85 protein-coding genes, 8 tRNA genes, 2 pseudogenes and 1 riboswitch (2 of these 96 cut by a window edge) are annotated in these 115,343 nt (G+C 45.3%); of the genes and pseudogenes, 62 read left to right on the top strand and 33 right to left on the bottom strand.

Annotated features, from left to right (window positions below; all coding sequences use genetic code 11):
- The 8 genes from ACPUEK_RS14455 to sthA form a co-directional block, all read left to right on the top strand.
- On the top strand, positions 1-1,103 hold the 3' portion of the coding sequence (locus ACPUEK_RS14455; protein WP_067220144.1) for an NADH:ubiquinone reductase (Na(+)-transporting) subunit B. Its footprint begins 94 nt before the window's first position; only the last 1,103 of its 1,197 coding nucleotides appear in the window; the start codon falls outside the window, past its left edge; the stop codon is at positions 1,101-1,103.
- Complete coding sequence (locus tag ACPUEK_RS14450; RefSeq protein ID WP_067220146.1) at positions 1,096-1,893, top strand: Na(+)-translocating NADH-quinone reductase subunit C; 798 nt, start codon at positions 1,096-1,098, stop codon at positions 1,891-1,893. Before ACPUEK_RS14455 ends, ACPUEK_RS14450 begins: the two co-directional genes overlap by 8 nt.
- A 2-nt stretch (positions 1,894-1,895) precedes the next feature.
- A complete protein-coding gene (locus tag ACPUEK_RS14445; protein WP_425641165.1) occupies positions 1,896-2,558 on the top strand; it encodes an NADH:ubiquinone reductase (Na(+)-transporting) subunit D in 663 nt (220 codons plus the stop codon).
- On the top strand, positions 2,559-3,167 hold the full coding sequence (gene nqrE, locus ACPUEK_RS14440; protein WP_067208897.1) for an NADH:ubiquinone reductase (Na(+)-transporting) subunit E: 609 nt from the start codon (positions 2,559-2,561) through the stop codon (positions 3,165-3,167).
- Positions 3,168-3,209: 42 nt separating this feature from the next.
- Positions 3,210-4,436: an NADH:ubiquinone reductase (Na(+)-transporting) subunit F gene (gene nqrF, locus ACPUEK_RS14435; protein ID WP_067220154.1), complete on the top strand. Its 1,227-nt coding sequence runs from the start codon at positions 3,210-3,212 to the stop codon at positions 4,434-4,436.
- Between the two features lie 72 nt (positions 4,437-4,508).
- A complete protein-coding gene (locus tag ACPUEK_RS14430; protein WP_067220157.1) occupies positions 4,509-5,525 on the top strand; it encodes an FAD:protein FMN transferase in 1,017 nt (338 codons plus the stop codon).
- 19 nt (positions 5,526-5,544) lie between these two features.
- Positions 5,545-5,778, top strand: a complete 234-nt coding sequence (gene nqrM / locus ACPUEK_RS14425; RefSeq protein WP_067098715.1) for a (Na+)-NQR maturation NqrM — start codon at positions 5,545-5,547, stop codon at positions 5,776-5,778.
- Positions 5,779-5,796: 18 nt separating this feature from the next.
- Positions 5,797-7,191 (top strand): Si-specific NAD(P)(+) transhydrogenase, encoded by a 1,395-nt coding sequence (gene sthA / locus ACPUEK_RS14420; RefSeq protein WP_067220161.1) that lies wholly within the window; start codon positions 5,797-5,799, stop codon positions 7,189-7,191.
- Positions 7,192-7,280: 89 nt separating this feature from the next.
- Here sthA and ACPUEK_RS14415 read toward each other — a convergent pair whose 3' ends face one another.
- Entirely contained in the window at positions 7,281-7,829 is a 549-nt protein-coding gene (locus tag ACPUEK_RS14415; protein ID WP_425641164.1) for a hypoxanthine-guanine phosphoribosyltransferase, read from the bottom strand.
- Between the two features lie 36 nt (positions 7,830-7,865).
- Positions 7,866-8,717 (bottom strand): YihY family inner membrane protein, encoded by an 852-nt coding sequence (locus ACPUEK_RS14410; protein ID WP_425641163.1) that lies wholly within the window; start codon positions 8,715-8,717, stop codon positions 7,866-7,868.
- Positions 8,718-9,063: 346 nt separating this feature from the next.
- Between ACPUEK_RS14410 and ACPUEK_RS14405 the strand changes: the two genes are divergently transcribed.
- The 8 genes from ACPUEK_RS14405 to ACPUEK_RS14370 all read left to right on the top strand — a co-directional run bounded on the left by ACPUEK_RS14405 (position 9,064) and on the right by ACPUEK_RS14370 (position 17,553).
- Positions 9,064-9,140 (top strand) — tRNA-Arg (locus ACPUEK_RS14405).
- A gap of 111 nt (positions 9,141-9,251) precedes the next feature.
- Positions 9,252-10,592 carry a trigger factor gene (gene tig, locus ACPUEK_RS14400; protein ID WP_425641162.1) on the top strand — a complete coding sequence of 447 codons (1,341 nt, stop codon included), beginning with the start codon at positions 9,252-9,254 and terminating at the stop codon, positions 10,590-10,592.
- Positions 10,593-10,663: 71 nt separating this feature from the next.
- Entirely contained in the window at positions 10,664-11,296 is a 633-nt protein-coding gene (gene clpP, locus ACPUEK_RS14395) for an ATP-dependent Clp endopeptidase proteolytic subunit ClpP (protein WP_067098728.1), read from the top strand.
- Between the two features lie 15 nt (positions 11,297-11,311).
- Positions 11,312-12,595 (top strand): ATP-dependent Clp protease ATP-binding subunit ClpX, encoded by a 1,284-nt coding sequence (gene clpX, locus ACPUEK_RS14390; protein WP_067220174.1) that lies wholly within the window; start codon positions 11,312-11,314, stop codon positions 12,593-12,595.
- 180 nt (positions 12,596-12,775) lie between these two features.
- Entirely contained in the window at positions 12,776-15,169 is a 2,394-nt protein-coding gene (gene lon, locus ACPUEK_RS14385) for an endopeptidase La (protein WP_067038719.1), read from the top strand.
- Between the two features lie 120 nt (positions 15,170-15,289).
- Positions 15,290-15,562, top strand: a complete 273-nt coding sequence (locus ACPUEK_RS14380) for an HU family DNA-binding protein (protein ID WP_067038717.1) — start codon at positions 15,290-15,292, stop codon at positions 15,560-15,562.
- A gap of 7 nt (positions 15,563-15,569) precedes the next feature.
- Positions 15,570-15,646, top strand: a tRNA-Asp gene (locus tag ACPUEK_RS14375).
- Between the two features lie 77 nt (positions 15,647-15,723).
- A complete protein-coding gene (locus ACPUEK_RS14370; protein WP_425641161.1) occupies positions 15,724-17,553 on the top strand; it encodes a SurA N-terminal domain-containing protein in 1,830 nt (609 codons plus the stop codon).
- Positions 17,554-17,633: 80 nt separating this feature from the next.
- Here ACPUEK_RS14370 and ACPUEK_RS14365 read toward each other — a convergent pair whose 3' ends face one another.
- Genes ACPUEK_RS14365 through ACPUEK_RS14335 form a run of 7 tightly spaced genes read right to left on the bottom strand, consistent with a single transcriptional unit; the run spans position 17,634 to position 25,434 of the window.
- Positions 17,634-18,554 (bottom strand): Dyp-type peroxidase, encoded by a 921-nt coding sequence (locus ACPUEK_RS14365; RefSeq protein WP_425641160.1) that lies wholly within the window; start codon positions 18,552-18,554, stop codon positions 17,634-17,636.
- Positions 18,555-18,572: 18 nt separating this feature from the next.
- Positions 18,573-20,372, bottom strand: coding sequence for a BatD family protein (locus ACPUEK_RS14360; RefSeq protein WP_425641159.1), 1,800 nt, complete (start codon positions 20,370-20,372; stop codon positions 18,573-18,575).
- Between the two features lie 29 nt (positions 20,373-20,401).
- A complete protein-coding gene (locus tag ACPUEK_RS14355; RefSeq protein WP_425641158.1) occupies positions 20,402-22,111 on the bottom strand; it encodes a VWA domain-containing protein in 1,710 nt (569 codons plus the stop codon).
- On the bottom strand, positions 22,108-23,106 hold the full coding sequence (locus tag ACPUEK_RS14350; RefSeq protein WP_425641157.1) for a VWA domain-containing protein: 999 nt from the start codon (positions 23,104-23,106) through the stop codon (positions 22,108-22,110). Before ACPUEK_RS14350 ends, ACPUEK_RS14355 begins: the two co-directional genes overlap by 4 nt.
- Positions 23,099-23,566, bottom strand: a complete 468-nt coding sequence (locus tag ACPUEK_RS14345; RefSeq protein WP_425641156.1) for a DUF4381 domain-containing protein — start codon at positions 23,564-23,566, stop codon at positions 23,099-23,101. The genes ACPUEK_RS14350 and ACPUEK_RS14345 overlap by 8 nt, the downstream gene beginning before the upstream one ends.
- The gene (locus tag ACPUEK_RS14340) at positions 23,566-24,465 is read right to left on the bottom strand and encodes a DUF58 domain-containing protein (RefSeq protein WP_425641155.1); all 900 of its coding nucleotides are present in this window, start codon (positions 24,463-24,465) and stop codon (positions 23,566-23,568) included. The genes ACPUEK_RS14345 and ACPUEK_RS14340 overlap by 1 nt, the downstream gene beginning before the upstream one ends.
- Positions 24,466-24,468: 3 nt before the next feature.
- Positions 24,469-25,434, bottom strand: coding sequence for an AAA family ATPase (locus ACPUEK_RS14335; RefSeq protein ID WP_425641154.1), 966 nt, complete (start codon positions 25,432-25,434; stop codon positions 24,469-24,471).
- A gap of 137 nt (positions 25,435-25,571) precedes the next feature.
- Between ACPUEK_RS14335 and ACPUEK_RS14330 the strand changes: the two genes are divergently transcribed.
- Entirely contained in the window at positions 25,572-25,793 is a 222-nt protein-coding gene (locus tag ACPUEK_RS14330; RefSeq protein ID WP_067038699.1) for a DUF2835 domain-containing protein, read from the top strand.
- Between the two features lie 34 nt (positions 25,794-25,827).
- Positions 25,828-26,868 carry a quinone-dependent dihydroorotate dehydrogenase gene (locus ACPUEK_RS14325; protein ID WP_067220199.1) on the top strand — a complete coding sequence of 347 codons (1,041 nt, stop codon included), beginning with the start codon at positions 25,828-25,830 and terminating at the stop codon, positions 26,866-26,868.
- Positions 26,869-26,907: 39 nt separating this feature from the next.
- On the opposite strand, the gene rmf is transcribed toward ACPUEK_RS14325, so the two are convergent.
- Complete coding sequence (gene rmf / locus ACPUEK_RS14320) at positions 26,908-27,126, bottom strand: ribosome modulation factor (protein WP_067038695.1); 219 nt, start codon at positions 27,124-27,126, stop codon at positions 26,908-26,910.
- 124 nt (positions 27,127-27,250) lie between these two features.
- Between rmf and rlmKL the strand changes: the two genes are divergently transcribed.
- The 3 genes from rlmKL to ACPUEK_RS14305 all read left to right on the top strand — a co-directional run bounded on the left by rlmKL (position 27,251) and on the right by ACPUEK_RS14305 (position 30,749).
- Positions 27,251-29,419, top strand: a complete 2,169-nt coding sequence (gene rlmKL, locus ACPUEK_RS14315) for a bifunctional 23S rRNA (guanine(2069)-N(7))-methyltransferase RlmK/23S rRNA (guanine(2445)-N(2))-methyltransferase RlmL (protein ID WP_425641153.1) — start codon at positions 27,251-27,253, stop codon at positions 29,417-29,419.
- A gap of 89 nt (positions 29,420-29,508) precedes the next feature.
- Positions 29,509-30,366: a formyltetrahydrofolate deformylase gene (purU, locus tag ACPUEK_RS14310; protein WP_417503603.1), complete on the top strand. Its 858-nt coding sequence runs from the start codon at positions 29,509-29,511 to the stop codon at positions 30,364-30,366.
- A 122-nt stretch (positions 30,367-30,488) separates the two neighbouring features.
- Positions 30,489-30,749, top strand: a complete 261-nt coding sequence (locus ACPUEK_RS14305) for a formyltetrahydrofolate deformylase (protein WP_067038689.1) — start codon at positions 30,489-30,491, stop codon at positions 30,747-30,749.
- A gap of 46 nt (positions 30,750-30,795) precedes the next feature.
- Here ACPUEK_RS14305 and ACPUEK_RS14300 read toward each other — a convergent pair whose 3' ends face one another.
- Positions 30,796-31,860 (bottom strand): DUF3549 family protein, encoded by a 1,065-nt coding sequence (locus tag ACPUEK_RS14300; protein WP_425641152.1) that lies wholly within the window; start codon positions 31,858-31,860, stop codon positions 30,796-30,798.
- Between the two features lie 70 nt (positions 31,861-31,930).
- On the opposite strand from ACPUEK_RS14300, the gene ACPUEK_RS14295 reads away from it, so the two are divergent.
- The 5 genes from ACPUEK_RS14295 to can all read left to right on the top strand — a co-directional run bounded on the left by ACPUEK_RS14295 (position 31,931) and on the right by can (position 36,806).
- The gene (locus ACPUEK_RS14295) at positions 31,931-32,278 is read left to right on the top strand and encodes a YqcC family protein (RefSeq protein WP_067038685.1); all 348 of its coding nucleotides are present in this window, start codon (positions 31,931-31,933) and stop codon (positions 32,276-32,278) included.
- Positions 32,275-33,135, top strand: coding sequence for a DUF1853 family protein (locus tag ACPUEK_RS14290; protein ID WP_425641151.1), 861 nt, complete (start codon positions 32,275-32,277; stop codon positions 33,133-33,135). The genes ACPUEK_RS14295 and ACPUEK_RS14290 overlap by 4 nt, the downstream gene beginning before the upstream one ends.
- Before the next feature lie 63 nt (positions 33,136-33,198).
- Complete coding sequence (locus ACPUEK_RS14285; protein ID WP_425641150.1) at positions 33,199-35,214, top strand: putative bifunctional diguanylate cyclase/phosphodiesterase; 2,016 nt, start codon at positions 33,199-33,201, stop codon at positions 35,212-35,214.
- A 112-nt stretch (positions 35,215-35,326) separates the two neighbouring features.
- Positions 35,327-36,181: a putative RNA methyltransferase gene (locus ACPUEK_RS14280; RefSeq protein WP_425641149.1), complete on the top strand. Its 855-nt coding sequence runs from the start codon at positions 35,327-35,329 to the stop codon at positions 36,179-36,181.
- A complete protein-coding gene (can, locus tag ACPUEK_RS14275; protein ID WP_067220217.1) occupies positions 36,171-36,806 on the top strand; it encodes a carbonate dehydratase in 636 nt (211 codons plus the stop codon). Before ACPUEK_RS14280 ends, can begins: the two co-directional genes overlap by 11 nt.
- 71 nt (positions 36,807-36,877) lie before the next feature.
- On the opposite strand, the gene ACPUEK_RS14270 is transcribed toward can, so the two are convergent.
- Complete coding sequence (locus ACPUEK_RS14270; protein ID WP_067038675.1) at positions 36,878-37,831, bottom strand: LysR family transcriptional regulator; 954 nt, start codon at positions 37,829-37,831, stop codon at positions 36,878-36,880.
- A gap of 147 nt (positions 37,832-37,978) precedes the next feature.
- Between ACPUEK_RS14270 and ACPUEK_RS14265 the strand changes: the two genes are divergently transcribed.
- On the top strand, positions 37,979-39,469 hold the full coding sequence (locus ACPUEK_RS14265; RefSeq protein ID WP_425641148.1) for a TyrR/PhhR family helix-turn-helix DNA-binding protein: 1,491 nt from the start codon (positions 37,979-37,981) through the stop codon (positions 39,467-39,469).
- Between the two features lie 47 nt (positions 39,470-39,516).
- On the opposite strand, the gene ACPUEK_RS14260 is transcribed toward ACPUEK_RS14265, so the two are convergent.
- From ACPUEK_RS14260 to ACPUEK_RS14245, 4 genes are all read right to left on the bottom strand, one after another.
- Positions 39,517-39,678, bottom strand: coding sequence for a hypothetical protein (locus ACPUEK_RS14260; RefSeq protein ID WP_156489070.1), 162 nt, complete (start codon positions 39,676-39,678; stop codon positions 39,517-39,519).
- Positions 39,679-39,789: 111 nt separating this feature from the next.
- Positions 39,790-40,611 carry an HAD-IIB family hydrolase gene (locus ACPUEK_RS14255; protein WP_425641147.1) on the bottom strand — a complete coding sequence of 274 codons (822 nt, stop codon included), beginning with the start codon at positions 40,609-40,611 and terminating at the stop codon, positions 39,790-39,792.
- A 104-nt stretch (positions 40,612-40,715) separates the two neighbouring features.
- Positions 40,716-41,063 (bottom strand): HopJ type III effector protein, encoded by a 348-nt coding sequence (locus ACPUEK_RS14250; protein ID WP_417503588.1) that lies wholly within the window; start codon positions 41,061-41,063, stop codon positions 40,716-40,718.
- A 17-nt stretch (positions 41,064-41,080) separates the two neighbouring features.
- Positions 41,081-42,283 carry a Bcr/CflA family multidrug efflux MFS transporter gene (locus tag ACPUEK_RS14245; RefSeq protein WP_425641146.1) on the bottom strand — a complete coding sequence of 401 codons (1,203 nt, stop codon included), beginning with the start codon at positions 42,281-42,283 and terminating at the stop codon, positions 41,081-41,083.
- A 189-nt stretch (positions 42,284-42,472) separates the two neighbouring features.
- On the opposite strand from ACPUEK_RS14245, the gene ACPUEK_RS14240 reads away from it, so the two are divergent.
- On the top strand, positions 42,473-44,317 hold the full coding sequence (locus ACPUEK_RS14240) for an ABC transporter ATP-binding protein (protein ID WP_425641145.1): 1,845 nt from the start codon (positions 42,473-42,475) through the stop codon (positions 44,315-44,317).
- Positions 44,318-44,388: 71 nt separating this feature from the next.
- Here the strand turns inward: ACPUEK_RS14240 and ACPUEK_RS14235 are convergent, their stop codons facing one another.
- From ACPUEK_RS14235 to ACPUEK_RS14225, 3 genes are all read right to left on the bottom strand, one after another.
- Positions 44,389-46,140 (bottom strand): alpha-amylase family glycosyl hydrolase, encoded by a 1,752-nt coding sequence (locus ACPUEK_RS14235; RefSeq protein ID WP_425641144.1) that lies wholly within the window; start codon positions 46,138-46,140, stop codon positions 44,389-44,391.
- A 60-nt stretch (positions 46,141-46,200) separates the two neighbouring features.
- On the bottom strand, positions 46,201-47,427 hold the full coding sequence (locus ACPUEK_RS14230; protein WP_067038661.1) for a glycosyl transferase: 1,227 nt from the start codon (positions 47,425-47,427) through the stop codon (positions 46,201-46,203).
- Positions 47,428-47,490: 63 nt separating this feature from the next.
- Positions 47,491-48,315, bottom strand: coding sequence for an HAD-IIB family hydrolase (locus ACPUEK_RS14225; protein WP_425641143.1), 825 nt, complete (start codon positions 48,313-48,315; stop codon positions 47,491-47,493).
- A gap of 713 nt (positions 48,316-49,028) precedes the next feature.
- Between ACPUEK_RS14225 and ACPUEK_RS14220 the strand changes: the two genes are divergently transcribed.
- From ACPUEK_RS14220 to ACPUEK_RS14190, 7 genes are all read left to right on the top strand, one after another.
- Complete coding sequence (locus ACPUEK_RS14220) at positions 49,029-50,258, top strand: pyridoxal-phosphate-dependent aminotransferase family protein (protein WP_067220244.1); 1,230 nt, start codon at positions 49,029-49,031, stop codon at positions 50,256-50,258.
- A 234-nt stretch (positions 50,259-50,492) separates the two neighbouring features.
- Positions 50,493-51,485, top strand: coding sequence for a Bug family tripartite tricarboxylate transporter substrate binding protein (locus ACPUEK_RS14215; RefSeq protein WP_067220247.1), 993 nt, complete (start codon positions 50,493-50,495; stop codon positions 51,483-51,485).
- A 66-nt stretch (positions 51,486-51,551) separates the two neighbouring features.
- A complete protein-coding gene (locus ACPUEK_RS14210) occupies positions 51,552-51,992 on the top strand; it encodes a tripartite tricarboxylate transporter TctB family protein (RefSeq protein ID WP_067038654.1) in 441 nt (146 codons plus the stop codon).
- A gap of 3 nt (positions 51,993-51,995) precedes the next feature.
- Entirely contained in the window at positions 51,996-53,513 is a 1,518-nt protein-coding gene (locus ACPUEK_RS14205) for a tripartite tricarboxylate transporter permease (RefSeq protein WP_067038652.1), read from the top strand.
- Between the two features lie 91 nt (positions 53,514-53,604).
- On the top strand, positions 53,605-54,288 hold the full coding sequence (locus ACPUEK_RS14200) for a response regulator transcription factor (protein ID WP_425641142.1): 684 nt from the start codon (positions 53,605-53,607) through the stop codon (positions 54,286-54,288).
- On the top strand, positions 54,251-55,708 hold the full coding sequence (locus ACPUEK_RS14195) for a sensor histidine kinase N-terminal domain-containing protein (protein WP_425641141.1): 1,458 nt from the start codon (positions 54,251-54,253) through the stop codon (positions 55,706-55,708). The genes ACPUEK_RS14200 and ACPUEK_RS14195 overlap by 38 nt, the downstream gene beginning before the upstream one ends.
- Positions 55,708-56,763, top strand: a complete 1,056-nt coding sequence (locus ACPUEK_RS14190; RefSeq protein ID WP_425641140.1) for an ABC transporter substrate-binding protein — start codon at positions 55,708-55,710, stop codon at positions 56,761-56,763. The genes ACPUEK_RS14195 and ACPUEK_RS14190 overlap by 1 nt, the downstream gene beginning before the upstream one ends.
- A 54-nt stretch (positions 56,764-56,817) precedes the next feature.
- On the opposite strand, the gene ACPUEK_RS14185 is transcribed toward ACPUEK_RS14190, so the two are convergent.
- Positions 56,818-58,296: a RimK family protein gene (locus ACPUEK_RS14185; protein ID WP_067038644.1), complete on the bottom strand. Its 1,479-nt coding sequence runs from the start codon at positions 58,294-58,296 to the stop codon at positions 56,818-56,820.
- A 178-nt stretch (positions 58,297-58,474) separates the two neighbouring features.
- Here ACPUEK_RS14185 and ACPUEK_RS14180 point away from each other — a divergent pair, with 178 nt between their 5' ends.
- Positions 58,475-59,578 (top strand): peptidase C39 family protein, encoded by a 1,104-nt coding sequence (locus ACPUEK_RS14180; protein ID WP_067038822.1) that lies wholly within the window; start codon positions 58,475-58,477, stop codon positions 59,576-59,578.
- Here ACPUEK_RS14180 and ACPUEK_RS14175 read toward each other — a convergent pair.
- Both ACPUEK_RS14175 and ACPUEK_RS14170 read right to left on the bottom strand, forming a co-directional pair.
- Entirely contained in the window at positions 59,575-60,420 is an 846-nt protein-coding gene (locus ACPUEK_RS14175) for a universal stress protein (protein WP_425641139.1), read from the bottom strand. The genes ACPUEK_RS14180 and ACPUEK_RS14175 overlap by 4 nt on opposite strands.
- Before the next feature lie 10 nt (positions 60,421-60,430).
- Positions 60,431-61,915, bottom strand: coding sequence for a SulP family inorganic anion transporter (locus tag ACPUEK_RS14170; protein ID WP_425641138.1), 1,485 nt, complete (start codon positions 61,913-61,915; stop codon positions 60,431-60,433).
- A gap of 207 nt (positions 61,916-62,122) precedes the next feature.
- Here ACPUEK_RS14170 and ACPUEK_RS14165 point away from each other — a divergent pair, with 207 nt between their 5' ends.
- From ACPUEK_RS14165 to recD, 4 genes are all read left to right on the top strand, one after another.
- A complete protein-coding gene (locus tag ACPUEK_RS14165; RefSeq protein WP_425641137.1) occupies positions 62,123-78,085 on the top strand; it encodes a Calx-beta domain-containing protein in 15,963 nt (5,320 codons plus the stop codon).
- Between the two features lie 152 nt (positions 78,086-78,237).
- Entirely contained in the window at positions 78,238-81,774 is a 3,537-nt protein-coding gene (gene recC / locus ACPUEK_RS14160) for an exodeoxyribonuclease V subunit gamma (protein WP_425641136.1), read from the top strand.
- The gene (recB, locus tag ACPUEK_RS14155; RefSeq protein ID WP_425641135.1) at positions 81,774-85,496 is read left to right on the top strand and encodes an exodeoxyribonuclease V subunit beta; all 3,723 of its coding nucleotides are present in this window, start codon (positions 81,774-81,776) and stop codon (positions 85,494-85,496) included. The genes recC and recB overlap by 1 nt, the downstream gene beginning before the upstream one ends.
- Positions 85,489-87,534 carry an exodeoxyribonuclease V subunit alpha gene (gene recD, locus ACPUEK_RS14150; protein ID WP_425641134.1) on the top strand — a complete coding sequence of 682 codons (2,046 nt, stop codon included), beginning with the start codon at positions 85,489-85,491 and terminating at the stop codon, positions 87,532-87,534. The genes recB and recD overlap by 8 nt, the downstream gene beginning before the upstream one ends.
- 36 nt (positions 87,535-87,570) lie before the next feature.
- Here the strand turns inward: recD and msrA are convergent, their stop codons facing one another.
- Complete coding sequence (gene msrA / locus ACPUEK_RS14145; protein ID WP_067220281.1) at positions 87,571-88,203, bottom strand: peptide-methionine (S)-S-oxide reductase MsrA; 633 nt, start codon at positions 88,201-88,203, stop codon at positions 87,571-87,573.
- Positions 88,204-88,379: 176 nt separating this feature from the next.
- Between msrA and ACPUEK_RS14140 the strand changes: the two genes are divergently transcribed.
- From ACPUEK_RS14140 to ACPUEK_RS14105, 8 genes are all read left to right on the top strand, one after another.
- Positions 88,380-89,270 (top strand): hypothetical protein, encoded by an 891-nt coding sequence (locus tag ACPUEK_RS14140; RefSeq protein ID WP_425641133.1) that lies wholly within the window; start codon positions 88,380-88,382, stop codon positions 89,268-89,270.
- 39 nt (positions 89,271-89,309) lie between these two features.
- Positions 89,310-89,386 (top strand) — tRNA-Met (locus tag ACPUEK_RS14135).
- A gap of 58 nt (positions 89,387-89,444) precedes the next feature.
- Positions 89,445-89,521 (top strand) — tRNA-Met (locus ACPUEK_RS14130).
- 78 nt (positions 89,522-89,599) lie between these two features.
- Positions 89,600-89,676: transfer RNA gene (locus tag ACPUEK_RS14125), tRNA-Met, on the top strand.
- 78 nt (positions 89,677-89,754) lie between these two features.
- Positions 89,755-89,831, top strand: a tRNA-Met gene (locus ACPUEK_RS14120).
- A 77-nt stretch (positions 89,832-89,908) separates the two neighbouring features.
- A tRNA-Met gene (locus ACPUEK_RS14115) sits at positions 89,909-89,985 on the top strand.
- A gap of 68 nt (positions 89,986-90,053) precedes the next feature.
- Positions 90,054-90,130: transfer RNA gene (locus tag ACPUEK_RS14110), tRNA-Met, on the top strand.
- A 179-nt stretch (positions 90,131-90,309) separates the two neighbouring features.
- Complete coding sequence (locus ACPUEK_RS14105) at positions 90,310-90,981, top strand: DUF6933 domain-containing protein (protein ID WP_425641132.1); 672 nt, start codon at positions 90,310-90,312, stop codon at positions 90,979-90,981.
- A 43-nt stretch (positions 90,982-91,024) separates the two neighbouring features.
- Here the strand turns inward: ACPUEK_RS14105 and ACPUEK_RS14100 are convergent, their stop codons facing one another.
- Entirely contained in the window at positions 91,025-91,429 is a 405-nt protein-coding gene (locus ACPUEK_RS14100; protein WP_067037411.1) for a hypothetical protein, read from the bottom strand.
- 490 nt (positions 91,430-91,919) lie between these two features.
- Here ACPUEK_RS14100 and ACPUEK_RS14095 point away from each other — a divergent pair, with 490 nt between their 5' ends.
- The 3 genes from ACPUEK_RS14095 (at position 91,920) to ACPUEK_RS14085 (ending at position 95,923) form a co-directional block, all read left to right on the top strand.
- Entirely contained in the window at positions 91,920-92,768 is an 849-nt protein-coding gene (locus ACPUEK_RS14095) for a mechanosensitive ion channel family protein (RefSeq protein ID WP_425641131.1), read from the top strand.
- A gap of 279 nt (positions 92,769-93,047) precedes the next feature.
- Entirely contained in the window at positions 93,048-95,237 is a 2,190-nt protein-coding gene (katG, locus tag ACPUEK_RS14090) for a catalase/peroxidase HPI (protein ID WP_425641130.1), read from the top strand.
- Positions 95,238-95,386: 149 nt separating this feature from the next.
- Positions 95,387-95,923, top strand: a complete 537-nt coding sequence (locus ACPUEK_RS14085; protein ID WP_425641129.1) for a DUF2889 domain-containing protein — start codon at positions 95,387-95,389, stop codon at positions 95,921-95,923.
- Between the two features lie 20 nt (positions 95,924-95,943).
- On the opposite strand, the pseudogene ACPUEK_RS14080 reads toward ACPUEK_RS14085, so the two are convergent.
- Both ACPUEK_RS14080 and ACPUEK_RS14075 read right to left on the bottom strand, forming a co-directional pair.
- A pseudogene (locus ACPUEK_RS14080) lies at positions 95,944-96,375 on the bottom strand (methyl-accepting chemotaxis protein); the annotation flags it as partial.
- A 105-nt stretch (positions 96,376-96,480) separates the two neighbouring features.
- Positions 96,481-97,152, bottom strand: a pseudogene (locus ACPUEK_RS14075) (PAS domain-containing protein); the annotation flags it as partial.
- A 550-nt stretch (positions 97,153-97,702) separates the two neighbouring features.
- Here ACPUEK_RS14075 and ACPUEK_RS14070 point away from each other — a divergent pair.
- Genes ACPUEK_RS14070 through ACPUEK_RS14045 form a run of 6 tightly spaced genes read left to right on the top strand, consistent with a single transcriptional unit; the run spans position 97,703 to position 103,649 of the window.
- Positions 97,703-99,346: an aminoglycoside phosphotransferase family protein gene (locus ACPUEK_RS14070; protein ID WP_425641128.1), complete on the top strand. Its 1,644-nt coding sequence runs from the start codon at positions 97,703-97,705 to the stop codon at positions 99,344-99,346.
- Complete coding sequence (locus ACPUEK_RS14065) at positions 99,339-100,241, top strand: GAK system ATP-grasp enzyme (RefSeq protein WP_425641127.1); 903 nt, start codon at positions 99,339-99,341, stop codon at positions 100,239-100,241. The genes ACPUEK_RS14070 and ACPUEK_RS14065 overlap by 8 nt, the downstream gene beginning before the upstream one ends.
- Positions 100,241-101,326, top strand: coding sequence for an HprK-related kinase B (locus ACPUEK_RS14060; RefSeq protein WP_425641126.1), 1,086 nt, complete (start codon positions 100,241-100,243; stop codon positions 101,324-101,326). Before ACPUEK_RS14065 ends, ACPUEK_RS14060 begins: the two co-directional genes overlap by 1 nt.
- Positions 101,323-102,018 (top strand): histidine phosphatase family protein, encoded by a 696-nt coding sequence (locus tag ACPUEK_RS14055; protein ID WP_425641125.1) that lies wholly within the window; start codon positions 101,323-101,325, stop codon positions 102,016-102,018. The genes ACPUEK_RS14060 and ACPUEK_RS14055 overlap by 4 nt, the downstream gene beginning before the upstream one ends.
- Positions 102,019-102,050: 32 nt before the next feature.
- On the top strand, positions 102,051-103,373 hold the full coding sequence (locus tag ACPUEK_RS14050) for a metallophosphoesterase (protein WP_425641124.1): 1,323 nt from the start codon (positions 102,051-102,053) through the stop codon (positions 103,371-103,373).
- A 9-nt stretch (positions 103,374-103,382) separates the two neighbouring features.
- The gene (locus ACPUEK_RS14045; protein ID WP_425641123.1) at positions 103,383-103,649 is read left to right on the top strand and encodes an amphi-Trp domain-containing protein; all 267 of its coding nucleotides are present in this window, start codon (positions 103,383-103,385) and stop codon (positions 103,647-103,649) included.
- A 6-nt stretch (positions 103,650-103,655) separates the two neighbouring features.
- On the opposite strand, the gene ACPUEK_RS14040 is transcribed toward ACPUEK_RS14045, so the two are convergent.
- Positions 103,656-104,078 (bottom strand): thermonuclease family protein, encoded by a 423-nt coding sequence (locus ACPUEK_RS14040; RefSeq protein WP_425641122.1) that lies wholly within the window; start codon positions 104,076-104,078, stop codon positions 103,656-103,658.
- A gap of 177 nt (positions 104,079-104,255) precedes the next feature.
- Positions 104,256-104,453, top strand: a riboswitch (cobalamin riboswitch).
- A 59-nt stretch (positions 104,454-104,512) separates the two neighbouring features.
- Between ACPUEK_RS14040 and ACPUEK_RS14035 the strand changes: the two genes are divergently transcribed.
- From ACPUEK_RS14035 to ACPUEK_RS14015, 5 genes are read left to right on the top strand one after another with little or no spacing between them, the layout of a single operon-like run.
- Entirely contained in the window at positions 104,513-106,345 is a 1,833-nt protein-coding gene (locus tag ACPUEK_RS14035; protein WP_425641121.1) for a TonB-dependent receptor domain-containing protein, read from the top strand.
- Positions 106,345-107,259, top strand: a complete 915-nt coding sequence (locus ACPUEK_RS14030; protein ID WP_067037435.1) for a cobalamin-binding protein — start codon at positions 106,345-106,347, stop codon at positions 107,257-107,259. Before ACPUEK_RS14035 ends, ACPUEK_RS14030 begins: the two co-directional genes overlap by 1 nt.
- A gap of 8 nt (positions 107,260-107,267) precedes the next feature.
- Positions 107,268-108,248: a FecCD family ABC transporter permease gene (locus ACPUEK_RS14025; RefSeq protein ID WP_067037437.1), complete on the top strand. Its 981-nt coding sequence runs from the start codon at positions 107,268-107,270 to the stop codon at positions 108,246-108,248.
- Entirely contained in the window at positions 108,245-109,006 is a 762-nt protein-coding gene (locus tag ACPUEK_RS14020) for an ABC transporter ATP-binding protein (protein ID WP_067223125.1), read from the top strand. Before ACPUEK_RS14025 ends, ACPUEK_RS14020 begins: the two co-directional genes overlap by 4 nt.
- A gap of 16 nt (positions 109,007-109,022) precedes the next feature.
- Positions 109,023-109,406, top strand: a complete 384-nt coding sequence (locus ACPUEK_RS14015) for a nucleoside-diphosphate sugar epimerase/dehydratase (protein WP_425641120.1) — start codon at positions 109,023-109,025, stop codon at positions 109,404-109,406.
- Between the two features lies 1 nt (position 109,407).
- Here the strand turns inward: ACPUEK_RS14015 and ACPUEK_RS14010 are convergent, their stop codons facing one another.
- From ACPUEK_RS14010 to ACPUEK_RS13985, 6 genes are all read right to left on the bottom strand, one after another.
- A complete protein-coding gene (locus ACPUEK_RS14010) occupies positions 109,408-111,432 on the bottom strand; it encodes an EAL domain-containing protein (protein WP_082866276.1) in 2,025 nt (674 codons plus the stop codon).
- 100 nt (positions 111,433-111,532) lie between these two features.
- A complete protein-coding gene (locus tag ACPUEK_RS14005) occupies positions 111,533-111,973 on the bottom strand; it encodes a hypothetical protein (protein ID WP_425641119.1) in 441 nt (146 codons plus the stop codon).
- On the bottom strand, positions 111,973-113,196 hold the full coding sequence (locus ACPUEK_RS14000) for a porin (RefSeq protein WP_425641118.1): 1,224 nt from the start codon (positions 113,194-113,196) through the stop codon (positions 111,973-111,975). Before ACPUEK_RS14000 ends, ACPUEK_RS14005 begins: the two co-directional genes overlap by 1 nt.
- Positions 113,197-113,378: 182 nt before the next feature.
- Entirely contained in the window at positions 113,379-114,647 is a 1,269-nt protein-coding gene (locus tag ACPUEK_RS13995) for a TRAP transporter large permease (RefSeq protein WP_425641117.1), read from the bottom strand.
- A 2-nt stretch (positions 114,648-114,649) separates the two neighbouring features.
- Entirely contained in the window at positions 114,650-115,120 is a 471-nt protein-coding gene (locus ACPUEK_RS13990; protein WP_425641116.1) for a TRAP transporter small permease, read from the bottom strand.
- Positions 115,121-115,209: 89 nt separating this feature from the next.
- A protein-coding gene (locus ACPUEK_RS13985; RefSeq protein ID WP_425641115.1) for a DctP family TRAP transporter solute-binding subunit crosses the window boundary here: on the bottom strand, positions 115,210-115,343 show its final stretch. Its footprint extends 877 nt past the window's final position; only the last 134 of its 1,011 coding nucleotides appear in the window; its start codon lies beyond the right edge, outside the window — the gene reads right to left on this strand; the stop codon is at positions 115,210-115,212.

The following is a 115,343-nucleotide window of genomic DNA, read 5'->3' as shown; positions in this document are numbered from 1 at the left end:
CTATTTTCTATCGTCCTAGCAGTGTTGCAAAAGGTGGTTCTCACGTTCGTGACGCGGTAGATATGAAACGTGTCATGATTCTTGTTTGGATGTGTACATTCCCTGCCATGTTTTTCGGTATGTACAATATCGGATTCCAAGCAAACTCTGCGTTAGATGTTATGGGTGCAGCGCCGGCTGACACTTGGCGTCAAGGGGTTATCGGGGCACTGACAGCGTATAACGTAAACAGTGTCTGGGATAACATGATTTATGGTGCGATGTATTTCTTGCCTGTTTATCTAACCACGTTTGTGGTGGGTGGTTTCTGGGAAGTATTGTTCGCTTCGGTTCGTAAACATGAAGTGAATGAAGGTTTCTTCGTTACGTCTATTCTGTTTGCTTTGACACTTCCTGCAACTATCCCGCTATGGCAAGTTGCTTTAGGTATTACTTTTGGTGTGGTACTGGGTAAAGAAGTATTTGGTGGAACGGGTAAAAACTTCCTAAACCCTGCCTTAGCAGGTCGTGCTTTCCTATTCTTTGCTTACCCTGCGTCTATGTCTGGTGATGCGGTATGGACAGCGGTGGATGGTTACTCTGGTGCGACGGCTCTTAGTCAAGTGGCAGCAAGTGGCGTTGAAGCATTGTCTGTGTCTTGGTCTGATGCGTTCTTCGGCTTCATTCAAGGTTCTATGGGTGAAACCTCTACCCTAGCAATTTTGATAGGGGGTGGTGCGCTGTTGATTATGAAGATTGCTGCATGGCGAATTGTTGCAGGTGTGATGCTTGGTATGGTGGCAACGTCATTGCTATTTAATGCCATTGGCTCTGATACCAATGCGATGTTTGCGACACCTTGGTACTGGCACCTTGTAATGGGGGGCTTTGCTTTCGGTATGATGTACATGGCTACTGACCCTGTGTCAGCGTCTATGACTAACCGTGGTAAATGGTTCTACGGTGCGCTAATCGGTGTAATGGTTATCATGATTCGTGTAGTAAACCCTGCGTACCCTGAAGGTATGATGTTGGCGATTCTATTTGCTAACCTGTTTGCTCCGTTTATTGACCACTTCGTAGTGCAAGCAAATATCAAACGGAGGATTGCTCGTAATGGCTAGCAGTAACGATAGCATTTCAAAAACCATCATTGTTGCTGTGGCACTGTGTTTGGTATGTTCGATCTTTGTTGCGGGTGCTGCGGTTGGTCTTAAGCCAATTCAGCAAGAGAACCGTGACCTTGACCGTAAACGTAACATCTTGGCGGCTGCGCAAATGCTTCAGCCAGGGGAAAGCGTTGAAGAAGTGTTCGCGACCGTTGAAAAACGACTTGTGAACATTGAAGCTGGCCGTTTTGCAACGGATGCCGAACTTCAAGAAGCAGGCATTAACGTTGACTCTTACAGTCAGCAGGCTGCGGCGAAAGATCCGGCGTTGTCTACTTCCTTGAAGGGTGAGAGTGATCCTGCAAGCATCAAGCGTCGCGCTAAATTTGCAGCGGTATATGTTGTAAAAGATGAAAATGCGAAAGCACGCATCATCTTGCCAGTTCATGGTTACGGTCTATGGTCAACAATGTATGGCTTTATGGCACTTGAGTCGGATCTTTCTACAGTCGTTGGTTTTGGTTTTTACCAGCAAGCTGAAACACCTGGACTGGGTGGTGAGGTCGATAATCCTAACTGGAAAGCGCTTTGGGAAGGTAAAGAAGTCTACAACGAGGAAGGCGAGGCTGTTATTCGCTTGGCTAAAGGTTCTGTAGATTCTAATGATCCTAATGCATCTCATAAAGTAGATGGTCTTTCTGGTGCGACTTTAACCAGTCGCGGTGTGACGAACCTAGTTCAATACTGGTTGGGTAGTGAAGGTTTTGGTCCTTTCCTTGCCGAACTTCGTAGTGAAGGAGTGTAAGCATGTCTGAAGTGAAAAAAGTCTTATTTGGCCCCATTCTATCTAATAACCCAATTGCTCTACAGATTCTTGGTATCTGTTCTGCTCTTGCGGTAACAAGTAGTATGAGCGTAAGTTTGGTAATGTGTGTCGCGTTAACCATGGTGACCGCTTTCTCGAACTTGTTCATTGCGGTCATCCGTAGCCACATTCCAAACAGTATTCGTATCATCGTGCAGATGATCATTATTGCCTCGTTGGTAATTGTGGTAGACCAAGTGCTTAAAGCATTCGCCTATGAAATCAGTAAGCAATTGTCTGTATTTGTTGGCTTAATCATTACTAACTGTATCGTTATGGGACGTGCCGAAGCCTACGCAATGAAGAATGGCCCTGTCATGAGCTTCCTTGACGGTATTGGTAATGGTCTTGGCTACAGTGCAATGTTGATTATTGTCGCTTTCTTCCGCGAGCTTCTTGGTGCGGGTAAGCTACTTGGTGTGCCAATATTTGAAACGGTTCAAAATGGCGGTTGGTACCAACCTAATGGCTTGATGCTTCTACCACCAAGTGCTTTCTTTGTTATCGGCCTTGTTATTTGGGCGTTACGAGCATACAAGACAGAGCAGGTTGAAGAGCCAGAGTTTACTATTGCTAAGAACTCTCGTTCTCAGGAGGCGTTATAAATGGAACACTTAATTAGTCTTTTTATAAAGGCAGTTTTTGTTGAAAACATGGCTCTGGCCTTTTTCCTTGGTATGTGTACGTTCTTGGCACTGTCTAAGAAAGTAGAAACAGCCATTGGTCTTGGTATTGCAGTTGTAATCGTTTTGGCGGTTACTGTTCCTGTGAACAACTTACTTTATCAAAACCTTTTGAAAGAAGGTGCCTTAGATTGGGCTGGCTTGCCAAATGTTGACCTTAGTTTCTTAGGTTTGTTGAGTTATATCGGTGTTATTGCAGCGATTGTACAGATTTTGGAAATGACCTTGGATAAGTACATGCCTGCGTTGTACAACGCATTGGGCGTGTTCTTGCCTTTGATTACGGTAAACTGTGCCATCATGGGTGCATCACTGTTCATGGTAGAACGTGACTATAACTTCAGTGAAAGTTTGGTTTACGGTGTGGGTGCTGGTATCGGTTGGGCGTTGGCGATTGCAGCACTTGCAGGTATCCGTGAAAAGCTAAAATACTCTGACGTGCCTGCGGGTCTGCGTGGTTTAGGTATCACGTTCATCACCGTTGGTTTGATGAGTTTGGGCTTTATGTCATTTTCTGGTGTGCAGCTTTAATTGTTGCGCAGTTAGACAACCAAGAAAAAAGGTTAAACTAGCATGGACTTAGATACAATTATTCTAGGTGTTGTGATGTTTACCGCTATTGTGTTGGCGTTGGTGGCGATCATTTTGTTCGCTCGCGCCCGCCTAGTAAGTAGTGGTGACGTAACAATCCGTATTAATGGGGAAAAGGAAGTGACGGCGCCAGCGGGTGGCAAGCTGCTTCAAACCCTAGCAAACAGTGGTGTTTTTCTTTCGTCTGCCTGTGGTGGTGGCGGTACCTGTGCTCAGTGTAAATGTAAAGTGACCTCTGGTGGTGGCTCTATGCTGTCTACAGAGCAGTCACATTTTACACGCCGTGAAGAGAAAGAAGGTTACCGTCTTTCTTGTCAGGTTTCCGTGAAACAGGATATGGATGTGGAAGTGCCTGAAGAGGTCTTCGGCGTAAAAGCTTGGGAATGTACAGTTGAATCCAATCCGAACGTTGCAACATTCATTAAAGAATTGACGCTTCGTCTTCCTGAAGGTGAAAACGTCGATTTCCGTGCCGGTGGCTATGTTCAGCTTGAGGCGCCTGCGCACACGGTTAACTACAAAGATTTCGAGATCCAAGAAGAATACCGTGGCGACTGGGATCACTTTAACCTATGGAAATTCGTTTCTAAGGTTGATGAAACGATCATCCGCGCCTACTCGATGGCGAACTACCCAGAAGAGAAGGGTGTTGTTAAATTCAACATTCGTATTGCTTCACCGCCTCCAGGTAAAGACGATGTGCCGCCAGGTCAAATGTCTTCTTATGTGTTCAGCTTGAAAGAAGGCGATAAGATCAAAGTTTACGGCCCATTTGGTGAATTCTTCGCGAAAGATACCGATGCGGAAATGGTCTTCATTGGTGGTGGTGCAGGTATGGCGCCAATGCGCTCCCATATCTTCGATCAGCTTAAGCGCTTGCATTCTACTCGTAAAATTTCTTTCTGGTATGGTGCGCGTAGTTTGCGTGAAGCATTCTACACAGAAGAATATGATCAGCTTGAAGCAGAGAATGATAACTTTGAGTGGCATTTAGCGTTATCCGATCCTCAACCAGAAGATAACTGGGATGGTAAGACTGGTTTTATTCACAATGTGTTGTATGAGAACTACCTAAAAGATCACCCAGCGCCGGAAGATTGTGAGTTCTACATGTGTGGACCTCCAATGATGAATGCGTCGGTCATTAAAATGCTAGAAGACTTAGGTGTTGAGAAAGATAACATCCTTCTTGACGACTTTGGTGGCTAGCACTGAATAAAACATAGACCCACCATATGGTGGGTCTTTGTTTTTCTTTTCATGTAAATGTGTTGGGTATCTATGAAGAACAAACTTTTGCTAGCTTTAGTGGCAATCATTTTAGCTACAATCCTATTTAAAGCCGTTTCATTTTCCCCTGAGCAAGTTAGTTTCTCTGGCCCGACAATGGGCACAACGTATACGGTTAAATATATAACAACAGCCAACAGTCCAAGTCGTGACGAATTAAAATCCAACGTTGACAGTGTGTTAGTTCATGTTAACAAATTGATGTCGACTTATGACCCAACGTCTGAGCTGTCAGAATTCAACAAGCAGCCTGCTGGTACCACCATTGAAGCATCTGATGGTTTAACCTATGTCTTAGGTGAGGCGCTTAAAATCAGTGAGCAATCGGGCGGAAAATATGATGTAACCGTCGGGCCACTGGTCAATATCTGGGGATTTGGCCCAGGTAAGCATAATGATGAGGTGCCCTCTGATAGTGCCATCGAGGCGGCACAACAAAAAGTAGGCTATCAGCATGTAAGTATTGATGGAAATGCCATTACGAAATCCAATGATGTGTATGTTGATCTATCGTCCATCGCAAAAGGGTATGGCGTAGATGAGGTTGCTCGTACCTTGAAAGAATCAGGGGTTAGCAACTATCTTGTAGAAGTAGGTGGTGAAATTCTTGCTTCAGGACGAAAGTTAGATGGTAGCTTGTGGCATGTTGGTGTGGAGAGTCCTGCAGGTGGTCACAATGTAGCGCAGCGAGTGATTGCGGCCAGTGATGTTGCTATCGCGACCTCAGGAGATTATCGAAACTATTTTGAAAAAAACGGTGTGCGCTATTCTCATACCATTGACCCGACAACCGGTAAGCCAATTACTCATCGTTTGGTCTCCGTGACGGTAATCGATTCAACGTCTACCCGAGCTGATGGTTTGGCGACAGCGATTACAGTGCTAGGTCCGATTGAAGGCCTGAAATTTGCACAAAAATTCAATATAGCGGCCTACATGTTGGTTAAAGAAGATGCTGGGTTTGTTGAGGAATACTCTGATGCATTTAAGCCTTATTTAACTAACTAGCCCTAATTAAGAGGTAGATATGACAACAATTGTATTAGCATTTGTATTAATGATTGCTTTGGTAGTTGCCATGGCAGTAGGTGTTCTGATGGGGCGTAAGCCAATTTCCGGGTCATGTGGCGGTATGAGTGCCTTGAACATGGAAGTGGCTTGTGATATTTGCGGTGGCGATAAAGGAAAGTGCGAGAAGGAAACAAAAAAAGCACGTGCTGCTGAAGTCTCTGACGAACAGTTTTATGACGCAACGAAATAGATGAGGTAATAAAATCTTATGACGACTAGACACTATGATGTCGTGGTACTTGGTACCGGTCCTGCTGGGGAGGGAGCTGCAATGAATGCAGCTAAAGCAGGCAAACGAGTTGCAGTCATCGAAGCTAGTCCGCGAGTGGGTGGTAGCTGTACGCACTTAGGCACAATACCTTCTAAAGCGCTCCGCCATGCGGTAAAAGAAATTATTGCATTCAATACAAACCCCATGTTCCGTGATATTGGTGAGCCACGTTGGTTCTCTTTTCCTAAGGTATTGGATCGCGCTAATCGTGTTATTGATAAGCAGGTATTAGGTCGTACGGAATACTATGCTCGTAACCGAATTGATGTGTATTTTGGTCGTGGCCGTTTTAAAGATGCCAATACGATTGAAGTGAATACTTATGAAAAAGGTCCAGAAGAATTAGTGGCTGAAAAAGTGGTGATTGCAACGGGCTCTCGCCCTTATCGCCCAGCCAATATCGACTTCACTAATCCTCGTATTTATTGCTCTGACAGCATTTTGACACTTAGTCATACTCCGCGATCATTAATCATTTATGGCGCAGGGGTAATTGGTTGTGAATACGCCTCTATTTTCTGTGGTTTAGGTGTCAGAGTTGAGCTGATTAACCCAGGCAAAAAGTTGCTTAGTTTCCTAGATGATGAAATTACCGATGCACTGAGCTATCACTTACGTGATGGCGGTATCTTAATTCGTCATAATGAGACTTATGAGTCGATTGAGGCTTCAGAGCGTGAAGTGGTCGTCAATATGTCTTCAGGCAAAAAGCTGCGTGCTGATGCGATGTTGTTCTGTAATGGTCGTTCGGGCAATACAGAAAGCTTAGGGTTGGATAATATTGGCCTTGAGACAAACTCACGTGGTCAACTAGCGGTCAATGATACCTATCAAACAGCAGTAGAAAACGTTTATGCTGCAGGTGATGTAATTGGTTGGCCAAGTCTTGCCAGTGCAGCCTATGATCAAGGTCGTTCTGTCGCGGCTAATATGCTGGGCTTAGAGGGTGGTCACTATATTTCTGAGGTGCCAACAGGGATTTATACGATTCCTGAGATTTCGTCTGTCGGCAAAACAGAGGCAGAATTGACGGCTGAAAAAGTACCTTACGAAGTAGGTCGTGCATTCTTTAAGAATACCGCTCGAGCGCAAATTACGGGTGAAGCGGTAGGGATGCTGAAGATCTTATTCCATCGTGAAACGCTGGAGATCCTAGGTATCCATTGTTTTGGCGACCAAGCGTCAGAGATTGTGCATATCGGCCAGGCGATTATGAAACAGCCGGGCGAATTGAATACGTTGAAATATTTCTTGAATACAACGTTTAACTATCCAACTATGGCTGAAGCATATCGAGTTGCGGCTTTGAATGGCATCAACCGAGTTTTCTAAGTGTATTGTGTTTGATCAAAAAAAGGCGCTGCGGCGCCTTTTTTATTGTCTGTCTCGCAGGGTGATTGGTGCGAGAAGGCGGTTAGGTCCTACTTGCCTTTTACGGCGTAAATACCTTGAAGGTTGCGGAAGTAGCCTTGGTAGTCCATACCATAGCCGAATAGGAAGCGGTCTTCGACATCTAGGCCGATGTAGTCTGGACGCATTTCTACTTTGCGATCATGCAGTTTGTTTACCACCGTTGCAGAGTAAACATTTTTGGCACCGTTAGCTTCAAACCATTGGATGATTGCTTCGACAGTGTGGCCTTGATCAAAAATATCATCCACGATTAAAACGTCTCGTCCTTTGAACTCTGTTTGAGGGTACCGTGTCCAATTTAAGTCGCTTCCTGTTGTCTCGAGGCCATAGCGACTAGCGTGAACATAATCAAGTTCGAGAGGGAATTGTAAGCGCTGTAGCAAAGCGGCTGTTGGAAGTAGGCCGCCATTCATGACACAAATAACGAGCGGCATCTTTTCGGCTAAATCGCCCGAGATTTGCTCAGCCATTTTATCAAGAGCTTCGTTAAGTTGTGCTTCGTTAATAAGGCAATCAGCCTCACTAAGGATCGAGTTTAGTTCATCAATAGTATGCATAGGTTTGTTTGGGTCGTTGTATACAAATTTGACCGATCATTCTAACTTATCGTGCTCTTTAAGGCGATCCAATTTGTGGAGTGTTGCATTTAAACTGACGGTGAGCAAAATAATTAACCAGCTGGCTTGTAACCATATTAAGAAGGTTGGCAATGCTGCAAAAGCGCCATAGACAATTTGGTAGCTGGCAAAAAATTGTGCGAAATTGGCGAAGATTGAATTAAGAGTGGCAATGGCGATGCCCCCTATGAGTGCAGCAATCGCAGTGGGTTTCAGCCTAACTTCAGCATTAGGTGTCAAAAAATTGATAGTAAATAGCAGCAAAAAATACACAAGATAACTGCTTAATTCAAAAATACTCTCTAAGAATGTCGGCATATAGTCACCGCTAATTTGGTATGACAGTAGGGTGCCATATAAACTCATCACCACCGCCAACATGATAGGGCCGAGAGTAAGAATAGCCCAATACGTGAGCAGTCTTTCGCGAATGTTACGCTTATTTTTGATTTGCCAGATAGCTTGTACCGAACCTTCAAAGCTATTTAATAGTAATAGTGCCGTGAGGATAAGTGTTGCAATGCCTGCAGCAGGGAGGTTTTTTGTTTGCTCTGAAAAAGTCAAAAGGTAAGGGATGACGGTACTACTACTGCCTGGCGCAAGATGTGATTCTACGTAAGCCACTAAAGAGTCTTGCATGGCAACCATAGCGGGCGTTAGTCGTAAAATCCCGAATACAATGGTAATGATTGGAACGGCCGCTAAAAGCGTTGCTAAAGTTAAATGTGCCGCCCGAAGCGATACTTGATGCCTTAACGCTCTCGTCCATACCAAGCGAATAAGCTGAAATAATTGTGTGGCAATATTTTTTACTGCTTTGACCTGCATGCCGAGATCCCTATGTCTTCAGTCTTATTATTCTAACGATAAAAGTGGTAAGTCGCTATTGTGTAAGTATTGTGGGAAGTGCACATATATAGTGCAAGGTGTCTTTTTGTGTTCCATTTTGGTTGCAAAGGGATAGGCACGAGACTAATATCGCTCTTGTTCCTTTTGTGATATTTGTACTGTTGAGTTACCAAGGTAAGAAACTTCATTGTATTCTATGTTCCTTGGTTGCAAGAAGTCATATATTATTTTTAGCCCAGCTTTGCTGGGCTTTTTTATGTCTTTCAGTTGACGATTTATATTCCTTCCCTATAATAGCGCGTCACTATTTAGTGTTGTAGAAAATGCGCCTGTAGCTCAGCTGGATAGAGCATCCCCCTTCTAAGGGGATGGTCGGGGGTTCGAATCCCTCCAGGCGTACCACTAGATCACTGTAATTCACAATTTTTGGTCTTGTTGACTGAGCTTTAAAGTAAGTCGTGATTTGATCGCGACGGCGTCAACAAATAAAGCACGTTCCCAAGAGGAAGTTTTATGCAAGTTTCTGTAGAGACAACGTCTCCAATTGAACGCGTTCTTACTATTAGCGTTCCTGCTGCACGTATTGATGAAAAAGTTAACGCTGAAGTAGCTAAAACAGCTAAAACAGTTCGAATTGATGGTTTCCGTAAGGGCAAAGTGCCAGTAAGCGTTGTTAAAAAACGCTACGGTCAAAGTATCCGTATGGAAACTCTTGAGCAAGTTATGCGTGATGCATACGTTGAGGCAATCCAAGCTGAGTCAATCAATCCAGCTGGCATGCCTGCAATCGAGCCTAAGAAAATCGAAGAAGGCTCTGATCTAGAATTCGTAGCAAAAGTTGAAGTTTACCCAACAGTTGAACTTGCAGATGTATCTAGCATCGAAGTGACTCGCGTTGTTTCTGATGTTACAGAAGCTGATGTTGACACTATGCTTGAAACATTGCGTAAGCAAAATGCTGAATGGACTGCAGTTGATCGCGAAGCGAAAGACGGCGACCAAGTGAAAATCGACTTTGTTGGTTTCCTAGGTGAAGAAGCATTCGAAGGTGGTGCAGCAGAAGGTCATCAGATTGTTCTTGGCTCTAACTCAATGATTCCTGGCTTCGAAGAAGGCATTGTTGGTATGAAAGCGGGAGAAGAGCGTACAATCTCTGTTACTTTCCCTGAAGAGTATCAAGCTGAGCATCTAGCAGGCAAAGAAGCAACATTTAAAATCACTGCACACGAAGTTGCTGAGCAAGTGCTTCCTGAACTAAACGATGAGTTTGCGACGAAATTCGGTCTTGAAAACTCTGATTTAGCGGGTCTACGTGCGGAAGTACAAAAAAACATGGAGCGTGAGCTAAGCCAAGCAGTTAAAGGTAAGCTTAAGAACTCTTTGTTTGATCAGCTTGTTGCATTGAACCCAATCGAAGTTCCTTCTTCTTTGGTTGATCAAGAAGTTGATGGTCTTCGCCAACAAGCAGCTCGTCAGTTTGGTAACATGGAGGGCTTTGATCCTTCACAACTTCCAGCTGAGTTGTTCTCTGAAGAAGCAACTAAGCGCGCGAAGTTGGGCCTTTTGATCTCTGAAGTGATCCAAAAGAACGAACTGACAGTAGAAGATGATCGTGTACGTGCTTTCTTGGAAGATATGGCGCAAGCCTACCAAGAGCCGCAGCAAGTGGTTGAATTCTACCTAAACAACAAAGAGCAACTAGCACAAGTGCAATCTGCTGTACTTGAGGAGCAAGTTGTTGATAAACTGCTAGAAAGCGCGAAAATTACTGAAGTAACTCTAAGTTACGAAGACGCTATTAAGCCAGAAGCTCAAGCTGCAGAAGCAGAAGCAGAAGAGTCTGAAGAAGCATAAGCTTAGCTTATAATTCTCATGGGCCGGTATAGCGTAAGCTATACCGGCTTTTTCGTTTTAAGGAATAGGATATGAATTTAATGACCCCTACAACTGGCCCTGTCGCGATTACAAGTAATGGCCTAGTCCCAATGGTTATTGAGCAAACAGCTCGAGGTGAACGATCTTTTGATATTTATTCTCGTCTACTGAAAGAGCGTGTCATCTTTTTGGTGGGTCAAGTCGAAGATCACATGGCAAATTTAGTGGTTGCCCAGTTATTGTTTTTAGAGTCAGAAAATCCTGATAAAGATATTCACCTTTACATTAACTCTCCGGGTGGATCTGTAACAGCTGGTATGTCAATTTATGATACTATGCAATTTATCAAGCCTGATGTAAGCACTATGTGTATTGGTCAAGCTGCGAGTATGGGGGCACTTTTGCTAACTGCCGGTGCAGAAGGTAAGCGTTACTGTCTACCAAACTCTCGTGTCATGATTCACCAGCCACTTGGCGGATACCAAGGTCAGGCTTCTGATATCGAAATTCACACTCGCGAAATTTTAGGCATTAAGCATCGTTTAAACGAAATCATTGCGCATCACACGGGTAAGCCGATTGAAACTGTGGCGCAAGATACAGACCGTGATAATTTTATGAGCCCACAAGCGGCTAAAGATTACGGTTTAATTGACGATATCCTAGAAAAACGCGAAGCATAATAAGGGTGGACTTTAATGTCTGATGATAAATATAGCCGCGGCGACCATTCTGATCGGTTGTTGTACTGCTCTTTCTGTGGAAAGAGTCAGGATGAGGTTAAAAAACTAATTGCCGGCCCTTCGGTGTATATCTGTAATGAATGTGTTGATTTATGCAATAACATCATTACTCAAGAACTGTTGCAAGGTGATGGTGAGTCTGAAGAAAAAGACGAATTGCCGACGCCTGCGAAACTGGCTGCATCGTTAGATGATTATGTGATCGGGCAAGAGCGCGCTAAAAAAGTGTTAGCGGTAGCCGTATATAATCATTACAAGCGTTTGCGCCATCAAGGTTTAGCAAACAAAGATATAGAGCTAGGTAAGAGTAATATCTTGCTGATTGGTCCGACCGGTAGTGGTAAAACCCTGTTAGCTCAGACGCTTGCTCGTGTTTTGGATGTACCTTTCACAATTGCTGATGCGACCACATTAACAGAAGCAGGTTATGTGGGTGAAGATGTTGAAAACATCATTCAGAAGCTTCTGCAAAACTGTGATTACGATGTCGATAAAGCGCAGCGTGGCATTGTCTACATCGACGAAATTGATAAAATTTCTCGTAAGTCTGACAATCCGTCTATTACACGTGATGTATCAGGTGAGGGTGTTCAACAGGCATTGTTGAAGTTGATTGAAGGTACAGTTGCTTCGGTCCCGCCGCAAGGTGGCCGTAAGCATCCACAGCAAGAGTTTGTTCAAGTTGATACCTCAAATATTCTGTTTATTTGTGGTGGTGCTTTTGCTGGCCTTGAGCGTGTCATCAGTGATCGTACTGAAAAGAGTAGTATTGGCTTTAAAGCGACGGTGAAGAGTAAAGAGAAAGATCGCTCTTTCTCCGAAGCCGTGCACCAAGTAGAAACAGAAGATCTAGTGAAGTTTGGTCTGATTCCTGAGTTTGTTGGTCGCTTGCCTGTCGTAGCAACGCTTTCTGAACTTGATGAAGAGGCGCTTATGACGATCTTGAGTCAACCTAAGAATGCTTTGACAAAACAATATCAACACCTATTTGAGTTGGAAGGTGTTGAGCTTGAGTTTACCGATGAGTCATTGCGTGAAGCCGCCCATTTGGCGTTGGAGCGTAAAACGGGTGCTCGAGGTCTACGAAGCATTCTTGAGTCATCATTGCTTGAGTGTATGTACGAGCTTCCTAATCGTACTGACGTTGCTAAAGTCGTTATGGATGGCTCGTCTATCCGTGGTGATTCAGCGCCATTAATGGTGCTTGAAAGTGAGTTGAAAGACGCCTCAAATGGTTAATTTCTAAACAAATTTCGCTTGCGACCAGTGGTCGTAAGCGAAATATTGCTTTATTCCCCTCTTTTTCTTCTATTTCCTCTCTGAACGCTTGCATTTTTACCTGGTTGACCTTATCTCTAAATCATCGAAGTTAAGTCACTCATCAGCGTTGCGTATGCTGATGTCCAGTTGGAAGTAATTATGTCTGAGTCTGATTCTAAAAATTTGCCTATGTTGCCGCTACGCGATGTTGTCGTGTATCCGCATATGGTTTTGCCGTTATTTGTCGGTCGAAAAAAGTCTATTGCTGCGCTTGAGTCTGCAATGGATGGTGACAAGATGGTGTTTCTTGTTGCACAGCAAGATGCCTCCAAAGATGACCCAAAACAGGAAGATCTGTACACCATTGGTACGGTAGCGAAAGTTATCCAGTTACTGCGCTTGCCAGATGGAACCGTTAAGGTTCTGGTGGAGGGGCAGTATCGTGCTGAGCTTCAAGCACTGGAAGATGGCGCTGAATGGGTTATGGCTACGATTGAGCAACTTGCTGAAGCGGAAGATGATGAGTCTGAGTATCCTGCCATTCGAAATGCATTGATTAAACAGCTTGATGAGTATGTTGCCGGTAGCAAACGTATTCCAAGTGAGGTGGTTACCTCTCTTAAGTCTATTGATGATCTATCCAAACTGATTGATTCCATTGCTGGCCATATGAGCCTAAAGCTTGAAGATAAGCAGCATGCTCTTCAGTTAAGCTCATTGGTGGAGCGTGGCGAGCATTTGATGGGCTTGATGGATGGTGAGCTAGATATCGCCCATCTAGAGAAGAACATCCGCAGTCGCGTTAAGAAGCAAATGGAAAAAAGTCAGCGCGAATACTATTTGAATGAGCAAATGAAGGCTATTCAGAAAGAATTAGGTGACATGGACGAGGGCAGCAACGAGCTTGACCTGCTTCAAGAAAAGATCACCGAAGCAAAAATGTCAGCTGAGGCAACAGAAAAGGCAGAGGCTGAGCTTAAGAAACTGAAAATGATGTCACCTATGTCGGCCGAAGCTACCGTGGTGCGAGGCTACATTGACTGGTTGGTTTCGTTGCCATGGTCTAAACGCTCAAAAGTCCGCAACGACCTAGCGTATGCTGAAAAAGTGCTGAACGAAGATCACTTTGGCTTGCAGGATGTGAAAGACCGTATCTTAGAATTCTTGGCGGTTCAGCAGCGCGTTAAGAAGGTAAAAGGCCCTGTGTTGTGTCTGGTAGGGCCTCCAGGTGTTGGTAAGACATCTCTTGGTCAATCGATTGCCCGTGCCGTTAATCGTAAGTATGTTCGTATGGCGTTAGGTGGTGTACGTGATGAATCTGAGATTCGTGGTCACCGTCGTACTTACATCGGCTCTATGCCAGGTAAATTAGTTCAGAAGTTGGCTAAAGTGAAAGTCAAAAACCCGCTGTTCTTGCTGGATGAAATTGACAAGATGGGTATGGACCAACGGGGTGATCCTGCTTCTGCGTTACTTGAGGTGCTTGATCCAGAGCAAAATCATACATTTAGCGATCATTATCTAGAAGTCGATTACGATCTGTCAGATGTTATGTTTATTTGTACATCGAATAGCATGAATATTCCTGGTCCATTAATGGATCGTATGGAAATCATCCGTATTCCTGGTTACACCGAAGATGAAAAACTTAATATAGCGAAACGTTACTTATTGCCTAAGCAAGTTAAGTTAAGCGGTTTGAAAGACACTGAAATCGAGGTTTCTGATGAGGCTCTGATGGATGTGATTCGTTATTACACCAAAGAAGCAGGTGTGCGTGGTCTTGAGCGTGAGCTAAGCAAGGTATGCCGACGGGTTGTTAAAGAACAAACGTTGAAGAAAAGTAATGATGCGGTCAGTGTTACTTCAGAGAGCCTTGAAGAGTACTGTGGCGTGCATAAATTTAGCTACGGCAAGGCGGAGGAAAATAACCAAATCGGTCAAGTGACCGGATTGGCTTGGACTTCTGTAGGTGGCGAGCTGTTGACCATCGAAGCGGCGGGTGTGCCGGGTAAAGGTCGCCATGTTAAGACCGGTTCTCTTGGTGATGTCATGCAGGAATCGATTCAAGCTGCTTTAACGGTAGTTCGCAGTCGAGCATCGGGATTGGGTATCGCAGAAGACTTCCATGAAAAAGTAGATTTGCATTTGCACGTACCGGAAGGAGCAACGCCTAAGGATGGTCCTAGTGCCGGTATTGCTATGTGTACTGCGATAGTATCAGTCTTGGCGAAAGTGCCTGTGAAGGCTTCTGTGGCCATGACAGGCGAGATTACGTTGCGTGGTGAAGTATTGCCAATTGGTGGGCTCAAAGAAAAGCTGCTTGCGGCACATCGTGGTGGTATTAAAACAGTGCTAATTCCGCAGGAAAACACGCGTGACCTAAAAGAAATTCCGGACAATATCAAAGCGGATCTGGAAATTGTGCCAGTGAAATGGATTGATGAGGTCTTAGATGTAGCATTAGAGTACGTTCCTTCACCAAAAAGTGAAGAAACTGTGTCAGCAAAGGAAAAAACTGTTGATGAACAAGAATCTGTGAGTCATCATTAGGCCAAACCCTGTGTTGACAGGGCCTAAGATAGGCTTGTATAAAGGCTCATCTGCATCGACCGTTACGTTTGGTCGAATTAAAAATACCAAGGAACCACGAGAATACTGAAGGGGTAGAACGTGAATAAATCAGAATTGATTGATGCTATTGCCACGTCCGCAGACTTATCTAAAGCTGCTGCAAGTAATGCACTAGATGCAACTTTGACTGCAATCGAAGAAGCACTAGCAAAAGGCGACCAAGTAACTTTAGTTGGTTTTGGTACTTTCTCAGTAAAAGAGCGTGCGGCGCGTACAGGTCGTAACCCTCAAACTGGTGAAGAAATCCAAATCAGCGCTGCTAAGGTTCCTAGCTTCAAAGCCGGTAAAGGCCTTAAAGACGCAGTGAACTAATGAACATGGAGCGGTAGTTCAGTTGGTTAGAATACCTGCCTGTCACGCAGGGGGTCGCGGGTTCGAGTCCCGTCCGTTCCGCCATTAGAGCAAAGAGGTGTGTTCCCAGCGGAATACACCTTTTTTGTTTTACAGATTACAGTTTTTGAGGTGGAGGCAACATGCTCCAAGATATAAGAGACAAGTCACAAGGTGTTATCGTTAAGGTCATTATTGGTGTTGTGATTGTGACGTTTGCTCTATTTGGTGTTGAAGCATTAGTACAAAGCTTTACATCAACCGACACAGTTGCTGAAGTAGATGGCAAAGAAATTACTCGTAGTGAGCTATTACGGGCTTCTGAGACTCAGCGCCGTCAGCTTATTTCTATGATGGGTGGTCAAATTGATCCTGCTATGCTGGAAGAAAATGCATTGCAACGTCGTGCATTGGATGAGTTGATTCAGCGTGCTGTTTTGATGAATCAGGCGGAAAGCTTAAATTTAGGTGTGTCGGACGCGCAAGTAGATGCTTACCTAGTTCAAGCTGAGCAGTTTCAAACAGATGGCGTATTTGATCAGAGCAAGTACTTGAACTTTATTCGGTCTTTGGGTTTTACGCCTTTAGCGTTTAAAGAGCGTATTAAGCAAGACGTACTGATTCAGCAAACCCGTAACGCATTGGCTGGTTCGGAATTTATTTTGCCTAGTCAAGTTGAGTCGATTGTTGAGTTGCAAAATCAAAAGCGTAGTTATGATTTCATTCGATATTCGTTGGCTCAAAAGACTGAACAAGTCAATGTCACAGATGAAGAATTGCAAGCTTACTACGATGAAAACAGCGCTAGTTTTGTGTCGCCTGAGCAAGTGAAATTGGATTATGTTGTGGTTTCCGCTGCTGACTTGCAGAGTCAAGTAGAAGTGACGGATGCTGAATTGAAAGATGCTTATGACGCACGTGTTGCAAACTTCCAAGGCGAAGAGCGTGAAGCGTCTCATATCTTAATAGACACATCTTCTCGTTCAGACGAGGAGGCGCAAGCACGTCTTGCGGAAGTTCAAGATAAGCTGGCAAATGGTGAATCATTTTCTCAATTAGCGTCAGAATATTCCGATGACCTTGGCTCAAAAGATAATGGCGGTGACTTGGGTTATGTAAGTCGCGGCATCATGGTGGGGCCGTTTGAAGATAAGTTGTTTGCAATGGAGGCGGGTCAAGTGGATTCTGTGGAAACAGAATTCGGTTATCACCTTATTCAATTAAATGAAATCAGTGAAACATCTGCGCCATCACTTGATGATATGCGTGATGAACTAATGTCTGATTTGGTGGCTCAAAAGGCCAAAGACAAACTGTTGGAAGAGCATGAAACGATCACTGATTTAGCGTATGCCAGTGATGACCTTTCTGCTATATCAAGTGAATACGGTGTGGCTATTTTGACAACGGATTATTTTGGTCGTGATGGTGGTAATGATGAAATTACGTCGTCTTCATCTGTTATTTCAGCGGCTTACAGCCCAACGGTGTTAGAAGATGGTCACAACAGTGATTTGATCGAGTTGAGTGATGAAGAGGTTGTCGTTGTTCATGTAAATGATCATAAAGCCGCTGCTCAACAAACGTTCGATGAGGCGAAAGATGTGATTGCTTCGATTGTGGTTCAGCAAAAAGCAGTTGAGGCGTTGCAAGCTACCGCGAACGCGGCGTTAGTGTCTGGCGAAGGTGATTGGACAACGGTGAATAACGCTGAACGTGGTCAAGATGAAGTGGCTGCATTAGCATTTGGGTTGCCACATCCTGCTGAGGGTGAAAGTTCAGTAGGTGTTGAGTCCGCAGGAAATGGTGATTTGGTCGCGATTCGTTTAACTGAAGTCATTCAAGGTGACGGCAGTGTGGAAGCATCTCAAAAAGAGATTTATGAGAACTATTTATCACAAACGCTGACCAATATGACGATGCGTGCGCAACAAGAATCTTTGCAGAATGCAGCGGAGATTGTACGTAACTAAGTATTAGTTCATATGAAAAACCACGCCTTGGCGTGGTTTTTTTGTTTTTGCGCTTGGTAAATAAGTGCTACGGATTGTCATTACGCGAGGCGTTTAAGAAACTCTGGCGTTGGAATATAAAAAGCACTCCCACTTGAAGCGTGAGTGTATTGCATTAGATGGTCTGCATGGCCATGCTCATCGCCTTGGATCATGCTTTGTAGCATCAGATCAAAAATGACGGGGGTTTTTGAGTAGCTAACAAAGACCAAGCCTTGCTCATGCAAGTCACCAAACGGCATGCTTTGACGTAGAAGTTCTAGGGATTGACCTTGATCATCTTTTAGAGAAGTTCGCTTTGTATGAGCATGGGGTGATTTCTCTGCAGAAGCATATTCCTCATTGTCATACTTAGTCCGTCCAAACGTATCCTCCTGTACTTTTAGCTCTTGGTGTTCCCATTTTTCCAAGTCGTGAACAAACTTCATGTAATTCAGATATGAGCCACCTTGATAATCTGAATCTTCATCACCGACTAATGCGACAGCGGCACGATCTTCACCCTCAGGATTTTCGGTGCCATCCACAAAGCCAGTAAAATCTCGATTATCCAAGTATTTAAAGCATTGAGTTTGTGTACGCAATTTTACACTGTCAGACATAGCTTTAAAAAGTGTTAGTGCAAGCGTGTGAGTAGCATCGTGTCGATTAGATCGAATATGCATTATAAGATCATAGGCTTCATCTTTAACGCTTAGAAATGGGCCTGAAAAACTCGGGAATGGAGCCAGTTCTTTTGGCGGCTCACATTGGGTAATTCGATAAAAACAGTGGGTCGAAAAACCAATGGCTGCATGCAATTGCGCATCAGGAAACTGATTTTGTACGGCACAGATTAACTCTGGACATGACGCCAGCGCTTGGCGAAGCGAAGCTTCTTTACCTTCGACAGCATCTAATAAAATAAAAGAAGCATCACTGGATGCTTCGGCAGTAATGCCAGTTTGGTGATTCAAATTCATGTTATGACTCCAGAAAACTTAAAAGTTCGGATACAGCGTCTTTAGTTGGCTAGCTTGAGATGGTTTGGGCTGACCTGTGACATATTCTTCGAGTGCGTCGGCTAACGCGTCGCCGTGCCATTGAGAAGACGCTGACGATGAATACATGACCAGTTCAGCTTCCATTAAAAGCTGGGTTAAGTGCGGTGAGTTGGACAATCGTTTGATGTCATCCACACCGCGAATCGCGTTGTCTCCCCAGCGGTGTCTTGCCCACTCTAATAAACGCAAACGAAGTGTGCTTAAGTCGTTGTCACGACAGCTATGCAGTAATTGTTGATAGGCTGCGTCCTCATTGCCAGAAGTAAGTGGAGCAAACTCTTCCAGTGTAGGGACTTCGCCTTTTGGATTTGTACGGGAATTGGCCTTTCGACGCATCCATAACCAAGCGCCAATCCCAGCAACACCAAAGCCAAGCATGAGCGTTGCTAGAATGACTTTCCAAGAACTTCCGCTTTCATTGTTTGGCGTGAGAACGACATTTAGATCAGTAGGTTCTTCAGTACCCTCTGGAATCGGTGCTGATTTGGCTTTGGGCTTTGCTAAAGATATCGGCGCGACAGACGTTGATTGTGGTGGAATCTCAGTTGAACCGTTGTTTGGCGTATTAGTCGTTTCTGTCGATTGTTGTTGTGTATTATTTGAATCGACAGCGCCGTTGGGCAGCGGAGCGATGTCAATGACTTGCGCATTGGCTCTGGCCGTTTTAATGGATCGCGAAATAGGATCCCAATAAGTCACTTCTACAATGGGTAACTGAAGTGGACCCGCTTGAGTGGGAACGACCTCAATACGCATGGCTTCATGACCAGAGACGCCGTTAATGGATTTATTCGTCTCATAAGTAGGGGAGGTTGGATAGAGTTTATAAGCGCGTGTACTGGCAAAGTTTAATGTTGGCAGTTGTTCGCCTAGGACGCCTTGAGCGGTAATGTCTATTTCCCAAATTAAGGTATCTCCAATACGTGGATTACTAACCGTATTCGATACCATCGAGCGAACGGCCACCGCATCGGTGGGTAGCCAATTAGAATTGCCATAAGATGCTGGGATCGGTAATGCGTTAAGTGTAATGGGTAGGCTTTTAATATTGATTTTTCGCGTACCATTTCGAGTATTCACGATGGCTTCAATGCTTTGGTTGTTTAACTCAATGGTGCCGCTTCGTTGAGGAAATGCCACGTATTCTCGAGTTATTACTTGATAAGATGTGCCATCAATGTCTTCGTAGCGCATTTGATCATCAATTAAACGCTCAGTAAGAAGGTTAGGGTGGTTGGGATTGGACATGCTCGGATTTTGCAGTGGAACCGCCGTATAAAGCTCTAATGTCAGTAATACCTGTTGTTGAACATAAGGCTCCAGTGTACTGGCATGAAACTTCAGCATGACTAATGGATTGCCATTACGATCTGTCATTTGCTGCGCGGGTTTTACTTCAAGATATAGAGGGTCGGAGGCTTTTTCGCCGACCTTTATGGGCGGGATTTGGAAGTTGCCCACGGCCTTTGGCATTAAGGTGACGACCCAAAAATTGAGGGCCTGATTCGTGCCAAGGTTAAAGCTAAACTGACTGTTTTGACTGCGGCTTAAAATTTCAAAATCACGTTTTAAAGCAGATAAATCGGGGCCGTTGCCGGTATTGGTAAAATCTGTTCGTATCGTAAGCTGGACAATTTCGTTCTCACTGACAACGTTTTTATCGAGGGCGGCAGTCACTTGATCAGCGTGCGCCAAGTGAGCAAAAAATAGAGCCGTCACAAATGCGATGATCTGCATTGCAGCTCTTGATGGTGATGGTAAGTGGGTTACCATGGTTGTTGGCCTTCCTCTTGTTTAAAGCGATTTTCGTTGCGTCTTTCCTGATGCAAGTACCAAAGTTTTCGTTGTAACAATGTGCCAGGGTCATCTTGAATTTGGCGTAGCCATTGTTCTAGGGCTTGTTGTTCTTCCATACTGCTGGTGTTGTCAGCTTTCGATTCGACTTGTGCAGCCCCTTGTTCAGGGTTTTGATTATCCTGCTTTTCGGAATTGTTGTCTTGTTTTTGCTCGCTATTCTCGGAGTCTTTATTACTGTCGTCAGATTTTTGATTGTCTGAGTTACTTTGCGGAGCCTGCGAATCTTTGTTGGTATTGTCTTTCGGGCTATTGTCAGAGTCCTCTTTAGACTGCTGTTTTTCGAGTTGTTTTTGCACGGAGCCAAGATTTTCCTTAGCTTCCTTAAAATCAGGATTGAGTTTTAAGGCTTGCTTGTAAGCCTCTAGAGCAGCAGGTAAATCCTCGCTCATGGCCAGAGCATTGCCTAAATTATAAAAGTCGGAAGCAGAATTGGCGAGCGGCGCAATAGTTTTGGCGGTATCGGCATAGGAGCCTTGAGCGTATTGGCTGGCAGCTTTCCAGCGCGGATCATCGAACAGTTTAGCTGCACTCTCCCAATCGCCCTGATTGACGGCTTGTTGCGCTTTTTGATCGTTAGTTTTGATCCAATCCAATGGTGATGCGTAACTTGGTGTGAATGGATTAAGCACGATAATAACCAGTGCAATCAAGGCACCACTACGGAATTGCCATAGTAGCCAAGCTAAAAATGGCAGCGCGAACCAATGTCCTTGTTCTTGCCAAGTACTCCCTGTGATATCGGAGCTACGTGCGTCAGAAGTTTGCTGCGCATGCTGACCAATCTCCCCCAATTTGCTGATATCGGAGTTGTGCGAGTAATAATGGCCGCCTACTTCGAGGGTGACTTGTTCGATTTGTTCTATTGGCGTTTTTGGCATCGCCGTGATGCCCTGAGGGCGAAGCGTTTGCCCATCAGGCAGTTGCATGGGAGCGCCTTCCGGTGTACCAACACTAATGACATCTAGGGCGATATGTTGCTCAGCGACTTGGCTAAGGAGTGGCACATCCTTGTCTTGTAAGTCATCAGTAAGTACCACAAATGTGGTGTACGGGGCGTCCTTTGGATCTACTAGCGTTAAAGCCTGCCTGAGCCCGTCCGCTAGATTGCTACCATAAATTGGCATGATTAAAGGGTCTAGCGCAACAAGGAAGTGAGTGAGTGTCTCTCGGTCTTGAGTGAAGGGGCTGACGATGTATGCGTCACCAGCGTAGGCCACCAAAGCAAAATCTCCTTCAAGTGAACCATTGATGATGTCTCGCATAATCTGTTTAACGCGTGTTAGGCGATTGGGGCGTATATCTGTGGCATACAGAGACAAGGATTGGTCAACGATGAAGACTGTCTTTTGGTTTACCGTATAAAGAGGAGTTTGAGTTTTACTAAAACTGATGCCCGAAAGCCCTATCACAAGTAGACTGATGCAGGTTAAGCCCAGCCATCTTTGCGCTCCTTGTGAATTTTGTACATTGGTAAGGTATGGCAACAGGTGTGGCGCAACCGTTGATTTTATAGCATTGTTTGTAGGTTTGAAGCGAATCAAACGGCTTAAGAACCAAATAATGGGAATCAACAGAAGCCAATCTGGACGAGTGAAATGTATCCAGTCGAATAATGTCATGTTCGTCCCCCTAAAGAAAAGTCTAGGCGTCGTGTTGCGAGCAAAGAGACAGCCACAAACAGTAAGGAAAGCGCGCCCAGCCAATGGAAAAGGGTGGTTTTAGGGCGTTGTAAAATATCACTGGAAGGTATGGGCTCTAATTGATCTAGAAGCGCATAGACTTGACGTAATTCTTGAGTGCTGCGTGCTCTGAAAAACTGTCCGCCTGTTAAGTGAGCAATGTTAGTGAGTAAGGGTTCATCCAAATCACTGGAAGGGTTGACGACCTTTGGGCCGAAAAAACCTGGCCTGATCATGTGTTCAGCACCAATCCCGATGGTATGAACGGTAACACCTTGTTTGGCCGCATAGTCAGCTGCTTGCAAAGGGCTAACTCGTCCCGCTGTATTAGCGCCGTCGGTCATGAGGATAAGCACTTTTTGGTCAGCAGGTTTGTCCTGTAGACGCTTAATGCCTAGCCCAATCGCATCACCAATCGCAGTTTGTTCTCCAGCAAAGCCAATTTGGCTTTCCTGAATTAATTGATTGATGGTTTCTAAATCATAGCTTAACGGTGCTTGAAGGTAGGCTTTGCTGCCAAATACAATAATACCAATACGGTCACCACGGCGTTCTCTAATAAATTGAGAAAGCACTTCTTTGGCGGCGCTCAAGCGATCGGCTGTACGGTCATTTAGAGTCATATCAGAGATTTGCATGCTACCGGACAAATCTAATGCAATTAATAGGTCTCTACCAGTTGGCGGGATTTGTGTTGCTTCTCCAAGCCAGGCGGGACGTGAAAGGGCCAGCACCATGGTTAGCCAAGCACACATAAGAAGAATCAAAGGCAGACCACTGCGATTGCGGCCATGATGTTGTGGTGCCTTAGCTAAAAATTGACTATGACGCCAATAAATGTGTGTGGCACTGGCGTTTTTGCCACGGGCTCGCCACAAAAAAAAGAACGGCAAAGGGAGTAGAAGTAGCGCCCAAGGCCATTGTAAATCAAGCATGGTGCTTCCTTATCCAATAGCTTGTTAGCCGGACTAGATTTGATCGCTGTTGCGCTGTAAGTTGACTGTCTGGACGATACAGGTCTTCGGTAAAGATCTGTTCAAACTCTGCGAATGACCATTTTGCTCGTTTGAGCTGTTTATCTAAAATAGGGAGTAACGCTTTAGTTGTGCAGCTTGCCAGTGGCTCATGACCTTCGGTGATGAGGCAGCGCTTAATTACGCTGATACAGCCTTCGACTAACGCTTTATCTGAGGCTTGCTTGACTTCATTGAGCGCTTGTAATGCTTCACGGCGATAGGCTCTGTGTTTATGTCGAAGTATTGCTATGGTAATGATGAAGGCAATCAACAACAGGAAAGCAGCCAAAACGATCCAAGACCACCAGACAGGGGGCCAATTAGGAATCGCGTCTGGCAGCAAATAGGCCGTATTTGGTAATTCAATAGCGTCGGACATCAGTGTAAGACTCCACGTGCTAGCAGCTCGGTGGTGATCGCTATCGGTGAATGATTGACATCAAATACATAATGACCGACCCCAAGTTGTGTCAATAAGCTTTCATGCTGTTGAGCGAGCTTTGCAAAATGCTGCTGTGCAGCAGAACGCTGCGCACTGCTTATATGCAGCGTACTTTTGGTGCTCTGATTGGCAAATTGATAGTGTCCGTTTGGCAGACAAAAAGCGCTAGCGTCCTCAATAGATACCCAATGCACGCGATTGTGTTGAGCTAATCGTTGAAGATGGGCTTTGTTTGTCTCATCCATTGCAATGTGATCACTGAGCACAATGACCGAGTAGCCCTTAAATTGGCTTAAATTGGGCATTTGATAGGCCGCCGGTTGCAGCGCTCGTTGTTTAATGAGGGTCGCGTGCGCAAGCTGTTCGCTGAAAAAGCGCCAGTCTTTAATGTTTGGCGTGATGCAGAACTGATTGTCGTTTTGACTGACAAAACCGACGTTTTCTCGTTGGGCATGACTGCGCCATGCAATGATGGCAGCCAGTTGAGCTAGGCGTGTACTGATGAATGTGGTTTGAGTGCCAAAGTAAGCGTCTGGCGATAGGCTGAATAGAATCAATGTACGATGCTCCACATCCTCCGTGTACACTCGAGTATGTGCAATACCAGTACGCGCTGTGACGCGCCAGTCCATATGGCGAGCTTCGTCGCTAACATCATAAGGTCGTATTTCGTGCAGCTCTAAGCCGTGACCTCGCTTTTTACTAATAATGCTGCCTGATCGCAAACGAGCACGGCGCATTGAACGAGCTTTGCCTAATGCGTTTGCTACGGCGGCTAGTTCCAAAATATAGGCTTGACTTAATTCTGGTGAGATAGGGCTAAGCAGAGTATCCATAAATTAAAGCACGGGCACTTGGGTTAAAATCCTATTGATTAACTGATCGTTGCTAAGGTTTTGCGCAACAGCCTGAAATGATGAAACAATTCTGTGACGAAATACGTTATGAATAACGCCGCGCACATCATCTGGCGTAACAAAATCTCGCCCAGCAAGCAGTGCATGAGCACGTGCGCAACGGTCTAGCGCAAGTGTTGCGCGTGGGCTAACGCCAAAATCAATCAAGCTGGCCATCTGACCATCGTCTTCAAAGTACTTTTCCGGATGACGGGTTGCCATGACAAGATGCACGATGTACTGCTCAACTGAGTCTGCCATGTAAATGTTCAGTGCTGCTTTTTGCAGTGATGAAATGTCTTCCAAACTTAGTACGGCTGCTGGCGCTTCTGTATTAGAAAATTTGTCCTGCTCGCGGATCAACCGTAAAACTTTAAGTTCGGTTTCCATGTCAGGATAGTCAACTTGAATTTTCATCAGAAAACGATCAAGTTGCGCCTCAGGAAGGGGGTACGTACCTTCTTGTTCGATGGGGTTTTGTGTCGCAATGACAAAAAATTGCGCTGACAGTGGGTAAGTGGTGTTACCAACGGTAATTTGTCGCTCGCCCATTGCTTCGAGTAAAGCCGATTGTACTTTTGCTGGTGCGCGATTGATTTCATCCGCTAGGACAATGTCGTGCATGATTGGGCCAGGGGTGAACTGAAACTGTCCAGTATGTTGCTGATATATATCAGAGCCAGTGACGTCACCAGGAAGCAAGTCAGGCGTGAACTGAATGCGTTGAAAGCTTGCATCAATGGTTTTTGCTAATGCCTTAGCAGCTGTCGTCTTAGCAATGCCAGGAGGCCCTTCTAATAACACATGGCCTTTGGCGATAAGCCCAATTAATAGATCATTAATTAATGACTCTTGCCCAACAATGGCATGATTTAAGTGCTCTTTTAGTCGATCAATGACTGCTTCCATACTTCTGTAAGCCCTTATACTGCTGTCAAAATACCCGTTGAGACAATATAATAACCAGCATCGCATCTAAGTTAAAACCTCTTCTTGGGCAAGTTCTGCTAAGAATGATCCAAGAAGCGTTGAACCCAAGGTAAATCATGGCAACAGTTACTGTCGATATAAGTCTACCTGCTTATAAATACAAGGAAATGTATCAAGGCTCGGTGAAGTATTTAGTGGCAAAAAGTCGAGATGGACGCATGATCCAACTTCCTCTGTCGATTTTTCAACGTTTCGTCACGCACAAAGGTGTTTATGGCGCTTTTCAGATTGAATTCGATGACAACAAGAAACTTGTCAATATTGATAAACTATTTTAAACCTTTTATTTAAATGATCATTAGGCTGACCCATATGTACAATTTAGCACGTTCCCTGCTGTTTAAATTAGATCCCGAAGTATCCCATGAATTGTCGCTAGATGTACTAGGTGCATCAGCCCGCCTAGGCTTGACATCTTTATACGCTCACGAGGAAGCGGCAACGCCGGTGAATGTGATGGGGATTGATTTTCCAAATGCAGTTGGACTTGCGGCAGGCCTTGATAAAAATGCCGATGCGTTTGAAGCGCTGGGGGCATTGGGGTTTGGTTTTGTGGAAGTAGGTACTGTCACACCAAAAGGTCAGGCTGGTAACCCCAAACCGCGTCTTTTTCGCTTGCCAGAGCATGACGCGATCATCAACCGCATGGGGTTCAATAATAAAGGCGTAGACCATATGGTGGCACGTATTCGCAAGCACAACTATAAAGGTGTGCTGGGTGTGAATATCGGTAAAAATTTGAGCACGTCGGTAGAAGGAGCGGCAGCGGATTACTTGGCATGTCTTGAACAGGTAATTCCTTATGCGGATTACATCACTGCGAACATTAGCTCACCCAATACACCAGGGCTTCGGTCGCTTCAGTTTGGCGATAGTTTAGCGCAGTTGATTGCGCCACTGGTGGAAGCGAAGCAGCGTTATGCAGATGAACACGGGCGTCGAGTACCATTAGCTGTTAAAATTGCGCCAGACATGAGCGATGATGAAATTAAAATGGTAGCGGATACGCTTGTCGATCAAAAAATCGATGCAATCATTGCGACCAATACGACATTATCACGTACAGCTGTTATCGGTCATGAACACGCAAACGAAGCTGGTGGATTAAGTGGCGCGCCAGTGCGCGATGCTTCAACTCATGTAGTGCGCGTACTGTGTGATCATTTACAGAATGAACTGCCAGTAATTGGCGTGGGTGGTATTTTGTCAGGTGCGGATGCGGCCGAAAAAATGCAAGCGGGTGCTAAACTTGTACAAATTTACTCTGGTTTTATTTATCGAGGCCCAGAGTTAGTTCATGAAGCGATTGCCGCCACTGATGGTTATATTCGCGAAAACCACTTAGGTAAGTAAACGAAAAGGCCAGTCGGTTAGACTGGCCTCCTTTAAGAATTAAGTGGTTGACTGAGAAAAACCGGCAGCTTTGTAAGTGCCGTCAACTGGGGTGAGACCATCCCACATGTCTACGCGACCTTCACGCCAACCGGCTAACCAATCGGGTCGAGCGGAAGAGTGACACTGTTGCGATAGGCCTTTTGAACGTCCGGCCATACCGGCACGATAGCCACGCACATACGCTCTTTGATGAAGATCTCGTTTTTGTTTCTTCATAAATACGTTCCTCTCAGTTCTCTTTTCAGTGTAAGTGAACTTTAATTAATAGTAGAGGGCGGTGCGTTTGTCTAAAAACACTTTGCTCTAACGAAATTCAAAAATTCACCAAAAAGTAATAAACATGACATATAACTCTGAACTACCTCCTAGTGACGTTAGCGAACAATCGATATCACTGGAATTGACTTGCCCGATCGGCTTGGAAAACATTCTAGAAAAAGAGCTTCATGATCTAGGATTGTCTAATACACGCCTAGGCGAAGCTCAAGTTAAGCTGTCTACTGATTTGCGTGGCATGTATTTAGCCTGTCTATGGTCACGTGTGGCAACACGCGTCATGATGCCTCTAGCAATATTTAAAGTGGACTCGGCGGATGATCTGTACCAAGGCGTATCGGACATTGACTGGTCAGAACACCTTCATGCTGACAATACCATTGCGATTGATTGCCACGGTACCAATCACTCTATACGAAACACACAATTTGGTGCGGTACGTACAAAAGATGCCATAGCCGATTATTTTACTAAATTAAATGGTCGCCGACCGAGTGTTGAAAAACAAAACCCTGACATTCGTATTGCCGTGAAGATTAGACGTGATCAAGCAATTGTTAGCTTGGATCTGTCAGGCGAAAGTATGCACCGTCGCGGTTATCGTCAGCATGGTGCTATGGCGCCGTTAAAAGAAAACCTAGCAGCTGGTTTATTGTTGCGTGCAGGTTGGAGCAAAGACTCTAAGTATCAACAGATCGTTGATCCCATGTGTGGCTCGGCAACCTTCTTGGTTGAAGCAGCTTTAATCTCCATGAACATTGCGCCAGGTTCGCGTCGTCAGTACTGGGGCTTTAAAGGTTGGAAGAAGCATGATCATCGGCTATGGCAACAGCTTAACGACATCGCTAAGAACGAGCGCGTTGCGCCAAGTGAGTTAACGGTGTCTTTCCAAGGCACAGACCGAGAACAAAAAGCAATTGCTGCGTCCCGTGAAAATATTAAGCGTGCAGGCCTGACTGGGGTGATCGATGTCAGCATGTCTGCTTTTCAGCAGCACGATTTTGACTGGTCTAAGCAACCGACGCTGATCATTGTTAACCCGCCTTACGGTGAGCGCTTAGGGGATGAGATGGCGCTGGTAGCGCTGTATCGTCAACTTGGCGATTGGGCGATCGAAAATGCGATGGAAGGCGAGATGATGTTGCTAACGAGCAGTGAAAACTTGGCTCGTCAGATTCCGATTCGTCCTGAAAAATCCACTCGTGTTATCAATGGTGGCCTAGAATGTCGCGCTTACCGTTTTCCGATTGCTGAAGATCGAATTAAAGCAGGCAGCCGAGAGCAAGTGGGTTTGTCATCGGGTGCGCAAATGGTGGTCAACCGTTTGCAGAAAAACCAGAAGAAGCTGAACAAGTGGCTCGAGCGTGAAAAAATCACCTGTTACCGTGTTTACGATGCGGACATGCCTGAATACTCTGTTGCAGTAGATATTTACAATGATTGGGCACATGTGCAAGAGTACCAAGCACCTAAAAGTGTCGACGAACAAAAAGCGCAACAACGCCTATTTGAAGTTGTCTCGGCCATCCCGACCGCTTTGAACATTCCGGAAACGAATGTGGTTGTGAAGCAACGTATACGTCAATCAGGTAAGCAGCAATATGAGAAAGTGGATCAGCTAAACCACGAAATGTTTGTTGAAGAATACGGCTGCGACTTCATTGTGAATTTGAAAGATTACCTGGATACCGGGTTATTCTTAGATCACCGCCCAGTACGTAAGATCATTCAAGAAAAAGCCAATGGTAAGCGCTTCTTAAATCTGTTCTGTTACACTGCATCAGGTTCGGTCCATGCTGGGCAGGGTGGTGCTAAAAACAGTTTAAGTGTTGATATGTCCAATACTTATACTGAATGGGCGCGTCGTAATCTTGAGTTAAATGAGTTTTCAGATCGTGATCATAAAGTGGTTCGAGCAGATTGCTTTGAATGGTTGCGTAAAGCTGAAGACGAGTTCGATTTGATTTTTATGGACCCACCGACTTTCTCGAATTCGAAAAAAATGGCCGGTGTATTGGATATTCAACGTGATCATGTTGATCTGATTGATTTGGCCATGGCCCGTTTGCATCAAGAAGGTGAGTTGATTTTCTCTAATAACTATCGTCGTTTTGAGCTGGACTCAGAGCTAAATGAACGTTATGAGATTGAAAACATTACTCGCCAATCGTTAGATCCTGACTTTGATAGAAATCAAAAGATTCACCAATGTTGGATTCTAAAGCATAAGTAGTAAATAGAACTTTTCCCCATTAATTCAGAGTCCTCGACCATCCTAATCGTTTGGTCGAGGCCCCTGAGTCTTTAAAAGTAACTGGAACTATGAGTAAAACATATCGATTAGTGATTAGCTGCCCTGACCGAGTAGGGATTGTGGCGGCTGTTAGCCAATATTTAAATGAGCGCAATGGTTCGATTGTTGAAGCGAATCATCATACTGATGCTGAACAGAAATGGTTCTTTATGCGCCATGTGATTGATGCTGACAGTATGAGCGTCGACTTAGACACGTTCCGTCGTGAGTTTTCTAAAATTGCTGAAGCATACGACATGGACTGGTTTATCAATGACAGTGATGACAAGCCAAAAGTCATGTTGATGGCGACTAAAGAGTCTCATTGTTTGAATGATTTGTTGCATCGTTGGCACACGGGCGAACTAAGTTGCGACATCGTAGGGGTGATCGCGAATCATGATGATCTTCGTTCCATGGTTGAGTGGTATAACATTCCCTATCACTGCATCAATGTGCCCAAAGAAGATAAAATGCCAGCCTTCAAAGCCATTGAAAAAGCCATTGATGAATCCGGTGCGGATACGGTGGTGCTTGCCCGCTATATGCAGATTTTCCCCGAGTATTTATGTGAGAAATACCGTTTCCGTGTGATTAATATTCATCACAGCTTCTTGCCTTCATTTATTGGTGCTAAGCCTTATCATCAAGCGGCCGTTCGAGGGGTGAAGTTGATTGGTGCAACGTGTCATTACGTAACAGCAGACCTAGATGCGGGTCCGATCATTGAACAAGATGTGATTCGAGTTCGTCACAGTCATTCGGCGACCGATATGGTCCGTTTGGGTAAAGACATTGAGAAGCTTGTGCTTTCTCGGGGGCTTCGTTTCCACATTGAAGATCGTGTATTGGTTCACGGTAATAAGACGGTTGTCTTTTCACAATAGGGCCACCATAAGAGGGTAGGCTGTTAATATCTGGCTTGCCCTTTCTTTTAATATCACTCCGTTATTTAAAATATTGTCTATAGTTACCTGAGTAAATCCATTTGTTGGTTAAGGGTGACGAGATGAAATTGAAACTAACACCAACCCAAAATCTGTGTGTCGGGTTTCTCGAGACGGGTTTCGAATTGATCCAGGTAGATGATCAATACTTCTTTGTTAAAGGCGAGCGTCGGCAAAAGGTTCTTCCTAAAACGCTGGATGCTTTAGTCAGCCGTGGCGCGTTGTTGCATACGCGAGAGGGTAAATACGAGCTGAGTGACGAGTTCAAGCAGCATCGCAAAGAAATGCGCTCTATGGTGGAATCAAAACACGTCCGTCACTGAAGTGTTGCGGTAGTGTCTTCAGTGACGGATGTTGGTTGTTTGCTGTTTACTGCAATGTTGAGCTTGTAGGGGTAAACAAATTTCCAACTGCATTTTGCAGCGCTTCGCTGGCATGATCTGAGCGCAATACATGCCAAGTTGCTGTGCGTGTTTCTGGTTGCTGAGTCAATTCAGCGACAATGTGTTTGAAACCTAATTGCGCATCATCACGATGTGCTAATTTTTCAAGGATAATACGCAACAATTGACCTTGTTCTGCGACCCAATGTGGGCACTTTGCAACCAGCGATGCGATCAGTTCTAGCTGATCATCATCACAATGACTGATATCGCCGAGTAAAGTAAATAACGGGATAAACAGGTCTGTGGCAAAATCATTGCGTGAGATGGCGCGAACTAAATGGGCGGCATCGCTTGCCGTGATCGAGGGAACCATCATTTCTTCACACACTGCTTTCACTGTGTCAGTATCTTGAACATAATGTTCCATTGCATGGCAAAGTGGGAAGCGTACTTCATTGGGGGCGTTTTGAATTGCTTTGATCTGCAGAGCTTTCAGGTTCAGCTGTTCTACTCTTGCCGCTAAATCAGCCAACCCTTGTAAACCTAAATGGCTCCACTTTTCAGGGTCGTCTAATTGCTCGCTTTTTAAGTAGGTAAGCACATCTTCTAAATAGTGGGATGTGGGCTGCTTTAAATCGCGCGCGAGCATGGCGTGGAAGCTGGCTAGTCGATCTTGATCTGGTTGGAATGCATAAGGGTTGTCCTCAAGGGCTTCTTGAACACCTTGTTGCGTCCCTTTATGCATAATTTTATCAACGATGGTTTTGATAAATAGGTCACGTGTGCCTAAGTTCAAGCAGCCCGACTCGTCGAGAGGCAATTTTAAAAACCAGACAACTTCTCCGTCTTTTACCGGTTTTTGTTTTTCCGTTAACACGCAAGCCAGCCAGGCTTGTTTCCGGAACGCGTATGGATAAACTTGCTGCTTTGTATCGAACTGAATAACCTGTTGCGGCGTGATTTTAGTAATATGTCGACCAACATCGTAAAATGTCGCCTTGCACCCAACGGCACTGAAAAGATCGCTTAGAGATTCAATATTTTGCATAGCTGTGATGTGTGCCCAAACGTAAGTGACTCAAAGCCCGAATCATACCGTTTTTTAGGAGAGAAATCAGTTGTCCCAATCGATTCAACGTTACACAGAATTAGCCGATTTAGTTTTAGAGTTGCAAATGGCCATGCAGCAGGCTCACGTTTGGCAAACCAAACCGCCTAGTACTGAAGCATTAGCCTCGGAGCAGCCTTTTTGCATTGATACGATGACTTTTGAACAGTGGTTACGTTATGTATTAATCGAGCGATTCAAAGAAATGATTGAGTTTCAGCAGCCTTTACCAGATCGTTGCCATATTTCGCCAATGGTCGAAGAAGCGTTTAGGGGGCTAGAGGTCAGCCATGTTAAGCATTTAATGTTGGTGACCGACGCGTTAGATCGATTTTTAAGCCGAAGTGCTCAGGTATGACGTTGCATTCTGCTGATCAATTGCTCGCGGATCTAGAGTGGTTGCTAGAGGAGCGGGAAAGTTTTGTATTGGATTATCCGCTTGCGGGTTTTCTTATTGCAGGCTGGCGAAGTAATTTTAAGCGTTTGTCTGATCAGCCTGAGCCAATTGTGCAGTGGATGGCGCAAGCCAAGTCTCATTTTTTGGGGACTTACTTTGAGCAACTGTTCTCATTTGCGGTGCAGCATTTTGCGGATGCGCAGGTATTGGCAGAACATGAACAAATTCATGTAGCAGGTAAAACCTATGGTGAAGTTGATCTACTGGTTAAGAACAGAGCGGGAATGATATTTCAATTTGAAATAGCACTTAAGTTTTATCTGGAAAGGAACGATTTGAGCCCTCACAGTTGGATCGGGCCAAATAAACATGACAGTTTAGTAAAAAAGCAAACACATGCTCGTGATCATCAGCTTAGGGTATTGAATGTTGAAGAAGGGCAATCTTGGTTGAGATCCTTCTCAAATGACGCTGCTGTAACACCAAATTTAATGATCTTTGGTCGCCATTTTTACGACTTAAATATTGATGCTAAAGCGTTTTTTGAATACCAAAAATACAGTGGCGGTTGGATAAGGCTCAAGCGATTGTTTGCATTAGAGCACTTTATCGACGATCTAAGTGAGGCGAAAAAACCTTATTGGATTACGCCTAACTCAATAAATATTGATATAAAACAGATAAATAAATCGCTTTATGAAGAATTAGCTATTCGGTTTGAGCATGACCCAAGACCCATCTTGTTTTCGTGCGCAAGAAAATTGAATGCGTATGAAAATAGCGTCTTTTGGCTATTTATTTGTCCAGATGAGTGGTAATGCTTGAAAAATGAATCTTGTTGAGGCATAAATTGTAGATTAATTCGTACATAAAATTGAGACATGACAGACGCTGTAGAGTTCTTGGTGCCAAGCCCGAAAAAAGCCGCTTGGGTGATAGATGTAGCACAAGGAACTGTGTCATGGAGTAACCCCACCGCAAAAAATCAGTTTGGGGAGGCTCTTGGTGTAAGTCGCGATGGTTTAACGTACATTGATCGCGAATTAAAGGATGATCTAACCCAATTTTTGAGTCAATCCGATAAGAGCGCTTTGCTATGCTTTCACTGGTTAATTCGTGATGTAAGTAATACGCTTTATCGTTGTACCGCTAGTGTTATTTCACTAGGGGAAAATCACCACGGTTTTTCTGTGGAGGCTTATGTATGCCCAACGGAAGTATCAAACCACTTACCGCGTTACTACGGCCGTAAGAGCTTGCCTGAAAGCCTTAACTCTCTTATTTTTATGACCTTTTCCTGTGATGGAGAACGGCTATTTCTCAGTCGCAGAGCAGAAAACCTGTTTCCTGCCGTTCAAAGTATTAAAGACCTGTTTGCGGTCAGTGGTGCTGCGAGTTACTTCATTCAGCGCGTTAAGTTTGATCTAGTTGTACAGCAAGAACTTCGGCTGTCCACGTCTGATGGTGTGCGTTGGTTTAAGCTTGAAGCGCATGTCAATCCTGACAACGGTAATGTGGATCTGTTCGCACAAGATATACAAGAAGTTCGTGATCTTGAGGTTGAACTGTATAAGTGGCAAAACTATGACGAGTTAACCCATTTACCGAATCGGCATTTGCTTTATCAGCAGTTAGAAAAAGCTAAAAATAACGCAACTAAACGGAATCGTCGTTTTGGTTTAATGTATTTAGACTTAGATGGGTTCAAAGTCGTTAATGATACTTTCGGGCATCGTGTGGGTGATAAACTGCTTCAGGAAGTTGCCAATCGAATTAAAAACACTATTCCTCCTAGGTCTTGCCTTTACCGCTTGGGTGGTGATGAATTCGTTGTGGTGCTTGAGCATATTCAGGATATCCAAGAGCTAGTAGACATTGCGGCTGAAATTAATGCGACTTGTGAGCAAACCTACCCTGTTTCAGAAATGGAAATGGTGATTACGGCAAGTATCGGAATTGCTTGCTACCCTGAGCATGGTGAGGACATCGACTCGCTATTGAAAAATGCCGATGCAGCCATGTATCGTTCAAAAGCCAGTGCGCACAATGGTTGCCTTTTATACGATGCTGGTATGACAGAGTGCTATAGTGCTTATCTCACCTTAGGGGGCGGTTTACGTAAAGCGATCGAAGAAGGTCAGTTCGAGCTGTATTATCAACCAAAAATACGCTCTACGGATGAATATGCCGTGGGGGCTGAGGCGTTGCTGCGTTGGCATCATCCAGAATGGGGTATGATACCGCCGGATCAATTTATTCCAGTTGCCGAAGAAAGTGGTCTAATCTTGCCTCTTGGAGAGTGGGTCATAAGGCGTGCCTGCCAGCATATACAAGAGTGGCAATCTTTAGGGCTTCCACCGATAAATGTTTCGGTTAATTTATCGGGTCGTCAGTTCTTACAACATGATTTAGTCGATATTGTACAAGGCATTTTAACTGAGACAAAGATTGACCCTAAATACCTAGAGTTAGAGTTAACCGAAAGTATGTTGATGTCAGATGCCCATGAAACCATCAAAAAGCTTCATGCATTCCGAGAGATGGGTATTATGCTGTCGATTGACGATTTCGGAACCGGGTATTCGTCTCTTGCCTATCTAAAGAAATTTCCTATCCAATCGCTCAAAATTGACCGCTCTTTTATTCAGGATTTAGGTGTAGACAGTGATGATGATGCGATTGTAAAAGCAACCATTGCTATGGCGCAAAGCCTGAACCTGAAAGTAGTTGCGGAAGGGGTTGAGAGCCGATCGCAAATGAATTTGCTAACGAATTATCAATGCCAAGAAGTGCAGGGTTTTTTGTTTGCTAAACCGATGTCGAGTACAGACTTTGTCGAGTATTTAAATAATCGTGGTCCCGATTTAGAGGCTTTTATTGATCCTGAAACGCTATAAGGTGACGTGAAAAAGTCATATTTTGGTGATCTAGCACATCAATTTTATTCGCTTTTTGTTAGTATTCGATCCATTCTTAATCTGTTGATCCCCATCGAAATTTGGAGTCCGAGTGTCCCACCTCGAACATTTATGCTGTCCTTTAGATCAGCTGCCTTTAGAGCGTAATGAGCGCGCTTTGGTTTGCCCAAAAGGACATGCTTATGACATTGCCAAAACAGGCTATGTCAACCTTCTTCCTGTGCAAAAAAAGCATTCTAAAGACCCAGGTGACAGCAAAGAAATGGTCGCATCACGCCGCGAATTCTTGGCTAAAGGTCATTATGATCCTGTGATACAGGCGATTCTGGATGGCTTGCCTCAGCCCCTTCAGCAAATGTCCGACTTATCAATCTTTGACGCAGGTTGTGGTGAAGGCCATTACTTGCGCCAACTATCGCAACAGTTACGCGAGCGGACACAGCTTGATGCGATCGGTTTGGATATTTCGAAATGGGCCATTACAGATGCCAGCAAACGAGATAAACAGATTGATTGGATAGTGGGCAGTAATGCTCATGTTCCTGTTGCTGATGGTCGTTTTGATTGGGTGATGTGTGCGTTTGGGTTCCCTGTTGTTTCAGAGTTTACAAGAATTCTTAAACAGCAAGGGTGGCTACTGTTGGTAGAGTCGGGTTCGGATCACCTGATTGAACTGAGAGAAATACTGTATCCTGAAATTAAGTCTTACCAAGCAACATTTGCTGAAGGTTTGGATGGCTTCGTATTAAAGCACGAGTTAAACCATCGGTTCTCTTTTACGCTGACGGATGCAGAGCAAATAGGGCAATTATTAAGTATGACCCCTCATATACACAAAGCGCCATATGAAGGCCGTCAAGCCGCATTGGCGCTTCAAATGATTGATCTAACGGCGGACATCAAGTTGCGCTGGTATCAAAAGCAAGGAAAAAATAATGTCGAGTAAATTGGGTGTTCTTTTTGATAAAAATCGTGAATGGGCCACAAAAGTAACGGCTGAAGATCCGACGTTTTTTAATAAATTATCAGAGCAGCAAAAACCTGATTATCTATGGATTGGTTGTGCTGATAGCCGCGTGCCGGCAAATCAGATCGTCGACTTATTGCCAGGCGAAGTGTTTGTGCATCGTAATATTGCGAATGTGGTAGTGCATACAGATTTAAACTGTTTGTCCGTTATCCAGTATGCCGTGGATGTTTTGCAAGTAAAACACATCATGGTGGTCGGTCACTATGGTTGCGGTGGCATTAAAGCCGCGATGGAAACGAAAGAGTACGGTTTAATTGATAACTGGCTTCGTCATATCAAAGATGTCTACCGACTGAATAAAGCGGAAGTCGATGCGATCAGTGATGAAAAAGTGAAATTTGATCGTATGTGTGAGTTGAATGTTATCGAGCAAGTTGCGAATGTTTGTCAGACCAGCATTGTCTTAAACGCTTGGAAACGTGGTCAAGACCTTACGGTCCATGGCTGGTGTTACAGTATTAATAACGGACACATTACGGACTTGCATGTAACGGTAGCAAGTGAGGCGGAAGCAGTTGAGGCTTTAAACACCGTGCCGTAAGTCCACTCGTCTGAGTTTAGGGATACTATTTTAATAGCCACTTATTTTTTAAGCGGCTATTTTTTTGGTTTTTAAAGGTCAGCGTTTTCAGCGATGGTCCGAGCGCAACCCGCAATGGTTGAGCGAAGCCAGATATGACCTGGGTCGTGTTGCAGTAGAGGGCTCCACAGCATTTTGAGTTCCACTGGTGGAATGTCAAAAGGCGGCGGCATCACTTTTACTGTGGGGCTGTCATGCAACAGCCGTGTGGCCAATGAGGGCAGGGTGGCCACAAGCCCAAGCTGTTTAGTAGAACGCATGGCGACATTGTAGCTACGCGTAAACAAGCGGATGTTACGTTTATGGCCCAATTCAGCAAGTGTTGAGTCAACCCAGCCAAGCTTTTGAACTTCTTCTGGCTGGATGCCGACACCAACGCCGAAGCCTGTTTTGCTTACCCAAACGTGTTGCGCGTCAAGATAATCTTCGAGGCTGAGTTCGTCACCGTAGCGACCATCATTCGGAACCAAGCACGAAAACCGATCAACCCAGACAGATTTTTGATGGAACGACTGCGGCAACGTATCAAAACGGTTGATGACTAAATCTACTTTCCCTTTTTCAACGTCATGGAAGCTCACGTCACTCGGGTTCATGACATCCATGATGACGTGAGGAGCTTCTTTTTGCAGCTTTTGCATCAATGGCGGTATCAAGGTTGCTTCGGCATAGTCACTTGCCATGATGCGGAATACACGAGTACTCGATTCTGCATCAAAATTATGGCCCAAGTGCAAGACTTCATCAACCGATTGTAAAATGCTGCGTACGCGAGGCTGAAGCTGGATTGCCAGTGCGGTTGGCATCATGCCGTCACTGGTACGGACAAGAAGAGGATCGTGAAACAAGTCTCTGAGACGACGGAGTCCATTACTCATGGCGGGCTGTGTGATGCCAAGCTGATTGGCTGCGTGAGTGACGTTTTGCTCACGTAAGAGAGAATCAAGATATCTCAGGAGATTGAGGTCGATTTTATCGAGCTGCATAAGGAGACCATTTCGACTAATAATGGCCTCGCATGATACTGTATTTTACGTATGAATAGAACTTATGGCGTGGTTTCATATGACTAAGGTCGTATAAGGCTGAGGTATGTTATCTTTACTACGATATAGGAAGTGAATGAGGCAACAATGCGTTTAGAAGTCCGGTGTGAAGACCGAATCGGTATGGTGCGAGAGATCTTAGATTTATTGGTGCCATATCATATTGATATGCGTCGCATTGAAGTAGACAGCCGTTCTGGATGTTTATACGTCGGTTTTGATGACATTGAATTTCAGTTCTTAACACAACTCTTGGCTGGCATTCGTCGACTTCGCGGTGTGTCAGATGTTAAGACCGTTCATTACACACCTTCAGAACAAGAGCAAAATGCCATTCATACGTTATTGGAAGCACTTCCTGATGGTGTTGTTGCGGTTGACATAAAAGGTCACGTGACTATGGCAACAAGCCAAGCCGCACAGGATTTAGGTGTCCCCCTAAACGAGCTGTTGCAACAACCACTTAGTCATTATATTGGCAGTGTTGCCTTCGAGCGTTTGGACTGGGCGCATCTTCAAGGCGGGGTAACTAAGCGACTCCGTTTAAATGGGCAGCTTACGTTATTAGAAATGCAGCCTTTTTATGTGACGAATGAGAATGCGCAGAGAGTGTGTGCGGGTGGCGTCATCCATATTCATTCGGCTCAGCGTTTGGGGCGACAAGCTTCAAGTCTGCGCAAAGCTCCGAATGCGCAGCATGCACTGCAAGGTTTTCTGAAGCCTGAGTTGACTAAAAGCTCAGCGATGAAGCGCTGTTTAGGGTTTGCTAAGGCGTATATCGCAACGGACAGCTCTATGCTGCTAACGGGGGAGTTTGCCGTTGGTAAAAAGCGCTTGCTTGAAGCGGTTTTCCAATATTGGCAAGAGCAATATTTAGAGCATGAGGCGAGACTGTCATTTATTGCATCGGCAAGTGTGACGCCCACTATCCTTGATGAAGTGTTGAAACAGGGAGGATGGATTGCATTTAGAGATATTGAGCTTCTTACCGACGCATGCCAAGTTCAATTAATGCACTGGTTACAGGAACAACCCAGCCGTTTATATCAAGATGAAGCGCCTAGCCGAGTGATAGGTCTTTCTCAGTTGTCCAATGACGTCTTGCGCCAACAGGATCATCTGAGGGATGAGCTGTATTTCAGGTTGAGTGAATTTCAAATATCAGTACCACCGCTGAGAGATCGAAAAGAAGATTTATTGGGGCTCGCAACGGATATATTGGAGGAGGCCTGTGAACGTTACAATGAGCCCTTTATAGGGGTTAGCAAGGACGCGCTTGCGACTTTAAAAATGCACAATTGGCCAGGTAATTTAAAAGAATTGGAATCGTGTTTGTATCAAGCAAGACAAGTGGCTAAAAGCAATATTATAGAGTCAGAGGATCTGCCCTTAGAACTTAACCAAACAATGCCAATTGAGTTGATAGAAGGGTCATTGGATAAAACGGTTAAAGCGTATGAGGCGCAGGTTTTACGTAAACTGTATCCGCAATATCCGAGTACGCGAAAATTGGCAAAATTCCTAAATGTCAGTCATAGCTCAATTGCTAATAAACTCAAAGAATATGACATTGTGTAAATGAAAAAGGCCACAAATCATGGCCTTTTACAGATGAAATACATGGGTTAATCTGGAAAGCGATTTTGACGACGTGGGTGCGCTTTCTTCTCAGTCTCAATTTTGATCGGCTGAGCTTTCATTGTTGGACGGGAAACTTGCTTGACCAAGGAATGTGCCATCCAAAACGCTCCAGCAATGGCCGCGAAAAATAAGGCAAATTCAAACATAATCTCTCTCCACTTGTTTAGTTATGATTCTACTATGAGCCAATATAGATAATTCGTAAAGCGCCTTTTGTTGCAATTTCGTAACAGAGACACTTTTCTAATCATCGGCAACTATAAACCAAAGCGTTTATTTAGGAACAACGCTACGCCATCTTCATCATGATGTCCAACCGTGCCTGATGCTTGAGCCTTAATGTAATTTGGCGCGTTGTCAGTCGCATAGGCTTCATCTGCGATCTTGAACATGGTTAAGTCATTGTCTCCATCACCAAATACGATCAAATTTGTCGCATTAAGTTCCTGCTTTAATTGTTCAATAGCAGAACCTTTACATGTGCTGCTGTGGTGAATGTCGATCCAATGCGTTTCTGAATGGTAGATGCCACCGCCACTGTAGGCGACTAAATGCTCTTGTCCCTGACAGTTTTCCACAATTGTATTCAGCATATCAGGGTGGCCTAGCGCACTGATATTGATGATACGAGCGTTGTTAGGCATGTGTTCAATACTGTTCATTAGAAGGTTCTGGTGGCTTGCCAATTCTTTGTAGACAGTTTCCCCATAATGGTTATGAGTTGGTGGGTAATAAACCGACTGTTGGCCATCGTTCTCGATACAAAAAACAAAAGGAGTCACTTCTTGTTCAGCAAAAGAGGTGAGCGTCGCTTCAATCATATGACGCTCAAGAATACCTTGATGCCGATACACTTGATCCTCAGGGTGCCACCATTCAACGCCATTCTTATAGATTTGCCATAGAGGAAAGTTATGGTCCTGAATACAATGCGCAGCGGCCAAATGAGTACGACCTGTGGCAACTGTATAAGCAATTCCAGCTTGGCGAAGTTTGTCTAGGGTCTTGAGTGTTGTTTCGGATAAGCGCTGTTGTTTATTGAGTAGCGTGCCATCCAAGTCGAAGACAACGAAATCCATAATTTACCTCTGCCGTTGTGGATCTGTGTACTGATTTGAGTAAAGTATACGAGAAGAGTTCAGTGGCTGGATTAAAAAGGGGCGACATATCGCCCCTTAAATGATTATTTCTTTGATAATGCTTGGCTTTCAAAGTGTATGCCAGACCAGCCATTTACCATGAACTGACGAATGTTCTGGTGATCAGTGCCTTCAGGGTTATTAAGAACGTCTTGACGAAAAAAGTCGCCAAATAAATGAAGTGCAGAGGTTTCACTCACATCATTCAATTGCGCAAAAGAGAAAATTTTACAGGAACCGTTGTTCTCATTTGCTTGATTAATCTGCGAGCCATTTTTAAAAGACGTCGGAGTAAAGTCGTATTCATTATCAATGACAGCAATAGTGTCTTGAAATGTAACAGTGTCAGGGGCATTAGCCAGTCTCTCTAATAAAGTTCGCGTTGTTAGCATGGTTATCACTCTACTGTTTATTGGGTGTCAGAGATGGGTGTTAGCTGCTCAAGCTTTTTAACGTATTTGTAAATCACAAAAGTGCCTAAACCACAAACTGACATGATACCCAACATCGGCACAAAAGTACCGTTATGCAACATACTCAGGACGACACCGCTTAGCGCGCCGGAGGAGAATCGGATAGTGCCCGCAAGCGCTGCCACACTGCCGTTAAGCGAGCCTGCACGACGCATAGCGCCACCCATGAAACCGCTGCCTAAAATGCCAATAGGACCAGTGAACAACATCATACCTAACATCACAGCAGGCAACGGTGGTTGCTCCATAAAACACATAACAATCAAGCCAGCCACATCAATCAATAATACCACCATGGCGTAGTGAACCAGCGTGTCGATGCCTAGCTTTTCTACAAAACGACCATTAATGGTCGTAGCAATCATCATAGTGATGATGTTCATACCAAATAGAAAGCCAAACAAACCTTCGTTTATGCCATAAATTTTGATGTAAACAAAAGATGCCCCAGTGACAAAACACATTAAACCAGCAAAGTGCAGCGCCCCTGCGGTAATGTATCCCATAATGATTGGGTTCTTGGTGAGTGTGAAATAGTTTCTCAAAGAAGACGCCAGTGATAGAGGTGTGCGTTTCTCTTTGGGAAGGGTTTCAGGAATGGTGCGCAAAAATAAAAAGATGGCCACAATGCCAAGTAACATCAAAAAGACGAAAATGGCATGCCAGTTGAATACGACCAATATTGTGCCGCCCAAAATGGGTGCGACGAGCGGAGCTAATGCCATGACCAGCATGATCATTGACATGGCTTTTGCAAATTGATTGGTCGTTAGATTGTCTTTTACTAATGCAGGAATCGTAACGGCAACCGCGGCACCGCCAATAGCTTGTACTACGCGCCCGCCCATAAGCCATTCATAAGAGCCAGCAATAGCACATAAGAAACTGCCGATGATATAAATAACCAGTCCTGTAACGACAACTTTACGGCGACCAATAGCATCTGAGAGGGGTCCATAAAATATTTGAAAGATAGCAAACACAAATAGATAAACACTTAGAGTTAACTGAATATGACTGATGTCTTGATTCAGATCTTCTGCAACGCTAGGAAAACTAGGAAGATAGGCATCAATCGCCAATGGGGTGATGCCGGCCAATAGGCCGAGAACCAAAATAATCGGTAGCGTAAGCTGCATAATACTCCTTAAAGGTTATCTAGTTGAGTTTATCAATTGTAGTGGATAACGATAATGGCTTCCTATGCGAAATTAAGGAAACACGGCTCAATTGCTTAAACATAGCAATCGCATTGATAGTTATCCAATAAGTTCTGTGTTTCACTTGATGGCATTTTCCTTTTACTCTAATTCAGATTTGTATTTTTTATGTTGAAGTTATTTGAACGATGGTTGGTGGCTTACCCAGATATAGATCCTGATCAAGCGCCTAAAACCTTATTTGCATTTTGTCGATATTTCTCGAAAGGTGCAGAGATCCCTTTAATTTTAATGTCCCTATTAACGGCGACCATTGCGATTTTAGAAGTGGTGCTGTTTAGCTTTATGGGGCAATTGGTGGACTGGTTGGTCACTAAGAATCCTGAGACATTCTTGTCTGAGGAATCTGGACGATTGATCGGTATGTCATTAATGGTATTAGTGGCCATGCCACTCGTGACATTTTTACATTCAGCAATCGTACATCAAACATTATTGGGTAATTACCCAATGCGAATTCGCTGGTTAGCGCATCGTTACGTACTGCGTCAAAGCGTTGATTTCTTTCAGGACGATTTTGCTGGTCGTGTAGCAACTAAAGTGATGCAAACTTCCTTGGCTGTCCGTGAAACAGTGATGAAGCTATTAGATGTACTGATGTATATCCTAGTATATTTCATTGCGATGTTGGTGCTTGTCGCGCAAGCGGATTACCGACTTGTTTTGCCCATGCTGGGATGGCTGGTGGGCTACATTGCGATTCAACTGTATTTTGTCCCCCGTTTGCGTCGTATATCAGAAGAGCAGGCGCACGCACGCTCTACCATGACGGGGCGCATTGTTGACAGCTATACCAATATTACGACAGTGAAATTGTTTGCTCACAACAAGCGTGAAGTGTCCTACGCCAAAGAGTCGATGAATGGTTTCTTAGCAACCGTGCATAAGCAGATGCGATTGGTGACAGGGCTTAATCTATGTGTGCAAAGCTTAAACTATTTATTGGCCTTTACAATTGCGGCGGTTGCGATTGGGCTGTGGATCGGAAGTGCTATTAGCGTTGGGGCGATTGCCATTGCAGTCAGTTTGGCCCTGCGCCTGAATGGTATGTCGCAGTGGATTATGTGGGAAGTAAGTGCCTTATTTGAAAATATTGGTATGGTGGCCGACGGTATGGGGACGCTGTCTAAACCGCTGTCGATTCAAGACAATGAAGGGGCCAAATCTCTGATCGTAAAGGATGGCGATATTAAGTTCGATCAAGTGGACTTTCATTATGGTAAGCAAGATGCCTCAGTCATTGAGGCTCTGAATTTACATATTAAAAAAGGTGAAAAAGTAGGTCTAGTAGGGCGCTCTGGAGCGGGTAAATCGACCATTGTGAACCTTCTACTGCGTTTTCATGATGTGGAAAAAGGTTCCATTGCCATTGATGATCAAAACATCCGTGATGTGCAACAAGAAACCCTTCGCGCCAACATTGGTATGGTGACGCAAGATACGTCGTTATTGCATCGTACTGTACGTGAAAATTTACTCTATGGCCGCCCAGACGCCAGCGATGATGAGATGATAGACGCTGCGAAACGTGCTGAAGCCCATGACTTTATTCAGGGGTTGACGGACCCTTATGGTAATACTGGATACGATGCGATGGTCGGGGAGCGCGGTATTAAGCTATCAGGCGGACAGCGACAGCGTATTGCCATTGCTCGAGTACTCTTAAAAAATGCTCCGATCTTGGTGTTAGATGAAGCCACCTCAGCTCTTGATTCGGAAGTGGAAGTGGCCATTCAGCACAGTTTATATCGTCTGATGGAAGGTAAAACGGTGATCGCTATTGCGCATCGCCTGTCAACGATCGCAGCTATGGACCGTTTAATTGTGCTGGATAAAGGGGCTATCGTGGAGCAGGGCTCTCATCAGCAACTTATTTCTCAAGGTGGTATCTATGCGAAACTTTGGTCGCATCAAAGTGGAGGATTTATTGCAGAAGATATTGAAGCAAACTAAGCAGAGTTGTTTCACTGAACTCTGCTTAGTTGAGCGAAGAGCTTAAATGATGAGTAGGCCAAGTAGGAGACCTACTTGGCCTTACTTTTTTTGTTGGCCAACCATAGAAATTGATAAGGCATTAATGTGACTTGAGCGAGGCTGTCTTCGTACTTAGTATCTGTGACTAAATCCGTCCAATCGTCGGTTGCGATTAGGTTTAGCTCGCCAAGATTAAAGGTCTGCGGTTCATCGCTAATGTTGTAAATAGCGAACAAACTTTGGCGGCGATCTAGGCTTTGACGCCAGAATGCAAACAGCTTATCACCTGTATGCAGAACATATTGTGTTGCGTTGGGATGGAAGGCGGGTTGTCCGCGACGAATTTGTATTAGGTTTCGCATCGCATTGAATACTTTCTGATGATGCGTTGGCGTATTTAGTTTGTGTTCAAGATCGTCCATGCCCCAAATGTGTCGATTAATCGAGCGGAACTGCCCAGTGTTATCAACACGAGGGTAATCGTTTTCAGTGCCAAAAAGAGAGTGAATATAAAATGCTGGTAACCCTTCTAAGGCCAACTGCACCGCCGCTGCACACATAAATCGGGCAAATTGCCACTGATCAGGTCCTTTGCTGACAGATCCACTTAATGCATCCCAAAGGCTGATATTGATTTCGTACGGCTTGGCTTCCCCCGCTGGAGTGGTGCGCGAGCTGACTTTTCCGCCGAACCGTTTCATTGTGTTAATTAGGCTATCAAGCTCCCATTCACTGAGTAATCCTTCCGTTGGGCGCAATCCTACACCGTCATGAGACGCAACGAAGTTTAAATAAGTCGTGCCTTGTTGTGCAGGAGGCATGCGCATTAACCAGTTTTTCAAATGTGCGCAGCTACCGGAAACCAGTGTATTAATAAGCAGTGGAGGTAAAGAAAAGTTGTAAATCAGGTGTGCTTCATTGGCATTACCAAAGTAAGTAAGGTTTTCCCGATTTGGAATATTGGTCTCGGTAATGATGACAGCATCGGGTGCGTAATGCTCAATCAACAGCCGTAACAAACGAATCATTTCATGTGTATTGGGCAGGTTGATACAGCTTGTGCCGGGGGTTTTCCATAGAAAAGCCACTGCATCCAAACGGAACCAGCGAATGCCTTTTTCAAGGTAAAGACGGATGATGCGCAGAAACTCAATTAATACTTTAGGGTTTTCAAAGTTTAGATCCACTTGATCGTGGCTGAAGGTACACCAAACATGCTTTAAGCCATTCTTTGTTTGTACCTCACGTAATAATGGTGAGGTTCTAGGACGCACAACGTTTGATACATCGGTATTGGGGTCGGCCTCATAAAAAAAACTAGCCCCAGGTTCTACGTCTGCTTTAAAGTTCTCAAACCACATGCTTCGACTGGAGCAATGGTTGATCACGAGATCTCCCATTACTTTGAAATCGCCAGAAAGCTCAGTGATACTGCGCCATTTGCCCGCTGAAGGGTTGACCGATGTGTAATCCATGACACTGAAACCGTCGTCTGAGCTGTATGGAAAGAAGGGCAACAGATGAACCGCTGAAATACATTCAGCAAGCTTGGTTTTTACAAACTCATGTAATGTATTTAGAGGTGATTCGCCGTCTTTTCGCAATGTATCAGCGTAGGTGATCAGCATGATGTCTGATTGATTCCACAGGTTTCTGTGCGGTTGAGGCGAGGTCGTTTTAGGATCTAAGCCAAAAGTAGTGAGACAGTTACGTGCCATTTCGCCCGCATCAAGGTGCGGGTATAAGACTTGTAAATGCCCAATCAGTCGTTGTTCTAGTTGGGACAGTGGCGCTGCTTCCATTATGACCTACCTTATATCTTATCTGCTTTGTCGTCATTGTGTTGAGCCGATGACATCACACTACTTTGGTGTGTATTCGTTCATATCTTGTGTAACGGCCTCTTCTAATTGATGCATCACTTCAGGGAAGGCGCTTGCGACACGGTTCCAGCTCGGAATAAAAGGCGCTTCCATAGGATTATCTAGGTACATATTGCCTGCTTTCATGATGTTGCTGGCGAAGAGTTCAACCGCGCGCTCTTCGGAATGAACATCTAGTTTTAAACCATTAATCTCAGCATCATTTCGGTATGTCTCTATGAAATCTAAAGCGACACGGTAATAAGTGGCTTTGATGGTACGGAATGTTTCTTGATTAAAAACAATGCCGTTTGTAGCGAGTTTGCGAAAGATCGCTTTCGTGATGTCGATCGACATTTTAGATAAGCCACCGTCGTCGTCATCTGCGGATAGATCTTGATGTTTGTGATCGTATGCATCCGCAATGTCGACCTGACACAAACGGTTGGTTGAATAATTTCGGTACATTTCAGATAGCACGCCGATCTCTAATCCCCAGTCACTTGGTATGCGCAAATCGGTCATAACGTCCCGACGGAAGGAAAACTCACCGGCTAAGGAATAACGGTAGCTGTCTAAGTAATCTAAATAATCTAAGTGACCAAGTACTTTTTTCAAGGAATAGAGTAAAGGCGTGACAAGCAGGCGGTTAACGCGGCCATTCATTTTGCCATTAGCGGTTCGCGCATAAAAACCTTTACAGAACTCGTAGTTAAAGTTTGGATTTGCGACAGGATAGATTAAACGTGCCAGCAAGCTGCGGTCATAAGTGACAATGTCACAGTCGTGCATTGCCACGGCATCAGCATCGGATGCCGTTAGTGCGTAGCCCATACAGAACCATACATTGCGTCCTTTACCTGGGTCGTTTGGCGATAATTTCTCACCTTTGAGAATTTCATCAATGGCACGAAGACGTGGGCCATCGTTCCACAAAACTGTGTGTTTTTGAGGTAGCTCAGAGAAAAACTCCAAGGCATGACGATACTGTTCTTCGGTCGCGCGGTCCAAGCCGATAATGATTTCGGAAAGATAAGGTACTTGCTTTAGATGCTTAATGATATTCGGCATGGCATCGGTTTCGAGCTCAGAGTATAAGCAAGGTAAAATAAGTGCCATAGGGCGCTTCTTAGCGAACTCACACAGTTCTTTTTCCATGTCTTCAAGAGGACGCTGAGACAAATTGTGCAGTGTTGTAATAATGCCATTCTGGTAAAAATCACCCATTTTTCTCTCCTGTAGCATGTTGTCATGCTGTCTTTTACTCGCTGATTCGTCAGTGAGTTGGTATTAGATAAAACCTTCGTTTACTAGGGCTTTATTGATGGCTTCGCTCCAGCCTTTAGGGCCATAAGAATCTGTAATCCAAACGTCGTAGCGCCCAGGGATTTCAGGTGGAACGTGGACAGGCGAGCGTACGACAACAGGAATGTCTGCTTCGCAGATCATGCCAACATCGTTTTCACCGTCACCTAACGCCATACTTTTTAGGTCTTCATGGAAGGTGTCCTGATAAGCTTGTTTTAGCCAGTTCATAGCAACGGCTTTATCGCACTGCGCGCCCATTAAATGGACAAATCGTCCACCTTTTTGCGCTTTAATGCCTTGAGCCGCTAATTCATGTCTTAGGCGCTCTAAAGCGGCATTAGAGTCGTTCCAGATTAAAGGTTCGGTGAAGTCGCGTTGCAGTGACAGCTCAGCAGTTTGATAGTCTAAGCCCGTATGCTCCATCAGTTGTTCAGTGCTTAGATCGTGATAACTGATAAAATCGTAGCGAGATTTCATACTCTGCGATAACTCGATAAGGTGCTGGCGCTTGGGGCCAAACGATTGAACGTAAAAATCACCACGACGTTCAAGGTCATGAATGTCCACCAACGGACTATTAGACGGTATATAGACAGCCGCACCGTTTTCGATAATAAATGGATCCTTATGGCGCAGCGCCAAGCGAAGTTCAAGGAGTTCCGCATAGGTTTTGCTGGTGTTTAATACGCATGGGATCCCCAGCGTTTTTAAGCTAAAAAGAGCCGCTTCTGCGTCAGTAAAGGCGTAGTCAAAGTGGTCAAGTAAAGTTCCATCTAGATCTGTGAAGACTATTAATGTGGTCGTCATATGTTTGATTGAAGTGGCGTCCGCTTCAACCTCTCCTCCTTTTACGAATAACAGTGAAATGCGCTTCTGACCTGTTTTGGAACACCTACCGTGCCATTAATGGATGACTGACTGGTTAGTGAAAGCAATATGCTTGCCAGAGTGCTGTAAAAAAATTGTGTATCGACCAGTTTAGAGTCTGAGCAACACAGATTTATGACAGTGCTAAGCCATGCATAGCAAGGCTTTCGTAAAGATTGACTAACGGTATGAAAAAAGTGCCTGATGGCATTGTAGTGCTTATCAGGACAGCTGTTAAAAAGCGTTAGGAGAATTGTTTTCGTTTTATCGTTAGAGCGTACCGGATATCTTTTTGATCTATTTTGGTGCGTTGGTGCGCTTCTGCACCATCATTTAAAGTGCGCTGTTTGATTTTTGAGCAGAGGGCTGATGTTTTTGTAGAGCGATCTTTATGGCGTGTAGGAGTAAATAATGCTGGGGTTTAAATCTATGTTTGGTGAGTTCTGTGGGTGACAGAAGAAGTTTTGGATTATTCGACTCTTTTCAAAATATAGACTCTTAAAAATAGGTCGATTGCAGTATTATTTCAGCAGATTATTTTGGAAAATTAAATTTTACCGAATTTTGGTCTGAAAATACTAAGATTACGATATTTGATTTTATGAAATAGTTGAGATGGATTTTTTATTAATCATATTTAAAGGCAGGTAAATATGGACTCTACAACGGGCATTCCTTGTCCCGAACTACAATCACTTGACGATATTCTTCCACAAGAACCATTGCTGATGATGGGGGCGGGTCCAGTGCCGATTCCTGAGCGCGTGGCCAAAGCCAACTCAGTTGTGATCAATCATCTTGGTCCAACAATGGCGAAAGTCATCGATCAAGTGAAGAGCATGGCACGTTACGTCTTTCAAACAGAATCCAAGTGGGTACTTGGTGTCGCGGGACCTGCCTCCGCCGCGATGGAAATGTCAGCCGTTAACTTGCTGCAACCTGGTGAAAAGATTCTGTGTCTGAATAACGGCTTCTTCAGTCATCGTATGGCTGAAATGGCTAAGCGCGTTGGCGCGGATGTTCATGAATTGCACATTCCCGTGCATGAAGCTGCGGACCCAGAACGAGTGCGTAAAGCGATAGAGCAAGTACGCCCAAAAGTCATTAGTATGGTGCAAGGTGAAACGTCGAATACGGTTTGTAACTATACGCTAAAAGACATTGCAGCGATTGCCAAAGAATACGGCTGTCTTGTCGTAGTTGATGCCGTGTGTACGCTGAGTACCATGCCGCTGAAAATGGACGAATGGAAAGTGGACTGCGTGATTACGGGGGGGCAAAAAGGACTGTCGTCTATTCCTGGGGTGTCGTTGGTGGCATTTTCCGATGAAGCTTGGCAAGTGATTGAAAACCGAACCGTTCCACTTACGCATTGGTGTTTTGATGCGAAGCTGGCGGAAAATTTCTGGCACCGTGATGGCTACCATTATACAGCGCCCGTATCGGGCATTATGGCATTGCATGAAGCACTCAAGTTGGTTTGTGAAGAAACGCTAGAAAAGCGCTTTGCACGACACCTTCGCTGTTCAAAAGCGTTACAAGCTGGTATTGAAGGCATGGGCTTGAAATTGTTTATCGAACCTGAAGCACGTCTAAATTCTGTGGTAGGTATTTGCATTCCAGAAGGGTTAACGGCAAAACAGATTTGTGACCACATTTCCGATGTATACCGTGTTGAAATCGCCGGATCGTTTGGTCAACCAATTGTGCGTATTGGGCAGATGGGTGAACAATGTCGCGAACATAACTTATTCCGTACACTTCATGCATTTGGTAGCACGATGCGTGACCTCGGAGTAAAAGTAGATCAGCCAAATGGTATGGCCGAGATGGAGGCTTACTTACAAAAAGCACCTCGTGTTGCACATCAAGCCGTCGCATAACGGGCTGTGTACACTGTTTAAAAACCCACTTTAAGTAAAAGTGGGTTTTTTTTGCCTGTTTTTAGGGTGCTATTACATTGAATTGTCCCTTAAGGTATTTGTTTTTACACATTTTGTACTAAAAATGTGTTGGTGACAGGGTTGTGACAGGTTCGCGGAGTATGTTGTGAGTCATGGATGTTCTGAAACATTCTTTTATCCAAGACAAAAACAATAAAAGCAGGAGATAAAGTCATGCTTAAAACCGTATCAATGAAGTCTGTTCTAGTTTCGGGTGCTGCGGCACTGACCATTGCTGGACAGGCCTATGCCTACGAACCAGCTCGAAGTGCTGAGTGTATTGCACCGGCTAACCCAGGTGGTGGTTGGGACTTTACGTGTCGTAGTGTTGGTAAGGTATTGACCGACCTAGATTACATCAAAGGCAATGTTCAGACTGTGAACATGGCTGGTGCCGGTGGTGGTGTCGCGTTTGCTCACACAGTCAGTAAACGTACCACTGATGAATCGCTTATTGTTGCAGCGAGTACGGCAACTACAACTCGTCTTGCTCAAGGCCAATTCCCAGGCATGAATGCCGATCAAGTGAAATGGGTGGGTACACTTGGAGCCGACTATGGTGTGATCGCCGTAGGCAAAGATTCTAAATACACGTCTCTAAAGCAAATGATGGATGCCCTGAAAGGTAATCCTGGCGCGGTTAAGTTTGCCGGCGGCAGTGCTTCAGGTGGCTGGGACCATTTGAAAGTGTTGATTACCGCGAAAGAAGCCAATGTTGAAAACCTACCAAAGATTCGTTACTTAGCATTTAGTGGTGGTTCTGAAGCCCTTGTGCAAGTAGTAGGCGGGCATGTGGATGCGTTCACCGGCGATATTTCGGAAGTAAAAGGCTTTATGGATTCCGGTGACTTACGTGTACTAGCCGTGCTCTCTGAAGAGCGTTTAGCAAAACCATTTGATCAAATTCCTACCGCTCTAGAGCAAGGCATCAGTTCCGTTGCGCCAAACTGGCGTGGATTTTACGTTCCTGGTGATGCGAGCCAAGAGTCTTACGATTGGTGGGTGAATACTATTGATGAGCTGTATCAAACACAAGAATGGAAAGATGTCATGGTCAAAAACGGCCTGATGCCTTTCAAAAAATCTGGTGAAGAGTTCACTCAATTTGTGAAAAATCAAACACTCGACATTCAAATCCTATCTAAAGATATCGGTCTAATTAAATAATTAGATTCGATTTAGAGGGGGACCCGCTCCCCCTCCGTTTTCCCTTGTTATTCTTGGAGCAGAGACATGCGTATTAATGACCGTGTGTTTGGGGTGCTATTGCTTATTTTAGCCGTTACTTACGGCTACGAAGCGACGAAATTTCCTGTGCCATTTGGCGGTCAGGAAGCGGTAGGCCCTGAAACATTTCCGATCCTTCTTTCTATCCTGTTAGGCATTGGCGCGATCTACATGGTGATCAAGCCAGATGAAGATACGAAATGGCCAGCCGTTTCAATGTTATTGGAATTGGGTGTGGTGTGTTTGGTGTTGGTGCTGTTTGCATTCGGGCTTGAGTATATAGGCTTTGTGCTATCAGCGACGCCTGCCGTTGCCTTCCTATGTTGGCGTATGGGGGCCACCCCAGCGAAGAGCTTACTTACAGGTGTTATTACGTCGGTTGTGATCTACGTATTGTTTACGCGTGTTCTTGAATTGGCTTTGCCATCCGGTATTTTGGGGCTATAAGTTATGGGTACTATAGAACTTTTAATGCAAGGCTTTGTGGTCGCTCTGTCTCCAGAAAGTCTTATGTTCGCATTGATCGGTGCCATATTAGGTACATTGATTGGTGCACTTCCAGGGTTAGGGCCTGCAAACGGTGTGGCGATTCTTATCCCACTGGCGTTTAGTTTAGGCTTATCTCCAACGTCTTCTTTGATCTTATTAACGTCTGTTTATGCTGGGGCCATGTATGGCGGCCGTATCTCATCGATTCTGTTGAATATTCCGGGCGACGAACCGGCGATGATGACTTGTTTAGATGGCTATCCGATGGCTTTAAAAGGTAAGGCTGCAGAAGCGTTAGCTACCTCTGCTATCGCTTCGTTTATCGGTAGTTTCATTGCCACCATTGGACTGGTGATTTTAGCACCAATATTAGCGAAGTTTGCGCTGAAATTTGGACCATCAGAGTACTTCGCTCTGTTTGCCTTGGCGTTTGCTACCTTGGGTGGGATTACGGGTAAAAACCAGTTTAAGACGCTGATCGCGGCAGCGCTTGGTTTGATGATTGCCACTGTTGGGATTGATATCTCATCGGGTGTGCAGCGTTTTACTTACAACAACTTGCACTTGTTTGAAGGGGTCGACTTTCTGATTGCAATTGTTGGTCTGTTTGCGATTTCAGAGTTGTTCTTTTTCCTTGAACAACATGCTGGCGATGGCCTGAAACAAGTTGCATTGAACAAGTTGAAGCTAACGGCTAAAGATATTTTATACATTATGCCAGCCTCTATTCGTGGCGCGCTATTGGGTTTTGTTTCAGGGGTTCTGCCTGGCGCGGGTGCTTCTTTGGGTAGCTTTGTAAGTTACACCTTAGAGAAGAAATATTCTGACAAAGGCGAATTCGGTAAAGGTGACCCTCGTGGTGTTGCTGCGCCAGAAGCCGGTAACAACGGTGCGGCATCAGGTGCTTTAGTGCCAATGTTAACGCTAGGTGTACCAGGTAGTGGTACTACCGCTGTTCTACTGGCAATGTTGATTTCTTTGAACGTAAATCCAGGTCCGATGTTGTTCGAACAAAGTCCTGATTTAGTGTGGGGTGTTATTGCCGCATTGTTTGTGGGTAACTTAGTGTTGTTGCTTTTAAATATTCCAATGGTTGGCATATTTGTGAAGCTGTTAAGCATTCCACCTAAGTATTTAATGCCGATCGTAACCTTGGTGGCGTCTGTTGGGATCTTCTCAATCACCGGTAGTGCTATGGATCTGTATTTCATGGTTGGCTTTGGTGTGTTGGGTTACGTTTTACGTAAAATCGAAATCCCATTGGTACCTGTTATTCTTGGTATGCTGCTTGGTCCTGAGATGGAAAAGAACTTGCGTCATGCGTTGGTTTTATCAGATGGCGATTGGTCGGTGCTTCTAAACAGTGGCTTAAGTATTGGTCTTTGGGTTGTAGCCGCCGCAGGTTTGATTCTTCCAATCATTGTAGGCCCGATTCTTCGAGCAAAAATGAAACGCCCGAAAGATGGTTTGCCTGATTAACTATTTGCTACACTCAAAATAGCATTTTTAACCACAAGTCCGGTTGAGATTCTCAGCCGGACTTGTTTTGTTTTAGTGGCAGGGTAGTTTTATGCGAATTTTAGTCGTTGAAGACACGGAAGTTTTAGGACAAGCCATTTGTGATCGACTCTCAAGTCTTGGGCATGGGGCAGATTTGATCTGTGATGGAAAGCAAGCCCATGAGTTTCTTCGTTATCAGTCCGTGGATTTAGTGATACTTGATTTAAATCTACCCAATGTCTCCGGTTTGCAGATATTGCAGAGTTTGCGACAACGGGAGGATGCGACGCCAGTGTTAATTTTAACGGCTCGTGACCAAGTCGATGACCGTATTCGATTATTAGATGCCGGTGCCGATGATTATTTGACTAAACCGTTTGATTTTGGTGAGTTGGAAGCCCGTTGTCGTGCCTTGTTGCGCCGCCAGCAAGGGTACGCATCTAACGTCACAGAGCATGGCAATATCACCGTAGATCGCGATAGTCGTCAGGTGTTGGTAGACAAAGAGGTGCGTGCGATTACCAACCGTGAATTTCGTTTGTTAGAAATCTTTTTAGGTCACTTAGGTCGGGTGTTGAGTAAAGATGACATCACCGAGCATTTGTTTAATTTTGATGAAACACCAGGGCCAAATGCCATTGAGCTTTATGTGGCGCGTCTGAGAAAAAAGCTGGCAGGCAGTGATTTGGTGATCAGCACCTTACGAGGCATTGGGTATGTGGCGGAAATTGCCCCAACACGCAAGCGCTCTTGAGCAATCGCTCGATTATCGCCACTCGCCATCGTTAAGAGGGCGATTTATTGTAGTCGGCGCGTTTACCATTAGTTTGATTGCTGTGTTGGCGATCAAACTGGTATTCGATTACAGCGAACGATTGGCTGACATCTCTTATGACCGCTTGCTACGTAGCGCATTGTTGCAAATGGATGAAAATGTTGGACAAGAGCAAGGGGAGATCACCATTGATATCCCTTGGTCTGCATTTGCGACGCTGGCGCAAGCGAGTGAAGACCGCGTGTTTTATAAGGTGGAAAGCTCCAGCCAAGGCTTTATTACGGGCTACTACAACCTTGATTCAACCCCAGAGCGACCTAAAGAATACGGTACTATTCAGTTTTTTGATCGTCGTTATTCAGGGGAAACACTCCGCTTTGCTTGGTTAGAACGGCATCTAACAGAGCCGGATGCCAGCGGAACGGTGCGTATTGTGTTGGCGCATACACGGTTATCACGGGAAGATATGGCGGCTTCGGTAACTCAGCGAGCTGTTGAATTGATTACCTTGGTAGCGCTGGTATCGATTGTCTTGATTATCATTGGGAGCCAATTGGTCTTGCGTCCATTGCATCGTATCGAGCAATTATTAGAAGAGCGTACGCCCGGGGATTTGACGCCATTAACGTTAAAAACGCCCCGAGAAACTTACCATTTAAAAGTCGTCATTAATGACTTCATGAAGCGGCTACAAACCAACCTTGAAGAGTTAGAGAATTATACGGGTAATGCGGCGCATCAGTTACGAACACCGATTGCGAGTTTAAAGGCGCTTGCTGAAAATGCCCGAGATATTCGTAGGCCAGATGAACAGCGCCAAGCGCTAGAGAAGATCATAGAGCAATGTGAAGCGTTGAGCGATACAGTGAGTTTTTTGCTGAATCAGGCGACGATCAGTCATCGAATGCAATCTCAGGTGATGGGGTTAATTGATCTGGTTCAGCCTATCCAAGAGTCGTGTCGTGCTCAGGCTCTTACCGCGTTGCGTAAAGGTGTCATGCTGTCGTTTGAAACGACTTTAGATGAAGCCATTGTGGTGGGTGATATCATTGCGATCGAGCAAATGATGCAAAACCTGATAGAAAATGCGGTGCGTTACAGTCTTTTAGATGACCATGAGGAGACGAAGGAAGTCGTGATCAGAATAACGCCGCTACCTAATATTTTCCGCGTTGAAGTCATTGATCAAGGCGTTGGCATTAGTGAGATAGACAAGCAGCGGGTTTTTGAGCGATTTTATCGTGGTCGTTATGATATTGCGGGCTCTGGCGTCGGTTTGTCATTAGTGAAAGACATTGCTAAATACCATAAAGCGGATATTTTACTGTCAGACACCGTGCCGCATGGTACGACTGTTACTGTGGATTTTCCTACCTTTCAATTCAGAGGGGATCACTAATGAGGTTGATTGCTACCGTTCTATTAGGATGCCTAAGTTTTCTAACCCATGCTGATCCCGTGTGGTTTGGTGCCAGTAACGCTTCCAGAGAGCTGTATATTAACTCCACACTTGATATGTCGTCGTTTAAGCCCTTGTTAGAGCGCTTTGTTGAGTTGAATCCTAGCGTACGTATTGCTTACGTCGATGTGAATACCTTGGAATTATATTATTTAACGGTATCAGAGGCTGAAAACCCGAGTGCGAGTTTGATATTAAGCAGTGCGATGGATTTACAGTTGAAGTTAGTTAACGATGGGTTTACGAAGCGCTATGTATCGGAGCAAACAGAGCGTTTGCCTGCCCAAGCGAAATGGCGTGACGAGGTGTTTGCCTTTTCTTATGAGCCAGTTGTGATGATCGCCAATAAAAATGCCTTCGATGCGGGTGAAATTCCGGATGGTCGACAGGCATTACTCAGTTATATTCGTCAGAACGATGAGCAAGTATCGGGGCGAATGGGGACGTATGACATTCGTAAAAGCGGGGTAGGGTTCTTATTGGCCAGTCAGGATGCCCGTCAAGCTGATGCCACTTGGGGACGTATGTTGGAAGCGTTTGGCAGTCATGGCATAAAAACCTATTGCTGCTCGAGTGATATCATTGACGATGTGGCCAAAGGTGATCTGGTGGTGGGTTATAATCTGCTGGGCTCCTATGCGGCACAGCGAGCAAACAATGACCCTAATTTAGAGATGATAATCCCTAAAGATTACACCTTAATGCTAATGCGTACTGCCGTGTTGCCGCGAAACGCACCGAATCAGCAAGACGCAGGCTTGTTCTTGGATTTTTTGTTGTCGGATGAAGGTCAAGCATTGATGACGACTGAAGAGTTGTTATATCCAATCCGCCAAGGTCAAAGCCAGGCGCATTTTGCTATGCCCCTAGGGCCTACACGAACAATTAAGACCGTCGATTTAGATCAACAGTTGTTAGTGGGCCGTGATTTGGTAAAACAGCGCCGCTTTATTCGCAGCTGGGAGTTGGCGCTAGAATTAAGCAGCGGAGACTAGCATCTTCTAGGAGGAGCAAGGTGAGCCGGAGAACCGGTCACCTTGCTCTGTCCGCTAAAAGTCAGACTGGCCTTGAGTCTTCTGTTGCATTCGACGTAAGAACTCAGACATGATCTGCATGTACAGTTCATCCCCTAAGTATTTGTCTTCAACGCCGCGATCGATGCTTGGATTATCATTTACTTCGATTACGTAACCACGACCTTTTAGTTCTTTTACATCCACGCCATAAAGACCGTTGCCAATTGGTTTAGTGGCGGCAATAGCTGCTTGAAGTACACGCCTTGGTACTTCAAAAGTCGGTAAGGTGTCGAAGGCACCGCTCTCACTTTTTGACTCGCCGTGCTGATAAATCTGCCAGTGGTTTTTCACCATATAGTAACGACATGCGAAAATGGGTTTGTTATTTAAAACACCAATACGCCAATCAAATTCGGTGTAAAGGTATTCTTGTACCAACAACAAACTTGATTTTTTGAACAGTTCATCGAGACATTGAGACAGTTCATCACGGTTTTGAGCTTTTAATACCCCTTTAGAAAACGCCCCATCTGGAATCTTAACTACCATTGGATAGCTGATGTGCTGCTCCAAAGAGTCTTCTAAATTGCTTTCACCCTTATGAATAATGCGTGTTTTTGGACAAGGGACTTTATGAGTATTGAATAAATCCGCCAAATACACCTTGTTTGTACATCGCATAATAGACTGCGGGTCGTCCATAACAACCAAACCATTTGCTTCTGCTTTTTTGGCAAACTGATAAGTATGGTGATCTATGTTGGTCGTTTCACGAATGAATAAGCCATCGTACTCAGGTAGTCGAACAATATCTTTAGGACCAATGATATCGACCTGAATACCAAGTTGCTTACCCGCTTGAACAAACTTTTTCAGTGCTTGCTTGTCGCTAGGGGGCATGGCTTCATCAGGGTTGACCAGCATAGCCAAGTCAAATTTCGTGCTACGATTTTTACGTGCCTTGTTCCATACTTTGCTGCTAAAGGCGTCTAATGCTTCGGCAAATAACGTTTCTTCTTCATCATTTAACGATTTATGCGATGTGACCTTTAGTGATTTAACCTGCCATTGCTTTTTATAAACCAGTGAAAACTCAATTACTGGACATGGGAATTTTTCAAACAGCTTTCGAGCGAAATCTTTTAGTTCAGGTTGCAGTGTATTACCAAAAACAGCATGCCCTTTGATGGTAGTAGGCTCTGCCGGAATACCGAGCTTTTCGGCAATGGTCGGTAACCACTGCGATAATTCAATATCGTAAAGTGCCTTTTTATTTAAATCGTTTAAGGTTCTAACCGAAGGCATCACATTATGACCGCGACTTTCTGCAAGCAAAGAACAGTAGTAGCCATCCGATAAATAACGACTGCTTTTACATAGGTTAATGATGCGTGTTCGATCATTTACCTTCGTCGTAAGAGACAAATATTGTGGGAAAGTAATCACGTGATCGCTGGCAAGAAAAGCGGACCAGTCTTTCAATTGATCTACGACGATATAAGTTTGTGCCATGCAGAAAATTCCTTCTAAAGGCAAACAGTGAAGAGCGCATGATGCGCTCTTTTCTATTTACAGCATAGATGTGAATTGTTCAAACTTTAAGCAAATTTTGTGTTGTTAGATGGATTTCCTTGTACAAAATGCGCGACTCGAATATAACGATTTTTTCTTGGGCTCAGAGGGCCTGTTCATGACATCCGGTATCGTTATTCGCTTAGCTCAATTGTCCGATTTAGACGCATTAGAAACCCTTGAAAAACAGGCTTTCCAAGGGGATCGAATGAGTCGGCGTAGTTTACGTCATGGCATTAAATCGGAATCCTCTGTGATGCTTTTGTCCTATTTAGACGAGACTCTGCTTGGGTATGCTTTGGTGCATTTGTTTAAAGGCCGGGCTCATGCTCGTTTGTACTCATTGGCCGTCGCTAACGAAGCAAGAGGAAAGGGAATAGGCTCACAGTTATTACAGAATGCGGAATTACATGCGGCGAAAAGTGGCTGTATTTCGCTGCGCCTAGAAGTAAGCGAGCGTAATGATGGGGCGATAGCGCTCTATCGAAAAGCGGGTTACCGATCATTTGGTAGTTATGAACATTACTATGAAGACGCCAGTAATGCGTTGCGAATGCAGAAACGTATTCGAGCATTTGACGATAAAAGTAAGTTATTGAAAATACCTTATGTTGGACAGCGTACGCCATTTACCTGTGGACCTGCTTCATTATTGATGGTGATAGCGGCCGCAGAAGAACAAGCGGATGCGAGCTTTGAACATGAATTAGATATTTGGCGAGAAGCTACGACGATTTACATGACCAGCGGACATGGGGGGTGTCATCCAACAGGATTGGCTCTGGCAGCTAAGCGACGAGGGTTAGAGGCTGAGGTGTGGCTGAGTGATGATCAACCCTTGTTCATTGATGGTGTGCGTGATGAGCAGAAAAAAACGGTTCTGATGGCTTGCCATACGAAGTTTCTAAAAGAAAGCGCGGCAGAAGGCGTCATTGTTCACAATGAGCCATTAGCGATCCAAGACTTGATTAATGCTGTTGATAAAGGTCACTGGGTTATTATTCTAATCAGTACCTACAGATTAGACGGTAAAAAGACGCCTCATTGGGTGGTCGTGACAGGCTACGATGAGCAGCATATTTATGTGCATGATCCGGATTTTGAGGAAGGTATTGCGCTTGTGGAATGTCAGTACGTGCCGGTATTGAAGTCTGACTTCGAGAAAATGAGTAAATTTGGCCGCTCGCAGTTGCGAGCGGCCGTTGTTGTGTCTAAGGCTTAACGTAGAATTAAGACTGGTACTTGGCTATCGGTCAGCATCTTAGTGGTATTGCTGCCAACAAAGAATTGACGGACTTTAGAGTGGGCGTAGGCGCCCATAGCAATTAAGTCGATTTGATTTTTTTGTTGGTATTCGTGCAATGCACCTTGAATGCTGTCGCCTTCAATAAAATGAGACTCTACCTTAAAGCCTAACTCAGAAAGCTTATGACGCGCTTTTTCAAGTGCGTCTTCTTGATCGGCAACATCCCGTTTTACCATCACTAGATGGCAAGGAATGTCTTTCAATAGAGGGCTATGTGCAATCCGTTCAAGCGCTGCAATTGCCGTTTCGCGACCATCGTAAGCGACCATGAAGTTTTGTGGTGCTTTAAATTCATTGGATACAACCATGATGGGTTGAGACAATGAACGTGCCGCATTTTCAAGATTAGAGCCAATTACAGATTTGGACGTATGCTCAGTACCTTGTTTGCCCACGATATAAAGCAACGCGTCTTGTTCAAGGTCTTCTAAGGTTTCCACAAAGTTGCCGTGGCGCTGCAGTTTAGTCAGGTTGATAGCACGTCCATCAAGGTAAGCTTCGGCGTACTCTAATAATACTTTACCGTGCTCTAGGGCGACTTTAGCACGTTGTTCATCAAGCTCAGTTAGCTCACTAAGGAGATGCTCACGGCTACCGAAACCAATTGTTCCAGATAAGTCATGCTCACTAGACTTTTGTTTTTCTAGCGCATGAAGAAGCACCAACTGTGTTTCCAGTTTAGTGGATGCCCAAGCGGACGCTTCGATGACTTGCTGAGTTAATGGTGAACCATCGATACATGCAATTACGTTTTTCATCCTTGCCTCCTTAATGACCGTTTAAAAGCTTCTCAGCTTCTTCAGGTTTGTTGTGTACGCCGAATTTGTCGACCACTGTCTCAGTGGCTTCATTCATTCCAATGACATCAACGGTTGCACCTTCGCGTCGGAATTTTATAACTACTTTGTCGAGCGCAGACACTGCAGTGATATCCCAAAAGTGAGCTTGAGATAAATCAATAGTAACGTGGCTAACCGCTTCTTTAAAATCAAACGCATCGTTGAATTTTTCAGAAGAAGCAAAGAATACCTGACCAACCACTTTGTATGTGGTGCCTTGGTCAACGTTTTCACTCTTGACCACCATAAAGCGACCAATTTTGTTGGCAAAGAATAATGAAGCCAGTAACACACCTGCAAAAACACCCAGAGCAAGGTTGTGAGTCGCCACCACAATAGCAACCGTCGCCAGCATCACGACATTGGTCGACATCGGATGATGTTTCAAGTTAACAATAGAATCCCAAGAGAAAGTGCCGATGGATACCATGATCATGACCGCTACCAAAGCAGCCATTGGGATTTGACCAATTAAGTCGTCTAAGAAAACCACCATGATCAGCAACAATACACCAGCAAAGAGCGTTGAAAGTCGACCACGACCACCAGATTTAATATTGATAACAGATTGGCCGATCATGGCACAGCCTGCCATGCCGCCCAGTAAGCTTGAACCAATGTTTGCGATCCCTTGACCTTTACACTCACGGTTACGATCACTAGTAGTGTCTGTTAATTCATCCACAATCGTCGCCGTCATCATAGATTCAAGAAGACCCACAACAGCTAAGCCTAAAGAGTAAGGCAAGATAATCATCAATGTTTCAAAATTAAGCGGTACATCTGGTAACAAAAAAATCGGTAGAGAATCCGGCAAATCACCCATATCGCCAACAGTACGAATATCTAAGCCAACCAACATAGCAAAAGCCGTCAATGCGACAATACATACCAGCGGGCTAGGTAGAGATTTACCTATCACCGGGATGTAAGGGAAAAGATAAATGATACCTAGACCTGCCGCCGTCATGGCGTAGACATGCCACGTTACATTGGTCAACTCAGGCAACTGGGCCATGAAAATTAAAATAGCGAGTGCATTTACGAATCCGGTAACGACCGATCTCGAGACAAAACGCATTAATGTGCCGAGCTTTAAATATCCAGCAATTATTTGAAATACACCACAGAGTAAGCTGGCAGCTAATAAGTATTCCAAGCCATGTTCTTTTACCAGCGTCACCATTAACAGTGCCATGGCGCCTGTGGCAGCAGAAATCATTCCTGGTCGACCACCAAGAAAAGCGATAATTACAGCAATACAGAATGAGGCATAAAGACCTACTTTAGGATCTACCCCCGCAATAATGGAAAAGGCAATGGCCTCAGGAATAAGCGCTAACGCCACCACAGTTCCCGATAGTACGTCACCACGTATGTTCGAAAACCACTCTCTTTTTAATGTATCAGTCATGGACACCCTTTAATTATCTGAGATAGCGCAGCGGATAAGCTAGACATCTTGCATGTCACGAGCTGCAAATGAAGTGTCGCATTATAAAGAGTCATAATTATGAACGCAATTTGACCTGAGTGACTCTGATTGTACCTTGGTACAATAGATCCCTTTGCGTTAAGCGACTAGTTTAGGAATAAGTATAAATTTATGTAGGGAATTATTATGAGCGACAATCAATCTATTGCATCACTGGGTGAACCAGTTGGGTTTGTAACGCAGCTGGAAGGTACTGTTCGTGCCCTATCTTTAGATGGGCAAGAACGTGCCCTGAAAATTGGAGATCCAGTGTTTCAAGGTGAAACGGTTGTCGCAGTGGCGGATGGTAGCGCTACGATCAACTTTGTTGACGGTACTGAGATATATGTTGCCGATGCATCAGCAGTTGAGATTAACAGTGAAGTTTATGGATTAGCCCAGACACCACAAGAAAATGAATTCGTAGAGGACTTCTTGGCTGACGGTGGTACGGATATCGCAGCACTTCAACAAGCTATCTTAGAAGGACAAGACCCTACACAAGTCCAAGAAGCGCCGGCCGCAGGTGAGGCCCCTGCTGATGATACACCAGGGGGTGTAACCGTTGATGTAGAGCGTAATAATGAAGAAGCTACGCCAACATATGGTTTCGATACTCAGTCTTTAAACTCGAGCAATAATAACGCTACGAATACTAATGAAGAGAATCCCGTACCTTTAGCAGCGGAGCCACAACCTGAGCCGCAGCCAGAACCACAACCTGAGCCTCAGCCAGAACCACAACCTGAGCCTCAGCCAGAACCACAACCTGAGCCTCAGCCAGAACCACAACCTGAGCCTCAGCCAGAACCACAACCTGAGCCTCAGCCAGAACCACAACCTGAGCCTCAGCCAGAACCACAACCTGAGCCTCAGCCAGAACCACAACCTGAGCCTCAGCCAGAACCACAACCTGAGCCGCAGCCAGAACCACAACCTGAGCCGCAGCCAGAACCACAACCTGAACCACAACCTGAACCACAACCTGAACCACAACCTCAGCCCGAGCCAAATCAAGCGCCTCAAATTGACGTGGCTGCAGAAAAGGATATTGATTCTGAAACAGTAGAAATTGGAACGGTGGTAGCTACATTTACAGCTTCGGATGCTGAAGATGGCGTTCTAACAGTACAGGGTGGTGATATCTCATTTACTTCAGGTAGTAACGATGATGGTTACTACACATTTGATGGCGAAAATATTGCTTTGACCCAGGCAGGTGTTGATGCAATTGAAGCTGGGGTAGACTTACCAGCCGTCATTCTAACAGCTACTGATTCATCTGGTCTAACATCCACTGATGGAGAAACCCCTTTTGTTATTAGACCAATAATTGTGGATTCAGTTGATCCTGCGCTTAATCAAAGTGGTGATGTCATAGTTGAAGGAGAGCAAGCTGTCTTTACTGTGACGTTAAGTGGTACGACAACTGAGGCTCAAACCTACAGCATCTCATTAGGTGATAATGATGATACAGCAGGCAGTAATGACTATGATGTAGATCTGAATAATGCAGTTTTCAGTGATCCGAATATTATTTTTAATGCGGCTGACGGCACAATTACAGTTCCTACTGGTACAAATAGCTTTAACGTAATTGTTAGCACTAATGATGATACTGAGATCGAAACGGTAGAGAGCTTTACACTTGTTGTTGGCGGTAAAACTGGAATTGCTGTTGTCCAAGACAACGATTCGGGTGTGGACTCCATTACCCCTGCCGTTAATCAAAACGGTGATGCGATTGTCGAAGGCGATCAAGCCGTCTTTACGGTGAACCTGAGCAGCACGACCACAACGCCGCAAACCTACACGATCAAGTTGGGGGCGGGCACAGACTCAGCGAATGGCGATGATTACGACATCGATCTAAGTAATGCGGTGTTCAGTAACGCGAACATTACGTACAACGCAGCCGATGGCACGATTACCGTGCCTGCCGGTGTGGACAGCTTCACGGTGACCGTTGCGACAACGGATGACACAGAGATTGAAAGTTCAGAGAACTTCACCTTAGAGGTCGGCGGTAGAACCGGCACAGCGGTGGTCGCAGACAACGATGCGGCGGTGGACTCTGTCGTCCCTGTTACCGATCCAGCGGGCACAGCGATCACCGAAGGTGAAAACGCGGTCTTCCAAGTGACGTTGACTAAGCCAACCCCTGGCGAAACTCGTTACAGCGCCGACTTGGGCGCGAACTCGGACAGTGCGGATGGCAACGATTACAACGATGATCTGGCGGATGCGACGTTCTCGAATAATGTGACGTACGATGCGAGCACGAATGAGTTTGTGGTGCCTGAAGGTGTCTCTGACTTTACCGTGACGATTGCCACGACTGACGATGTGGACGTTGAGAATCAAGAAAACTTCACCCTAACAGTGGGTGGCAAATCTGGTGTGGCAGCGATTGCGGACAACGATTCGGGTGTGGACTCTATTACGCCTGCGGTCAATCAAGATGGCGATGCGATTGTCGAAGGGGAACAAGCCGTCTTTACGGTGAACCTGAGCAGCACGACCACAACGCCGCAAACCTACACGATCAAGTTGGGGGCTGGCACAGACTCAGCGAATGGCGATGATTACGACATCGATCTAAGTAATGCGGTGTTCAGTAACGCGAACATTACGTACAACGCAGCCGATGGCACGATTACCGTGCCTGCCGGTGTGGACAGCTTCACGGTGACCGTTGCGACAACGGATGACACAGAGATTGAAAGCCCTGAAAACTTCACCTTAGAAGTGGGTGGTAGAACCGGCACAGCGGTGGTCGCAGACAACGATGCGGCGGTAGACTCTGTCGTCCCTGTTACCGATCCAGCGGGCACAGCGATCACCGAAGGTGAAAACGCGGTCTTCCAAGTAACGTTGACTAAGCCAACCCCTGGCGAAACTCGTTACAGCGCCGACTTGGGCGCGAACTCGGACAGTGCAGATGGCAATGACTACAGCACAGATCTGGCCGATGCGACGTTCTCGAATAATGTGACGTACGATGCGACCGCGAATGAGTTCGTGGTGCCTGAAGGTGTCTCTGACTTTACCGTGACGATTGCCACGACTGACGATGTGGACGTTGAGAATCAAGAAAACTTCACCCTAACAGTGGGTGGCAAATCCGGTGTGGCAGCGATTGCGGACAACGATTCGGGTGTGGACTCGATTACGCCAGCGGTCAATCAAGACGGCGATGCGATTGTCGAAGGCGATCAAGCCGTCTTTACGGTGAACCTAAGCAGCACGACTACGACGCCGCAAACCTACACAATCAAGTTGGGTGCGGGCACAGACTCAGCGAATGGCGATGATTACGACATCGATCTAAGCAATGCGGTGTTCAGTAACGCGAACATCACGTATAACGCAGCGGATGACACCATTACGGTACCAGCGGGTGTGGACAGCTTCACGGTCACCGTGAACACAACGGATGACACAGAGATTGAAAGTTCAGAGAACTTCACCTTAGAGGTCGGCGGTAGAACCGGCACAGCGGTGGTCGCAGACAACGATGCGGCGGTGGACTCTGTCGTCCCTGTTACCGATCCAGCGGGCACAGCGATCACCGAAGGTGAAAACGCGGTCTTCCAAGTAACGTTGACTAAGCCGACGCCTGCCGAAACCCGTTACAGTGCTGACGTGGGCGTGAACTCGGACAGTGCGGACGGCAACGATTACAACGATGATCTGGCCGATGCGACGTTCTCGAATGGTGTGACGTACGATGCGACCGCGAATGAGTTCGTGGTGCCTGAAGGTGTCTCTGACTTTACCGTGACGATTGCCACGACTGACGATGTGGACGTTGAGAATCAAGAAAACTTCACCCTAACAGTGGGTGGCAAATCCGGTGTGGCAGCGATTGCGGACAACGATTCGGGTGTGGACTCGATTACGCCAGCGGTCAATCAAGACGGCGATGCGATTGTCGAAGGCGATCAAGCCGTCTTTACGGTGAACCTAAGCAGCACGACTACGACGCCGCAAACCTACACAATCAAGTTGGGTGCGGGCACAGACTCAGCGAATGGCGATGATTACGACATCGATCTAAGCAATGCGGTGTTCAGTAACGCGAACATCACGTATAACGCAGCGGATGACACCATTACGGTACCAGCGGGTGTGGACAGCTTCACGGTCACCGTGAACACAACGGATGACACAGAGATTGAAAGTTCAGAGAACTTCACCTTAGAGGTCGGCGGTAGAACCGGCACAGCGGTGGTCGCAGACAACGATGCGGCGGTGGACTCTGTCGTCCCTGTTACCGATCCAGCGGGCACAGCGATCACCGAAGGTGAAAACGCGGTCTTCCAAGTAACGTTGACTAAGCCGACGCCTGCCGAAACCCGTTACAGTGCTGACGTGGGCGTGAACTCGGACAGTGCGGACGGCAACGATTACAACGATGATCTGGCCGATGCGACGTTCTCGAATGGTGTGACGTACGATGCGACCGCGAATGAGTTCGTGGTGCCTGAAGGTGTCTCTGACTTTACCGTGACGATTGCCACGACTGACGATGTGGACGTTGAGAATCAAGAAAACTTCACCCTAACAGTGGGTGGCAAATCCGGCGTGGCAGCGATTGCGGACAACGATTCGGGTGTGGACTCTATTACGCCTGCGGTCAATCAAGATGGCGATGCGATTGTCGAAGGCGATCAAGCCGTCTTTACGGTGAACCTAAGCAGCACGACTACGACGCCGCAAACCTACACAATCAAGTTGGGTGCGGGCACAGACTCAGCGAATGGCGATGATTACGACATCGATCTAAGCAATGCGGTGTTCAGTAACGCGAACATCACGTATAACGCAGCGGATGACACCATTACGGTACCAGCGGGTGTGGACAGCTTCACGGTCACCGTGAACACAACGGATGACACAGAGATTGAAAGTTCAGAGAACTTCACCTTAGAGGTCGGCGGTAGAACCGGCACAGCGGTGGTCGCAGACAACGATGCGGCGGTGGACTCTGTCGTCCCTGTTACCGATCCAGCGGGCACAGCGATCACCGAAGGTGAAAACGCGGTCTTCCAAGTAACGTTGACTAAGCCGACGCCTGCCGAAACCCGTTACAGTGCTGACGTGGGCGTGAACTCGGACAGTGCGGACGGCAACGATTACAACGATGATCTGGCCGATGCGACGTTCTCGAATGGTGTGACGTACGATGCGACCGCGAATGAGTTCGTGGTGCCTGAAGGTGTCTCTGACTTTACCGTGACGATTGCCACGACTGACGATGTGGACGTTGAGAATCAAGAAAACTTCACCCTAACAGTGGGTGGCAAATCCGGCGTGGCAGCGATTGCGGACAACGATTCGGGTGTGGACTCTATTACGCCTGCGGTCAATCAAGATGGCGATGCGATTGTCGAAGGGGATCAAGCCGTCTTTACGGTGAACCTGAGCAGCACGACCACAACGCCGCAAACCTACACGATCAAGCTGGGGGCGGGCACAGACTCAGCGAATGGCGATGATTACGACATCGATCTAAGTAATGCGGTGTTCAGTAACGCGAACATTACGTACAACGCAGCCGATGGCACGATTACCGTGCCTGCCGGTGTGGACAGCTTCACGGTGACCGTTGCGACAACGGATGACACAGAGATTGAAAGTTCAGAGAACTTCACCTTAGAGGTCGGCGGTAGAACCGGCACAGCGGTGGTCGCAGACAACGATGCGGCGGTGGACTCTGTCGTCCCTGTTACCGATCCAGCGGGCACAGCGATCACCGAAGGTGAAAACGCGGTCTTCCAAGTAACGTTGACTAAGCCGACGCCTGCCGAAACCCGTTACAGTGCTGACGTGGGCGTGAACTCGGACAGTGCGGACGGCAACGATTACAACGATGATCTGGCCGATGCGACGTTCTCGAATGGTGTGACGTACGATGCGACCGCGAATGAGTTCGTGGTGCCTGAAGGTGTCTCTGACTTTACCGTGACGATTGCCACGACTGACGATGTGGACGTTGAGAATCAAGAAAACTTCACCCTAACAGTGGGTGGCAAATCCGGTGTGGCAGCGATTGCGGACAACGATTCGGGTGTGGACTCGATTACGCCAGCGGTCAATCAAGACGGCGATGCGATTGTCGAAGGCGATCAAGCCGTCTTTACGGTGAACCTAAGCAGCACGACTACGACGCCGCAAACCTACACAATCAAGTTGGGTGCGGGCACAGACTCAGCGAATGGCGATGATTACGACATCGATCTAAGCAATGCGGTGTTCAGTAACGCGAACATCACGTATAACGCAGCGGATGACACCATTACGGTACCAGCGGGTGTGGACAGCTTCACGGTCACCGTGAACACAACGGATGACACAGAGATTGAAAGTTCAGAGAACTTCACCTTAGAGGTCGGCGGTAGAACCGGCACAGCGGTGGTCGCAGACAACGATGCGGCGGTGGACTCTGTCGTCCCTGTTACCGATCCAGCGGGCACAGCGATCACCGAAGGTGAAAACGCGGTCTTCCAAGTAACGTTGACTAAGCCGACGCCTGCCGAAACCCGTTACAGTGCTGACGTGGGCGTGAACTCGGACAGTGCGGACGGCAACGATTACAACGATGATCTGGCCGATGCGACGTTCTCGAATGGTGTGACGTACGATGCGACCGCGAATGAGTTCGTGGTGCCTGAAGGTGTCTCTGACTTTACCGTGACGATTGCCACGACTGACGATGTGGACGTTGAGAATCAAGAAAACTTCACCCTAACAGTGGGTGGCAAATCCGGTGTGGCAGCGATTGCGGACAACGATTCGGGTGTGGACTCGATTACGCCAGCGGTCAATCAAGACGGCGATGCGATTGTCGAAGGCGATCAAGCCGTCTTTACGGTGAACCTAAGCAGCACGACTACGACGCCGCAAACCTACACAATCAAGTTGGGTGCGGGCACAGACTCAGCGAATGGCGATGATTACGACATTGATCTAAGTAATGCGGTGTTCAGTAACGCGAACATTACGTACAACGCAGCCGATGGCACGATTACTGTGCCTGCCGGTGTGGACAGCTTCACGGTGACCGTTGCGACAACGGATGACACAGAGATTGAAAGTTCAGAGAACTTCACCTTAGAGGTCGGCGGTAGAACCGGCACAGCGGTGGTCGCAGACAACGATGCGGCGGTGGACTCTGTCGTCCCTGTTACCGATCCAGCGGGCACAGCGATCACCGAAGGTGAAAACGCGGTCTTCCAAGTAACGTTGACTAAGCCGACGCCTGCCGAAACCCGTTACAGTGCTGACGTGGGCGTGAACTCGGACAGTGCGGACGGCAACGATTACAACGATGATCTGGCCGATGCGACGTTCTCGAATGGTGTGACGTACGATGCGACCGCGAATGAGTTCGTGGTGCCTGAAGGTGTCTCTGACTTTACCGTGACGATTGCCACGACTGACGATGTGGACGTTGAGAATCAAGAAAACTTCACCCTAACAGTGGGTGGCAAATCCGGCGTGGCAGCGATTGCGGACAACGACTCGGGTGTGGACTCGATTACGCCAGCGGTCAATCAAAACGGCGATGCGATTGTCGAAGGTGATCAAGCCGTCTTTACGGTGAACCTAAGCAGCACGACTACGACGCCGCAAACCTACACGATTAAGTTGGGTGCGAACACCGATACCGCAGGCAGCGACGATTACAACGTTGACCTGAGCACCGCCGTGTTCAGCAATCCAGACATCACGTACAACGCAGCCGATGGCACGATTACGGTACCAGCGGGTGTGGGCAGCTTCACGGTCACAGTGAACACAACGGACGACACTGAAATCGAAAGCCCTGAAAACTTCACCTTAGAAGTGAGCGGTAAAACCGGTGTTGCCAACGTTCAGGACAACGATTCGGGTGTGGACTCTATTACGCCTGCGGTCAATCAAGATGGCGATGCGATTGTCGAAGGGGATCAAGCCGTCTTTACGGTGAACCTGAGCAGCACGACCACAACGCCGCAAACCTACACGATCAAGCTGGGGGCGGGCACAGACTCAGCGAATGGCGATGATTACGACATCGATCTAAGTAATGCGGTGTTCAGTAACGCGAACATTACGTACAACGCAGCCGATGGCACGATTACCGTGCCTGCCGGTGTGGACAGCTTCACGGTGACCGTTGCGACAACGGATGACACAGAGATTGAAAGTTCAGAGAACTTCACCTTAGAGGTCGGCGGTAGAACCGGCACAGCGGTGGTCGCAGACAACGATGCGGCGGTGGACTCTGTCGTCCCTGTTACCGATCCAGCGGGCACAGCGATCACCGAAGGTGAAAACGCGGTCTTCCAAGTAACGTTGACTAAGCCGACGCCTGCCGAAACCCGTTACAGTGCTGACGTGGGCGTGAACTCGGACAGTGCGGACGGCAACGATTACAACGATGATCTGGCCGATGCGACGTTCTCGAATGGTGTGACGTACGATGCGACCGCGAATGAGTTCGTGGTGCCTGAAGGTGTCTCTGACTTTACCGTGACGATTGCCACGACTGACGATGTGGACGTTGAGAATCAAGAAAACTTCACCCTAACAGTGGGTGGCAAATCCGGTGTGGCAGCGATTGCGGACAACGATTCGGGTGTGGACTCGATTACGCCAGCGGTCAATCAAGACGGCGATGCGATTGTCGAAGGCGATCAAGCCGTCTTTACGGTGAACCTAAGCAGCACGACTACGACGCCGCAAACCTACACAATCAAGTTGGGTGCGGGCACAGACTCAGCGAATGGCGATGATTACGACATCGATCTAAGCAATGCGGTGTTCAGTAACGCGAACATCACGTATAACGCAGCGGATGACACCATTACGGTACCAGCGGGTGTGGACAGCTTCACGGTCACCGTGAACACAACGGATGACACAGAGATTGAAAGTTCAGAGAACTTCACCTTAGAGGTCGGCGGTAGAACCGGCACAGCGGTGGTCGCAGACAACGATGCGGCGGTGGACTCTGTCGTCCCTGTTACCGATCCAGCGGGCACAGCGATCACCGAAGGTGAAAACGCGGTCTTCCAAGTAACGTTGACTAAGCCGACGCCTGCCGAAACCCGTTACAGTGCTGACGTGGGCGTGAACTCGGACAGTGCGGACGGCAACGATTACAACGATGATCTGGCCGATGCGACGTTCTCGAATGGTGTGACGTACGATGCGACCGCGAATGAGTTCGTGGTGCCTGAAGGTGTCTCTGACTTTACCGTGACGATTGCCACGACTGACGATGTGGACGTTGAGAATCAAGAAAACTTCACCCTAACAGTGGGTGGCAAATCCGGCGTGGCAGCGATTGCGGACAACGATTCGGGTGTGGACTCTATTACGCCTGCGGTCAATCAAGATGGCGATGCGATTGTCGAAGGGGATCAAGCCGTCTTTACGGTGAACCTGAGCAGCACGACCACAACGCCGCAAACCTACACGATCAAGCTGGGGGCGGGCACAGACTCAGCGAATGGCGATGATTACGACATCGATCTAAGTAATGCGGTGTTCAGTAACGCGAACATTACGTACAACGCAGCCGATGGCACGATTACCGTGCCTGCCGGTGTGGACAGCTTCACGGTGACCGTTGCGACAACGGATGACACAGAGATTGAAAGTTCAGAGAACTTCACCTTAGAGGTCGGCGGTAGAACCGGCACAGCGGTGGTCGCAGACAACGATGCGGCGGTGGACTCTGTCGTCCCTGTTACCGATCCAGCGGGCACAGCGATCACCGAAGGTGAAAACGCGGTCTTCCAAGTAACGTTGACTAAGCCGACGCCTGCCGAAACCCGTTACAGTGCTGACGTGGGCGTGAACTCGGACAGTGCGGACGGCAACGATTACAACGATGATCTGGCCGATGCGACGTTCTCGAATGGTGTGACGTACGATGCGACCGCGAATGAGTTCGTGGTGCCTGAAGGTGTCTCTGACTTTACCGTGACGATTGCCACGACTGACGATGTGGACGTTGAGAATCAAGAAAACTTCACCCTAACAGTGGGTGGCAAATCCGGCGTGGCAGCGATTGCGGACAACGATTCGGGTGTGGACTCTATTACGCCTGCGGTCAATCAAGATGGCGATGCGATTGTCGAAGGCGATCAAGCCGTCTTTACGGTGAACCTAAGCAGCACGACTACGACGCCGCAAACCTACACAATCAAGTTGGGTGCGGGCACAGACTCAGCGAATGGCGATGATTACGACATCGATCTAAGCAATGCGGTGTTCAGTAACGCGAACATCACGTATAACGCAGCGGATGACACCATTACGGTACCAGCGGGTGTGGACAGCTTCACGGTCACCGTGAACACAACGGATGACACAGAGATTGAAAGCCCTGAAAACTTTACCTTAGAAGTGGGTGGCAAAACTGGTGTTGCTCTTATTAACGATAACGATACAACACTCACCATTAATTTATCGAATGCTCAGGCCAATGTTTCAGAAGAAGGGTTGGTTGGTATAGGTAATCCAGATGGGTTGCCTAGCGGTCTAGATACTACTGATAACTCTGTGTTTACAGGCCAGTTCACTGTTAATACAAGTGCTAGTAATCTTGAGAATGTCGTACTTTCGTTGGAGCTACCTGATGCGGTAATGACTTCCAACAACAATAGAGTTGAGTGGGGTGAAGATGGTAACGATGTTGTTGGTATTGCTGATGGTACTGAAGTCGTTCGCATTACCTTGAATGATCTTGTTGGTGATCAAGGAACATATACTGTTACCTTAAAAGCACCAATTGATCACCCCGACACGACTCTAGAAGATACCGTACCTTTCTCATTTGGCATCTCTGTTACCGATGGTAATTTGAATGACAGTGCAGATGTTACTGTTGTTGTTGAAGATGATTCACCTGAATCCTTAACAAATCAAACTGATCAATTAATATTAGCTTTTGAGAATAGTGCGGTAAGTTCGGTATCTATTTCTAATATTGAGGGTGGTTTTAGTGATTCTAAATACTCATCTGGTTTTGATAAAGTTACTGAATCCGATAATGACAACGATGCTCTGATTGATCAAATTTCTTGGGATGACAATGATAATGACCCAACGCAAATAGAGTTAGTTGATACAACTGGATCTTTATCTGCCGACATTGATAGTTATATTTCTCTGGGTGAGTTCACTCATGTGAATAGCCCTATTGATTCAGGTTATAAATCTTTTACAGAGGGCGAAGTTAGTTATACCTTTGATGTAGATATTGCTGGTTCAATTCATTCAGTGACGTTGACTGCCGACCTTTATGGTGATTACACCTACAATGATCAGGTGGATTCAGCTGATCGCATGCGTTTAGAGTTGACAGGATCAACAACGCAAACGATTATCGTCAATGGTACCGAATATGAAGTATCTCTAGTAGGCTTCCAGACCTCTGATGGCGGGATTAGTAATACTCTAATTACACAAGAAGACGCATCTCAGTCCGCTAATATTGTCGCAAAAGTGTCCACAAATGCCTCGGAGAAAACTTACTCTGAATTGACTGGTACTATAGATCTTGGTAGTGATTTTGGTGCAGATGGTGCAGGTATTATCGTTGCCGATACTTACAGTAATGATAATGGCACCTTCAAAATTAACGCGGATGGTAGCTATAGCTTCACGCCGTCAAAAGAGTTTGGTGACTCCATTGCTGTTGGTCAAAGTAAAGATGTACAAATGGAATACACCGTTATCGATAACGATGGAGATAATTCAACCAACTCTATCACTATCACCATCAGTAATGGCGACAGTGCACCAGTAGCAAATAATGATACTGCCTCGGGTTATGAAGATACGATTATCAATGTTGATGTCTTAAGTAATGACAACGATCCTGATGGGGATGCGCTAACAATTGTGAGTGCAGAAGTAGTAGATCCTAGCAAGGGGTCTGTTTCCATCGTTGATGGTAAGCTTCAGCTGACGCCGACAGAGCACTTTAGTGGTGAAGTGGAAATTGACTACACTATTCGTGATGAGGATGGGCTTGAGTCTACTGCAATCGCTACTGTTGATGTGGTTGCTGTGGCTGATACCCCGGTATTTTCAGCTAGTGAAGGTCTAGTTTTAACGACATGGAAGGATGTTACTGCATCTGATTACAACAACGGTAAGGGATTACATCCTTCTGAGCTTAGTGATCTCGTGACTTCTTATGATTTATCTGATGCGGACAGTTCCGAGGTAATTCAAGCGATCGTAAAAGGCCCAGATATCGCAGACGATACCCTAACGACGATAACTGGTTATATTTACCTAGAAGCAGGATCGACATACAGCTTCTCAGGCAAAGTGGATGACGGTTTCTATGTGAAGGTAGGCGGTGATCTTGTTGCTGATGGTCAATGGAATGGTGGACATGGCAAGAATACAGTTGATGGCTCTGTAACCATTAATACCACTGGATACTACGCCCTAGAGATTGCTCATCATAATGAAGATGGTCCAGGTAATTATGATGTGTATATGTCGAAAGACGGTGGTACAGCTTTACAAATAAACTCCACCAACTTTGATGTGTATACGTCGTCCGATGCGGTATTAATGGCCGATTCTGATGCCGTTTTCCCTAATGGGTCAGGTTTTGTTACAGGCATGAATAGTGGCGATGAAGGCACTAATATTGCACTTGATCCTTTCAACGTGACATTCTTTGATACGGTGGATGGTTCGGAAAACCATACTGTTTCTGTTGGCGGGGCGCCAGTTGGGGCAGTTTTAAGTGATGGTGAACATTCAGTTGAGTTTACCGATGAAAACGCCATGTATAGTGTCACTGGATGGAACTTCGAGAATCTAACCATTAACATGCCATCAGTTGAGGCAGATACAACATTTGAGTTGAAGTTTGCTGCCACTGCTATGGAGAAATCTAACGGCGATTTTGCCTCTGCGTTAAAAACAATAGAGGTAACGGTTTATAACGTTTCTGAAGGACCTTCTATTGTGATCACTTCGGATGATGCCAATGCTGCCGTTAGCGAAGAAGGGTTATTGGGTGGCATCTCTGATACTTCAGGCACTCCGGATACGACGGACTCGCTAACTGATAGCGGTGTCTTTACCGTTTCAGGCGCTTCTCCATCTGCGACGCTATCTCTTGAGTTTGATGGTTCAACGCCATCTCTCACATCGGGCGGAGTCGATGTTACTTGGGATAGCAGTACTGATCAGGTTCTTATTGGTAAAGCGGGTGATGCAGAAGTTATTCGTATTTCATTGAGTGAGCTTAATAACGGATCAGCTTCTTACGATGTGAAATTGTCTGCGCCATTAGATCACGAAGTTAAAGGTAGTGAGGATGTTAAGTCTTTAGGCCTGAATATCGTTTTGACTGATGGCTCCACGATTGTTAAGGAAGAAATCAGCGTTAGCATTGAAGATGACTCGCCATCGCTAGTAGATGTAAATGCTGCAGTCACATTAACCAATAATTCTAATGCGTTTACTGAGACGGTGAATTTTGTTGGCTCAAAAGGTGATCAAGATTCATTATCATTTAATGGAGGTGCCGTAACGCTTACTGCTCAAGGATTTGCCAATAAATCTTCTTACGATTTGACTGCTGCGAAAGTTCATCAATATGCAAACGGCGTAGGTGTTAACAGTAAAAATGATCGTTTTGATGCTGAAATTGATTATCGAGTTACGGATAGTAGCGAGCAATCAGAGCAGCTTATTGTTACCTTAAATAACGGACGAGTGGCTTATGGTGCCGATATTAACTTCTCGATGTTTTTTGGTGGTAAGGAGTTAGAGGTCGCTAAACTAGATTTCTATCGTGATGGCGAGTTTGTTACCTCTAAAGAAGTCAGATCTGATCAAACCTCTGGTGTGGTCAATTCCACTGTGGCAATTAATGAAGGTGGATTTGATCAAATTGTTTTTGAGTCTGCATCAAATGGTAACGGAGCGTACAAAGATAACAGTGATTACAGCATCAGCTCAATCACCTTCACTGGTGCGTCAACTGCTATAGTAATTGCGGAAACGTCTGGTACTTTGAGTGGTATAGGAGCGGATGGATTTGGCTCTGTCGCTTTTGCATCTGGCATCGAAACCAGTATCGAAAATGTTCTAGCTACTGTCGGTATCAATGCTGATGCTGAAGTGTTAAACAATGGCAATCGATTATCTGTTGTGGATGAAAATGATGACTCTATATTTGAAGTTCAATTAACACCGGCAACGGGGCAATGGGAATTCTTCCAGTATCAAAGCTTGGAAGGTTTGAGTTCTTCGATTCCAATTGGTTTGACTGTTGAAGATGCTGATGGAGATTCCTCTACGATCAATTTGAATATCACTGCTCAAAGTGGTGGTGGATCGACACCGATTATGGGTATTGATCTTACAGATGCGGATGAAGCGGTTGTAACTGAAGAGGCGTTATCTGGTGGTATTCAAGATGATTCAGGAGCACGTGATCGTTCAAGCGTTCGGGAAGTGACCAATACATTTGCTGTGGTTGGCTTTGTTGCTGGAGCGCAAGTATCATTAGCGTTAGAGCTCCCGGAGACTGAGTTAAAATCTGGTGGTGAACAAGTATCTTGGACGAAAGATACTAATGGTGATGTTCTGGGTACGATTAACTCGGGGAATACTGAAGTTCTTAGAATTTCAGTGAGTGATATCGCTACAGATGGAACGGCGTCTTACACTGTTTCTCTTTCTAAGGCCGTTGATCATGAAGCGCCTAATCAAGTTTTTAACTTATTAGAGTCGATAGTAGATTTCACTAATGTAACTGAGAATGACTTGCATTTGGACTTTGGTATCAAGTTGCTGAACGGTAATGGTCAAGAGGTTGCAAGTCAAAATGCCAGTGTTGTGGTTGAAGATGATTCACCTAGTAGCCTATTGGCAAGTCTGTTGAATTTAGATATTGATACCGCACTTACTGTTCACAATGAAGAAAACATTTTAGCCGAAGCCGAAATTTCTCTAGGAGATTTCGGAGCAGATGGCTATGGTGGAGCAGTTCTTTCACTTGATATTTCGACACAAATAACCGATATCCTTCGTAATTTAACGTCAGGTATTAGTGTTTCACTGTTTGATAATGACAAACAGTTAATTGGCGAGAGTGCAAATGGTGAAGCTCTATTTAAGTTGGATTTATCTGTGGATGGTAAGCTAATCTTCACACAGTACGAGAAGCTTGCAAACTATCAGCAAAGCTTATTCGGTGTAAATCTTGATCATCTTAATGTTACTTTATTGGCAAAAGATGCCGACGGTGACGCTGCAATTACAACATTGAAGCTACCTTTAAGTGTTTCTGTTGGTCCTGACGGTTCGACTCAATCTAGCTATTTTGAGCAGCAAGCTATTAGCTTAGAATCAGATCTAGCAGCATTCTCAACGCGCAATTATCATCATGACAAAGTGCTAGATGATTCGGATAATGAGGTAAATGCTGGTGGCTTCCTAGACATTGGCGGTGTATTCACTGGCAATGAAGACCATATTCAAGGTTTAGGTGGGCAGGATACTATTGAAGGTGATCAAGGTAGCGATTGGATCGAGGGTGGTAGCGGTGATGATGCTCTATATGGTGATGAACAAGATCATCTGTTTGATCTTTCTGATGATTCGAGCTCAGATCGTTTAGATGGTGGCACAGGCCAAGATACTTTATATGGCGGTCGCGGAGACGATTTCTTATTAGGTAATGATGGTGATGATCAGCTGTTTGGTGAGTCCGGAAATGATGTACTAATCGGTGGACAGGGCAATGACAATATGACAGGTGGCTCTGGCCGTGATCTCTTTGTATTAGAGGATAAAGACACCATTGAAGATTTTCATGTTAACGATGATGCATTAGATGTATCTGACTTACTAGGAGACTTGGATGGTGGCGATGATCTGCAAGCGTTGCTGAATGATAAGCTAGATTTGCAGGTTAACAACGACGGATCTGGTATGTTATCAATCAAGGATGGAAATAATGCACTGCATCAAGCTGTCGAATTTGGTTCAGACTCTGATTTGTCAGGAGGTAATGAAATCACTGTTATCTTCCAAGATCAGGAATTTAAAATTAACACTGACGGTTAATTTATAAACACGGATCACTTACTGAAACTCAAAAGCCAGCTTGCAACCCAAGCTGGCTTTTTTATTTTCGAAACAAGCATTTGTTGGCGTCATGATCTGTCGTCATTTTGATGTACCATAGTGCCTAACGTGAGATTGGGTATAGGTGAATTATGAGTCATTGGCCGACGGGATTGATGGTCATTCAAGGCAATCGTCTTGAGTCGTTAAAAGACGTGCTTGTGGAATGGGTGAAGCGTTATCCGCTTGAGCCGCTGGAGACCGATAAGTTCTTAGTACAGAGTAATGGCATCGCTCAGTGGTTGCAGCAGTCGTTGGCTCAGGATGAGCAAAATGGCGGCTGTGGTATTGCTACCTCGATCGATGTGTCGCTGCCAGGGCGTTTTGTCTGGGAGGCTTATCGAGCCGCTTTTTGGGAATTAGATACTCAATCACCATTCGACCTCAAGCCGATGACGTGGCGTTTGTTTCGCTTGTTAAAGGATTTAGACCGTGTCAATCAAGCAGGGCATTACGATGCATTGCTGCATTTTATGTCGACAGGTAAGAACCCCGAGCATCGTCGCTATGTGTTGGCGGAGCGCATCGCTAAGCTATTTGACCAATATCAAATCTATCGCGCTGATTGGCTGCAAGCTTGGCAAGATCAACTTGATGTTATGCCTAGTCGAGATGATATCGCCAGTTTGCATTCCAAGCCTGTGCCAGACGATCAGCTATGGCAGCCCATTTTATGGCGTTATTTAGTATTAGACGTGGAGCAAGATCCACAGTTTGCCAAAGGCAAGCGGCAGATTGTTAACCGCGCCAAGATTCACCAAGACTTTATTCAGCACTGTAATCAACAAACCTCTCTTGAGGGGTTGCCTCGTCGGATTGTTGTCTTTGGCATTTCATCTCTGCCCAATCAAATTCTCGAAGTATTTCACGCCATTGCGCCGTTTACCCAAATTCTGCTGTTTACCATGAACCCCAGTGAATATTACTGGGGGGACTTAATTGAAGGCCGACAGTTGCTGCGTCAAGCGACCTCTCGACGACCTATGCGCGAAGGCCGCAACCAAAAAGACATCTCATTAGATGAAGCGCACCTTTACGGCAATCCTTTACTGGCTTCATGGGGTAAGCTGGGTCGTGACTATTTACACTCCTTAGATGAGCAAGACGAGCCAGATAAATACCAACCATTCTTTGTCGATAGCAAGATCGATTTATTTGAATCACCAGGACAATCGACACTGTTAGAGCAGCTGCAAGATGACATTTTTCAATTGCGCAGCATTGAAGACTGCAAAGCTCAGAAGCGCTTAATAGATGTAGAAACAGACCAAAGTGTTCGTTTTATCGAAACACACAGTCGCCAGCGAGAAATGGAAGTGTTGCATGATTTATTGCTCAATGAGTTTGAGCAAGCTTTGCAACGCGGAGAGACATTGGAGCCACGAGATATTTTGATTATGGCTCCTGATATCAATGTCTATGTGCCGCACATAGAGGCCGTATTTGGCCGTTTCAATAAATACGGTGATCATGCAGATGAACGTTTTATTCCGTTTCATGTGGCGGATCAAAGCGCTCGTCAGCAGCATCCGATCGTGGCGGCGTTTGAATCGTTGCTATCCATCACCCGCTCTCGGTTTGAAGCAACGGATCTGTTGTCTTTGTTAGACATCCCTGCGCTTCGCTCGGCTTATGCCATTAATGAAACCGATGTGGTGACACTTAAAAGCTGGATTGAGCATGCCAATATTCGCTGGGGGTTGGACAAAGAGCAGCGCCGCGGTTTGGGATTGACCTACCCCTCGGAACAGAATACGTGGCTATTTGGTCTAAGGCGTATGTTGTTGGGTTACAGTGTGGGTCATGGCGAGATCTGGCAAGACGTATTGCCTTATGGTGATATTGGTGGTCTTGAAGCGCGTTTATTAGGGCAGATGCACCGCTTGGTCGACGATGTGCAAGCGGTTTGGCGGACATTTAATGAGCCCAAAGTTTTGTTAGATTGGAGCCAGACATTACAGCAATGTTTGCAGACTTTTTTTGCCCCGAGCAGCGATCATGAGCAACGTGTTTTAAGCCGCATCGCTGATCAAATCGAGCTGCTTGAAGAGCATGTACAGGGCTCCGGTGTCGAGCAAGAGCTTGTGGCGATTGATGTAATTCAAGAAACCCTGTTAGGTCAAATGGATGAACCATCACTGAGTCAGCGCTTTCTGTCTGGTTCTGTGAATTTTGCCACACTGATGCCGATGCGTGCGATTCCATTCAAACAGGTGTATTTGGTGGGTATGAACGATGGTGACTATCCTCAAATCAGTACGCCAATGGACTTTGACCTGATGGTTGGAGATTATCGCCCGGGGGATCGGTCGCGACGTGAAGACGCCCGTTATCTGTTTCTAGAGGCAGTATTGTCAGCGCGCGATAAGCTGATCATTAGTTGGCAAGGGCGCAGTACGAAAGACAATACCGAACAGCCGCCATCGGTATTAGTTGGACAGCTGCGTGATTATTTAGACAAAGCGTGGGACAACGATCAGTTGGTACAACAACTGACACAAGATTATCCAATGCAACCGTTCAGTCGTCAGTATTTTTTTGACGACTCCGCGCTATTTACCTATCAAAAAGAATGGGAAACCATCAAGAGCATATCGCAACAGGCAAATCAACAGGACTTGCCTGCTTGGACGCCTGATGCGCCATTGAATGCCCGCAGGCTGACTGCGTTGTTTCGTTCCCCAGTGGATGCACTGTTTGCTCAGCGCTTGGATATTCATCGCCCAAATGAAATAGAAGAAACCAAAGTGGTTGAGAATTTTGTCAGCAATGGCCTCGAAGTTTGGCAAGTGCACGATGCGATTTTGCAGTTTGCCAAGCGTTTTGAGCCAACGGAGGAGGCATGGGATCGTCAAGTTGAGCAAGCTTTGCAGCGTCAAATAGCGGCGGGCGAGTTATATGAGGGTGCGTTTGCCGAGATTCGTCGTGAAAAGTTGTTTCCAAAGACTGTTAAGCAGTTGTATTTTGCATGGCACCAACGTGTACACAGCCTCACTCCTAAAGTGGATACATTGCGTCAATTTGAGTGGCTACTGGATGAAAATTCGGAGTTATCGTACGCCGATGATCTCGATCGCTTATATGAGTCGGGTGATGGGCTAGGCGCGCTACAGTTCATTTTACAAACCTCGAATGTCTACAGTGAGAGTCGTATTGAAGAGGACGCCTTTCCTCGAGCCATAACGAAAAACTTTGTTGATACCAAAGTGCGTTGGCAGAATGTGGTGCACGGTTGGGTGCGTCATGTGGTGGCGAATGTGGCCCACAAGGGTAATGTGGCTACACAAATTATGTCACCCAATGGCGACTTATGTTTTGCAGCACTGGAGCTGGCTCAGGCAAAAGCGTACCTAGAGCTATTAACGAAGACTTGGTTAAAGGCTATGCAGTGTCCTCTGTGTTTTGGGATCAACGGCGCGATGGCGTATTTAATTGCGGGTCGCTCAAAAAAGACGGATCGTGAACGAATGTTAGAACGCTATGTGGACGGCGACTTGGCAAGCTCGAGTAGTCACTATGCTAAACAGTACTTTAAACCACCGCTAGATGAAGCACAGACGAAAGAGTTTGAAGAACTGATTCCTGTGTTATGCCAGCCTATTTTGGACAGTTTAGCGGAGCGTAAGTAATGACCAGCCAATCCAAGCAATTAAATCCACTTAGCTTCCCGTTATCTGGTTCAGCGTTAATTGAGGCCAGTGCCGGAACCGGAAAAACCTACACACTGGCGTTGTTATATCTGCGATTGGTTTTAAAGCATGGTGGAGACAGCAGCTTTACGGATCATTTGTTACCGCCCAATATCTTGGTCGTAACGTTTACCAAAGCGGCGACTCGTGAACTACGTGATCGTATCCGTGCGCGTTTAGTTGAGGCGGCCGGGTATTTTCGCGGCGATATTGACGGCGTTGACCCGCAGCTAAGTCAACTCAAACAAGACATTTGTGAGGAACAAGATCTAAACGCGGCTGCACGCCGTCTTGATGTGGCGGCTGAATGGATGGACGAAGCAGCGGTCTCGACGATTCACTCTTGGTGTAGTCGCATCCTATCAGAGCATGCTTTCTATAGCGGTTTAAACTTCTCACAAACCTTGATGGAGAATGAAAAGCCATTGGTGATTCAGGCTTGTGAAGACTATTGGCGAGAAATGGTGTTTCCCCTAGAGGAGCCCGAACTACGTCAAGTGTTGAGCTGCTTTAAATCCCCTGCAGATTTGTATCAAACCGTGAGTCGTGTGGTTTATAAAGTTGCTGCCATTCCTCCCGTGTCTGAGGATATTAGTGCTGAATTAATAGCGATTGCCAAGGATCGTAGCGATAAAATTGCTGCTTTGAAATCTGCTGTGCAGGGGGCATTACCAGTATTGCAGCAGGACTTTGACGTCGCTGCAAAACAAAAGTTATTCAAAGCCACTTCTCTTAATGCCAAGCACCGAGCGTCAGTATTTGACACGCTTCATGAATGGAGTCAATCATCCGGCGACGATTTGCAGGTCTTGGACAAGCTTTTCTCTGGTAAGAGCTTTGCTAAGATTGCGTTGTTGGATACCGATTTCTGGCTCGATCCCCGCCATATTCCTGTCGACCGACCTAGCGCAAATATCTTGGTAGATTTACAAGAAGCGATGTCGCAGTTGGTCACGCCTTTACAGTATTTGATTAGTCACGCAAGTCATTGGGTAGCAACCCGAGTCGAAGACGAAAAGCTGCAACGAGGCGCGTTAAGTCAGAATGACCTGTTGATCAAGCTGGATCAAGCGTTACAAGGTGACGGAGGCGAGCGCCTTGCTGAGGTCATTCGTAAACAGTTTCCAGTTGCTTTAGTGGACGAATTTCAAGATACAGATCCCGTGCAATATCGGATATTTGATACTGTTTACAATGTTGCTGAGCCGTACCCTGATACAGGCTTCTTTATGATTGGTGATCCGAAACAGGCGATTTATCGCTTTCGTGGAGCTGATATTTTTACTTATTTAGCGGCTAAGCAAGATACGGGCGAGCGACAATACACATTGACTCACAATTATCGGTCGGCACCAGAACTGGTTGAGCGCGTCAATCGTTATTTTGAACACGCTGAGACTGTCAATTCAAGCGTCGGCGCTTTCCTGTTTAAACGGAATAATGAAGATCCTATTCCATTCTTGCCGGTAGAGTCAGGCCGTCAAGGCGATGCCATTGCGTTGCTGTTAGACGACAGCCCTGTTGCACCGCAGCAAGTATGGGATCTTAGCGAAGTAGAGGAAGACGTCCCAAAATGGGATCGTGCAGCGGTAACCGCTCATGAGATCGTTCATTGGTTAAACCTGTCTCAGCAAGGTAGAGCCAAATTGAACCTAGGCAAGGGTGCACGAGCCATATTGCCAAAAGATTTTGCTGTGCTGGTCAATAGTGGTAATCAAGCACGCCAAATTCGACGCGCTTTGTTTGAATTGAATGTCGCAAGCGTCTATTTGTCGGATGCTAATGATGTCTTTGACAATGAAGAAGCTGACGATATTTTACGGGTGCTGCGAGCTATGGCGGAGCCGTATAACAGCTATTATTTGCGTATCGCGTTAGGCAGTCGCTTGATGGGCATGGCACTGTATGATTTGGACCGATTAAATCATGATGAAGTGTTTTGGGAGAGCTTCATTGAACTGTTTCGTAGCTATCACCATCATTGGCTAAGCTTTGGTGTAATGCCAACGCTCCATCGTTTTTTCAAGGATCAGCAGGTCACCAGCCGCTATTTGCATGACGCTAATGGCGAGCGTTCGATTACAGATCTATTTCATATCAGCGAACTGCTGCAACAAGCTTCAGAAGTGGTGCAAGGTCAGCAGGCCTTGATTCATCATTTGGAGCAATGTATCAGCACTGAAACCTCTGGAGAAGAGAGTCGACAACAGCGTCTTGAAAGTGATGCCGATTTGGTGCAAGTGGTAACCGTGCATAAATCCAAAGGCCTACAGTACCCTATCGTTATGTTGCCGTTTTTAGATTACGCGCGGCCGGTCAAATGTTCGGATTTACCGATCGAGTACCATGGAGCCGACGGTGCCTTGCATCTGACGTTTATGCCGACCGAGGAAGACGTAGAGACAGCTGATTTCGAGCGCTTGGCAGAGGATATACGTAAGGTCTACGTGGCAATGACCCGTGCTATTTGCGCGCAATGGGTTGCAGTAGAAGATCCTGTTGGCAGCAAAGGTGACCCTGAGCCAGCATTGGTATCAGCTGGTCATCGATTGCTGGGACGTTGTGGTGGCTCTGTGCTGGCGCAATATCAACAGTTGGACGATGTATTCGCCACTGCGACCGCAAAACTCGATGAGCTCTCTTATCGACCAGAGTCTCACGCTCAACCTCGCCCCGCTAGGCGTGTCAACGATTTGGGTATTGAACCTTGGTGGATTGCCAGTTATTCCTCCATTAGTTATGGCGGCAAAAGTGATGCTTTGTTCCCAGAAAGTACGCAAAGCGAGCAAGCCATTGATGAGCAGCTGAGCGATGATGATACACCAACAATTGAGCAGCCAATGCAGCGACTGACGAATAAATTAATGCATCGTTTACCTCGTGGTAGTGCCATGGGGACATTTTTACATGGTCTGATTGAGTGGGCGGCTGAACAACGCTACAAAACATCGGGCGGTAAACGATTGCAAGGTTTTGCCGCAGCGGTGGTAGCTCAAGAAACTCGTCAAGAGGCACTTTACAGTCGTTGCCGCAAGCGTATGTTGGAAGATTTTGCGCCAGGGCTCTCAGAGTGGCTAGCTGATTTTTTAAGTACGTCGTTTGCAATCGAGTCGCTGACACAGAAATCGGGTCACACGCTGCGTTTGATGGATCTTCCGTCACATAAAATTTCCGTTGAACTGGAATTTATGTTTTCGGCCAATCAAGTGACCACTGGCACGATAGATCAACTGGTACGGCGTTATACATGGCAAGGACGTGAGCGTCCTATGGCTAATTTTCAAAAATTAGAAGGCATGTTTAAAGGGTTTATTGATTTGGTGGCTGAAATCGACGGGCAATATTTTGTCATTGACTGGAAAAGTAATTTCCTAGGCAACACTGATGATGATTACCATGCCCAGGCGCTGCAAGATGCTTTACTGAAAAAACGTTATGACCTGCAATATGTCTTGTATCTGCTTGCGCTGCACCGTCATTTGAAAGATCGTGTTCCCGGTTATTGCTATGACACGCACGTTGGTGGTGCCATTTACTTCTTTTTACGGGGTTATGAAAACTCAGAAACACAGGGGTTGATTATGGATAAGCCGCCTAAAGCATTGATTGAGCAATTAGATGCTGTGTTTACTGGGAAGGCAAAGGAGTGTGCTCATGACTAAGTTAGAGCAAATGCAAGCGTGGGTGGATGCTGGACTGATCCGTTACATCGATTACGCACTGGTGAACTTTATTCGTGAGCAGACTCAGGATACCTCTGAAGATGCATTATTGGCCATGCTGCTGGTAAGTCACAGCGTTTCGATGGGGCAGGTCTGTGTAGATATTAATGGTATGTTAGTAAAACCTTTAGATATGATGTCAGCTGATAGTGCGAATGACGAAGCACAGCAGATAGCTCTTGCTCAGCTGCAAAGCTGGATAGAAAGTTTAACGATATCAGAATGGTTATCTGCCATTGAAGCGTGTTCTGCTGTTGCTGTGATCGCTAACGATTTTGAGGATACGAATCATGCCACGCCGTTTGTATTGGTTCAGCAGCAAGGCAAAGCCTTGCTGTATTTACGTCGCTATTGGCAAGCGGAAAAAACCATCGTATCGGGAATTAAAGCGCGACTTGAACCTGCCAGTCGCATTAGTAACGCGGACATTGGTAACTTACTGAATCAGCTGTTTGGCGAAAAACAGCATGATTACGAAGACACAGATTGGCAGCGTATCGCCTGTGGTATCGCTGCCAGTAACCACTTTTCAATCATTACTGGCGGTCCAGGCACAGGCAAAACAACAACGGTTTTAAAACTGTTAGCGCTTCTACAAGCTGAACGTTTAATGCATCAATTGCCGCCATTGGCGATTCGCTTAGCGGCACCCACCGGAAAGGCTGCAGCGCGCCTTAATGAGTCCATAGCGGACAACTTAGCGCGATTAGCATTGCCTGAACTTGAGAATCTTGCGCCTCAAGCGCTGAAAGCCGTGATTCCAACGCAGGTAATGACTCTGCACCGATTATTGAGCCCCAAGCCAAATAGTCGCCAATTTCAGCATAACAAGTCGAACCCTTTGGTGGCCGATATCGTGGTTATTGATGAAGCTTCAATGATTGATATTGAGATGATGGCTAATCTCTTTGATGGTATTGAGCCAGATGCGAGAGTGATTCTGCTGGGAGATAAAGACCAATTGGCCTCAGTGGAAGCAGGTTATGTTTTAGGAGACTTGTGTCAAGGTGCTGTTGATGGCCATTACACTCAAGAAACCGCAGATTGGATTCGTGACATTTGTCAGCAAAATCTAGAAGAACGTTTTATTGACCCGCAAGGGGCTGTTCTCAATCAAGCAGTCTGTATGCTTCGACGAAGTTACCGCTTCCAAGACGGCGGGGTAATTCATCGATTGGCAAGTTTGGTGAATGATGAGCGTGATGACCCTCTAAATGATCCTAAAATGCCTGAGCTAAAAGACGTGTTTCGACAGAAAGAACAGTACGAAAATACCCCCGTTTTACGCTACCTAGAGCAAGAGCAGTTGCCTACATCGGTTTTGCAAAATGCCTTTAAAACACTCTTGATCAAGGGCTATGGTTATTATTTAGCTGTGGTTCACGCCATGCCTAGCGCAGCAATGGATAGTGCTCTTTTCGATGATTGGGGTAAGCAGGTGCTTAGTGCTCATGCCCATTTTCAGTTGCTGGTAGCATTGCGTAAAGGAGAGTGGGGCGTAGAGGGTATGAATGCTAAAATAGAACAGATGCTGCTATCAGCCAAGCAACTCACCAGTATTGATAGTCTGTGGTATTTAGGGCGTCCTGTGATGGTCACGCAAAATGACTACAGTGTTGACTTAATGAATGGTGATATTGGCATTAGTTTACTGTATCCCGTTAATGGGGAATTAAAGCAACGAGTTGTATTTTCAGACGGCAAAGGCGACGTGCGCTGGGTACTGCCGAGCCGTTTACAAAGCGTAGAGACCGTATTTGCTATGACTGTCCACAAGTCTCAGGGGTCAGAGTTTCATCATACAGCGATGCTATTACCTGGCCAAAACTCTCCCATATTGACGAAAGAACTGATCTACACTGGCATTACGCGATCGAAAAAACACTTTACGCTGATTTCAGGCGATGCAGATGTGCTTGAAAGCGCGATGAACCGGAAAGTGGTGCGCTCTAGCGGTCTTTCGCTGTCTATTCAGTAGTTATTGGAGGCGATCTGAAGGTCGCCTCCAATCGTCTTAGGTTAAGCCAATAGGGCAGCTAATACCTGTGCCGGCCAACCCACAATAACCATTAGGGTTCTTATGTAGGTATTGTTGGTGTTCCGTTTCTGCGAAATAGAACGTTTCCAACGGCTCTACTTCGGTTGTGATTTTACCAAAACCATTTTCCGTTAAACGTTTTTGATAGTCATCACGACTCTTAAGGGCTGCTTTTAAATCGTCATCGTTGACCGTATAAATGGCAGAGCGATACTGCGTGCCAATATCATTGCCTTGGCGCATGCCTTGCGTCGGGTCGTGGCTCTCCCAAAAGACCTTAAGAACTTCTGGTAGCGACGTTTCGTTGGTATTAAAAATGACTTTGACGACTTCTGTATGGCCAGTTTGTCCTGTGCAAACTTCTTTATAAGTTGGATTAGGTGTGTAGCCACCAGCAAATCCTACCGCGGTCACCTTAACGCCAGCAGTATTCCAAAACCTTCTTTCGGCACCCCAATAGCAACCCATGGCAAAATAAACTTCTTTTTCAGAAGGCATTGCATGGCGTTTTATGTTTTCTTTTGTAACTATGTTTGTATCTTCTGTGAATATAGGTTCACTTCTGCCTTTTAAAGCGTTCTCTTTTGAGAGAAAATTAATATTTTTCATTGGATTACCTAAATTTAATTTGAGTTAATTCTATTGTTAGTGTATTGGTTGAGTTGTTTGTTAAATGATCGTTTATTACGTTTCATTACGTATGGATGCAAAAGACTACTATGTAATAATGGTAATACAAAAGCCCTAGCATACACTTGAACTATCTACATTAGGGATGGTTGGTTATGTCTGATGCGCTGGTCCTGTGGGACGCTCGAAACAGCAATCGCTTTCTGCAAAAGTTTATTGAAGACTTTGCGGCGGAGTTTATGCGCTTCTCTTTAACAGTTCGTTTTGTTGCACTATCTAATACTACGTCATTAGAAAGAGATCAGATCAAACCGTCTATGCGAGGATTGCTCGATCTAGTTCATGCGGAATCACCGCTGCATTTGATTACATTTGGTTCTAAGCCTAACTCACTTGCTTCGTTAATTAGCCCGGCATTACGCTGTCAGCTCCATACAAACTTGTTACCTGAATGGATGGAAGGGGATCGACAGAACTCAACCATTGCAAAGCTGGCTGGGTATATACATAAAAATGAAGAATGGGGTGATGGCGGTGCACTGAAAGATTATTTTTATCCTCAGTTTACCAGTCAAGCGTCTAGCTCTATTGCTTTCTTTAAAGAAGACAGCTTTTCAAATGTTATAGAGGAGCATGCAGTGGCGCATGGCATAGATTACCAATCTATTCCGATCGAAGCATTTCTGCCTCCATCTAAGTTACTGGTACAGCAAGTTGGAATGCTGGTTGTCTCCTCAAGCATTGCTAATCAAGATGACATCATTGAACTGGCAAATGGGTATGGGCTGCCAGTTTTATTGATTTCTCCTGAAATGCGTAATTTCGGTATTAGAGAAGGTGAAAATGGTTGGGTGGTATCAACGACGCAGCAGATTCAATATACCAACTACCTTAAAAACTGGCAGGGGATGTCGCAAAATACCAGAGAAATGATTTCTCAATATTGTCAGTACTCTCAATCTACACACTCCGGGTTACGCTGTTATTGCTCCTCACTTGGTTACCCTGAAAAATTAGAATTGAAAGATTTTAAGTTAAGGGGTTGACCAATAAGATAAAGCTACGTAATATGCGCACCTCGTTGACGCGGGATGGAGCAGTCCGGTAGCTCGTCGGGCTCATAACCCGAAGGTCGTAGGTTCGAATCCTGCTCCCGCAACCATTTTAATATGGATCATCGATTTGAATTAAATTGTTAGTGATTGCGCAAGCATATTTAGCGCGGGATGGAGCAGTCTGGTAGCTCGTCGGGCTCATAACCCGAAGGTCGTAGGTTCGAATCCTGCTCCCGCAACCAGCTAAGTCTCTGTTGTTCAAACTCGTAACATTATTTATTCATATAATAAAAGGTAAGCTAGCTTGCTAGTTTACATGGCGCGGGATGGAGCAGTCTGGTAGCTCGTCGGGCTCATAACCCGAAGGTCGTAGGTTCGAATCCTGCTCCCGCAACCAATTCGTATTGTAGTGAGAATTGGAGCCGTATTTTTATTTTTAGTATTGAAAAAATCTATTTATGAATAGTTTGCATGTCGCGGGATGGAGCAGTCTGGTAGCTCGTCGGGCTCATAACCCGAAGGTCGTAGGTTCGAATCCTGCTCCCGCAACCAACTTAATAAGAATGAGTTGATTGCAATATTAAACATAGCTAGTGTTCTGAATCTATTTAATTCGATAGATTACATGGCGCGGGATGGAGCAGTCTGGTAGCTCGTCGGGCTCATAACCCGAAGGTCGTAGGTTCGAATCCTGCTCCCGCAACCAACTTTTTAACATAAGTTGTTTAGAATTATATAAGAAATAATTGGTCTATTTAACAATAGATTACATGGCGCGGGATGGAGCAGTCTGGTAGCTCGTCGGGCTCATAACCCGAAGGTCGTAGGTTCGAATCCTGCTCCCGCAACCAATTATATATGTTTGTTTTTCCTTCTCTAAATCCCCTAGTATTTTCTTCATCCTAGATGCTTTTCGGCATTGCTTTTTCTACTCTTATCTCTCATACCTTATTTAGCGATATATTGGCTTTCAAATATCTTTGATCCACTGTTACTATCGTGGCTTCATTATTTTTGACTAAGCCATCTTATGATCAGACTTCACTGTACTAGTAAATTACTGCCCAAGCTCCCTGTTGATGGTAAGGGGTATTTTTCAGCATCTAATAAAAACCGAGCAAATTCGGCGCAGATGCTAGAGGCTTTGAATCCCTTGAGTGGTTGGTATGGCAGTATGTTCGTTTTAAAAGGACGTAATTGTGTCGTCATTATCCATGAAGCAACACGCTTTCCTGTTTTTATGCCTTGTTTGGTGAAAGCGCACTTTGCTGAGTTGGAAGACCATTTTGCTAGTGCATTTGTTGCTGCTTTAGTAGAAATTGGGTCAAATGAAGAGCAAATTGAAACGGCAAAAAGGCTGCTTCAGCCATTCGTGGTCGATGCTGAAAACAAAGATGTCATGCAGATGGCATTAAATCAGGCGAAGGCATGCATTGAGCGTATGCTCTGGGATGACAATACTTCTATTGAAAAACTAGAGGCAGCTCAGGCGAGTCGGGTGCTCAGTGATATCCCGTTTAACTTGCAGGCCAAAAAAGAAGTTGTTTGGCCAAAGAAACTAATGCTGAGATTGTTAGATGATGCTACTGGCTTGCTTAATCGAGCGTCCAATCATTCTTTTGAAGGTGATAGTAAAGTGAGTGATGCTCAGAAATCGGATAAAATTGTTTCTCTGGCCGACTTTCAGAGTCGCCGAAAATAGCAGTAAACAAAGACGTTACAGTTATAAGTACAGTTCTCTTAAATTAACTTAAATCTTCTAGGTTGATCCCCTTCTTTGACATCTCGCTTAAAATCTCTTTGGCTGCTCGAGCTCGATTATCCATTTCGTTAAGGATATGTGTAATGAGGTCGAGTAAGGCGTTCTTTTCTAAGACCGTTAGCATGCCGCATTGCTTTTGAAGGTCTGTGAGTTTGATTTCACTAACGCGAATGCGATCGAGTAGATTAAGTAGCGTGCTTTCCGTTGGTACTTTTTTGGTTTCTAGGTCATACCCGCTGGAGCGGTGACGCTTTAATCCCTTTTGCAAACGTTCAAGTTCGGGGCGTAAGTCATGTCTTTTTGCTAATGATGCGACACATTTGGATGAGGTTTGTACGACGGTCAAGCTGTAAGCTAAAGATTTTAGAATGTGTGTTAATTCGTTCATTTAGTTTTATGAATTCTCATTTGAAACATTGTGAATTAAAGGTTGGCCGCATGCGTGGGGCGTTATTGCAGAGCTTTAAATTAAGCTAGTACGAACACGTACTCTACATCTATTGGTAATACATAATATTGTTAAATAAAGGAATCGCCTAACTATTTCATGATCTTTGCATTGAATCAACACAATGGTCTACGTTAGAACTGGCCAAAAATAGTCATGGTACAGATTGAGTGTGAGCGTAATTGTTCACGGTGTCCATTTGGGGATGCCTGCTCGCATGCTTTAATTGCGTTATTATAGCTCAAGAATTGGCTCTTGTTGCGAGTTCTTGTTATCGGATCTCACTAGAATCTCTGTAAGATGTTTCATGCATATGAATTGTAAGTTTAGTTAGCAGTTTCTCGGTTATGAAATAACTAGTCCGATAGCTAACGTTTGCATAAAATGACAGAAAATTTATGCATTGTATTAACGTGCCGTTGAGGAGAGCATGATGGACACGCTACTGGCGTTTTACTCCACGTATGAAGAGCAGATTTTTCTGATGGCCAAAAATGTAGTGTTGGCTTGCTTAGTAGTTGTAATGGCAACTTTTGTTTCTAAACTGGCAAGAAGAGGGGTATACGCTGGAGCAGCCCGTTTAAGTCAGAATGATGAAATAATTGCTCAGCTGTTATCGAAAATAGCAGCCTATGCTGTGTATTTGATTGGCTTGGTGATTATTCTGGATTTGTTTGGGGTAAATACAGCCAGTCTAGTTGCTTTAGTTGGTGCTGCGGGGTTAGCTGTTGGCTTAGCGTTAAAAGATACCCTGAGTAATATTGCTGCTGGTATTATGATCTTATTTCTCAAACCCATTAAGAAGGGCGAATATGTTGAATTCAATGGCTATATGGGGACAGTTTCGTTCATAGGCCTGTTTACTTCAGAGTTTGAGACGGCGGATGGCCTATATATATCAAGCCCCAACAGCAATGTTTGGAATGCGACCATTCGTAATTACAGTCGAAACAGCAAACGTCGATTAGAAGTGACCGTTGGGATTTCTTACAAAGATTCCATAGATGTTGGTATGAAAGTGTTGCTTGAGCTCGCCTCTGAATTTAATGTCATTATGAAAGACCCAGCCCCGCAAGTGATTGTACATATGCTAGCGGATAGCTCGGTGAACCTTCAGCTTCGAGCTTGGACCACTCCCGACAAGTTTTGGGATACTTACTGGGCGCTCCAGAAGCAAGTTAAACCTCGTATTGAGGCGGCTGGCCTCACGATTCCTTTCCCTCAGCGCGATTTGCACATTATTAAAAATAACGAATTCAATGAGAATAGCCCTAAATAAGGGCTATTTTTTGCTCTAAATAAAATGCTAGGTTGTATTAATTCAGAGATTTAGGTGATGGCTTAGTTTCATTATTTAAAATTACTATTAGATTGATCGGTAAATGATATTTTCTATATTGACTGAAAAGGCATATTGTTAAACCTACTTTAACGGTCCAGTATCAAAAATAGAGATCTTAAATGTTACAGCGCAACGCATCACTTGTTCATCTATCCTTAATTAGTCGGGTGACAACATAGAGTGTGCGACAAAAACATAAGCATAAGGAGTTTCGACGTGAGCCAGAATAAAACTACATCGACAGGAAAATGCCCTGTCATGCACGGAAGCCACACAGAGACCGGCGATTCGGTTATGGCTTGGTGGCCAAATGCACTCAACTTAGACATCTTGCATCAACACGACACGAAAACAGATCCATTTGACGAATCATTTAATTATGCCGAAGAGTTCAAGAAGTTAGATTTAGAGAAAGTTAAGAGCGATCTTAAAGACCTGATGACAAATAGCCAATCATGGTGGCCTGCAGATTGGGGGCATTACGGTGGTCTTATGATTCGTATGGCATGGCACTCAGCGGGTAGTTACCGTGAGTCGGATGGTCGTGGTGGCTCAAACACCGGTAACCAGCGATTTGCGCCACTGAATAGCTGGCCCGACAATGGCAACCTTGATAAGGCTCGTCGACTGTTGTGGCCAGTGAAAAAGAAATACGGCAACAAATTATCTTGGGCGGATTTAATGATTCTGGCTGGTAATATGGCGTATGAGTCAATGGGCTTCAAAACCTTTGGTTTTGCAGGCGGTCGTGAGGATATTTGGCATCCAGAGAAAGACGTTTACTGGGGATCGGAGAAAGAGTGGCTGGCGTCTTCAGATAATGAAAACAGCCGTTATTCAGGAGAGCGAGATCTTGAGAATCCTTTAGCGGCCGTAATGATGGGGCTGATTTATGTAAACCCTGAAGGGGTAGATGGTAATCCTGATCCTCTAAAAACAGCGCAAGATATTCGAGTCACATTCGCCCGTATGGCCATGAATGACGAAGAAACAGTTGCCTTGACCGCGGGTGGCCACACTGTTGGTAAAACGCATGGTAATGGCAGTGCCGACGATTTAGGGCCAGAACCTGAGGCTGCTGATATAGAAGAGCAAGGTTTAGGCTGGAACAATAAAGTCTCCCGAGGTGTTGGGCGTAATACCGTGACAAGTGGCCTAGAAGGGGCCTGGACAACAAACCCTACGCAATTTGATATGGGTTATTTCGATATGTTGCTTGATCACGAGTGGGAAAGTGTCAAAAGTCCTGCTGGTGCTTGGCAGTGGGAGCCGATCGATATTAAAGAGGAAGATAAGCCTGTCGATGTTGAGGACTCAAGTATCCGTTGCAATCCAATGATGACGGATGCGGATATGGCCATGAAAATGGATCCAGAGTACCGAAAAATCATGGATCACTTTCGAGCAAACCCAGATTACTTTAAAGATGTATTTGCTCGCGCTTGGTTTAAGTTGACTCACCGTGATATGGGACCAAAAGCGCGCTACCTAGGCGCAGATGTTCCAAGTGAAGATTTGATTTGGCAGGATCCCGTTCCTGCAGTTGATTACACATTAGATGACGCAGAAATTGCCGATCTTAAGGCTAAAATCCTAGCGACCGACCTTTCTGTTGCAGAGCTAGTAGCGACGGCTTGGGACAGTGCTCGTACTTTCCGAGGATCCGATTACCGTGGGGGAGCGAATGGTGCTCGTATTCGTTTGGCACCGCAAAAAGATTGGCAAGGTAATGAGCCAGAGCGTTTGCAAAAAGTATTGTCGGTATTAGAAGTCATTCAAAAAGACTCTGCTAAACCGATTAGTATGGCAGACCTTATTGTGTTGGCTGGTAGTGCGGCTGTCGAAAAAGCGGCTTACGATGCTGATGTTCATATTAATGTGCCATTCGCGCCAGGGCGTGGCGATGCCACAGATGACATGACGGATGCGGACTCATTTGACGTATTAGAGCCTTTACATGATGGCTTTAGAAACTGGTTGAAAGAGCATTATGCCGTCCAGCCAGAAGAGATGTTGTTAGACCGAGCTCAGTTAATGGGGCTGACGGCGCCTGAAATGACAGTATTGTTGGGCGGTATGCGAGTATTGGGCGCTAACCATAGTGCTAGCAAGCAGGGTGTTTTGACCTACCGCGAAGGGGTTTTGAGTAATGACTTTTTTGTTAACTTAACCGATATGGGTAATACTTGGAAACCAACAGGGCGTAACTCATACGATATCTGTAATCGTGAAACGGGCGACGTGAAGTGGACGGCTACACGTGTTGATTTAGTGTTTGGTTCGAACTCGATTCTTCGTTCTTACGCTGAGTTCTATGCCCAAGACGATAACCAAGAAAAGTTTGTAAAAGACTTTGTTAAAACATGGGTTAAAGTCATGAATGCGGATCGTTTTGACTTAAAATAATACGTATAGAATGAGTGCATAGTTGTTCATAACTTAAACAAAAGCGTCTTAGTCTCTGGCTAAGGCGCTTTTTTAATGTTGAATGCTTGCTGAAAGTCGATAACATTGTCCCTACGCATTTTTGTTATGTAATTAATTGGATTTGTCTCATGATCGTAAAACGTACGCCACTGCATACTCGTAACATCTCCATAAATGGCTTCAAACGAGAAGATGATTTATGGGAAGTCGAAGGTGTGCTGCAGGATACCAAAGGATATCCATTTTCACTCGATGATCGTGGTGTTATCGAGGTGGGTGAGTACTTGCATCAAATGATTTTGACATTAGTCTTTGATGACACGTTTACTATTTGTGAGGTACGAGCGCAAATGCATGACACTCCTTATCTAGACTGCTCCGGTGCAGCGCCTCAGTATGAGAGGCTCATTGGCCTGCAAATTAAAAAAGGGTGGATGACAGAGGCAAAGGAGGTATTGGGGCGAACTACAAGTTGCACTCATCTGACTGAAATGCTACCTGCTTTAGCTACAGCAGCATTGCAAACAGTACGGGGATATAAGTTAAATTTCGAACCTAATTATGCCTCAGGTTCAGAAGAGCGTAGCGCTGTGCGTAATACCTGCCACGGTTTTCGTGACGGCGGTCGCGCGCAGCGTCGATTATGGCCCGATACGGCCGAATAGTTCAAACAAGGGTATGGTTCCTAAAGGTTGCGTTTAAATTGATTAACAGCGTTAACGACTTCCTGCGCACCTTGTTGTATGTCCTTAATAACATCGCCAGCTTCACTTGATAGTGTATGTGCTTCATTCACTTTAGTTAGGCTTTCTTTGATGAGGTTGACGGCCTGTTCCGTTAGCTTTTTGTTTTCTGATACGACGTTAATAATCTCTTCTGTGGCGATGCTCGTTCGAGAGGCCAGTTGACGCACCTCGTCTGCGACGACTGCAAATCCTCGGCCTTGCTCGCCTGCCCGAGCGGCTTCTATGGCGGCGTTAAGTGCTAAGAGGTTGGTTTGATCAGCAATGCCACGAATGCTCTCCACAAGGTCAGACACTTTTTGGGATTGCGAGTCTAATTCTACAATACCGTTGCTGGCATTGTTCATTCGATTGGATAGCTCTTCCATTGTATTGATAGTGTCATTAATAACTTGAATGCCTTTTGAAGTGTTAGCATCTGTTTCTTGAGATACGTTGTAAGCCACTTCGGAGGCTTCTGCAATCGCTGTTTCACGGTTCACTTGGTCTGTTACAACGGAAGCAAATTTAACAACTTTGTATAGCTCACCTGTTTCATCATGGATTGGGTTATAGGTGGCCTCAAGCCAAACATCGTTTCCATTTCTATCTACGCGACGAAAGCGCCCCGAAAAGAACTCTCCAGAGCTTAAACGGCGCCAGAAGTTACGGTATTCGTCTGTATCAACTTCAGTTGATGGGCAAAAAATGCGGTGATGTTGGCCGATGATTTGACTCTTACTGTAGCCCATTCCTTTCAAAAAGTTATTATTTGCATCTAGGATGATGCCATCTAAACTGAACTCAATGACAGCTTGTGAACGATCAAGTGCTGCAAGCATGTCTTGCTGTTGGCGAGAGTGAGAAATGGTTCGCGTGAGCTCGGAGCAGAAGACTTCAATTTTTTCTCCTTCCGCTGTCGACAAGGGCTGCATAATGACTCGATACCAGTGTTCATTGCCATTTTGACTGACTAATTGAATGGCGCCATGCCAGTGGTTGCCTGCTTTAAAGGCTTCCAGCATTGCGCGCGTATGCTCTTTGTCTATTGCCTTAGGTGATATATGTTTTTGAAGGGTGCTAAGCTCATCAAAGCGACAACCGAATGATTCTAGAAAGCTTGAATTGGCTTCTAAAAACTGACCTTTACGGTCAATAGAAAAGTACAGCATTGCTTCACGTAAGTCTTTTTGCACGTTGTGAAATGCGGTTAGCTCTTTTTCTTGCTCTGCAATGCGGGAGCGTAATTTGTTACCTTGAAAAAACATAGTTGATAGACCTCATAGCGTATTTGAGCAATGTGCACTTAGTAAGAGAGACCTGCACGAAGTTCGCTAATTTATGTGATCACCGTTAAAGTGATTGGGGCTTGAGCGCATCTGTAACGTTATGCTACATATTATTGATTGTGTCTAAAATTAATAGTTCATTTTACGATATATAACAATAAATTGGATTTGTGAGTGGTCGATAAATTTATTGACTTACCTTGTTTGCATTTTGTTACAGAAGGTGATGTATGCAACAAATGGTCAGGCATCAATTAAGTGTCGGCTATTTAAAGCTACAAAAGTTCGAGGGGGTAAGAGTGCCCAATTTAAGAGCTTGTCTGTGCGCCTGTAGTGAGCCTAAAGTATTAATATTGTTACTGTTTTAATAATACTGTAACGTCTAAAGGCTCTAATGCAGGGTGTAGTTCAAATATTTAATTTTAGAGACTTTATGTCAGCTTCGGCCCCACTTAGCATTATCAAAGATGACCTAACTTTTTTATTAAGTGAAATAGAAAAGCACGGTGTGTACACAGAGCTACTTTTTAAAACAGGCTCCCCTGATGTCTTAACCAGTATTCGTGCTCGTCGCGGTTATGTCCAAACTCTGCGTGAAAAAATAGAGCTGCACTGTGCCCGCTTGCTGGAACGTCGCAAGCTAGGGACGTCCTACTACAATCAAGTCGTCGCCGTTCGCGGTTTAGCGAATGCTTTGGCTGCCATCGCTCGGGGCTTGTTAGACACTGTCGAGGCGGGCTCTCTCGACGAACAATTTGAACATCCTGATAGTGGCAATTGCCTTAAATTTATTAAGCGAGTCAATCGTACTATTGCGTTAGTTAAGGTCGGCTTTTCTGAAGATATTAGACGCACAGGTATAAAAGTTGCTCGTCGTTCAGAAAAGCTAAAAACCTTGTATGACGACATTCAAATGGAGACCCTAAGCCAAAAAGGGCGTTTGCTCGATGTCGAATTGAAAGCTTCCATTCTATGCAATGGTTGTTTGCGTCGATTAGTGGATCAACTCTCTGATATTGCGGAAACGTTGATAAAAGTGGATCTTGGTCATGTGGCAACGCTTAAAAATTACAAGCACCTTAAGCACGTTACCTCAGAACTCAATTACGATCTGAATGATGTCAAAGTGCGTCGTTTAGCATTAACGCGATCCGGCAGCGCGATCGCTTCAGTGTCGCATCAGAATGCGGCGGGTCAACATGTACTGGCGGTATACAAAGAAGGGGATCGAACTAAGATCGACGAAGAGGTTCAAGGTGTTCAAAATTGGCGTAACGTGAACCCCAAACTGGCCCCTGATGTTTTGGTGAAAACCCAATCTGATGGCGAAACCTCTGCTTTGCTGATAGAACACATTCCTGGAAAAACGCTGGAGTCGTTGCTTCGTGAAGGAAAAGAGAAGGCGCTGGAAAAAGCACTGAAAACACTGTTTAAGACACTCAATGATACGTGGCAGGCGACCTTAACGAGTGAGCATTCACGTGCTGATTTTATGCAGCAGTTACGTAAGCGTATCAAAGACAGCGCTGGCGTACACCCAGAGTATTTTACGCCTGAGCAACGAATCTGCGGTTTAGTACGTCCCAGCTTTTATGACATTGTCGATAGAGTTGAAGCGAAAGAAAGCCGTTGGCCTTCACCTTTTTCGGTTTTGATTCACGGTGACTTTAATGTTGATAATTTAATATACGATGATGTTGAAGAGCGTATTTACTTTATTGATTTACATCGATCTACCTATTTTGACTATGTGCAAGACATTTCAGTGTTGATGGTTTCGATTTATCGTTTACAAATACTCGAAAAAAATAAACGTAAAGTGATGATGGATTGTGCCAAAGACATTTATAAATTTGGTCAGCGCTTCGCAAAGCGACATAACGATGACAATTTTGATCTCAGGCTGGCAGCGGGTTTAGCTCGCTCATTTGCCACCTCCACTCGGTTTGTGTTGGATAAAAAATTGTCAACCAGAATGTATTTGAGGTCTCGCTACTTACTAGAAATGCTGGCCACTTTACCTATTGAAAAAGAAGCAAAGTTTAAGCTTCCACTTAAGGAGTTATACAGTGAATAAGCCCAAAATTGGGGTGGTAGGAATCCCAGGCAAATGGTCTACAGAAGTGCTTGCGGATCGTTTGGAAGCGTTAACGGGTTTTCGTGCCGTCATTGACATGGCTGACGTAGAGTTGCGCTTAGATACGAATCAATTGATGCACGGCGATTTAGACCTGGCCCAATTAGATGGCGTCATTGTTAAAAAAATCAGTGAAGTATATGCACCTAGTGCTGAGGACCGCATACTTATTATTTCGCATATCGAAAAACTGGGCGTGCAAGTATTCAGTTCACCGAAAGCAATTGGCAAATTGATTAACCGACTAAGCGGCACATTAGCCTTGCAGCAAGGCGGTGTGCCAATGCCGAAAACACGCGTGACAGAAAGTTTAGATCAGGCGTTGGCGGCCGTTTATGAGTTTGGCTCGGTCATTTTGAAACCTCTGTACTCAACCAAAGCGCGTGGTATGGAAATGCTTACAGCGGATCAGGATGAGGCTGAGTTACGCCAAATGCTTACTGCATACCGCGAGCAGAATAGTTTGTACTACATACAGCAAACGGTAAAGCTCGATGGACGAGACCTTGGGATGGTGTTTTTAGGAGGCGAGTACTTCTGTACCTATTCGCGTGTGGGAAATAAAGAGTCGTGGAATACTACGATTCATAGTGGTGGTCATTATGAGTTATTTGAACCGACAGAAGCATTGATTGAATTGGGCCGCAAAGCTCAGGCATGTTTTGATTTAAGCTTTACGACAGTTGACATTGCGTTGACTGACCAAGGTCCTGTTGTGTTCGAGGTATCTGCTTTTGGTGGCTTTAAAGGGGCCTTAGAAGGGTGTGAGCTTGATGCGGCGGGTGCTTACGCAGACTATGTAGTGGCGCAAATTAATCAGCGAGGTGTGGTGTAATGTTGCAGGATCTTTTTAACCCAACGCAATTAATTGCAGCTCAGGATCAGTGTGATTATCAGCGCATCTATGGCTTTGGTGAACTGTCCGTCAAAGTAAAAAGCAATTCTGAAACTTTATTAGAAGAGTTAGACCTGTATTACAAGAGTTACGTGAGCTCGAGAAACGACGAAACGGGCAAAACGCTTTATGTGATCAATCAAGAAAACATCGGCCATGAGCATGATTGGTTAGATGTGCCGCGTGAAGCCGGTAAGCAGGGTAGAAAAGAAGGTTACCTTGAGAATGCTGAAGGTGGTCGTTGGATTAAAAAATTCAAAACTGGTTTAGCGTTGCTTCAGCATCAATCTACGCCTACTGTTGTGGGTGAATGTGAACAGCAGTTAGCTCAGATTGTTAATTTTATTAATAATCAGTGTTTGAACCATTATCTAAGTCAAGGCTTCGAGCTAGGTCATGCCGCTGCGTTCAGTCGTGACGGAAAGGTGACGGCGATTGCTGCAGGCTCAGGTGGCGGTAAGTCCACGCTTATGTTGCGTTGTTTGGAAGATGAAACACGTCATTTCTTAACGAACGATCGTTTGTTGTTTAAAAATGAAGACGGCAAGGTTGCTGCCGTGGGCATTGCTAAGCTGCCTCGTGTTAATCCCGGTACGCTATTAAATGCGCCGCGCTTAAAACATATCTTACCTGTGCAGCGTCAGACTGAGCTAAAGAAAATGCCCATGTCAGAGCTGTGGGGTTTAGAGGAAAAATACGATGTACAAATTGAAGATGAGTACGGTTTGGGTCGTGTTGTGCTGCAGGGGGAGTTGGTCAATCTTGTGATGCTCGATTGGGCGCTAAACTCAGATGAACCGACCGCGCTGTTATCTGTCGATCTGTCTGCTGAAGCGGAAGAGATTGATGGCTTACGTAAGCGTCCAGGGCCATTCTTTCAAGACGGCAATGGTGAGTTTTCTCAAGATTTAAATGAATTGGCGTCCTTATCTCAATATTGCCAAGCTTTGGCGCCGATTAACGTCTATCGTTTAACGGGTAAAATCGATTTTGATCGTGCGTTCGAGCTATTGGAGACACTATGAGTAAGGTTTGTGCTCTGATACGCCATGGCGCCTACCATCAGTTAAAAAACACTCCCAGTGCGATGCAGCCCTATGCCTTGACTGTGGAAGGTGAGTATGAGGTGCGTCGGCAGGCGCGCCTGTTTGGCGAATGGTTAAGTGAATCAGGGTACACATTGGACTCTATCGTGGATGCCTCTTCTTTATTGCGTGCGTGGCAAACAGCTCGTATTTATGTCGAAGAGCTAGGACAGTTTTTCAACAATACGCCGCAGGTGGTGTGTCACTCTGAGTTGTGTGAACGCAGCGTTGGCGCGGTAGCGAATCTTCCTCTTGAAGAGATTGAGCGTATTTTAGAACTTGATCCTCGTTTTGATGTAGCGCCAAAAGGTTGGAAATCTGATAGCCATTATTGTTTGCCATTTGACGGAGCAGAGTCTTTGTTGCAAGCTGGTCAGAGAGTCGCCAAACATATTATGGCATGGCAAACAGATGGGACTGAGGCATCTAGTAACCGCAGCATTAAATTGATTGTGGGACACGGCGCTTCGATTAGGCATGCCGCTTTTCATCTAAATGTCATAAAATTTTGCGATATTAAGCGATTAAGTATGCACTATGGGCATCCAGTTGTTTTAGACTTTGTCGGCGATAAGGTGACTCAGCTTTTCGGGGATTGGAAACAGCGACAGACCCATGATGTTCCCGACTGATAAAACCTCTAAAAAAGGCCTGTAGCTTCGTTATGAAGAATCATTTGCCCACCATTTCTGACCTCCCTCAGCACGAGGAAATTCGTGCACGTTTGCCAAAAGACGTAGAGCTTTGGCCGCGTGAAACGTCCTCTTTTAACCATAAAGCGTTAGATACTCATCATCCATTGAACAAGTATTGGCGTAAAAAAGTTCGCTGGCCATCGCGCCCAGTGGTCTTTATTTCTGATCCTCATGCGGACGCACAAGCGTTTGAAGACTCTTTGATTGCAGCCGGCGTTGCCGATCGTAAAAAGCCAGGTTTGTGTCAACTTAAATTGACTAAGTTTGGTAAGTCTGCAGAAATTATTATAGGCGGTGACTGTTTAGATAAGGGCCCGAGTAATCTAGATTTGTTGCGCAGCGTGAAGCAACTGTATCGAATGAATGCGAAAGTTACGCTGTTAGCGGGTAATCACGACTTACGTTTACGTATGGGATTATTGGCCATAACTCGCAAAAAAGACGTGGGCAATCAGCACTTCTTTGTGCGTATGGGTAAGAAGATTGTACCGTTGTTCAAAGAGGTGTTTGAACAGTATTTAGAAGGTACAAAATGGGAAAAGAAGGTGCCAGATGAAGAAACGTGCCGTAAGAAACTGTTCCCTGACGAAGATTGGTTTAATGAGTTTCCATTTCATGCTGCGGGTTTTTTGACGGCTGAGGGGATTGATCGTGAAGTGCGTAAGATGCATACCAAAGTCGATAAGTTTGAACGGCATTGTTTAGAGGCAGGGTTAACGCTACGCCATGTTTATGCGGCCTCCATGCAATGTCAAAAACTGTTTTTAAGTCGTAAGGGGGAGTTTAGTTGGTTCTTCCGTAAGATGAAGTTGGTAGAGAAGCGTGGTTCGTTCTTATTTTTGCATGCAGGCTTAGACGATGTAATGGGGCGTATGTTGCTTAAAAATGGCACGCGTTATGCCAATAAAGCTTTCCACCGTAATCTTGAGCGCCGTGATTTGTTTGGCTTCTATTACAGTGCGTTAGCCAATACGTTTCGAACAAAATACCGCGATGCGGATTTGCCTTTAACGGACCATGGTGTCAAAGCCGTTCATAAAGCCGGTATCAAAGTTGTCGTTCAAGGTCATATCAACCGTATCCAAGGTCAGCGTATTGCCATTAAAAAAGGGCTGGTGCATGTTGAGGCAGATGTGACATTGGATATTAATTCTCGTATTGCTGAAGGTTTAGAGGGAACCGGCGTCGGTGCCACTCTGATTGGTAAAAAGATGGGCATTGTCGGCATCAGCTGTGATTATCCAGCGATTAAACATTTACCTGAAAAATCACTCAAGCAAATTTACGCGTAGTAGCTGAGCATGAAGTCAAAAACAGAATTTAAATACGAAGCATTACTGGAAGCGGATGATATTCAAGGGGTACTTGAAGCACTGTCTAACGGTTTATCGAAAGGTAAAATGGAATTCAGTGATGCAAAAGAGAGTACGCTTGAACTTCAGCCCAAAGGGCTTATGCATTTAAAGGTGACCGCTAGTGAAGAAGATGGCCGCCAGCAATTTGAAGTGAAAGTTCGATGGGAAAAGCGCCCTAAATCTTTGTCTAAGACGCCACCTAAAATTAAGTAAATGCTATTAAAGGTCGCACCAGCCTTCACGAGTACCGCCGTGATAGCTGCGTGCATGACCTGACACAATCAAGGCTTCTGACAATGATTGGTCATCTACATAGACATCCGCCAATAACCTGAAGTATTTCCCTCGCTTGATATTCCTGAGTTCAATATTGCTACCACTTTCCAAGAACGCTCTAGTGTAATCACGTGCGGCTTTTGCTTGGGCTTTTTCACTCGGGCATTTACCGCGTATTTCCGCAGCGTCAACGCCATTGACTCGGATGGGAATGTTTTTACCGACAATATCAGGCCAGTTACTGATATCTACCCGAAAGGTATCCGCATCATAGACGGAGTTAATACGCTCGACCTGGATGTTGCTACTAGCAACAGAAGAAAGACTGGCTAATAAACCGGTTACAACGACTGCGTAACGAATCACGGCAATTACTCCCTAATATGGTTGGTCACAGCCGTGTGATTATTCGATCCATCTATAAGCAGCAATAATAGGTTCGTTGTATTTTAAGTCAACGTGATTTGCAGTTCGCTCTATTTTTACAGGGGTTTTTAATCCTGTCTTGAGTTCCTGTCATTCAACCCATGTCATGCTTATGTTAGAGTACGCGCCGCTAGAGGTTGTTGGCACAAAGGCCAGCACGAAGAGGGAAGTCAGCGTGATTCTGACACTGCCCCCGCAACGGTAATTAAAGTTAACCTTTGTCTTATTACGCCACTGTGTTTTTTCATGGGAAGGCGACAAAGTTGGTGATGCCGCTTTATGAGTCCGGAGACCTGCCTATAGCGCGGTGCTTGTAATGCAAGCGATTTATTTACGACTGTACGGGCGAGTGCAGTGTTTATGCAGATGACATTATGACTAAACAAACTTTTTCTTTTCCAGTGTTTGCCAAAACAGCAACGGCACTGAGTATCTTGGCGGCTATTTCGCAGGCCAGTTATGCCGCAGACAACGGTGAAGCAAAACAGCTTCGCGTTGTGGTGACGGCGACGACTACCGAAATGACAGAAGCGGAGTCTTTGACGTCGGTTTCTGTGATTGACAAAGAAACCATTGAGAAACAACAGCCTCAAGAAATTACTGAGCTGCTTGCTGGCCAGCCTGGCATAGACATTGTTACGAATGGCGGGTACGGCAAAAGTACCAGCATTTACACGCGTGGATCAAACAGTACCGGTACCAAGCTATTGATCGATGGTGTGCCGATACAGTCCCATTCTCTAGGCTCTTCGTCTTGGCAGTACTTGCCAATGGCGCAAGTCGAACGTATTGAAATTGTTCGCGGACCGAAATCATCTTTATACGGTTCAAGTGCCGCTGGTGGCGTTGTTCAAGTGTTCTTGCCTGAAGCGGGGCAAGAAAATAAGGCCAATGTATCACTGGGTGGCGGTTCTTTTAATACCAAACAAGCGGATGCAAGTGTTTCTGGCTCGTCAGGTAATGCTAGCTATCTGTTATCTGTAGGTTCATTTGATACTGATGGTGCGCAAGTAAAAGAGCAAGCAGGTGATATGGGTTATTCAAACGATAATGTTTTAGCGCGTTTTGGCTATGACTTTGAGTCGGGTGCCTATGCTAAAGCCTTTATTATGCGCGCTGAAGGCGAGTCAGATTACACGACTTCTAGTAATAGTTTGCGCAGCAATGACTATGTTAACCAAGTGATTGCACTAACTGGTGGTGTCGACATTACAGAGGATTGGCAGTCCGAAATTCAGATTCGTGAATCGCGTGATGACTATGATGTGCTAAATGACCAAGGAGCACCAACCGGTACTTATTACAACAGTCAGTCTCAAGGAGTGCGTTGGGATAATACACTGTGGTTAGACAACCATGAGTTCGTTGTGGGGGCCGAGCATATTAAAGATGAGTTTGACGGCTCATATTCGAAAGAGCGCACCAGCAACAGTGTTTTTGCACAGTCATTTTCACAATTTGGTCGAGCCAGTGTGCAGCTTAATATTCGAGCCGATCATTATGATGAATATGATACGCAAACGACGGGTGGTATTGCTTTAGGCTACCAGTTAGATGATATCTATACCGCTCGTGTGAGTGGCCGAACGTCGTTTACCGCGCCAACGTTCAACTCTATGAACGCTGAGAACTGGGGCTATACACTAGCCAATGAAATTCGCCCTGAAACCTCTGAAACGTTTGAAGTAGGTATGCATGCGGACTATCTTCATGGCTACTGGGATGCGGCAGTCTATCAAGCGGATTATGACGACCTAATAGCATGGGATTATCCAACGGTGGGTAATATCGATAAAGCCCGTGTTCGTGGACTTGAGCTCGCGGCAGGTACAGATATTGAGCAGTGGTCATTTGCTGTGGCGGCGACCATATTGGATACTCAGAATCAAAGCGAAGGCGCCAATAAAGGTAATCGCTTGGTTCGTCGTGCGCACAAAAGTGCTCGCATTGATGTTGATCGACAGTTTGAAAATGCCTCTTTAGGCTTCACTGTAGCAAGCTATGGTGAACGTTATGATGATGCAGAAAATCAGTCGCTACTACCTGGGTATGGCTTACTTAATTTACGTGCAAGTTATGACTTTGCGCAGGATTGGAATGCTAAATTAACGGTTAAAAACGCTATGGACAAAGCGTATCAAACAGCGCAAGGATACAGTAATCCAGGTCGAGGTGTATTCCTGACCGTTAATTATTCGGCATTTTAATGGCTACTGATAAGCAGACATGTTTTCTGCAATTATGCTTAACTGCGTTAGCCGTTTTAATTAGCCAATCACTTTGGGCGCAAAGTGGTGATATTCGATGTGTTGAGGATGATAAGTTTCGTCAAGTATGCCTTGAACAACCGGCTCAACGCATCGCGGCATTATCACCTGGGGCAACAGAGTTGATTTATGCCGCTGGAGGGGGCGATCAAGTCGTTGCTGTCGTGTCATACAGTGATTATCCGCCCGAGGCCAAGCAAGTCACGTCAGTGGGCAGTCATACGAGGCTGGATTTAGAGCGCTTAGTCAGTTTGAAGCCAGATCTTGTTTTGGCTTGGCGAACAGGTAATCCAAGTGAGCAGATTGCAACCTTAGAGCGTATTGGTATGACCGTCTATTACGTCGAGCCGCATAACTTTGATGACATTGCGGATAATATCGTAGATATGGCTGTGTTGGCTGGCACTGAAGAAACCGGAAGAAAAGTAGCTCAGGAATTTCTGGAAGGGATTGATGACTTAGCTCATACCTATAAAGATGCTGACCCTGTAGCAACGTTTTATCAGGTTTGGGACGAACCATTGATGTCGATGAATCATGCTCATTACATTAGTAAAGTTGTCGAGCTTTGTGGTGGGGTTAACGTGTTTGCGGACTCACCACGCTTGATTCCTCGTTTGAATCAAGAGGCGATATTAATAAAGAATCCAGAAGCTATAATTGCTGGTGGAATGGGTGAACGAAATGCGCATTGGTTAGACAAATGGCGTGCGTTTCCGGAGCTTAAAGCAACGCAGCAGAATAACTTGTTTTTTGTGCCGCCATCTTTAATACAACGCCCTACGCCAAGACTTTTAGAAGGTGCAAGAGTGATGTGTGAAAAGCTAGAAATTGCGCGACAGCATAGGGATTAATTATTAGCATGCCCCGTCGAGATCTATTTTCGCCTTTAATTCTGCTTTCACTGCTTTCTGTGTTCTGCATGGTCGTTTCGATTACACAAGGTAGTGTACAGCTGTCTTTGGGGCAGATATTAGATGTACTGCAAGGGCAGGGGACACAATTAAACCAAATACTTGTTTGGGAATTGCGTGTTCCTCGCATCATGGCGGCTTTTGCGACAGGCGGCTTATTGGCTGTAGCGGGCGCCTTGATGCAGATTTTGTTACGTAATCCTCTAGCAGATCCCTATGTATTAGGGATCTCTGGCGGCGCGTCTGTTGCAGCACTACTGGCAATATTGGCAGGAGTAACTGGGATAGTATTGTCGTCGGCTGCTTTTTTTGGAGCGGCCTTGTCTACCATATTAGTATTTGGGTTAGCTCAAGGCGATGGTCGTCCAAGTCCGATGCGATTATTGTTAACCGGCGTAGTAATCGCATCGGGTTGGGGAGCATTTATTACGTTAATGCTGGCTCTGGCACCACCGCAAAAGATCCCTGGTATGTTGTTCTGGCTAATGGGGGATTTGTCCTATGCCCAATCGCCTTGGTTAGCATGGGCAGCGCTCATACCTGTGTGCTTAGTATTGATTCCGCTTGGTCGGAGTCTAAATGTTCTGGCGCGCGGTCCTTTGCAAGCCGCTGCATTGGGATTAAATGTTAAACATTTGGAACGTTTTGTATTTGTCATTGCCAGCTTGTTAACCGCTGTTGCCGTGACAACGGCGGGTAGTATTGGTTTTGTTGGGTTGGTAGTGCCTCATATTTTAAGACTCATATTAGGTAACGATCAGCGCTTGATTTTGCCTGCTTGTGCTTTGGCTGGGGGGTGTTTGGTCACGTTAGCTGATACGGTTGCGCGGACGGTGATAGCGCCTGAACAATTGCCCGTAGGCGTTATTACGGCATTGTTAGGAGTTCCGACGTTTTTGTACTTACTTCGTAGGGGCCGTGTCGCATGACGTTGTCAGTAGACGCTTTAGTCATTGATATCCCAAAGCGATCACCAGAACCGTTAACGGTTACCATGAATACTGGCCAAGTGTGGGGGGTGTTAGGCCCCAATGGTGTGGGTAAAACGACATTACTGCATACATTGGCAGGGTTAAAGATGCCAAGAAAAGGTCGGCTTAGATTGAATGATGCGGATTTGTCTTCTATTCATCGCATGAGTTTAGCGCAGCAAGTCGGCATCATGTTTCAGGATCATCAGGATGGTTTTCCCGCAACAGTCATGGAGACGGCATTGTTAGGGCGTTTCCCGCATCTTTCGCCTTGGGAGATGGAGACCGAGCAAGACATTAAAATTGCGCAACACTCGATAGATAGGCTGGAGTTATCTTCGCTGGCAGGCCGTTCTGTAACACAGTTATCAGGTGGTGAGCGACAGAGAGTGGCGTTGGCGTCTCTTTTAACCCAAAACCCGAATATCTGGTTGGTCGATGAGCCAACTAACCACCTAGATCTGCATCATCAAGTCGCCGTCATGTCGTTACTCCAGGAGAAAGCGCGCGAGACTAAGTTGGTCGTTATGTCGTTGCATGATGTTAACCTAGCAGCTCGTTGGTGTTCCCATGTGATATTGCAATACCCTGATCGACCTGCTTTAGTAGGTTCGGCTGAAAGCTTATTAACACTTGAGAATCTTGAGCCGTTGTATCAGCAAAAACTTGTGCGGGGTGAGATTGAAGGGCGATTGGTATTCATGCCTTCCATTTGATCGATAGGGAGAGTTAATGTCTTGGTTACATTATTTAGGAGCTAAGTTATTTAAGCCGTCTAGACTTAAGCCAAATACGATAGTGGTTGGGATTGATACGCCGTCTTACCGGCTTGCCAGTTATTTGCAACAAGCGCATTTAGCTAATGTCGTTGCCTTTATTGACGATGAACCATGGTCCAATCGAACGGATATTTTAGGTGTGACAGTGCGTTATCCAAGTGATTTGTCGGCATTGATAGAAAGGTGGCAGGTAACCACTGTCATCGAGTTTGATGGTAATGATCTTATTCCTGATAATGTACGCGAAGAACTTAAGCGCTTATCTTTTGAATATGTGGTTTTAGACCCAGCCATTACGTCTGACCATTGGGCTCAACAGATCCAAGACTCTTTGTGAATTAAGAGAACAACTCGAGCTCTCTGTAACGCTGTTTTGCCAATTCAATGGCATCGGAAATTTGTTCAATGGGTGTCGCAGTAGAAAAATAAAACCCCTGCATCAGGCCACACCCATTAGCGATTAAATATTTGGCTTGCTCGACATTTTCAATGCCTTCACAACAAGAGTTTAAGCCTAGGCTATTGGTTAGATCTAAGATGGCTTTCAGTACCGCTCGATCACGTCTGTCATTCAAAAAGTTAACGATAAACTCTCGATCAACTTTAATGGTGTCGATATCAATCCGTCCTAGATAACTAAGCGATGAGAACCCGGTACCAAAGTCATCTAGGGCAACGCTGCCACCAGCCTCTTGTACGAGTTTGAAAAACTTATTAGCGCTTTTATAGTCGTTTAGGTAGTTAGACTCTGTGATTTCGAATTGTAGGTGCCTTAAGAAATCAGGATAGTCCTCAATCATTTGTAGTAAATAGGGCTCAAACCAGTCACTGCTCATGTCGACAGATGAAATGTTGAAAGACACCACTATGTCAGTATTACTGCTGCGAATGATTTCCGGTAAATCTTTTAGAACTTTGTCCATAACCCAGCGAGTGATCTCTGAGATTTTGCCAGAGGTTTCAGCGATAGGGATGAACTCACATGGAGAAAGGCTGCCTAACGTATCATTTTCCCAGCGTATTAAAGCTTCTAAGCCACAGACTTCGCCGGCAGCTGATATTTTAGGCTGATAATAGAGTTGAAACTCATTATTACGAGCGGCGTTAACAATAGAGTTTACAATCAAAGTATGGCGATGGCTTTCTACAAGCATTTGAGGGTGAAAGCGTGTGACCGTGCCTTTAGCAAAGTGTTTTGAATGGTACATGGCAATGTCAGCGTAGTTCAATAAATCGTCGACCCGATAGCCTGAATCTTCGGTGTCTGCGACTCCGACACTGATTCCCGTCTGTATGCTCCATCGATCAATAGAAATAGGCACAGAAAAGCCGGATGTTAATTTTCGTGCAATGGCTACAGCCTCCATTTTGTCCTGTAGCTTGGGCAAGACGACCAAAAACTCATCACCCGCTAAGCGTGCGACAACTTGTTCGTGCTTTAAAAAGCTAGCAACAATTCTACCAACTTCAATCAGTAGCTTGTCACCTACATCATGACCCATACGGTCGTTCACGCTTTTAAAGTGATCGACGTCGAAATATAAAACGCCAATCAACTGATCGTTTTTACGTGCTTGATCCATTATATTGGTCAGCCAATACAATACATGACGGCGATTCGGAAGGTTTGTTAACTGGTCGTAGTTTGCTAGGTGATAGAGTGCTTCACGCTGCTCAGTCAGCTGCTGTGTTTGCTCAGCATTCAACTTGATTTCTGAGTCAATCACTTCAAGCATAGAATTGATATCCTGCCCAAGTGTATAGATCTCATCATCACCTCTCACCTGAAAGCGGTTACCGTACTCTTTAGTTCGAGTAATGTTGCGAGTGAATTTGGATAAATTCATCAATGGAACGAGTTGCTGTCGTATAGTGAGCAGCATGGCTGCCGTAGTGATAAGGAGAATCAGAATGAGCAGTGGTGAGGTCAGTCTGATAAGATCCTTTTGACTATTGTCTAAAGGTTGCAAGTACTCATGCGCAACTAATAAATAACCACCAATATTGCCTGTTTCATCAATGGGCTGTAGGGCATAAATATTACTTCCCTCTATAGAAACTCCTTGTTGAAGCTTTTTAGGATCGACCTCCGGAATAGCTAAAAGGTTCTGTGCTACTTGAGAGAACAATTTTGGTTGTATATAGACTTCTGCTTTATCCCAATTTTTACTATACAGTATCGCGTATTTCAGGTGTTCGTATCGCTCAAAACGTAGCAAGGTGCTGCGTAATAGAAAAGGGTCACTATCAACAGATAGCTGCAACAGCAGATCATCAGCCGTATTGATGGTCAATGCCTGCAAATTGGTCTTTACAGATTCGGCATAAATCGATTTATGTTCTTGCAATGAAACAATAAACACGCTCAAAGCTGAACAGACAACCGATATTATGCCAATTGTAAGAAGTTTAAAGCGGATACTAAACTTCAATGAGGTGGTTCCCTTTCCAGTGCCAATTCATCTATCGCTCAAATACAACAATGACACCCTCAGGTAATAAGGTATCGGATGAGACGTAAGCAATAGCGGCGGGTTCTTTGATGACAAAGTCTATGGCGTCAGCGATGGAGCTTAATTCCCTAGGCGGGGTACTTCGTCCAGTAAATAGAAGCTGCGCCCAATAAGACTGAATACGGTTCTCTGTTAAGCCAATAACACTAACGTTAAATGTTTTTCTGAGGGGATGTTCCACAGGTAAGGTAACGGCTTGAAAGCGTCTACTTAATGTCCCCCCCATGTAAATTTGACGGACTTCACTTGAGCTTAATGAGCTTAAATTCGTCTTGCTGTTGGCAATAACTTTGACGCGGTTATCATCGGCTACTGCTAAAGGGGCTATCAAGAGAGTCACTGCTAGCAAGAAGATCGCTGTTGTTGTGTTAGTGAGTACGGTAGTGATCATTAAAATACCCACTCCACTGCGACTTGATAAAACATGGCTTCACGGTTAAAGCCATCCTTGATAGAGTCAAACATTGCGGTTTCATTCTCCGCACCATCTAGCAGTGTAACGTCTGCTTTGACGGCAAGTTTGGGGCGAATATCCCAACGTGCACCTAGGGTCCATGATTTAAGGCTGTCGACATTTCTTGATGCTGAAATAAAGTTTAAACCGTATGTGGATTGTAGTAATCCCGTATAGCGAGGATCGCTAGGGGACATACCTGCTAGTGCTTGGTTCAACTCTGATGGGAAGTCTGAATATTTTACTTTACTTTCGGCATAGGTAAGGTGAATGGTGACTGGATTGAAAATATACCCTCCGGTCACATAAAAAGTATCGATTTTCGGCATGGATGTTTTCAATTCAGGGTCGATAGTTACCCATTCTAAGCCTGCAAAGTAGTCTAAATTGTCATAGCGTATGCCGAATTGATACACATTGACTTTGCTGTCAAGTGCAAGAGCATCAACTGTGCTTGGAAAGCTGCCAAAGCTTTGAATAGCATCAGATAGTAAGTTCAGTTCAGGGATATCGAGTGATACGTCCCCTTGATGGAATGAAGCTCGAAACTCAAAGTTTTCCTTTCGTAGGGTTGTTATAAAGCCGCTTAAAACATCCACATTATAGTCAGTTATACGGTTGCTTCGTTTAATCTCACCTGAGTGCTGGCCAACGTACGCTTCGAATGAAGAGTCATAGTTTTCGCCAGAATAACCCCAAGTTGCATCGATGCCTTCAAATGTTGGAAATAAAAAAAATGCTCCATACATTTGTTCTGGCGGACTAGCCCAATGGTAAGCATAACCTACGTCTATGACATCACTGTGCATAAAGAAAGGTGTACGGAGTTTACCCACTTTTAACGTTAAGTTATTTTTCGGCTGAATCGTGGCATATAGCCAATCGAGCTCTGAGTCTTTGTCTTCGTTAGTTCTAAATACACCTTGAGCGGTAAAGCTAAGGTAATCGGTCGCTTCAGCGTTGAGTTGAATGCCTAACAGAGAGTTGGTTTTTAAAGAAATGTCATCATCGTAGCCGTGAAAGTTGGCTTTATCGGTGTCGATTGTACCTGCAACAATCCGTCCAAAACTTGATACATGGAAGTTATCTGCTGTGTCTGATGCAAACACTGAGGCAGATGCCCCAAGTGAGCAAATTATGAAAGCCTTAACTACGTACATGTACTTAGTTACCATATTACTTCTGACTCATTAAGTAGACAACGCTGAAATATTAGCACTTAGTTAAGTTCCAGAGGTCTTACTTGAAGTATATTTTTGTTGTTAATAGGTAACGGTGTTTAAAGAGGACATTTTGGGGGGCGGTTAATATGAGAGGGGGCTGATAGCCCCCTCCGGTGAATTTAATAGCCAAATAGCCGTGGTAAAAATGTAACCGTGCTTGGTACAAAGGTGATTAATATCAAAACAGCAAGCTCGACTAAAAACATTGGCATGATCTGACGAGAGATGGCCGCTAAACCTACGTTTGCAATGGAGTTAGAGACAAATAAGCAGATGCCCATAGGCGGCGTCACTAAACCAATCATAAGATTAAAAATGACCACGATCCCAAAATGAACGGGGTCAATGCCAAGTGTCATGGCGATAGGGTGCAAGATTGGTAAGAGAATCAACATTGCTGCGATGCCTTCTAGGAACAAGCCCACGACAAGCAAAATAACATTGACCAGGATTAAGAACATCCATGGACTAGAAACAGAGTCTAAGACTATTTCTGAAACGGTCTGCGGTACTCTAGAAAACGTTAACAGCCAGTTCGCCGCGGCAATAACCGCCATTATGATCAGTACAACCGATGAGTCGCGCATTGCACGAACAAAAATCGCCGGTAAGTCCATGATTTTTAAGGTACGTAAAATAAACATCCCAGCGAGCAGTGCATAAGCGGCTGCAAAAGCAGCTGCTTCAGTTGGCGTTACGATACCTGTCAGGATTGAGCCAACGATAAAAATTGGCATAAATAATGGAATCCAAGCCTGAACAAACGCTTTCATTCGCTCTTTGATCGTTTGCTTAGGCTTTAACTCAGCATAGTCGCCAGCAAAAATGTACACATAAACAGATAGGCCTACGGCCAAGAATAACCCTGGAGCCACACCCGCTAAGAATAGCGCAGGTACAGATACACCGGTTGTGATTAATGCGTAAATGATGACTGGGATACTGGGTGGAATCATTGGGCCAATAACCGATGACGCAGCGGTAAGAGCGGCTGCGAATGACCGAGGGTAGCCTTCTTTTTCCATGGTCGGAATGAATACTCGACCAAGTGCAGAAGTATCCGCTACCGCTGAACCAGACAGGCCTGCGAAGATCACTGATGCCCAAATATTTACTTGAGCTAGGCCTGCACGCATATGTCCTACTAGGGAGTTAGCGAAGTTAATAATACGGCTTGTAATCCCACTTTCGTTCATTAATTCGCCAGCTAAGACGAATAATGGAATAGCCAGTATTGAAAAAGAATCTAAACCAGCAAAAACGCGTTGAGCAACTAAGCTAATGTTAAAGGGTAGAGTGGATACATGGCCGACCACACCTAATAGAATGGCGAAAGCAATCGGACTACCGACAGCGAGAAGAATGAGTAATATACCAAAGCCCAACATAGTTACTTAACTTCCTCGTGATGACCTGTAACATATTCAGCGAGTCGTAAAGCGGCCGCAATGGCTAACAGTAAGCCACCCACCACCATCGCTGCTTGGAAGTAGTACATCTGGATGCCAACCGCTGGCGCATTAATTGCCCCACGTTTCATCATAAATAAATAGCCTGAGTACGCTAAAACGACACCCGATGCCAGTGTTACTAGATCTGATATAAACTGCAGGGCTATTTTGATCTTTGGTTGAACTGCGTTCTCTAAAAACGAAAAGCGGATATGAAGGCCGTGTAAATAACATAGCACCGTGCCAAACATAGTGCCGTAAATCATAGCGTAACGAGCAATTTCTTCGCTCCACTGAATAGGTGAGTTTAACAAATAGCGGCTTAAGCTGCTGACTAACACAACGCTAAAAATAACAAATAGAGAGGTGCCGGTTAAGAAAGCCAAGAGGCGTTTGTACAGGCGTATCATGGGCATTTTCCGAGAAAAGCAGAGAGGGTTAATATAATAATCGGGGGAGAGGGCATCCCCCGATTATTCGAGATTATAGACGCTTAGCCTTAATCATTGGTTGCGATTTTAACAGATGCTTGAACGCGATCAATCCATGCAGGGTCTACTTCATCTTTTAACCATTCGATCACTGCAGGTTGCGCAGACGCTTGGAACTTAGCGAGTTGTTCTGATGTCGGTG

It is taken from the genome of Marinomonas gallaica, from assembly GCF_049821165.1.
GTDB classification, from domain to species: domain Bacteria; phylum Pseudomonadota; class Gammaproteobacteria; order Pseudomonadales; family Marinomonadaceae; genus Marinomonas; species Marinomonas gallaica.
The sequence above is the reverse complement of the archived record's forward strand: the minus strand, read 5'-3'. Positions and strand labels throughout refer to the sequence as shown.

What these genes read in the sequence shown, in the direction of transcription:
- ACPUEK_RS14185 (WP_067038644.1), bottom strand. Translation starts at nt 58,296, where the DNA reads ATGGCACAAACTTATATCGTCGTAGATCAATTGAAAGACTGGTCCGCT.
- ACPUEK_RS14220 (WP_067220244.1), top strand. Translation starts at nt 49,029, where the DNA reads ATGGACTCTACAACGGGCATTCCTTGTCCCGAACTACAATCACTTGAC.
- ACPUEK_RS14430 (WP_067220157.1), top strand. Translation starts at nt 4,509, where the DNA reads ATGAAGAACAAACTTTTGCTAGCTTTAGTGGCAATCATTTTAGCTACA.
- ACPUEK_RS14195 (WP_425641141.1), top strand. Translation starts at nt 54,251, where the DNA reads ATGTGGCGGAAATTGCCCCAACACGCAAGCGCTCTTGAGCAATCGCTC.
- rlmKL (WP_425641153.1), top strand. Translation starts at nt 27,251, where the DNA reads ATGACATATAACTCTGAACTACCTCCTAGTGACGTTAGCGAACAATCG.
- ACPUEK_RS14410 (WP_425641163.1), bottom strand. Translation starts at nt 8,717, where the DNA reads ATGCAGGTCAAAGCAGTAAAAAATATTGCCACACAATTATTTCAGCTT.
- ACPUEK_RS14450 (WP_067220146.1), top strand. Translation starts at nt 1,096, where the DNA reads ATGGCTAGCAGTAACGATAGCATTTCAAAAACCATCATTGTTGCTGTG.
- ACPUEK_RS14240 (WP_425641145.1), top strand. Translation starts at nt 42,473, where the DNA reads ATGTTGAAGTTATTTGAACGATGGTTGGTGGCTTACCCAGATATAGAT.
- ACPUEK_RS14180 (WP_067038822.1), top strand. Translation starts at nt 58,475, where the DNA reads ATGACATCCGGTATCGTTATTCGCTTAGCTCAATTGTCCGATTTAGAC.
- ACPUEK_RS14025 (WP_067037437.1), top strand. Translation starts at nt 107,268, where the DNA reads ATGCCCCGTCGAGATCTATTTTCGCCTTTAATTCTGCTTTCACTGCTT.
- ACPUEK_RS14165 (WP_425641137.1), top strand. Translation starts at nt 62,123, where the DNA reads ATGAGCGACAATCAATCTATTGCATCACTGGGTGAACCAGTTGGGTTT.
- ACPUEK_RS14070 (WP_425641128.1), top strand. Translation starts at nt 97,703, where the DNA reads ATGTCAGCTTCGGCCCCACTTAGCATTATCAAAGATGACCTAACTTTT.
- ACPUEK_RS14270 (WP_067038675.1), bottom strand. Translation starts at nt 37,831, where the DNA reads ATGCAGCTCGATAAAATCGACCTCAATCTCCTGAGATATCTTGATTCT.
- ACPUEK_RS14100 (WP_067037411.1), bottom strand. Translation starts at nt 91,429, where the DNA reads ATGAACGAATTAACACACATTCTAAAATCTTTAGCTTACAGCTTGACC.
- ACPUEK_RS14095 (WP_425641131.1), top strand. Translation starts at nt 91,920, where the DNA reads ATGATGGACACGCTACTGGCGTTTTACTCCACGTATGAAGAGCAGATT.
- ACPUEK_RS14245 (WP_425641146.1), bottom strand. Translation starts at nt 42,283, where the DNA reads ATGCAGCTTACGCTACCGATTATTTTGGTTCTCGGCCTATTGGCCGGC.
- ACPUEK_RS14325 (WP_067220199.1), top strand. Translation starts at nt 25,828, where the DNA reads ATGTACAATTTAGCACGTTCCCTGCTGTTTAAATTAGATCCCGAAGTA.
- ACPUEK_RS14335 (WP_425641154.1), bottom strand. Translation starts at nt 25,434, where the DNA reads ATGGAAGCAGTCATTGATCGACTAAAAGAGCACTTAAATCATGCCATT.
- purU (WP_417503603.1), top strand. Translation starts at nt 29,509, where the DNA reads ATGAGTAAAACATATCGATTAGTGATTAGCTGCCCTGACCGAGTAGGG.
- recB (WP_425641135.1), top strand. Translation starts at nt 81,774, where the DNA reads ATGACCAGCCAATCCAAGCAATTAAATCCACTTAGCTTCCCGTTATCT.
- ACPUEK_RS14350 (WP_425641157.1), bottom strand. Translation starts at nt 23,106, where the DNA reads ATGCTTGATTTACAATGGCCTTGGGCGCTACTTCTACTCCCTTTGCCG.
- ACPUEK_RS14230 (WP_067038661.1), bottom strand. Translation starts at nt 47,427, where the DNA reads ATGGGTGATTTTTACCAGAATGGCATTATTACAACACTGCACAATTTG.
- clpX (WP_067220174.1), top strand. Translation starts at nt 11,312, where the DNA reads ATGTCTGATGATAAATATAGCCGCGGCGACCATTCTGATCGGTTGTTG.
- ACPUEK_RS14105 (WP_425641132.1), top strand. Translation starts at nt 90,310, where the DNA reads ATGATCAGACTTCACTGTACTAGTAAATTACTGCCCAAGCTCCCTGTT.
- nqrE (WP_067208897.1), top strand. Translation starts at nt 2,559, where the DNA reads ATGGAACACTTAATTAGTCTTTTTATAAAGGCAGTTTTTGTTGAAAAC.
- ACPUEK_RS14175 (WP_425641139.1), bottom strand. Translation starts at nt 60,420, where the DNA reads ATGAAAAACGTAATTGCATGTATCGATGGTTCACCATTAACTCAGCAA.
- ACPUEK_RS14210 (WP_067038654.1), top strand. Translation starts at nt 51,552, where the DNA reads ATGCGTATTAATGACCGTGTGTTTGGGGTGCTATTGCTTATTTTAGCC.
- ACPUEK_RS14050 (WP_425641124.1), top strand. Translation starts at nt 102,051, where the DNA reads ATGAAGAATCATTTGCCCACCATTTCTGACCTCCCTCAGCACGAGGAA.
- ACPUEK_RS14045 (WP_425641123.1), top strand. Translation starts at nt 103,383, where the DNA reads ATGAAGTCAAAAACAGAATTTAAATACGAAGCATTACTGGAAGCGGAT.
- ACPUEK_RS14345 (WP_425641156.1), bottom strand. Translation starts at nt 23,566, where the DNA reads ATGTCCGACGCTATTGAATTACCAAATACGGCCTATTTGCTGCCAGAC.
- ACPUEK_RS14360 (WP_425641159.1), bottom strand. Translation starts at nt 20,372, where the DNA reads ATGCAGATCATCGCATTTGTGACGGCTCTATTTTTTGCTCACTTGGCG.
- ACPUEK_RS13995 (WP_425641117.1), bottom strand. Translation starts at nt 114,647, where the DNA reads ATGTTGGGCTTTGGTATATTACTCATTCTTCTCGCTGTCGGTAGTCCG.
- ACPUEK_RS14300 (WP_425641152.1), bottom strand. Translation starts at nt 31,860, where the DNA reads ATGCAAAATATTGAATCTCTAAGCGATCTTTTCAGTGCCGTTGGGTGC.
- ACPUEK_RS14200 (WP_425641142.1), top strand. Translation starts at nt 53,605, where the DNA reads ATGCGAATTTTAGTCGTTGAAGACACGGAAGTTTTAGGACAAGCCATT.
- ACPUEK_RS14340 (WP_425641155.1), bottom strand. Translation starts at nt 24,465, where the DNA reads ATGGATACTCTGCTTAGCCCTATCTCACCAGAATTAAGTCAAGCCTAT.
- can (WP_067220217.1), top strand. Translation starts at nt 36,171, where the DNA reads ATGTCGAGTAAATTGGGTGTTCTTTTTGATAAAAATCGTGAATGGGCC.
- ACPUEK_RS14305 (WP_067038689.1), top strand. Translation starts at nt 30,489, where the DNA reads ATGAAATTGAAACTAACACCAACCCAAAATCTGTGTGTCGGGTTTCTC.
- ACPUEK_RS14415 (WP_425641164.1), bottom strand. Translation starts at nt 7,829, where the DNA reads ATGCATACTATTGATGAACTAAACTCGATCCTTAGTGAGGCTGATTGC.
- ACPUEK_RS14235 (WP_425641144.1), bottom strand. Translation starts at nt 46,140, where the DNA reads ATGGAAGCAGCGCCACTGTCCCAACTAGAACAACGACTGATTGGGCAT.
- ACPUEK_RS14060 (WP_425641126.1), top strand. Translation starts at nt 100,241, where the DNA reads ATGTTGCAGGATCTTTTTAACCCAACGCAATTAATTGCAGCTCAGGAT.
- recC (WP_425641136.1), top strand. Translation starts at nt 78,238, where the DNA reads ATGAGTCATTGGCCGACGGGATTGATGGTCATTCAAGGCAATCGTCTT.
- ACPUEK_RS14285 (WP_425641150.1), top strand. Translation starts at nt 33,199, where the DNA reads ATGACAGACGCTGTAGAGTTCTTGGTGCCAAGCCCGAAAAAAGCCGCT.
- ACPUEK_RS14355 (WP_425641158.1), bottom strand. Translation starts at nt 22,111, where the DNA reads ATGACATTATTCGACTGGATACATTTCACTCGTCCAGATTGGCTTCTG.
- nqrM (WP_067098715.1), top strand. Translation starts at nt 5,545, where the DNA reads ATGACAACAATTGTATTAGCATTTGTATTAATGATTGCTTTGGTAGTT.
- tig (WP_425641162.1), top strand. Translation starts at nt 9,252, where the DNA reads ATGCAAGTTTCTGTAGAGACAACGTCTCCAATTGAACGCGTTCTTACT.
- ACPUEK_RS14170 (WP_425641138.1), bottom strand. Translation starts at nt 61,915, where the DNA reads ATGACTGATACATTAAAAAGAGAGTGGTTTTCGAACATACGTGGTGAC.
- ACPUEK_RS14330 (WP_067038699.1), top strand. Translation starts at nt 25,572, where the DNA reads ATGGCAACAGTTACTGTCGATATAAGTCTACCTGCTTATAAATACAAG.
- ACPUEK_RS14035 (WP_425641121.1), top strand. Translation starts at nt 104,513, where the DNA reads ATGACTAAACAAACTTTTTCTTTTCCAGTGTTTGCCAAAACAGCAACG.
- ACPUEK_RS14445 (WP_425641165.1), top strand. Translation starts at nt 1,896, where the DNA reads ATGTCTGAAGTGAAAAAAGTCTTATTTGGCCCCATTCTATCTAATAAC.
- ACPUEK_RS14260 (WP_156489070.1), bottom strand. Translation starts at nt 39,678, where the DNA reads ATGTTTGAATTTGCCTTATTTTTCGCGGCCATTGCTGGAGCGTTTTGG.
- sthA (WP_067220161.1), top strand. Translation starts at nt 5,797, where the DNA reads ATGACGACTAGACACTATGATGTCGTGGTACTTGGTACCGGTCCTGCT.
- clpP (WP_067098728.1), top strand. Translation starts at nt 10,664, where the DNA reads ATGAATTTAATGACCCCTACAACTGGCCCTGTCGCGATTACAAGTAAT.
- ACPUEK_RS14225 (WP_425641143.1), bottom strand. Translation starts at nt 48,315, where the DNA reads ATGACGACCACATTAATAGTCTTCACAGATCTAGATGGAACTTTACTT.
- ACPUEK_RS14015 (WP_425641120.1), top strand. Translation starts at nt 109,023, where the DNA reads ATGTCTTGGTTACATTATTTAGGAGCTAAGTTATTTAAGCCGTCTAGA.
- ACPUEK_RS14085 (WP_425641129.1), top strand. Translation starts at nt 95,387, where the DNA reads ATGATCGTAAAACGTACGCCACTGCATACTCGTAACATCTCCATAAAT.
- ACPUEK_RS14030 (WP_067037435.1), top strand. Translation starts at nt 106,345, where the DNA reads ATGGCTACTGATAAGCAGACATGTTTTCTGCAATTATGCTTAACTGCG.
- recD (WP_425641134.1), top strand. Translation starts at nt 85,489, where the DNA reads ATGACTAAGTTAGAGCAAATGCAAGCGTGGGTGGATGCTGGACTGATC.
- ACPUEK_RS14370 (WP_425641161.1), top strand. Translation starts at nt 15,724, where the DNA reads ATGCTCCAAGATATAAGAGACAAGTCACAAGGTGTTATCGTTAAGGTC.
- msrA (WP_067220281.1), bottom strand. Translation starts at nt 88,203, where the DNA reads ATGAAAAATATTAATTTTCTCTCAAAAGAGAACGCTTTAAAAGGCAGA.
- ACPUEK_RS14005 (WP_425641119.1), bottom strand. Translation starts at nt 111,973, where the DNA reads ATGATCACTACCGTACTCACTAACACAACAACAGCGATCTTCTTGCTA.
- ACPUEK_RS14020 (WP_067223125.1), top strand. Translation starts at nt 108,245, where the DNA reads ATGACGTTGTCAGTAGACGCTTTAGTCATTGATATCCCAAAGCGATCA.
- nqrF (WP_067220154.1), top strand. Translation starts at nt 3,210, where the DNA reads ATGGACTTAGATACAATTATTCTAGGTGTTGTGATGTTTACCGCTATT.
- ACPUEK_RS13990 (WP_425641116.1), bottom strand. Translation starts at nt 115,120, where the DNA reads ATGATACGCCTGTACAAACGCCTCTTGGCTTTCTTAACCGGCACCTCT.
- ACPUEK_RS14255 (WP_425641147.1), bottom strand. Translation starts at nt 40,611, where the DNA reads ATGGATTTCGTTGTCTTCGACTTGGATGGCACGCTACTCAATAAACAA.
- ACPUEK_RS14000 (WP_425641118.1), bottom strand. Translation starts at nt 113,196, where the DNA reads ATGTACGTAGTTAAGGCTTTCATAATTTGCTCACTTGGGGCATCTGCC.
- rmf (WP_067038695.1), bottom strand. Translation starts at nt 27,126, where the DNA reads ATGAAGAAACAAAAACGAGATCTTCATCAAAGAGCGTATGTGCGTGGC.
- lon (WP_067038719.1), top strand. Translation starts at nt 12,776, where the DNA reads ATGTCTGAGTCTGATTCTAAAAATTTGCCTATGTTGCCGCTACGCGAT.
- ACPUEK_RS14140 (WP_425641133.1), top strand. Translation starts at nt 88,380, where the DNA reads ATGTCTGATGCGCTGGTCCTGTGGGACGCTCGAAACAGCAATCGCTTT.
- ACPUEK_RS14055 (WP_425641125.1), top strand. Translation starts at nt 101,323, where the DNA reads ATGAGTAAGGTTTGTGCTCTGATACGCCATGGCGCCTACCATCAGTTA.
- ACPUEK_RS14365 (WP_425641160.1), bottom strand. Translation starts at nt 18,554, where the DNA reads ATGAATTTGAATCACCAAACTGGCATTACTGCCGAAGCATCCAGTGAT.
- ACPUEK_RS14215 (WP_067220247.1), top strand. Translation starts at nt 50,493, where the DNA reads ATGCTTAAAACCGTATCAATGAAGTCTGTTCTAGTTTCGGGTGCTGCG.
- ACPUEK_RS14190 (WP_425641140.1), top strand. Translation starts at nt 55,708, where the DNA reads ATGAGGTTGATTGCTACCGTTCTATTAGGATGCCTAAGTTTTCTAACC.
- ACPUEK_RS14265 (WP_425641148.1), top strand. Translation starts at nt 37,979, where the DNA reads ATGCGTTTAGAAGTCCGGTGTGAAGACCGAATCGGTATGGTGCGAGAG.
- ACPUEK_RS14290 (WP_425641151.1), top strand. Translation starts at nt 32,275, where the DNA reads ATGACGTTGCATTCTGCTGATCAATTGCTCGCGGATCTAGAGTGGTTG.
- ACPUEK_RS14205 (WP_067038652.1), top strand. Translation starts at nt 51,996, where the DNA reads ATGGGTACTATAGAACTTTTAATGCAAGGCTTTGTGGTCGCTCTGTCT.
- ACPUEK_RS14250 (WP_417503588.1), bottom strand. Translation starts at nt 41,063, where the DNA reads ATGCTAACAACGCGAACTTTATTAGAGAGACTGGCTAATGCCCCTGAC.